Origin of the sequence: Ruegeria sp. SCP11 (assembly GCF_040329455.1) — a bacterium.
GTDB lineage: Bacteria > Pseudomonadota > Alphaproteobacteria > Rhodobacterales > Rhodobacteraceae > Ruegeria > Ruegeria atlantica_E.
This window is the reverse complement of sequence record NZ_JBDZYG010000011.1, coordinates 1-115,343: the sequence shown is the minus strand read 5'-3', so window position 1 is coordinate 115,343 and position 115,343 is coordinate 1. Positions and strand designations below refer to the sequence as shown.

100 protein-coding genes and 9 pseudogenes (1 of these 109 running past the window's edge) are annotated in these 115,343 nt (G+C 55.3%); 69 read left to right on the top strand and 40 right to left on the bottom strand.

Going from position 1 to position 115,343, the window contains the following annotated elements; translation table 11 throughout:
• A protein-coding gene (locus ABLN94_RS17200; protein ID WP_352994608.1) for a LysR family transcriptional regulator crosses the window boundary here: on the bottom strand, window positions 1-442 show its 5' end (the start). Its footprint begins 455 nt before the window's first position; only the first 442 of its 897 coding nucleotides appear in the window; the start codon lies at window positions 440-442; the stop codon falls past the left edge of the window.
• Window positions 443-548: 106 nt separating this feature from the next.
• On the opposite strand from ABLN94_RS17200, the gene ABLN94_RS17195 reads away from it, so the two are divergent.
• The 6 genes from ABLN94_RS17195 to ABLN94_RS17170 all read left to right on the top strand — a co-directional run bounded on the left by ABLN94_RS17195 (window position 549) and on the right by ABLN94_RS17170 (window position 5,870).
• Window positions 549-1,304: a class II aldolase and adducin N-terminal domain-containing protein gene (locus ABLN94_RS17195; RefSeq protein ID WP_352994606.1), complete on the top strand. Its 756-nt coding sequence runs from the start codon at window positions 549-551 to the stop codon at window positions 1,302-1,304.
• A 4-nt stretch (window positions 1,305-1,308) separates the two neighbouring features.
• Window positions 1,309-2,337 (top strand): fatty acid desaturase, encoded by a 1,029-nt coding sequence (locus ABLN94_RS17190; RefSeq protein ID WP_352994603.1) that lies wholly within the window; start codon window positions 1,309-1,311, stop codon window positions 2,335-2,337.
• Window positions 2,338-3,186, top strand: a complete 849-nt coding sequence (locus ABLN94_RS17185; RefSeq protein ID WP_352994600.1) for a 3-methyl-2-oxobutanoate hydroxymethyltransferase — start codon at window positions 2,338-2,340, stop codon at window positions 3,184-3,186. It begins immediately after the preceding gene.
• Window positions 3,165-4,484, top strand: coding sequence for a M24 family metallopeptidase (locus ABLN94_RS17180; protein ID WP_352994597.1), 1,320 nt, complete (start codon window positions 3,165-3,167; stop codon window positions 4,482-4,484). The genes ABLN94_RS17185 and ABLN94_RS17180 overlap by 22 nt, the downstream gene beginning before the upstream one ends.
• A gap of 4 nt (window positions 4,485-4,488) precedes the next feature.
• Entirely contained in the window at window positions 4,489-4,800 is a 312-nt protein-coding gene (locus ABLN94_RS17175) for a non-heme iron oxygenase ferredoxin subunit (protein ID WP_352994595.1), read from the top strand.
• A gap of 221 nt (window positions 4,801-5,021) precedes the next feature.
• The gene (locus ABLN94_RS17170; RefSeq protein ID WP_352994592.1) at window positions 5,022-5,870 is read left to right on the top strand and encodes a Rossmann-like and DUF2520 domain-containing protein; all 849 of its coding nucleotides are present in this window, start codon (window positions 5,022-5,024) and stop codon (window positions 5,868-5,870) included.
• Window positions 5,871-5,977: 107 nt separating this feature from the next.
• Here ABLN94_RS17170 and ABLN94_RS17165 read toward each other — a convergent pair whose 3' ends face one another.
• Window positions 5,978-7,786 carry a SulP family inorganic anion transporter gene (locus ABLN94_RS17165; RefSeq protein WP_352994589.1) on the bottom strand — a complete coding sequence of 603 codons (1,809 nt, stop codon included), beginning with the start codon at window positions 7,784-7,786 and terminating at the stop codon, window positions 5,978-5,980.
• Window positions 7,787-8,129: 343 nt separating this feature from the next.
• On the opposite strand from ABLN94_RS17165, the gene ABLN94_RS17160 reads away from it, so the two are divergent.
• From ABLN94_RS17160 to ABLN94_RS17130, 7 genes are all read left to right on the top strand, one after another.
• Complete coding sequence (locus ABLN94_RS17160; protein ID WP_352994586.1) at window positions 8,130-8,888, top strand: GntR family transcriptional regulator; 759 nt, start codon at window positions 8,130-8,132, stop codon at window positions 8,886-8,888.
• Window positions 8,889-8,962: 74 nt separating this feature from the next.
• Window positions 8,963-10,006: a TRAP transporter substrate-binding protein gene (locus ABLN94_RS17155; protein ID WP_352994584.1), complete on the top strand. Its 1,044-nt coding sequence runs from the start codon at window positions 8,963-8,965 to the stop codon at window positions 10,004-10,006.
• Window positions 10,007-10,042: 36 nt separating this feature from the next.
• Window positions 10,043-10,543, top strand: a complete 501-nt coding sequence (locus ABLN94_RS17150) for a TRAP transporter small permease (protein ID WP_352994581.1) — start codon at window positions 10,043-10,045, stop codon at window positions 10,541-10,543.
• A gap of 37 nt (window positions 10,544-10,580) precedes the next feature.
• The gene (locus ABLN94_RS17145) at window positions 10,581-11,855 is read left to right on the top strand and encodes a TRAP transporter large permease (protein WP_352994579.1); all 1,275 of its coding nucleotides are present in this window, start codon (window positions 10,581-10,583) and stop codon (window positions 11,853-11,855) included.
• A gap of 54 nt (window positions 11,856-11,909) precedes the next feature.
• The gene (locus tag ABLN94_RS17140; protein WP_352994576.1) at window positions 11,910-14,246 is read left to right on the top strand and encodes a DUF3604 domain-containing protein; all 2,337 of its coding nucleotides are present in this window, start codon (window positions 11,910-11,912) and stop codon (window positions 14,244-14,246) included.
• A 522-nt stretch (window positions 14,247-14,768) separates the two neighbouring features.
• On the top strand, window positions 14,769-15,098 hold the full coding sequence (locus ABLN94_RS17135) for a hypothetical protein (RefSeq protein WP_352994573.1): 330 nt from the start codon (window positions 14,769-14,771) through the stop codon (window positions 15,096-15,098).
• A complete protein-coding gene (locus ABLN94_RS17130) occupies window positions 15,091-16,317 on the top strand; it encodes an HlyD family secretion protein (RefSeq protein ID WP_352994570.1) in 1,227 nt (408 codons plus the stop codon). The genes ABLN94_RS17135 and ABLN94_RS17130 overlap by 8 nt, the downstream gene beginning before the upstream one ends.
• A 65-nt stretch (window positions 16,318-16,382) precedes the next feature.
• Here the strand turns inward: ABLN94_RS17130 and ABLN94_RS17125 are convergent, their stop codons facing one another.
• On the bottom strand, window positions 16,383-19,169 hold the full coding sequence (locus ABLN94_RS17125; RefSeq protein ID WP_352994568.1) for a bifunctional aconitate hydratase 2/2-methylisocitrate dehydratase: 2,787 nt from the start codon (window positions 19,167-19,169) through the stop codon (window positions 16,383-16,385).
• Window positions 19,170-19,346: 177 nt separating this feature from the next.
• Here ABLN94_RS17125 and speD point away from each other — a divergent pair, with 177 nt between their 5' ends.
• The gene (speD, locus tag ABLN94_RS17120) at window positions 19,347-19,724 is read left to right on the top strand and encodes an adenosylmethionine decarboxylase (RefSeq protein WP_352994566.1); all 378 of its coding nucleotides are present in this window, start codon (window positions 19,347-19,349) and stop codon (window positions 19,722-19,724) included.
• Here the strand turns inward: speD and ABLN94_RS17115 are convergent.
• From ABLN94_RS17115 to ABLN94_RS17095, 5 genes are all read right to left on the bottom strand, one after another.
• The gene (locus tag ABLN94_RS17115) at window positions 19,695-21,236 is read right to left on the bottom strand and encodes a polyamine aminopropyltransferase (protein ID WP_352994563.1); all 1,542 of its coding nucleotides are present in this window, start codon (window positions 21,234-21,236) and stop codon (window positions 19,695-19,697) included. The genes speD and ABLN94_RS17115 overlap by 30 nt on opposite strands.
• Window positions 21,233-21,457, bottom strand: coding sequence for a DUF350 domain-containing protein (locus tag ABLN94_RS17110; RefSeq protein WP_352994561.1), 225 nt, complete (start codon window positions 21,455-21,457; stop codon window positions 21,233-21,235). Before ABLN94_RS17110 ends, ABLN94_RS17115 begins: the two co-directional genes overlap by 4 nt.
• Window positions 21,458-21,633: 176 nt before the next feature.
• Window positions 21,634-22,815: a DUF4178 domain-containing protein gene (locus ABLN94_RS17105; protein WP_352994559.1), complete on the bottom strand. Its 1,182-nt coding sequence runs from the start codon at window positions 22,813-22,815 to the stop codon at window positions 21,634-21,636.
• Window positions 22,816-22,931: 116 nt separating this feature from the next.
• A complete protein-coding gene (locus ABLN94_RS17100; RefSeq protein ID WP_352994556.1) occupies window positions 22,932-23,405 on the bottom strand; it encodes a DUF4178 domain-containing protein in 474 nt (157 codons plus the stop codon).
• 193 nt (window positions 23,406-23,598) lie between these two features.
• On the bottom strand, window positions 23,599-24,282 hold the full coding sequence (locus ABLN94_RS17095) for a DnaA N-terminal domain-containing protein (protein WP_352994553.1): 684 nt from the start codon (window positions 24,280-24,282) through the stop codon (window positions 23,599-23,601).
• Between the two features lie 467 nt (window positions 24,283-24,749).
• Here ABLN94_RS17095 and ABLN94_RS17090 point away from each other — a divergent pair, with 467 nt between their 5' ends.
• From ABLN94_RS17090 to ABLN94_RS17080, 3 genes and pseudogenes are all read left to right on the top strand, one after another.
• The gene (locus tag ABLN94_RS17090; RefSeq protein WP_352994550.1) at window positions 24,750-26,057 is read left to right on the top strand and encodes an AAA family ATPase; all 1,308 of its coding nucleotides are present in this window, start codon (window positions 24,750-24,752) and stop codon (window positions 26,055-26,057) included.
• Window positions 26,054-27,160 (top strand): ParB/RepB/Spo0J family partition protein, encoded by a 1,107-nt coding sequence (locus tag ABLN94_RS17085; protein WP_352994547.1) that lies wholly within the window; start codon window positions 26,054-26,056, stop codon window positions 27,158-27,160. The genes ABLN94_RS17090 and ABLN94_RS17085 overlap by 4 nt, the downstream gene beginning before the upstream one ends.
• Window positions 27,161-28,118: 958 nt before the next feature.
• Window positions 28,119-28,384: pseudogene (locus tag ABLN94_RS17080) on the top strand (IS6 family transposase); the annotation flags it as partial.
• A 117-nt stretch (window positions 28,385-28,501) separates the two neighbouring features.
• On the opposite strand, the gene ABLN94_RS17075 reads toward ABLN94_RS17080, so the two are convergent.
• Complete coding sequence (locus ABLN94_RS17075; protein WP_352994544.1) at window positions 28,502-29,545, bottom strand: glycosyltransferase family 2 protein; 1,044 nt, start codon at window positions 29,543-29,545, stop codon at window positions 28,502-28,504.
• A gap of 190 nt (window positions 29,546-29,735) precedes the next feature.
• Window positions 29,736-30,360: pseudogene (locus tag ABLN94_RS17070) on the bottom strand (IS5 family transposase); the annotation flags it as partial.
• On the opposite strand from ABLN94_RS17070, the pseudogene ABLN94_RS17065 reads away from it, so the two are divergent.
• Window positions 30,357-30,506, top strand: a pseudogene (locus tag ABLN94_RS17065) (Fic family protein); the annotation flags it as partial. The pseudogenes ABLN94_RS17070 and ABLN94_RS17065 sit on opposite strands and share 4 nt — an antisense overlap.
• A 206-nt stretch (window positions 30,507-30,712) precedes the next feature.
• Complete coding sequence (locus ABLN94_RS17060; protein ID WP_352994541.1) at window positions 30,713-32,158, top strand: phospholipase D-like domain-containing protein; 1,446 nt, start codon at window positions 30,713-30,715, stop codon at window positions 32,156-32,158.
• 146 nt (window positions 32,159-32,304) lie between these two features.
• Here ABLN94_RS17060 and ABLN94_RS17055 read toward each other — a convergent pair whose 3' ends face one another.
• The 4 genes from ABLN94_RS17055 to ABLN94_RS17040 all read right to left on the bottom strand — a co-directional run bounded on the left by ABLN94_RS17055 (window position 32,305) and on the right by ABLN94_RS17040 (window position 39,583).
• Entirely contained in the window at window positions 32,305-32,508 is a 204-nt protein-coding gene (locus ABLN94_RS17055; protein ID WP_352994727.1) for a glycine zipper 2TM domain-containing protein, read from the bottom strand.
• A gap of 235 nt (window positions 32,509-32,743) precedes the next feature.
• Complete coding sequence (locus ABLN94_RS17050) at window positions 32,744-34,150, bottom strand: SLC13 family permease (protein WP_352994538.1); 1,407 nt, start codon at window positions 34,148-34,150, stop codon at window positions 32,744-32,746.
• Between the two features lie 393 nt (window positions 34,151-34,543).
• Entirely contained in the window at window positions 34,544-38,227 is a 3,684-nt protein-coding gene (locus ABLN94_RS17045; RefSeq protein WP_352994536.1) for an AMP-binding protein, read from the bottom strand.
• Window positions 38,228-38,497: 270 nt separating this feature from the next.
• Window positions 38,498-39,583, bottom strand: a complete 1,086-nt coding sequence (locus ABLN94_RS17040; RefSeq protein ID WP_352994726.1) for a polyamine ABC transporter substrate-binding protein — start codon at window positions 39,581-39,583, stop codon at window positions 38,498-38,500.
• A 624-nt stretch (window positions 39,584-40,207) separates the two neighbouring features.
• On the opposite strand from ABLN94_RS17040, the gene ABLN94_RS17035 reads away from it, so the two are divergent.
• Both ABLN94_RS17035 and ABLN94_RS17030 read left to right on the top strand, forming a co-directional pair.
• Window positions 40,208-41,287, top strand: a complete 1,080-nt coding sequence (locus ABLN94_RS17035) for a hypothetical protein (RefSeq protein ID WP_352994533.1) — start codon at window positions 40,208-40,210, stop codon at window positions 41,285-41,287.
• A 13-nt stretch (window positions 41,288-41,300) separates the two neighbouring features.
• Window positions 41,301-43,304 carry a sulfotransferase gene (locus ABLN94_RS17030; RefSeq protein WP_352994530.1) on the top strand — a complete coding sequence of 668 codons (2,004 nt, stop codon included), beginning with the start codon at window positions 41,301-41,303 and terminating at the stop codon, window positions 43,302-43,304.
• A gap of 568 nt (window positions 43,305-43,872) precedes the next feature.
• On the opposite strand, the gene ABLN94_RS17020 is transcribed toward ABLN94_RS17030, so the two are convergent.
• Together ABLN94_RS17020 and ABLN94_RS17015 are read right to left on the bottom strand one after the other, a co-directional pair.
• Window positions 43,873-44,088: a hypothetical protein gene (locus tag ABLN94_RS17020; RefSeq protein ID WP_352994527.1), complete on the bottom strand. Its 216-nt coding sequence runs from the start codon at window positions 44,086-44,088 to the stop codon at window positions 43,873-43,875.
• 124 nt (window positions 44,089-44,212) lie between these two features.
• Window positions 44,213-44,614: a hypothetical protein gene (locus ABLN94_RS17015; RefSeq protein ID WP_352994524.1), complete on the bottom strand. Its 402-nt coding sequence runs from the start codon at window positions 44,612-44,614 to the stop codon at window positions 44,213-44,215.
• Here ABLN94_RS17015 and ABLN94_RS17010 point away from each other — a divergent pair.
• From ABLN94_RS17010 to ABLN94_RS17000, 3 genes and pseudogenes are all read left to right on the top strand, one after another.
• Window positions 44,598-45,062, top strand: a pseudogene (locus ABLN94_RS17010) (ABC transporter permease); the annotation flags it as partial. The gene ABLN94_RS17015 and the pseudogene ABLN94_RS17010 overlap by 17 nt on opposite strands.
• Window positions 45,063-45,064: 2 nt before the next feature.
• Window positions 45,065-45,892, top strand: a complete 828-nt coding sequence (locus tag ABLN94_RS17005; protein ID WP_352994522.1) for an ABC transporter permease — start codon at window positions 45,065-45,067, stop codon at window positions 45,890-45,892.
• A 12-nt stretch (window positions 45,893-45,904) separates the two neighbouring features.
• Entirely contained in the window at window positions 45,905-47,542 is a 1,638-nt protein-coding gene (locus ABLN94_RS17000; protein ID WP_352994520.1) for an ABC transporter ATP-binding protein, read from the top strand.
• A gap of 397 nt (window positions 47,543-47,939) precedes the next feature.
• Here ABLN94_RS17000 and ABLN94_RS16995 read toward each other — a convergent pair.
• Window positions 47,940-48,355 (bottom strand): annotated as a pseudogene (locus tag ABLN94_RS16995) (DDE-type integrase/transposase/recombinase); the annotation flags it as partial.
• A 220-nt stretch (window positions 48,356-48,575) separates the two neighbouring features.
• On the opposite strand from ABLN94_RS16995, the gene ABLN94_RS16990 reads away from it, so the two are divergent.
• The 15 genes from ABLN94_RS16990 (at window position 48,576) to nuoG (ending at window position 63,463) form a co-directional block, all read left to right on the top strand.
• Window positions 48,576-49,073: an NADH-quinone oxidoreductase subunit J family protein gene (locus tag ABLN94_RS16990; protein ID WP_352994518.1), complete on the top strand. Its 498-nt coding sequence runs from the start codon at window positions 48,576-48,578 to the stop codon at window positions 49,071-49,073.
• A complete protein-coding gene (nuoK, locus tag ABLN94_RS16985; RefSeq protein ID WP_352994516.1) occupies window positions 49,073-49,375 on the top strand; it encodes an NADH-quinone oxidoreductase subunit NuoK in 303 nt (100 codons plus the stop codon). Before ABLN94_RS16990 ends, nuoK begins: the two co-directional genes overlap by 1 nt.
• Window positions 49,376-49,377: 2 nt before the next feature.
• Entirely contained in the window at window positions 49,378-50,838 is a 1,461-nt protein-coding gene (locus tag ABLN94_RS16980; protein ID WP_352994514.1) for a monovalent cation/H+ antiporter subunit D family protein, read from the top strand.
• Window positions 50,835-51,089 (top strand): hypothetical protein, encoded by a 255-nt coding sequence (locus ABLN94_RS16975; protein WP_352994512.1) that lies wholly within the window; start codon window positions 50,835-50,837, stop codon window positions 51,087-51,089. Before ABLN94_RS16980 ends, ABLN94_RS16975 begins: the two co-directional genes overlap by 4 nt.
• Window positions 51,082-52,842 (top strand): Na(+)/H(+) antiporter subunit D, encoded by a 1,761-nt coding sequence (locus ABLN94_RS16970; protein ID WP_352994510.1) that lies wholly within the window; start codon window positions 51,082-51,084, stop codon window positions 52,840-52,842. The genes ABLN94_RS16975 and ABLN94_RS16970 overlap by 8 nt, the downstream gene beginning before the upstream one ends.
• A gap of 8 nt (window positions 52,843-52,850) precedes the next feature.
• Window positions 52,851-54,326 carry an NADH-quinone oxidoreductase subunit M gene (locus ABLN94_RS16965; protein WP_352994508.1) on the top strand — a complete coding sequence of 492 codons (1,476 nt, stop codon included), beginning with the start codon at window positions 52,851-52,853 and terminating at the stop codon, window positions 54,324-54,326.
• Window positions 54,323-55,762, top strand: coding sequence for an NADH-quinone oxidoreductase subunit N (locus ABLN94_RS16960; RefSeq protein ID WP_352994506.1), 1,440 nt, complete (start codon window positions 54,323-54,325; stop codon window positions 55,760-55,762). The genes ABLN94_RS16965 and ABLN94_RS16960 overlap by 4 nt, the downstream gene beginning before the upstream one ends.
• Before the next feature lie 126 nt (window positions 55,763-55,888).
• Window positions 55,889-56,446 carry a hypothetical protein gene (locus ABLN94_RS16955; protein ID WP_352994504.1) on the top strand — a complete coding sequence of 186 codons (558 nt, stop codon included), beginning with the start codon at window positions 55,889-55,891 and terminating at the stop codon, window positions 56,444-56,446.
• 190 nt (window positions 56,447-56,636) lie between these two features.
• Complete coding sequence (locus tag ABLN94_RS16950) at window positions 56,637-57,002, top strand: NADH-quinone oxidoreductase subunit A (RefSeq protein WP_352994501.1); 366 nt, start codon at window positions 56,637-56,639, stop codon at window positions 57,000-57,002.
• The gene (locus ABLN94_RS16945; RefSeq protein ID WP_170496054.1) at window positions 56,990-57,484 is read left to right on the top strand and encodes a NuoB/complex I 20 kDa subunit family protein; all 495 of its coding nucleotides are present in this window, start codon (window positions 56,990-56,992) and stop codon (window positions 57,482-57,484) included. Before ABLN94_RS16950 ends, ABLN94_RS16945 begins: the two co-directional genes overlap by 13 nt.
• Window positions 57,481-58,032 carry an NADH-quinone oxidoreductase subunit C gene (locus ABLN94_RS16940; RefSeq protein WP_352994499.1) on the top strand — a complete coding sequence of 184 codons (552 nt, stop codon included), beginning with the start codon at window positions 57,481-57,483 and terminating at the stop codon, window positions 58,030-58,032. The genes ABLN94_RS16945 and ABLN94_RS16940 overlap by 4 nt, the downstream gene beginning before the upstream one ends.
• The gene (gene nuoD, locus ABLN94_RS16935) at window positions 58,029-59,243 is read left to right on the top strand and encodes an NADH dehydrogenase (quinone) subunit D (RefSeq protein WP_352994496.1); all 1,215 of its coding nucleotides are present in this window, start codon (window positions 58,029-58,031) and stop codon (window positions 59,241-59,243) included. The genes ABLN94_RS16940 and nuoD overlap by 4 nt, the downstream gene beginning before the upstream one ends.
• The gene (gene nuoE, locus ABLN94_RS16930) at window positions 59,240-59,731 is read left to right on the top strand and encodes an NADH-quinone oxidoreductase subunit NuoE (protein WP_352994494.1); all 492 of its coding nucleotides are present in this window, start codon (window positions 59,240-59,242) and stop codon (window positions 59,729-59,731) included. The genes nuoD and nuoE overlap by 4 nt, the downstream gene beginning before the upstream one ends.
• Window positions 59,721-60,989, top strand: coding sequence for an NADH-quinone oxidoreductase subunit NuoF (gene nuoF / locus ABLN94_RS16925; protein WP_352994493.1), 1,269 nt, complete (start codon window positions 59,721-59,723; stop codon window positions 60,987-60,989). The genes nuoE and nuoF overlap by 11 nt, the downstream gene beginning before the upstream one ends.
• On the top strand, window positions 60,986-63,463 hold the full coding sequence (gene nuoG, locus ABLN94_RS16920; protein WP_352994491.1) for an NADH-quinone oxidoreductase subunit NuoG: 2,478 nt from the start codon (window positions 60,986-60,988) through the stop codon (window positions 63,461-63,463). Before nuoF ends, nuoG begins: the two co-directional genes overlap by 4 nt.
• A 22-nt stretch (window positions 63,464-63,485) precedes the next feature.
• Here nuoG and ABLN94_RS16915 read toward each other — a convergent pair whose 3' ends face one another.
• The 6 genes from ABLN94_RS16915 to ABLN94_RS16890 all read right to left on the bottom strand — a co-directional run bounded on the left by ABLN94_RS16915 (window position 63,486) and on the right by ABLN94_RS16890 (window position 68,013).
• Entirely contained in the window at window positions 63,486-63,926 is a 441-nt protein-coding gene (locus ABLN94_RS16915; RefSeq protein WP_352994488.1) for a CBS domain-containing protein, read from the bottom strand.
• Window positions 63,927-64,002: 76 nt separating this feature from the next.
• Window positions 64,003-64,569 (bottom strand): NADH-quinone oxidoreductase subunit I, encoded by a 567-nt coding sequence (locus tag ABLN94_RS16910; protein WP_352994485.1) that lies wholly within the window; start codon window positions 64,567-64,569, stop codon window positions 64,003-64,005.
• A gap of 8 nt (window positions 64,570-64,577) precedes the next feature.
• Complete coding sequence (nuoH, locus tag ABLN94_RS16905) at window positions 64,578-65,564, bottom strand: NADH-quinone oxidoreductase subunit NuoH (RefSeq protein WP_352994482.1); 987 nt, start codon at window positions 65,562-65,564, stop codon at window positions 64,578-64,580.
• A gap of 382 nt (window positions 65,565-65,946) precedes the next feature.
• Complete coding sequence (locus tag ABLN94_RS16900) at window positions 65,947-66,570, bottom strand: class I SAM-dependent methyltransferase (protein WP_352994479.1); 624 nt, start codon at window positions 66,568-66,570, stop codon at window positions 65,947-65,949.
• Between the two features lie 9 nt (window positions 66,571-66,579).
• Window positions 66,580-67,326, bottom strand: coding sequence for a CDP-diacylglycerol--serine O-phosphatidyltransferase (gene pssA / locus ABLN94_RS16895; protein ID WP_352994476.1), 747 nt, complete (start codon window positions 67,324-67,326; stop codon window positions 66,580-66,582).
• 12 nt (window positions 67,327-67,338) lie between these two features.
• Entirely contained in the window at window positions 67,339-68,013 is a 675-nt protein-coding gene (locus tag ABLN94_RS16890; RefSeq protein ID WP_170496074.1) for a phosphatidylserine decarboxylase, read from the bottom strand.
• Window positions 68,014-68,251: 238 nt separating this feature from the next.
• Here ABLN94_RS16890 and ABLN94_RS16885 point away from each other — a divergent pair.
• Window positions 68,252-68,887: pseudogene (locus ABLN94_RS16885) on the top strand (IS6 family transposase).
• A gap of 69 nt (window positions 68,888-68,956) precedes the next feature.
• Here the strand turns inward: ABLN94_RS16885 and ABLN94_RS16880 are convergent.
• The 8 genes and pseudogenes from ABLN94_RS16880 to ABLN94_RS16845 all read right to left on the bottom strand — a co-directional run.
• A pseudogene (locus tag ABLN94_RS16880) lies at window positions 68,957-69,114 on the bottom strand (transposase); the annotation flags it as partial.
• Between the two features lie 196 nt (window positions 69,115-69,310).
• Window positions 69,311-71,005 carry a phosphate ABC transporter substrate-binding/OmpA family protein gene (locus tag ABLN94_RS16875; RefSeq protein ID WP_352994473.1) on the bottom strand — a complete coding sequence of 565 codons (1,695 nt, stop codon included), beginning with the start codon at window positions 71,003-71,005 and terminating at the stop codon, window positions 69,311-69,313.
• 165 nt (window positions 71,006-71,170) lie between these two features.
• On the bottom strand, window positions 71,171-72,061 hold the full coding sequence (locus tag ABLN94_RS16870; RefSeq protein WP_352994471.1) for a type IV pili methyl-accepting chemotaxis transducer N-terminal domain-containing protein: 891 nt from the start codon (window positions 72,059-72,061) through the stop codon (window positions 71,171-71,173).
• 53 nt (window positions 72,062-72,114) lie between these two features.
• On the bottom strand, window positions 72,115-72,960 hold the full coding sequence (locus ABLN94_RS16865; RefSeq protein WP_352994468.1) for a type IV pili methyl-accepting chemotaxis transducer N-terminal domain-containing protein: 846 nt from the start codon (window positions 72,958-72,960) through the stop codon (window positions 72,115-72,117).
• A 658-nt stretch (window positions 72,961-73,618) separates the two neighbouring features.
• On the bottom strand, window positions 73,619-74,416 hold the full coding sequence (locus ABLN94_RS16860; protein WP_352994466.1) for an HpcH/HpaI aldolase/citrate lyase family protein: 798 nt from the start codon (window positions 74,414-74,416) through the stop codon (window positions 73,619-73,621).
• Complete coding sequence (locus ABLN94_RS16855; RefSeq protein ID WP_352994464.1) at window positions 74,410-75,246, bottom strand: FAS1-like dehydratase domain-containing protein; 837 nt, start codon at window positions 75,244-75,246, stop codon at window positions 74,410-74,412. Before ABLN94_RS16855 ends, ABLN94_RS16860 begins: the two co-directional genes overlap by 7 nt.
• Before the next feature lies 1 nt (window position 75,247).
• The gene (locus tag ABLN94_RS16850; protein WP_352994461.1) at window positions 75,248-76,342 is read right to left on the bottom strand and encodes a CaiB/BaiF CoA transferase family protein; all 1,095 of its coding nucleotides are present in this window, start codon (window positions 76,340-76,342) and stop codon (window positions 75,248-75,250) included.
• Window positions 76,342-77,502 (bottom strand): acyl-CoA dehydrogenase family protein, encoded by a 1,161-nt coding sequence (locus ABLN94_RS16845; RefSeq protein WP_352994459.1) that lies wholly within the window; start codon window positions 77,500-77,502, stop codon window positions 76,342-76,344. Before ABLN94_RS16845 ends, ABLN94_RS16850 begins: the two co-directional genes overlap by 1 nt.
• Window positions 77,503-77,609: 107 nt before the next feature.
• Here ABLN94_RS16845 and ABLN94_RS16840 point away from each other — a divergent pair, with 107 nt between their 5' ends.
• The 7 genes and pseudogenes from ABLN94_RS16840 to ABLN94_RS16810 all read left to right on the top strand — a co-directional run bounded on the left by ABLN94_RS16840 (window position 77,610) and on the right by ABLN94_RS16810 (window position 84,897).
• Entirely contained in the window at window positions 77,610-78,536 is a 927-nt protein-coding gene (locus ABLN94_RS16840; RefSeq protein WP_352994456.1) for a LysR family transcriptional regulator, read from the top strand.
• A 112-nt stretch (window positions 78,537-78,648) separates the two neighbouring features.
• Window positions 78,649-79,027 (top strand): annotated as a pseudogene (locus ABLN94_RS16835) (IS6 family transposase); the annotation flags it as partial.
• A 589-nt stretch (window positions 79,028-79,616) separates the two neighbouring features.
• On the top strand, window positions 79,617-79,856 hold the full coding sequence (locus ABLN94_RS16830) for a hypothetical protein (protein WP_352994453.1): 240 nt from the start codon (window positions 79,617-79,619) through the stop codon (window positions 79,854-79,856).
• A gap of 234 nt (window positions 79,857-80,090) precedes the next feature.
• On the top strand, window positions 80,091-81,524 hold the full coding sequence (locus ABLN94_RS16825; RefSeq protein WP_352994450.1) for an NfeD family protein: 1,434 nt from the start codon (window positions 80,091-80,093) through the stop codon (window positions 81,522-81,524).
• Window positions 81,521-82,288 carry a slipin family protein gene (locus tag ABLN94_RS16820; RefSeq protein ID WP_217357843.1) on the top strand — a complete coding sequence of 256 codons (768 nt, stop codon included), beginning with the start codon at window positions 81,521-81,523 and terminating at the stop codon, window positions 82,286-82,288. Before ABLN94_RS16825 ends, ABLN94_RS16820 begins: the two co-directional genes overlap by 4 nt.
• Before the next feature lie 608 nt (window positions 82,289-82,896).
• A complete protein-coding gene (gene bfr / locus ABLN94_RS16815; RefSeq protein ID WP_170496209.1) occupies window positions 82,897-83,382 on the top strand; it encodes a bacterioferritin in 486 nt (161 codons plus the stop codon).
• A gap of 759 nt (window positions 83,383-84,141) precedes the next feature.
• Window positions 84,142-84,897, top strand: a complete 756-nt coding sequence (locus ABLN94_RS16810) for an SDR family oxidoreductase (protein WP_352994723.1) — start codon at window positions 84,142-84,144, stop codon at window positions 84,895-84,897.
• 215 nt (window positions 84,898-85,112) lie between these two features.
• On the opposite strand, the gene ABLN94_RS16805 is transcribed toward ABLN94_RS16810, so the two are convergent.
• A complete protein-coding gene (locus tag ABLN94_RS16805; RefSeq protein WP_352994447.1) occupies window positions 85,113-86,213 on the bottom strand; it encodes a hypothetical protein in 1,101 nt (366 codons plus the stop codon).
• A 322-nt stretch (window positions 86,214-86,535) separates the two neighbouring features.
• On the bottom strand, window positions 86,536-87,450 hold the full coding sequence (locus ABLN94_RS16800) for a LysR family transcriptional regulator (protein WP_352994444.1): 915 nt from the start codon (window positions 87,448-87,450) through the stop codon (window positions 86,536-86,538).
• A gap of 144 nt (window positions 87,451-87,594) precedes the next feature.
• On the opposite strand from ABLN94_RS16800, the gene ABLN94_RS16795 reads away from it, so the two are divergent.
• The 7 genes from ABLN94_RS16795 to ABLN94_RS16765 all read left to right on the top strand — a co-directional run bounded on the left by ABLN94_RS16795 (window position 87,595) and on the right by ABLN94_RS16765 (window position 93,654).
• Window positions 87,595-88,089: a TRAP transporter small permease gene (locus ABLN94_RS16795; RefSeq protein WP_352994441.1), complete on the top strand. Its 495-nt coding sequence runs from the start codon at window positions 87,595-87,597 to the stop codon at window positions 88,087-88,089.
• On the top strand, window positions 88,086-89,384 hold the full coding sequence (locus ABLN94_RS16790; RefSeq protein ID WP_352994438.1) for a TRAP transporter large permease: 1,299 nt from the start codon (window positions 88,086-88,088) through the stop codon (window positions 89,382-89,384). Before ABLN94_RS16795 ends, ABLN94_RS16790 begins: the two co-directional genes overlap by 4 nt.
• A 36-nt stretch (window positions 89,385-89,420) precedes the next feature.
• Window positions 89,421-90,413, top strand: a complete 993-nt coding sequence (dctP, locus tag ABLN94_RS16785; RefSeq protein WP_352994436.1) for a TRAP transporter substrate-binding protein DctP — start codon at window positions 89,421-89,423, stop codon at window positions 90,411-90,413.
• Between the two features lie 74 nt (window positions 90,414-90,487).
• Window positions 90,488-90,799 (top strand): (2Fe-2S)-binding protein, encoded by a 312-nt coding sequence (locus ABLN94_RS16780; RefSeq protein WP_352994434.1) that lies wholly within the window; start codon window positions 90,488-90,490, stop codon window positions 90,797-90,799.
• Entirely contained in the window at window positions 90,783-92,183 is a 1,401-nt protein-coding gene (locus ABLN94_RS16775; RefSeq protein WP_352994432.1) for an NAD(P)/FAD-dependent oxidoreductase, read from the top strand. Before ABLN94_RS16780 ends, ABLN94_RS16775 begins: the two co-directional genes overlap by 17 nt.
• The gene (locus tag ABLN94_RS16770) at window positions 92,180-93,295 is read left to right on the top strand and encodes an NAD(P)/FAD-dependent oxidoreductase (protein WP_352994430.1); all 1,116 of its coding nucleotides are present in this window, start codon (window positions 92,180-92,182) and stop codon (window positions 93,293-93,295) included. Before ABLN94_RS16775 ends, ABLN94_RS16770 begins: the two co-directional genes overlap by 4 nt.
• A gap of 14 nt (window positions 93,296-93,309) precedes the next feature.
• The gene (locus tag ABLN94_RS16765) at window positions 93,310-93,654 is read left to right on the top strand and encodes a RidA family protein (protein ID WP_352994428.1); all 345 of its coding nucleotides are present in this window, start codon (window positions 93,310-93,312) and stop codon (window positions 93,652-93,654) included.
• Window positions 93,655-93,896: 242 nt separating this feature from the next.
• Here the strand turns inward: ABLN94_RS16765 and ABLN94_RS16760 are convergent, their stop codons facing one another.
• From ABLN94_RS16760 to ABLN94_RS16740, 5 genes are read right to left on the bottom strand one after another with little or no spacing between them, the layout of a single operon-like run.
• Complete coding sequence (locus ABLN94_RS16760) at window positions 93,897-94,439, bottom strand: GNAT family N-acetyltransferase (protein WP_352994426.1); 543 nt, start codon at window positions 94,437-94,439, stop codon at window positions 93,897-93,899.
• On the bottom strand, window positions 94,436-95,500 hold the full coding sequence (locus ABLN94_RS16755) for a GlxA family transcriptional regulator (RefSeq protein ID WP_352994423.1): 1,065 nt from the start codon (window positions 95,498-95,500) through the stop codon (window positions 94,436-94,438). The genes ABLN94_RS16760 and ABLN94_RS16755 overlap by 4 nt, the downstream gene beginning before the upstream one ends.
• Window positions 95,490-96,515: a succinylglutamate desuccinylase/aspartoacylase family protein gene (locus tag ABLN94_RS16750; protein ID WP_352994421.1), complete on the bottom strand. Its 1,026-nt coding sequence runs from the start codon at window positions 96,513-96,515 to the stop codon at window positions 95,490-95,492. The genes ABLN94_RS16755 and ABLN94_RS16750 overlap by 11 nt, the downstream gene beginning before the upstream one ends.
• Window positions 96,516-96,531: 16 nt before the next feature.
• Window positions 96,532-97,716 (bottom strand): PLP-dependent aminotransferase family protein, encoded by a 1,185-nt coding sequence (locus ABLN94_RS16745; RefSeq protein WP_352994420.1) that lies wholly within the window; start codon window positions 97,714-97,716, stop codon window positions 96,532-96,534.
• Between the two features lie 18 nt (window positions 97,717-97,734).
• Window positions 97,735-98,664: an ornithine cyclodeaminase family protein gene (locus tag ABLN94_RS16740; protein WP_352994418.1), complete on the bottom strand. Its 930-nt coding sequence runs from the start codon at window positions 98,662-98,664 to the stop codon at window positions 97,735-97,737.
• Between the two features lie 86 nt (window positions 98,665-98,750).
• Between ABLN94_RS16740 and ABLN94_RS16735 the strand changes: the two genes are divergently transcribed.
• From ABLN94_RS16735 to ABLN94_RS16695, 9 genes are all read left to right on the top strand, one after another.
• Window positions 98,751-99,914: a M24 family metallopeptidase gene (locus ABLN94_RS16735; protein WP_352994415.1), complete on the top strand. Its 1,164-nt coding sequence runs from the start codon at window positions 98,751-98,753 to the stop codon at window positions 99,912-99,914.
• 59 nt (window positions 99,915-99,973) lie between these two features.
• Window positions 99,974-100,831 carry an ectoine/hydroxyectoine ABC transporter substrate-binding protein EhuB gene (ehuB, locus tag ABLN94_RS16730; RefSeq protein WP_352994413.1) on the top strand — a complete coding sequence of 286 codons (858 nt, stop codon included), beginning with the start codon at window positions 99,974-99,976 and terminating at the stop codon, window positions 100,829-100,831.
• Between the two features lie 90 nt (window positions 100,832-100,921).
• On the top strand, window positions 100,922-101,698 hold the full coding sequence (locus tag ABLN94_RS16725; RefSeq protein WP_352994412.1) for a maleate cis-trans isomerase family protein: 777 nt from the start codon (window positions 100,922-100,924) through the stop codon (window positions 101,696-101,698).
• Window positions 101,695-102,543 carry an ectoine/hydroxyectoine ABC transporter substrate-binding protein EhuB gene (ehuB, locus tag ABLN94_RS16720; RefSeq protein WP_352994409.1) on the top strand — a complete coding sequence of 283 codons (849 nt, stop codon included), beginning with the start codon at window positions 101,695-101,697 and terminating at the stop codon, window positions 102,541-102,543. Before ABLN94_RS16725 ends, ehuB (ABLN94_RS16720) begins: the two co-directional genes overlap by 4 nt.
• A gap of 60 nt (window positions 102,544-102,603) precedes the next feature.
• The gene (gene ehuC, locus ABLN94_RS16715) at window positions 102,604-103,323 is read left to right on the top strand and encodes an ectoine/hydroxyectoine ABC transporter permease subunit EhuC (protein ID WP_352994406.1); all 720 of its coding nucleotides are present in this window, start codon (window positions 102,604-102,606) and stop codon (window positions 103,321-103,323) included.
• A gap of 3 nt (window positions 103,324-103,326) precedes the next feature.
• Window positions 103,327-103,992, top strand: coding sequence for an ectoine/hydroxyectoine ABC transporter permease subunit EhuD (gene ehuD, locus ABLN94_RS16710; protein ID WP_170496171.1), 666 nt, complete (start codon window positions 103,327-103,329; stop codon window positions 103,990-103,992).
• Entirely contained in the window at window positions 103,989-104,765 is a 777-nt protein-coding gene (gene ehuA, locus ABLN94_RS16705; RefSeq protein WP_425328921.1) for an ectoine/hydroxyectoine ABC transporter ATP-binding protein EhuA, read from the top strand. The genes ehuD and ehuA overlap by 4 nt, the downstream gene beginning before the upstream one ends.
• A 29-nt stretch (window positions 104,766-104,794) precedes the next feature.
• Complete coding sequence (locus ABLN94_RS16700; protein ID WP_170496168.1) at window positions 104,795-105,481, top strand: GntR family transcriptional regulator; 687 nt, start codon at window positions 104,795-104,797, stop codon at window positions 105,479-105,481.
• Window positions 105,482-105,516: 35 nt separating this feature from the next.
• Window positions 105,517-107,163 (top strand): choline dehydrogenase, encoded by a 1,647-nt coding sequence (locus ABLN94_RS16695; RefSeq protein ID WP_352994402.1) that lies wholly within the window; start codon window positions 105,517-105,519, stop codon window positions 107,161-107,163.
• 60 nt (window positions 107,164-107,223) lie between these two features.
• Here the strand turns inward: ABLN94_RS16695 and ABLN94_RS16690 are convergent, their stop codons facing one another.
• Window positions 107,224-108,642, bottom strand: a complete 1,419-nt coding sequence (locus ABLN94_RS16690; protein WP_352994399.1) for an aldehyde dehydrogenase family protein — start codon at window positions 108,640-108,642, stop codon at window positions 107,224-107,226.
• 375 nt (window positions 108,643-109,017) lie between these two features.
• Between ABLN94_RS16690 and ABLN94_RS16685 the strand changes: the two are divergent.
• Window positions 109,018-109,164 (top strand): annotated as a pseudogene (locus tag ABLN94_RS16685) (DDE-type integrase/transposase/recombinase); the annotation flags it as partial.
• 162 nt (window positions 109,165-109,326) lie between these two features.
• Here the strand turns inward: ABLN94_RS16685 and ABLN94_RS16680 are convergent.
• Window positions 109,327-109,956 (bottom strand): response regulator transcription factor, encoded by a 630-nt coding sequence (locus ABLN94_RS16680; RefSeq protein WP_352994396.1) that lies wholly within the window; start codon window positions 109,954-109,956, stop codon window positions 109,327-109,329.
• A gap of 219 nt (window positions 109,957-110,175) precedes the next feature.
• Between ABLN94_RS16680 and ABLN94_RS16675 the strand changes: the two genes are divergently transcribed.
• The 5 genes from ABLN94_RS16675 to glyA form a co-directional block, all read left to right on the top strand.
• Complete coding sequence (locus ABLN94_RS16675; RefSeq protein WP_352994393.1) at window positions 110,176-111,417, top strand: aminotransferase; 1,242 nt, start codon at window positions 110,176-110,178, stop codon at window positions 111,415-111,417.
• Window positions 111,418-111,445: 28 nt separating this feature from the next.
• Window positions 111,446-112,642 carry a malate--CoA ligase subunit beta gene (locus tag ABLN94_RS16670; protein WP_352994390.1) on the top strand — a complete coding sequence of 399 codons (1,197 nt, stop codon included), beginning with the start codon at window positions 111,446-111,448 and terminating at the stop codon, window positions 112,640-112,642.
• Window positions 112,642-113,529 (top strand): succinate--CoA ligase subunit alpha, encoded by an 888-nt coding sequence (gene sucD, locus ABLN94_RS16665; protein ID WP_352994388.1) that lies wholly within the window; start codon window positions 112,642-112,644, stop codon window positions 113,527-113,529. The genes ABLN94_RS16670 and sucD overlap by 1 nt, the downstream gene beginning before the upstream one ends.
• On the top strand, window positions 113,529-114,500 hold the full coding sequence (locus ABLN94_RS16660) for a 2-hydroxyacid dehydrogenase (RefSeq protein WP_352994386.1): 972 nt from the start codon (window positions 113,529-113,531) through the stop codon (window positions 114,498-114,500). The genes sucD and ABLN94_RS16660 overlap by 1 nt, the downstream gene beginning before the upstream one ends.
• A gap of 75 nt (window positions 114,501-114,575) precedes the next feature.
• Window positions 114,576-115,343, top strand: a 768-nt coding sequence (gene glyA, locus ABLN94_RS16655; RefSeq protein ID WP_352994384.1) for a serine hydroxymethyltransferase, incomplete at its 3' end; no start/stop codon positions are given.

Genomic DNA, 115,343 nt, shown 5'->3' with positions numbered 1-115,343 from the left:
TTTCCATCGCCGCCTGCGACGCGTGTCGTTCTGGATCCCAGATCGGAGTAACGATGTCGAGAACAAGCCAGGGATACCGTGCATAAAGCCGGTGAAGGCGCGGTGTCAGCCAAAAGACGGAAAACGCCATATTGCACTGCACCCGGACGATCTCGCCGCTGGGGGAACCGGTAAAAGCGCGGGTGCCGCTGGCAATCAGGGCAAAGGCCTCACGGATACTGGGCAAATAGTTCGCACCGTCCTCGGTCAACTCTAACATTCTGGTTTTGCGAACAAATAAATCTCGCCCAAGATAGGCTTCGAGGTTCCGCACATGCTGGCTGACGGCGGATTGAGTCAATCCAAGCTCATTTGCCGCCCGGGTAAAACTCAGGTGGCGGGCGCTTTCTTCAAAGGCACGCAGCCAGGTCAAAGGAGGCAATCCCGACGCTGGGTCAATCATGCATGATTACTCCATTAATTTTTTTAATGGCATAACCAAAGATTCATCATTTGTCACCAAACCACATCGTGGGGCATCTCTTTTTGAAATCTGGAGGAGATGCCAAATGCTGCAAACCGCGCATTCCGAGAACCTGACTCATTGGTCGGAAAGAACAGATCTGGCCGCGACTTTTCGCTGGACCGCTCGGCTGAACATGCACGAAGCGGTCGCCAACCACTTTTCCTTGGCAGTCAACGATGACGGCACACAATTCCTGATGAATCCCAATCAGATGCATTTCAGCCGTATCCGGGCCTCAGATCTGTTGTTGCTGGACGCGAACGATCCCGATACGCTGGATCGCCCTGGCGCGCCGGACCCGACCGCTTGGGGGCTGCACGGCTCGGTCCATCGCCACTGTCCGCATCACCGCTGCCTGATGCATGTACATTCTATCCATTCCACCGTTTTGGCTTGCCTGGCGGACAGTACCCTGCCGCCGATCGACCAGAATACTGCGACCTTTTTCAACCGCTATGTAGTCGACGAGCAATTCGGCGGGCTGGCCTTTGACGAAGAGGGCGAGCGCTGCGCCGCAGCCCTTCAGGACCCGAAAAAGAAGGTCATGATTATGGGCAACCATGGCGTTCTGGTCATGGGCAACAGCGTCGCGGACACGTTCAACCGCCTCTACTACTTCGAGCGCGCTGCCGAGACCTATATCCGCGCGCTGCAATGCAACGTGCCGCTGCGCGTCCTGTCGGACGAGATCGCCGAGAAGACCGCGCAGGAACTGGAAGATTACCCCGATCAGGCCGACCGCCACCTGGCCGAGCTGAAGGCCATTCTCGACCACGAAAACGACGATTACGCGAGCTGAGATCATGCCAGACTACGTCCCCACGAATGCGGCTTCTTCCGGTGTGAAGCTGGACAAGAAAACCCTGAAGTCCATCGCCGCCCGGTCTGATCGCCCGGGTCTGATCTATCTAGCCAAATGGGCGGTGGCCCTTGGCCTGACCGGTACGCTGGTCTGGCTGAGCCTTGGCATGCTCTGGGTCTGGCCTGCCATGTTCGTCCATGGCGTCGTGCTGACGGTGCCTGCCTATTCCTTCAGTCACGAAGCGGCGCATGGCACTGCCTTCCGCACCCGCTGGCTGAACGAGACCGTTCTGTGGGTCACATCGCTGCTGTATATGGAAGAACCGTTGCACCGGCGTTACACCCACACCAATCACCACACGCACACATGGCATGTGGGCAAAGACAGCCAGATGCCGTTTGACACGCCGATGGGTTTCGGCGGCTGGCTGACTGAGATCACCGGCTTTGGACTGCTGCGCTTTCATATGCAGGTATTCTGGCATCTGGCCATCGGTCACTACACCGACACCATGAAAATGGTGACGCCCGAGAACGAGTTCGCGAAAATGACCCGCAATGCGCGGATCATGCTGGTGATTTACGCGGTGATCGCGGTGGCTCCGTTTGCGGGCATCTGGTGGCCGGTCTGGTTCATCGTGATCCCGCGCATCATGGGCGCACCTGTTATGTTGCTGTTTACGCTTATCCAGCATGTCGAACTGCAGGAGAATTCGCCCTCGATCCTGGAAAGCACACGGTCTTTCCGCGGGCACTGGCTGGCCAACTTCCTATACATGAACATGAACAACCACGTCGAACATCACCTCTATCCGCAGGTGCCGTTCCACGCCCTGCCCAAGCTGGCCAAAGCGGTGCAGGACCAGCTGCCCGAACCCGATCCCGGATTTCTCTGCACCAACTGGGAGGTCTTCGTTGTCACGCTCCGCCGTTCGCTGGGCTTATCGACCAAGGCAGGATCAATCAGGCAGGCGCCCCACATGATTACTGACGGCGGGCCGATTGAGCGTGTTGCAGAAAGGACAATGTAAATGAAGCGGATCTATGATTTCAGCCGCAACCCGGCGGTCCGCAACTATACGGTCGCCGATCTGAAGGCACTGAAAGGCTCGGGCAAAAAATTGTCGATGGCCAATCCGGCGGACCGGGACCAGATTACAGCTTGCGTTGAGGCTGGCATCGACTTGTTCGTGGTTGGCACCGATCAGATGGAAGACGTGCGCGAACTGGCCCCGGCCCATTTCACCGGTGCCGGATCCAGCTGGGCCCAGTTCGGGTCGGACGATGAAATCGTTGCCCATGCTTTTGAAGCGATGCGGCGTGGGGCCGACATGTACTACACTCTGCGGTCCTTCGACGTGATGGAGCGTATGGCCCGCGAAGGTATTCCAGTACAAAGCCATATCGGTCTGATCCCCACCTTCAGCCATCACTGCGGCGGCCTCCGCGCCTTTGGCCGCAAGGCGGACGAGGCGATGGAAATCTGGACCACGCTGAAGCGCATGGAAGACGTCGGCGTCTTTGCGGTCGAAGCTGAGTGTATCGCCGAAGAAGTCCTTGCGGCGGTGAACGACAAGACTACGGTCGTCACGTTTTCCCTAGGCTCGGGCATGGCCGGGGACGCCATCTTCTCGTTCCTGGCCGACGTCTGCGGTGAGACGAGCGAAGAAGACAAACCACCGAAACACGCCTACGCCTTTGGTCAGGTCGGTCGCCTGCACAAGCAGATTCACACTGAACGCGTCGCCGCACTGGGAAAGTTCCACGTTGAAGTCACCGCAGGTAACTTCCCCTATCCGCAGACCAATATCTCGATGCATGCAGCCGAGAAGGAAAAGTTCCTCGAAGCCCTCGATAAATGGACACCGACGCACCAATGAACGACGCCACCGACTATAGCCAGGCCTTTGCCGCCAAGCCCCAGCCATTGACGCTTGAACAGGCTGCCTGGATTACACCGCCAATGCAGGCCGTCGATACCGAAGGGATGATCGACGTGCCGCGCATGCGCAGGTTTCGCCAGAACCGGTTGCGGGAACAGATCAGGGCGCAGGGCTTCGACGCGATCATCCTGGTCGAGCCGCTATCAATCCGCTACGCAACCGGCGTGCGCAACTGCACCCTGTTTCAGATGCATATTCAGGCCGGGTATCTGTTCATGCCCGCTGATGGTCCGGTGGTTTATTTCGACTCCGAGCCCGGAAGAAACACCGGCAGCACGTTGGAAACCATCGACGAGATCCGCGACGACCTGTTGCCGCTGTCTTACATGTTTGCGGGCCCGCGCCATGACGAGTGGACGCGCAAATGGGCCGATCAGATGGATGATCTGATCCAGAAGCACTGCGGTCAGGGCAAAAAGAAAATCGCCGTCGAGCGCGCCGGGTTCCATGCCGAGCAGGCTTTGGTCGAAAAGGGCCACGTGGTTTCGGATGTCGCCCCGGTTCTGGCCCATGCCCGTAAGATCAAGTCTCCCGAGGAAATCCTTGCCATGAACCTGACCATCGCGGTGGCTGAGGATGGCATGACCCGGATGCGCGACAATCTTCGCAATGGCGTGATGGAGCAAGAGCTGTGGGCGCATATGTGGTCGGCCCTGATCGAGGGCGGCGGAGAATGGCTGGATTACCGCCTGTTGGCCTCGGGCGAGCGGACGAACCCGTGGCAGCAAGAGGCGTCATCCCGCATGATCCGTGCCGGTGATCTGGTCGTGTTTGATTGCGGCATGGTTGGGCCGTTCAGCTATGGCGCCGATATCTCACGCGCCTTCCGCTGCGGGCCGGGACGACCGTCTGACTATCAAAAAAGCCTGTACACTATGGCGCATACCGAGGTGATGGAGAATACAAAGCTGGTCCAGAGCGGTGCGGCGTATTCCGACATCGCGCTGAACCGCCATCTTCCGCCTGCGGGTTTTGGCGATCAACCTTACCCCTGCATGATGCATGGTCTGGGCATGGCCGATGAATGGCCGGTGATCCTGCATTCCCCTGATCACCCGGAATTCTACGACGGCCAGCTTGAGCCCGGCATGGTGATTTGCGTCGAAAGCTATATCGGCGAGATCGGCGGGGTCGAGGGTGTGAAACTCGAAGACATGGTACTGGTCACGGAAAGCGGCCCGATCACCCTGTCACGATATCCCTTTGAAGAAGAACTGATGACGAAAGAGGTCTAGGCACATGAGCGACTGGATACAGGCATGCAGCACCGATGACATCGACGAAGAGGACCTGATCCGCTGGGATCACGGTGGTCAAACCTATGCGATCTACAACACCGAAAAAGGCTTCTTTGCCACTGACGGCCATTGCACCCACGAAGAGCAGCATCTGGAAGACGGGCTGGTCATTGATTGCATCATCGAATGCCCCTTGCATGGCGGCCGGTTCGACATCTGCACCGGCAAAGCGCTGTCGGCTCCTTGCACCGAAGATCTGAGAACCTATCCGGTCAGGATCGAGGAGGGCCAGGTTTTCATTCAGCTCGGCTGACATCACCACCCAACACAACCAGCTCCCAAAGCAGATGCGTGGCAATTGCATTTACTGATTATGTGTCCTGAGCCCAACTTGCATACGAAAACTCGGGACACGTGCATGGTCGCAGTGGGGCTGCGGTGCCGTGCGCCAATTCCAAGGTCAGCTAGCGCCCAGGCTCAGGTGTATTTAATGTAGGTTTGACCCAGAAAACTGAACCTGAGGGACAAGCGGAAATGAACCGAAACAAAGTAAACGTGATCGGGGCAGGTCGGGTCGGGCAAACTTTCCTGACCTTGCTGAACGCTTCTGCGGATTGCCAGATACAGGATGTGCTGAGCGCAAATTACGCTTCTGCGCAACAAGTTGTTCAACAGCTTGGCGCAGGTCGGGCTGTGGAACATATATCCGATCTGCGGCGCGCCGATCTTTGGATCATTGCAGTTCCGGATACTCAGATTTCAGCCGTTGCATCTGCACTTGCAAAAACACTGGCTGGGGCGGATGCGGACCAACCGTCAATTGCGTTTCACTGCAGCGGATTTTTTCCGGCCGACGAGATGATGCCTCTGCGCCAGTTGAATTGGTGCCTGGCCAGCGTTCACCCAGTCTTGTCCTTTGCTCACCCCGACAAGGCAAAAGACCAGTTCAAGGGTGCGCTTTGTGGTCTCGAAGGAGATGAGGATGCCATCGCATTCCTTCAACCAGTGCTGGAAAGCTTGGGCGCCTCATGTTTTTCAATCCATTCGGAAGGAAAAAGCCTCTATCACGCGGCGGCTGTAATCTCGAACAATTTCACCGTCGTGTTGCAGGCGATTGCACGTGAAGCTTGGGCCAAAGCAGGTGTGGCGGATGACATTATTCCCTTACTGAACGCAAAACTGCTGGAAAGTACCGTTGAGAATGTCATTGCCCTTGGGCCGCAAGACGCCCTGACAGGCCCGGCAGCCCGGGGAGACGAAAAGGTTGTTACCTCTCAAGGCAATGATGTTGCGCGCTGGCATCCCGAGGCAGGTGACGTCTACCGAACCTTGAGCACTCTGGCCAAAACATTGAAAAAAGACGGTGCAACCGGACGTTCATGATAGGTCAGAATCCATGTTGCAAACGCCAGGAAAACTTGACGGGCTCAAAACTATCCACCCTGACTTATGTAGGCATCGTTTTGCGGGTCAGACGCAATGTTTACAATTTACCGATCAACCAGATTAATACGTTTTAGTTCAGGCTGTGACGACAACCCGGTCGGTTTTGGTTTGTTTGCGCATTCGGTAAACACGCGTAATTTGCATCTACTGCAAATATCAAGGTCAACCTGATCTGTTGCTGCTTGTATGGCGTGACCCTTTGCGACATGCAGATGGTCTTTGCCAAGCTTTTCAACAACATGCATGCGATGTAATGCGCGCAGCAGGCTTGGATACATGGCAACCACATGAAAATCGCCGCCTGATTGACGGGCTTCTTTGATTTGCTGAATCAGAAAGTCCGCACCCGCCAAGTCCAACTTGCCCACGCCCTTGAGGGAAAACACCTTGATCTTCTGGTCTGGACCGCGTTCTTCGGCTTTTTCAAATGCGGCTTCCAACTGCTCGACAGACCCGAAGAACAATGGCCCTTCCATTCTTTGAACGCGAATCTGAGGGCATTCTGGCAAGTCATAGAGCTGCACATTACGAAAGCTGCGCTGACCCTTTTCAAGAGCCGGCGCTAAAACCGCCACGAAGGGAGCTGAACTCTGACGCAGGAACACAGTAAGCGAGGTGATGGTTCCGACCACGATGGCGGTATCCAAATGGGTGGTAATCCCGGTCAGAAAGGTGATGACCAGAATGAGCGTGTCACTGCGGCTGTTATCCAGAATGTGCCGGATTTCTCCGACATGTATAAGCTTGAACGCCACATACATGATAATGCCTGCCATCACCGGCACTGGGACATAGGTGACCCACGGCGACACAACCAGCAACAGAAGCAGCAAGAATACTGCAGCAAATATGGCTGACAGCGGTGTTCGTGCCCCCGATTCAGCGTTTAGCCCCGACCGCGTGAACGACCCAGACCCCGCATAGGCCTGCACAAAACCTCCAACCGCGTTAGACAGACCCTGCCCCACAATTTCCTGGTTGGAGTCGTATTTCTCACCCCTCCGTATCGCAAATGCGCGTCCGATCGATATTGCCTCGAGCAGTCCGATAAAGGCGACGGTGGCCGCTCCCGGCGCGAGGGTGGACAGCATGTCCAGATCAAAATCCGGCACTGCAAAGGACGGAATGACTGAAGGCAGGGCGCTGAACATCGCTATACCTTTTTCCGATGCGTTCAGCAGCCATCCAAGGCCAGAACCGAAGACAAGCGCCAGAAAATATGCCGGAAGCCGCCTATTCAGTCTGGATATGAGGAAAATACTCAGAAAGGTGGCAATCGCCAGAACTGCTGCCAGCGGGCTCACCTGATGAGTGTTTTCGAAAACATGAGAGATCCGGTCGATCACGCCATCTCCGCCACGCTCAACGCCGAGGGCATTGCTGATTTGCGAGACGGCGATCAGAACCGCAGCTGCGGCGGTAAAGCCAACCATGACTGAGTGTGAGATAAATGAGATCAGCGCACCCAAACGCATCAAGCCAGCTACAATCTGGAACAGGCCGACCAGGATCGTCAGGGTCAGGGCCAAGGTGACGTAGTCGGGTGTTCCGGGTGGGGCCATTCCCGATAGGGTCGCGAACATAACAGCCGAAATGGCCGTGGTCGGCCCCGACACCATTACCATCGAAGCGCCCCAGATTGCCGCGATGACCGGTGTGATCATCGCGGTATAGAGGCCGTATTCCGGTGGAAGGCCTGCAATAACCGCAAATGCTACCCCCTGCGGCAAAACAATCGCTGCATTGGTAAAGCCTGCAATTGCATCTTTCCCTATCGACTCTCGTTTCAATCCGCTCATCCACGGACGAATAGGGGAAAATGCATTAAAGATGTGCAGGACTCTGCCGGGCATTGCGTTCTCCAGGGGAGTGAGGTGCCAAGTTTGCGAATCAATTCGCTACTTATGCGTCAGTCCTATATAGGTTATGGGAATTTTTGCCAGATATATGTTGTTTATACTGGACGACAAGAAGCTGAGTAACCACCAGCTAGGGATCGGCACCCCCTTCCTGCAATTCCGCGCAATATTGCCAAAGACGCCCCTAACACATTAATAAAAATTGGTATTTTCAAGATCAATTGCCCCAAAAAGTCGAGCGCGCACCTCCCATTAATGCTAAAGTCGAAGGAGTCGAAATCAAATGTTGTGAGATATTCACAACTCCTATATAGGTATTTGCAACAGGAGCCCGACCATGTCCCCAAACGATTCTGTTTCGCGCACAAAAACCAAGTATCAGGTGATAGCCGATACGCTGATGGCTGATATCGAGAATGGTAAGCTACGTCCCGGTGACCGGCTGCCTTCCGAAGATCAACTGGCATCGGAACTTGGATACAGCCTTGGTACGGTACAGCGGGCTCTGCGCAATCTCGCCAATCAAGGTGTTGTGGTTCGCGTTCATGGTTCGGGCACATTTGTTTCCGGTGCTCGCCCACCAGAGGAGCATTTGCGCCACTTCCGATTCCGCAGTGACGACGGCGAAACTCTTTTACCTGTGTTCTTTGAGACGGAAAGTCTGGAGCACACAGCGGATACCGGCCCGTGGACGCAATCACTGGGTGATGATCCAAAAGGCTATGTGAAAATACGCCGGCTGATCAGCGTCAACCGCGAGTTTGAAATCTTCAGTGAGCTTTATCTGCCCGCAACCCGGTTCGCACCTCTGTTGGAGATGGAATTTGCGGATCTGGATGGCGTGTCAGTCCGGGACATGTTGGCAGATAAAATGAACGTTCCGACCGTACACACGAAACAGACAATGTTATGCGGAACTTTCCCGCCGCGTGTGGCGCGCCTGATCAACATGCCGATCGGTATGTTCGGGCTGATCCTTACGATTCAAAGCGAAACCTTCCGTCGCGCACCGATCATCTGGCAGCGGATGTTCATCCCGCCCAGCGATCGGGAAATGGAAATGCTGACGGAACCACTTCACTCACACAGCAGATAACTCAGCCCTGATGCGGGTCGGAGCGAGTATGCCAATAACAATATCCCGCACTTCAAATCCAGGAGAGGACAAAAATGTACGAACCCATCAAGCCCCACATTCTGACCCGGGTTGGGCACACAGCGCGCGCGCTGGCAACCGCAGTGTTTGCCAGCGCACTGGTCTTTTCGACAAGCGGTGACGCGGTCGCACAGGACTATCCCGAGATGACCCTGAAATTCGGGCATCCCTATAACGAAGCGCATCCTTTGGCTCTTGGCGCTCAGAAATTCGCCGACACAGTTAATGAACGCAGCGGTGGCAACATCACCATACAATTGTTCCCGAACGGCACCATCGGGTCATCGCGCGATCTGGTTGAACAGATGCGCATCAAAGTTGTCGACATCGCGCTGGTGCCGACCACCAATGTCGCAAGCTTCTATCCGAAGCTCGACATCTTCTATCTGCCTTTCATTTTCCGCGACCGCGAGCACGCCTATGCCGTTTCCGACGGCGAAGTCGGGCAGGGTCTGTTCGAGGACATGCGCGGTCAGATCGGCATCCGGACGCTGGGCATGTATGAAAGCGGTTTCCGCACCATCACCACCCGCGACAAAAAAATCGAAACGCCAGATGACATGAAAGGCGTCAAGTTCCGCGTGGTCAACAACCCACTGAATGTAGCCACCTTTGCCGCGCTGGGTGCAAACCCGACCCCTATGGCTCTGTCCGAGGTGTTCACCGGCCTACAACAGGGCACAGTCGACGGTCAGGATAACCCGGTCGGCAACGTCAAGGCGTTTGGGTTCGACAAGGTGCAGAACAACATCACACTGTCCAACCATCAGTGGGCTGGCATCATGTTCCTGGTAAACGACAAGAAATTCTCTGATTTCCCGCCTGAGGTCCAGGAGTTGCTGGTCACCGTGGCCAAGGAAACCCAAGACTGGGAACGTGAAGAGATCAACCGTGTCGAAGCACAGTACCTGACCGAGATGGAAGCAGACGGCATGACCGTGACTCGTCTGTCGCCGGAACAGGCCAAAGCGTTTCAGGACAAGATGGCGACAGTCTGGGAAGAATACAGCGACAAGCTGGGCCCGGACCTGATCGAAGCTGTTGTGAACACACAGTAAATCAATCCGTCGCCAGAACATGAAAGGCTTTCCAAAATGACCTTCGTAAAGTCCCTCATGAACCAAATCGAAAGAGTTCTGGCGGCGGCCTGCGTGCTGGCCTTCGCCATCATGCTCGGGCTTGGCGTGCTGACAGTGCTGTTCCGCTTTGTCATCCAAAGTTCGCTTGCCTTCCCCGACGAGATGATCCGTTATCTGTTCGTGTGGTTGATCGCCATCGGCTCGGCCATCGGACTGCGCCGCAACATCCACGCCGCAATCGGCATTCTGGTCAAGGCAATGCCCGACGGGCTGAAACGGGCCGCACTGGTCTTTGCATCGGTAGTGACAGTGGTGTTCCTGGCCATTCTCATCGAAACCGGCTTGGCTTCGACCATCAGCGCCCTCAGCCAGATCTCGCCCGCGATGCAAATATCTATGGCCTGGGTCTTTGCGGCTGTACCGGTTGGTGCCCTGTTCGGGCTGCTGTTCACGGTCGAGACTTTGGTTTCCCAACTTACGCTGCCGGTCTCTGAACTGGCCGTCGACGACCACTGAAGTCGCTCGATATGCACAGAATGAAAGAGAGCCAGCAATGATCATTGCATCCATCTTTGTCACTCTTGTCGTCCTGATGATCCTGCGTGTACCGATTGCGGTCGCATTGGGCATGTCGACGGTCGCAGGCCTCCTGGTCAGTGACATCACCCTCGAAATCATCGCTCAGAAGATCGCGCATTCGAACAACTCGTTCCCGCTGCTCGCGATCCCGTTCTTCATCCTGGCCGGCGAGGTTATGTCGACTGGCGGTATGTCGCGACGACTAGTGAACTTCGCCCAGTCGCTGGTGGGTCACGTCAGCGGTGGCCTCGGGGCCGTTGCGATCTTGGCGTCCAGCTTCTTTGCTGCGCTGTCGGGATCGAACGCAGCCACCGTGGCAGCCATCGGCGGCGTCATGAATGAGCCGATGACTGAAAAGGGCTATCGCCCCGCCTTCATCGCCGCCACTATCGCGGCTGCGGGAGTGACGGGAATGATCATTCCACCCTCGATCCTGCTGATCCTTTACGGCGTTGTTACTGGCGTTTCGATCTCAGACTTGTTTCTCGCCGGCTTCCTGCCTGGAATCGTGATCTGCGTCAGCATGCTGATCCTGAACTACTTCCTGACCAGCAGAGAACCCACTATCGAAAAAGTCGAGTTCCAAGGTAGCGACGCTGTGCTGGCTTCTCTGAAACAAGCCTTCTGGCCCCTGATGATGCCGGTCATCATCCTTACCGGCATCTATGGCGGTATCTTCACCCCCACCGAGGCGGCCATCGTGGCTGTCGCCTATGGCCTGCTGGTCGGCTTCGCCTTTCGTGAGTTGTCCGGCAAGGCACTGTACAACGCCTTCTTCAAGGCGGTGTTGTCCTCGTCAGTGGTGATGTTCATCATGAACAGCGCGCATGTTTTCGCCTGGCTGCTGACCATCAACCAGATTCCGCAAGGCATCTCCCAATACCTCGCAGATACCGCCAGCAATCAGATCATCTATATCCTGTTCGTCAACATCTTCCTGTTGGTCGTTGGATGCATGATGAACGCGGCGGCGGCCATCGTGATCTTCACCTCGATTTTGTATCCAGCCGCGATGAGCTTTGGCATTGACCCCCTCGTCTTTGGCATCATCATGGTTGTGAACTTGAGCATCGGCACCGTCACACCGCCCCTGGGTGTTGACCTGTTCATTGCTTCGGCAATTACCAAAGTGTCGATTGAGGACATCGTCAGAAACGTGTGGCCGTTCATCCTGGTGCTGATCTTCGACCTGTTGCTGATCAGCTACTACCCACCGCTCTCAACCTTCCTGGTCAACGCCTTCGGGTGAGGCGCTGGCCCCGATCCACCTTTCCTAAACTTCAGATACGAAAAGGACTGAACCATGTCTGCCAAAGACACTGATACCGTCTTGCCTAATCACAGTTCTGACACTCCCTGGACCGACATCAACAGCGGTGTTGTCCGCCACGCAATCCCGGTCGATCAGTTGGGCAAAGCCTCGATCACCCCGGACGGGGATTTCGAAGCCGGCTCCTACGCCTCGTTCACGCTGACCTACACCGCAGGTCTCTACGGCATCGACGACTCAGGCAGCCTGCGCGTATGCTTCCGCTTCGCCTCGGACCAGAGCAGCCCGCAATTCGATGATCCCAAGGGGGCCAACTACACCACGGTCGAGGCATCGAACGGTGCCGTGCTACAGGTACGCTGGGACCCCAAGGCCAATGTGCGCCCGTGGGATCGCACTCTTTGGATCAAGGTGGTCAAAGGCTACCTGACCGAAGGCGAAACCATCACCATCCGCTTCGGTGTCACCGATCACGGCGGACCGGGCATGCGCCTGCAGACTTTCTGCGAGGACACGTTCGAGTTCCGCGTACTGGCCGACCCCATCGCGACCTACAACTTCCAGCCGCTGCCGGATCAGCCGATGATCTCGATCGTGCCCGGCACGCCTGAACGCTTTATCGCCGTGCTGCCCACCCGTCGCCGTGTGGGTCAGGAGTTCGCCCTGAAGATGAAAGGCGAAGACAAGTGGGGCAACCCGTCCGACAAATGTGACACCACGCTGACCATCGAGGCGGACGGTCAGGTCGACGGTCTGCCGGACAGCGTCACCTTCACCCCCGGTCAGCGCGCCGTGCAGATTCCCGGCCTGTCGGTGTCTGCACCGGGCCGTGTCTCGCTGCGTCTGAAAGATGCCAGCGGTGCGGTTGTGGCGGAATCGAACCCGCTGGTGGTTGAGGATACCGATCTGATCCATTTCTGGGGAGACATGCATGGCCAGTCCGAGGAAACCATCGGCACCGGTTCGGCAGATCAGTACTTCACCTTTGCGCGCGAGCTGGCCTTTGTCGACGCCTGCGCCCACCAAGGCAACGACTTCCAGATCACCGACGAGTTCTGGGCCGAGTTGAACCGTCTGACAACTGAACATGACCGTCCGGGCGAATACGTCGCGTTGCCGGGTTATGAATGGTCGGGCAACACCTCGCTGGGCGGTGACCGCAACGTCTTCTTCCCCACCGATGACCGCATCATCCGCCGCTCGTCACACGCGTTGATCGAAGGTGGCGACACCGACGGCACTGACGCGCTGACCTGCAATGAACTGTTCGCGGCATTGGAAAAGAACGAGGAATGGGACGTTGTAATGTACGCCCATTGCGGCGGTCGCTATGCCGATATCTCGGTCTCGCACGATGGCCGGTTCGAAAAATCGGTCGAAGTGCATTCCTCGTGGGGCAGCTTCGAATGGATCCTGCACGATGCGTTCCGCTTGGGCTATCGCGTCGGTGTGGTCACCAACTCGGACGGTCACAAGGGCCGCCCCGGCGCGTCTTACCCGGGCGCGGGCAAGTTCGGAGCCATCGGTGGCCTGACCTGCTTCCTGATGGACAAGCTGGACCGGGAATCCCTATTGGATTGTCAGCGCAAGCGTCGCCACTACGGTTCGACCGGTGGCCCGAACGGCCGGATGATCATTGATCTGAAAGGCCAGTTCTCGGAAACCGGCACACTGTATCACGACGACCCGGCACTGTTCGACAATGCCGAAGGCAAAGCAGCGACCGAGGCGCTGATGGGTGACATCGTGCATCTGCCATCGGGCGAGATGGAGCTGAACGTCTCGGTCGAGACCACTGCCCCTATCGAGCGGGTTGACATCTTCAATGGTGAAGAGCTGATCGAGACCGTGCGCCCCTATACCGAGGACGAGCTGGGCTATCGCATCCGCGTTCACTGGGAGGGTGCCGAATACCGTGGCCGATTCCGCGAAGTGATCTGGGACGGTGGCGCCGAAGTGACCGGTAACAGCGTGGTCAGTGCCGCGCCCCTGAACTTCTTGAACCGCGACAAAACGCTGGAACGCGAGGGCAATAACCTGTCGTGGAAAGCGTTGACTACCGGCAACTTCGGCGGTTTCGACGTGACGCTGGCATATGGCGACAAGGGTACACTGAAGCTGGACACGCCACTGGTAAAATTCGAAAAGCCGATTGCCGAGATCGGGCTGGAGGACACGGTTTTTGACGAATCCGGCGAACTGCCGCGCTTTGTCAAAGTGTTCCGCCTGCCGACCGAAAACACTCACCGGTCGTTGAAGTTCACTCGCAAGATCGCGCTGAAAGATACCGGCGATAACCCAATCTATATCCGCCTGACGCAGGAAGATGGCTGTCGCACCTGGACAAGCCCGATCTACGTCTATCGCTGATCAACTGTTCCCTCCCAACCTCCTCGAACCAATAGTTTGGGGGGGGTCTTCTGCCGGTTACCCCTCTAACAACGGCCGAGTAGGAGATGACCCAAGCCTGAATAAGGCTTGGGTCGGTCTGTTTGGACGGTTGAGACGCTGAACACTTCAAGTTCCAGACTAAGAAGTCGACCGCCGCGAAATTCAACGCGACCAATCAGCCTTCCTTGGCAAACCGCTAGCGACTCAAGTCGCGCAAACCTTGACCAGACCGAGGTGCACTCAGCCTCCGCAAGGGCCAACTCGTTTCCGGACCTTGTCCTTTCCAACACTTCGCTGGGCTGGTGCCAAAATGTGTTGCAAGCACCCAAACAACTCGGCGTATTTGGTACTTTGCAACTCGGCCGAGGCTCAGCCTCCTGTAGTAACACAGAACAGTCAGGTCACGTGGTCTGTTGCACACCCACATCCGGCAAATTCATTGATCTAATTGAATATGTGCGCCTATCATTGCCAAATATCGTTTGGAAAACGGGGGCGCCGATGGAAAGTTCTATTTCTGATGAGGCCTTGGCCCGGCTGCCTTTTTGGGTCACGCCGCCTGGCGAAACCGATGGTTTTCTGATCACAGTCGGAGTGTTTCTCGTCCTTGTACTGCTGGGGTTCGGGGCGCTTTATTTCACGATTCAAGCCATCCCCGACCGAATGGCTGCCGGAGCGCACAAAGTGCAAATGCAGCTGGTTGGTGTCTTGGGCCTGATTTCCCTGTTCACACTGAACAACGCGTTCTGGATTGCTGCCATTCTGATCGCCGCCGTTCCGCTACACGAAATCTTCCCCTTGCACGTCAAGGCGGGACAGGACGATGCTTGAACTTATCTTCTCAGCCCTGATCACGATCGTGCCGGACTACCTCTATCGTCGCTATAAACAGGGCAAACGGTGGGGCCATGAGATTACTCTGTTCAATATCTGGTACGAATTGCGGTGGGGTCTGACCTCTTGTGCCATCCTGGCCGTAACCCTGATAACCGTCATCTTCTATTTCCACCCTTCCACACGGAACGTCTCAGCTGCCTTTCGAACAATCACCATTCTCTCCGACCGTGGTGGGCGCGTGGCCGAGGTCTATGTGACCAACAACGAAAATGTGACAGCCGGGCAGGCCATTTTCCGGCTGGATACCACCCGGCAAGAGGCGGCCGTGGAAACTGCCCGCCGCCGGATCGACGAGATCGACGCCGCCCTCGGCGTGATCGTTACTGATATTGCCGCGGCTCAGGCGCAGGTCGAGGCGGCCGAGGCAGATTTCCGTCAGGCCTCGGATGATCTGAACCGCCGCCAGTCGCTGGCCGAGCGCAATGATGCGACTGTCAGCGAACAGGAGCTTGAACGGTTGCAAACGGCGGTCTCTCGCGCAGACGGCCAGCGTACTGCCGCAATTGCGGCACTCGACGGGATCAAGCTGCGCCAGAGCACCTTGCTGCCAGCGCAACGCGAAAGTGCGCGCGCTGTTTTAGTGGAAGCCGAGGCTGAAATCGCTAAATCCACTGTCGTTGCCGAGGTCAATGGCACCGTCACGCAGTTTCTACTGAAGCCGGGCGACATCGTGAATCCCATCCTGCGGCCCGCAGGCATTCTGGTGCCGGACGTCACGGGCCAAGGACGCTTCGTGGCTGCGTTCGGACAAATCTCGGTAAGTGTTCTGAAACCTGGAATGCTGGTGGAAATCACCTGCCCCGCCAAGCCTCTGGTTATTATCCCGATGGTCGTTGATGAGGTACAGGACGCCATTGCGGCCGGACAATTCCGCCCCGGAGATGCATTGGTTGATCAACAGGACCGCGCGCGTCCTGGCACCGTGACAGCTTTCCTTATGCCGATCTTTCCGGCGCATCTGGATCACATCCCACCCGGCAGCGCCTGCGTCGGGGTTGCCTATACCAGCCGCGCGCAAGAAATCGAGGACGGAGACATCACCGGATTCTCCGCATTTATAGCGCGGATCGTTGATGGCATGGGAATCGCAAACGCCATTGTTCTAAGGGCGCAGGCGATCCTGCTGCCGGTCAAGGAGCTGGTGTTTTCCTGACAGGTAGTTGAACGCTGCGTCGGAAAAAAATCAGGCCGGTTCAATTTGAACCGGCCTGAAAAATTTTAGAAGTGCGCCGACTTGGTGTTCTCCGGCACCACAGGCGGGGCGAACTTGGTCAGGTCAATGCCTTCGACCGCCGCCTTGTACTCTTCGATCTTTGGCGTCCGGCCCAGAATCGCCGACAGTACGACAACCGGGGTCGATGCCAGCAGGGATTCGCCTTTCTTGTCCGGCGCATCCGCCACGACGCGGCCTTGGAACAGACGGGTCGATGTGGCCAGAACCGTGTCGCCCTTGGCGGCTTTCTCCTGGTTACCCATGCAGAGGTTACAGCCGGGACGCTCAAGATAGAGAATGTTCTCGTACTCGGTGCGTGCCTTCTCTTTCGGGAACAGGTCGTCAAACTCGAAGCCCGAGTATTTCTCGAGAACTTCCCAGTCGCCCTCTTCCTTCAACTCGTCGATGATGTTGTAGGTGGGGGCGGCCACAACCAGCGGTGCTTTGAATTCGACCTTTCCGGTTTCCTTCTCGAGGTTCTTCAGCATCTGGGCGACGATCTTGATGTCCCCCTTGTGCACCATGCACGAACCAACAAAGCCCAGATCGACGTGCTTTTCGGCATTGTAGTACGAGATCGGACGGATCGTATCGTGGGTGTAGCGCTTGGAGACGTCGGCATTGTTGACATCCGGGTCGGCGATCATCGGCTCAACGATCTGATCCAGATCGACAACAACCTCCGCGAAATATTTCGCGTTGTCATCGGGGCGCAGAGCGGATTTTGCGCCCGACTTGATCTCGGCAATGCGCGCATCAGCGATGTTGATCAGCTTCTGCAGCATGCCGTTTTCGTGCTCCATGCCCTTGTCGATCATGATCTGGATGCGCGACTTGGCCAGTTCCAGCGAACCGATCAAGGTCTCGTCATTTGAGATACAGACCGAGGCCTTGGCCTTCATTTCGGCGGTCCAGTCGGTGAAGGTAAAGGCCTGGTCCGCCAGCAGCGTGCCAATGTGCACTTCGATGACGCGGCCCTGGAACACGTTGTCGCCATGCTGTTCCAGCATCTGCGCCTGAGTCGCGTGCACCACGTCGCGGAAGTCCATGTGCTCGGCCATTTTGCCTTTGAAGGTCACCTTGACCGATTCCGGGATCGGCATCGAGGCTTCACCGGTTGCCAGCGCCAGCGCCACGGTGCCCGAGTCAGCCCCGAAGGCGACGCCCTTGGACATGCGAGTGTGGCTGTCGCCGCCGATGATGACCGACCAGTCGTCCACGGTGATGTCGTTCAGCACCTTGTGGATTACGTCCGTCATCGAATGATAGACGCCTTTCGGGTCACGACCGGTGACAAGGCCGAAGTCATTCATGAACTTCATCAGACGAGGTGTGTTTGCCTGCGCCTTGGCATCCCAGACCGATGCGGTGTGGCAGCCCGACTGATAGGCGCCGTCCACGCTGGGCGACACAACCGTCGCGGCCATTGCCTCAAGCTCCTGCATGGTCATCAGACCGGTGGTGTCCTGCGAGCCAACGATGTTGACCTTCACACGCACATCGGAACCAGCGTGCAGGGTCTTGCCAGGAGTTGTACCCACGGCGTTCTTGTTGAAGATTTTCTCGACCGCGGTCAGGCCCTGACCGTCGTGGCTGACTTCTTTCGACGGGGCAAAGACCAGAGGTGCTTCGACACCCAGCGTCTCAGCCGCAAATGTCTGTAGTTTTTTGCCGAAAACGATGGCGTAGGAACCGCCCGCCTTCATGAATTCCACTTTCTGCGGCGTGAAGGACGAGGACACGTCCACAAGTTCCTCGCCATCTTCGCTCAGGAGCTTGTGGTCTTTGGTGTTGATCTTCAGAACTGTACCGGTTGCAACCGAATACTTCTCTTCAAGGATCGGATTGCCGTCATTGTTCAGTATGGCATTGCCGTCTTCATCCACCTTTTTGACCCAGTTTTTCAGGTCCAGACCTATACCGCCGGTCACCCCCACGGTGGTCAGGAAGATCGGCGAGATACCATTGGTGCCCGCAACAATCGGTGCGAAGTTTACGAAGGGCACGTAGGGGCTGGCCTGCTTACCAGTCCACAGCGCCACGTTGTTCACGCCCGACATCCGTGACGACCCCACGCCCATGGTGCCTTTTTCGGCGATCAGCATTACACGCTTGTTAGGGTGCTGGATTTTCAGATCTTGGATTTCCTGTTGCGCCTTCTCCGAGATCAGGCATTTGCCGTGCAGTTCGCGGTCGGCACGCGAGTGCGCCTGGTTGCCGGGCGACAGTAGGTCGGTCGAAATGTCTCCCTCAGCTGCAACGTAGGTCACAACCTCGATCTCTTCGTCAACCTCGGGCAGCTTGGTGAAGAACTCAGCCTTGGCATAGCTTTCCAGAATGTCTTTCGCGACTGCGCTGCCAGCTTCATAAGCCGCTTTCAGGCGATCAGTGTCAGCGTCGTACAAGAAGACTTGAGATTTCAGAACTTCTGCGGCTTGCTCGGCAATCGCTGCATCCTCACCCAGCGCCAGATCCAGCAGAACCTCGACCGAAGGACCGCCTTTCATGTGGGACAGCAGTTCAAATGCGAAGGGAACCGAAATCTCCTCGACCTCTGCCTCGCCAAGAATGATCTCTTTAAGAAACTTCGCCTTTACACCTGCGGCGCTGGTTGTGCCGGGCAGCGTGTTGTAGATGAAGAAATTCAGCGACTCGTCACGGTGTTCGTTCCCTGCATCCTTGATTTGAGCGACGATCTCTTTCACAAGAGCACCATCGTCAATGGGCTTGGGATGCAGCCCTTGTTCTTTGCGGGTTTCGATCTCGCTGAGGTAGTCTGTATAAAGGCTCATGGCTGTTCCGGCTATCTGCTTTTGGTGGCGTTTTGCTCCGGGTTCACGACGGTTTGACCAATCCCGGCATTTCTTTGTATGCGGCGGTATACTAATTCGGCGAGAGTTTCAATAGACCATCTGCGCGCACCTGCCCGGCATCTTCCCATTCCGCCGGATTGTCGGTAAGTGCAAAATATGGATTTCAGCGCCGCCCCTGCGATGGGAACACACATTCTGATTGATGTTTTCGGCGGTTATGCGCTGGACGATACCGCGCGGATCGAAGCCGCCCTGATGCACGCGGCCAAAGCTGCCGGGGCCACGGTGCTGATGTGCAAATTGCACAAATTCGGCGGTCACGGTGGGGTGACAGGTGTTCTGCTGCTGGCCGAGTCGCATATCTCGATCCATACTTGGCCCGAGAAAGCCTATGCCGCCATCGACATCTTCATGTGCGGCAACGCACGCCCGGACGAAGCGGCCGCGGTCCTGGAACAAGAGCTGCGCCCGGACCGGGTCGAAATCACCCGCGTCAGCCGAGGCTCAACGGAACCAGTAATCCCAGCCGTCTAGATAATACCCCGCAAGCACATGGGTCTGGAGTGTGTTCGGCTTGGCCTCAATGCGGTCCATATCCGCTCCAAATACCTGCGCGGCCTGCCAAGCGTCATTAGTCAGGAAACTCAGCCCGTCCGGCAAGTCTAAATCCCGCCTTGGAAGCGGAGCGAGTGAGGCCATCACGAACCCCCATTCCCCGAAGCTGGGCACATAGCTGTGATAGGGCATGGCATACAGCCCCTGCCCCCGTTGTTGCGGGTTACGGCTGCTTTCCAACGTATTCACCACAGACCAGAACGCCTGGCGGGCAAAAAATGGTGATCCGGCCTGCGTGACCAAAACCCCCTGCCCGCTCAACCGCTCGGCCAATAGACCATAGAACTGACGGGTATAGAGCCGCGACAGCGCGATGGATTTCGGGTCCGGCAAGTCAATGATGACCACGTCATAAATCCGGGTGTCTAACTCCAGACGTTTCCAAGCGTCCTCGTTGACGAGGGTAACGCGAGGATCGGACAAGGCACCGTCGTTCAACTCGGACAGATCGGGATGCTCGCGGAAAATCTGCGTCACACGCGGATCAAGATCCACCAGTGTCACATTTTCGACGTCGTCATAACGCAGCAGCTCGCGCACGGCCATGCCGTCACCGCCGCCCAGCACCAAAATATCCGCGCGTCTTGGGGCCAGCGCCATCGCCGGATGAACCAGCGGTTCATGATACCGATGCTCGTCCAACGTATCGAACTGGATCGAGTGATCCAGAAACAGCCGCACCCGGTCGCGATACCGCGTCACCGTGATCTGCTGATACGGCGTCGCCTCGGACAGGATAACATCATCCTCGAACAACTCGGCCTCGGTGACAGATACCAGTTTTTCCGATTGCCACAACGCAACCAATGTCGCTGCAAAGGCCAGCGCCCAGACAACCACCTGCAAACGGCTGGACCAGTGCCGAAACAACAGCAACGACAGTCCGGCGACGGCCAGGTTCAACCCACCAAACGCGAGGCTGGCCGACATCAACCCCAAATGTGGGATAACCAACAATGGAAAAGCCAACGAGGCCACAAGCGCGCCCACATAATCTACACTAAGGACGTTTTCGAACCGGAACTTCATCGCGCCGATCTCTTCCAGGACCCGCGCAATCAGGGGAATCTCCATCCCCGACAGCACACCTATGGTCATTAGTGCTGCATATAAGGGCGTCGTGACGTGCCCCATCCACGCGTAGTTCAAAAACAGCAGCGGCGCCATGAAGCCGCCCACGACTCCCAACAGGATTTGCGCCCAGACAAAGCCCGAAAACGCATGGGTCACGAAACGCGACAACCAAGCCCCCAACCCCATGGCCGAAAGAAAGATGCCGATGACCAGTGAAAACTGCCTCACTGAGTCCCCGAGCAAATAGCTGGACAGGGTGGCGGCGATAAGTTCGTAGATCAGACCGGCGATGGCGACCAGAAACGTCGCGACCAGCAGCCACGCAGCGCGGGCTTCAACCGCGCGGGCCGGTGTCATGACAGGATGACGGCGGCGATGATAATTGCGACCGAGACGAACAGCAGCCCGATCAGGATGGACAATGCGATATTCTGATCGTGCTCGATCTCGCGGACGATAGAAAACGGAGTCAGCCAGTCGATCACCTTCCAGACCACCCACATCAGCGTGACGCCCAGGAAAGTGTAAAAGATCGTACTGATAATCTCTGCAATCTGAATGGCTGCAAAATATTCCATAAAGTCCCCGCTATTTTACGCGATTTGCCCGATAGTATCCGCCGCCGCCACTGCCGACGCGAACGGATGTGTCCAGGTCACGGCTTTCCGCCCCGTAACCGTGATATGATACGTACCCCGTAGCCCCGACAGCTGCGGTTGAGATCAGAAGAAAGATGATCCGAAAGGCTGTCACGTTAGTCCTCGTCTACCCAGTCAGACCCGGACCACCGTGCCTTTCGATGTAGCCATTTACGCCCGAACTGAAACAGGAACAACGCCCCGAATACCCCGCCCAGCACTGTCATCCATTTGCCGGTGAACAAACCGGCCCGGACATCCAATGACAAACGCGAGACAGGTCGGTCAGGCACATGCCCAACGCCCTGCCCGCGCCACAACCCCTGCTCGGCCACCGCCAGCGCCAGGGTATAGGTCCCGCTGATTTCCGGTCGAAACCGCAAACTGGTAACCGGAGACCCTTCGCTCCAGCGCCCATCGGAATCTCGGCCCGAATAGGATTCAATGGTACGACCCGCTTCGAACAATGGCTCACCGTCCGGGTCCAGCATCTCCATTTCAAGATAGGCCCAACTGTTCTGCACATCCCCGACAAGCGAGATCGACGCCAGCTTGTTGTCGGCCTCAAGCGGAATGGCAATCTCGACTGGCAAATCAAGCACGTCCACCCTGTAATTGCGCAAGACGTCACGCCCGCTGTGCAGGCTGAAAACCGAGGCCATCACCAGACAAAGCGTCGCAAAGACAAACGAGCTTATCAGCAGGAAGCGATAGTTCGGCCCCTCTACAAAGGTCTGCAACGGATGAATGCGAAACGGGTTCAGGTCCAGCGCGACGCCAAAGGCCGCCTCGGCCTCAGCCTTGGGAACATAGACCGAGCGATAAGCCTCGCGCTCATTTCCCGTCTGCGAGAATCCCAGCATCGCCGTGTTCGACATGGCCGAAACGGTCACAGTTCGCTCGCCCATCTTTGGGCTCCAGGTAAACTCGCCCTCGACATAGGTGATCGCACTGTGCGTGGTTTCGAAATACCGGAAGGACTCTCCGTCTATTCGAATAGTGGGTTGACGTGCCGCACTCTCAACCACGCGTTCCGACAACCAACCAGTTCCCCGATAGCGCCGTGAAAATACCAGATGATCATTTTCCAACGTCAGCCAGGCATACCCGTGTGTTGGCGAATAGAGCTGATGATCGATCCAGGTATAGACGCGCCCTGCCCACCGTTCGGTGTGCTCGACAAGACCGATGATGACAAATTCAACACCATAAAGCGTGCCGCGCATCCCGATCGACAACGGCGTGCCGGGTCGCTTCAGTTCGGTGAACTTGCGCAGAACCTTATAGTTGTCCAGCATATCCAGTTCTGATCCGCAAAATTCGCAGATTTTGACTATTACCCGCCCACCGCCGAGAACGTCCAATCCGGCCCCGCAAGAAATACAGTTGATAGAGGTAAGCTCAGGCGTCCTGGTCATGCGTGCCGATTTACCTTCACACCGAACGGATCGAACCAGCGTCCCTCGTACCAAATTGCCCCGTCGCCCCAGAACTCCCCGGACAGAAGTCTGTATCCATCAGCCGCGGCATTGACGAAGGCATAGGTCTCGCCCACTTGCAGTTCCTCGTCGAATTGCCCGCTCAGGGCGATACACTCGGCCTTTTCCACTTCAGTGACGGTGTAGGTGGTACTTTTGAACTCCAGCGCTTCACCGGGTTTGAACGGAGGGCGGGCTTTGGGCATCTGCGCGTCAGAGATACGAACCTGTTCGACCACGTCGCCCTCATCAACCGATATCCACGAAATTGTGCCCTTCTGAGATACTCCGCAGAACTCATCCCAGAACCCGCGACCATAGGAGTATCGCGCGTGGCCAAGGATCTGAATGGATTTTCGCCCCAACTCGATTGTGTCGCCAAGTTCGAACAGCAGCGGTGCGTCGTGCATAACACCTTGCTTCCCAGCCATCGCAATATGGTCGCCCTTCAAGAAAAGCGTGGTGTTGCATGAGGGGCAAGTCACAACTTTCGCGTCAATCAAAGTGACCGGGCAAAATGACCCGCAATTGGGACAGTTGAATTTATTCATACCTTCAGGTCGCGTATAGTCGAGAAAAATTCAAGCTGTGATTGAACGTTGGCTACTCTGCTGCCTCAAAGCGCACACTGCGCACAGCGGGGTCAACGCGACTGTATGCTGCTAGCAGCCGCCCGGTCCATTTCTGTGCGATGTAGTCCGCCATGAACCGAGAAGGTGCCATCAGCGTGACCACCCCCCCTGCCCGATCAGCCTCGGACAGATGCCGGAACCAACTGGCCCATAACTCAGGATCGCGCCCATGCAGGATGGCCTGTACCCGTGTCCAAACATCGCCCTCGGATTCATCAAGCGGGGGTGGCTTGACTTTGAAGGGCACAATATTGGTATCCTCCGTAGGCTCGTCCGACATACGTGCCTGAAAATCCGAGCCAATTACGGGCCAGATCTCGGACGTGTCGATCATTATCTGTTTCAGGTCCAGTTCATAAACCGCGACCCGCCCGCGCGCTGCGGGTCGTTTAACCGAAACCCAACCCATCGCCCGAAGCTTTGACATCTCGCGTTTGACAGTGCGCTCATTCACCGACCAAAGGCGGGAGATCTCTTCCCGTCCGATCGATAGCTCGTTGCTGCGCCAGTTGTAACGGGTGGTAATCAATGCAATGACACGGAGTACAATGCGCTGTCGGTGTTTGTCTCCGGACAGGGCATGCACGGTCAACGCCGATAGAATGTCATACTTGATGGCGGGCGCATTTCGCCCAACCGGTTTTGCAACCTGCATTCCCGTTCTCACCGCTCTGTCTGCCTCTGACGGATGATACCGCCACTGATGCGTTGTTTGCCAACGCTTTTCGTAATGATGCCCTGATTAGCGTCCAAAGCTTCGATTCTGTCAAGAAGAGAGTGGTTTGTGGCCCGTTTGAGGCTAAATCCAAATCAAATTTAAAAAGAAAATAGGTGAAGTATTGGTGATGGGGGACATGCTGAGTGTCCCCTTATTGACGCCACTTGTCCCCCTAAATGGGGTGTTTAGATAATTACTGTCCCCCCAAGTCTTGAGATGACAGCCAGTTATTCTGAGGTCTTCGAATCGCGTGGCGCCCGAATCGGTAACGGCCCTCTAGCCCCTTGTTTTCTTACCCGTGGGTAAGATTGCACTCTCATCATATTTTCTTTTGCGTAAAGCGCAAATCAAGCGTAAATAAGAAAACTATATAAAATAGCGTCCGAAACAAAGAGACCCGAGGCATGTACACGCACGAAGACCTGAACGCATTGCGCAATCAGTCCCTCAAACTGCAGGGCTGGATTCGCCAACAAACCTTTAGCCCAGAGATGGAGAAGACCCTCCGCCGCTTTTCAAGCTGGGAGGTGTCCGAGCTTATCTTTCGCGTCAACCAGTCGACCTTTCGCGGCAAGTTGGCCGCCGACCCCACCCTGCCCGGCGGTGAGGTTGAGCCTGACGGTCGTCAGCGCTGGTTCAGCCTGGAAGAGGTGAACGAGTTGCGCCGGCGGCTCAAAGTGAATCGCCAGTCCCTGATGCCTCCTCGGCCTGCGGGCAAGCGCGCCATTCGTGCGGCGGTCGCTAACTTCAAGGGCGGCGCGGGTAAGTCGACCGTTGCTCTCCATCTCGCCCATGCTGCGGCGTTGGATGGTTATCGCGTGCTGGTGGTGGATTTCGATCCTCAGGCCACGCTGAGCCACTCCATGGGGCTGACAGACGTGGCCGAAGATTTCACCGTCTGGGGCATCATGGCCCGCGACTTGATCCGCGAGACCGAGCGTATGAATAACCGCCCCGCGGCCGCCGAGTCCGGAATCGCCCTGCCCCGCCGCGAGTTGCCGCCCTCGATCACCGATATGGGTCTGGGCGACCTGAGAATTGCCGACTTTATCAAGCAGAGTTCCTGGTCAACTATCGACGTCATTCCATCCTGTGCCAATGCGGCCTTCGTCGAATTCGCTTCGGCCCAGTATCGTCACCTGAACCCCGAATGGTCGTTCTTTGCAGCTGTGTCGCGGTACCTCGATCAGATTCCGGATGATGCCTATGATTTGATCCTCTTCGACTGTCCGCCTGCGATTGGGTACCAATCGATGAACGCGGTCTTCGCAGCTGACATGCTCTATGTCCCTTCTGGGCCTGGGTATTGGGAGTACGACTCGACGACCTCATTTATCGGACAGCTGGCAGAGGCGTTGGAGGACCTTGCCTATGGCTTCGACAAGACCTTACCCACGGGTAAGATCGGGTTACCCAAAACGTTTTGCGAAATGCGCTTCCTGCTTACACGCTACGAGCCGGGTAACGCATTGCACACCGCAATGTTCGATGCGTTCAAGAAAGTTTTCGGTGAACACGTGGCCGAACACCCGGTTGAGATGACCCGAGCCGTTGAACAGTCTGGACGGTTTCTGAGTTCGGTCTATGAGATGGATTACCGCGAGATGACGCGCGAAACCTGGCGCCGGGCACGCTCGACCTTTGACAATGTGTATGAGGAATTCCGGGGCGTGATGCTTTCAGCCTGGGATAAGCTGGAGGATGACGTATGAGCCGTAAACGCAGAATGTTCGACATCGACATGCCGGCCATGGACAACGTCCCGGTTGGTAAGGTTCCAGACAAGGTGTTGGAGAAACGGCGCGGCCCGATGGCCACTGCCATTTCCGAGAACGCCGACGCACTGCGGGATCAGCAATCTACTGAGGAAACCATTCGGGCCGAAAATGATCGTCTGGCGCACGAGCTAGTACGGCTGCGTTCCGAAGGTCTGGTGACCGAGCACGTGTCGCTCTCGGATGTGGTTACTGAAAAGCTTACCCGGGATCGCAAGCCCGGCCCGGATCCCGAGTTGGCCGAACTGATAGACTCGATCCGCGATATCGGACTGTCCAACCCAATTCGGTTGGAGCGTCGTTCTGATGGTCGGTTTGATCTGATTCAGGGTATGCGTCGCCTTTCAGCCTATCGGGCCTTGCACCAAGAATCTGGTGACGATCTTTACGCGCGCATTCCGGCAGGGATTTCTGCGGCAACTGACCTGAATGACAGTTATCGCCGCATGGTGGACGAAAACCTGATCCGAAAAGATATCTCCTTCGCCGAGATGGGCGCGCTGGCTCGGTCCTATGCTGAAGACCCGGCGAATGACTGCCCGGACGTGGATAAGGCGGTGGGGATTTTGTTCAAATCTGCAAGCTATACCAAGCGCAGCTATATTCGCGCCTTTGCCAGTTTGCTGATGATGCTAGATAAGGTGTTGATGCATGCCAATGACATACCGCGCAATTTGGGGGTTGAGTTGAAACGGAAACTCGACGCTAACCCCGGATTGATCCGCCAGGTCAGCACAGCGGTGATGAGCGAACCCGACCGCGATGGCCCGCGCGAAGTGGCCATCCTGCGAACCTTCGTCGAGCCGACCGTAAGCGTGACAAGGAAGTCGGTCGCATCGAGTGGAGGAAAAACCCGCCGCGCAAAAACGACGTTTCAGGTGTCGGGCACAGCCGGGGTTGCAAAGTGTTCGGCCTCAAGCGGTCGGATCGAACTGCGGTATGATTTGGACTTTACTCGTGTGGATCGCGCCAAGCTGGAACAAGCGATCACGACATTGATCGACGCTTTGCAGGAAGAAGAAGATCTTACCCACGGGTAAGATTAAACGCGAGACATCGCCAGAGCAAAACGCCGGGTCAGCAGCCCGGCGTTTTCTTGTCTAACGGTCTGATGATTGCGTTGATCAAAGGCGGGCTTTTTGGCACCCGGTATGTCTTGGAGACGGGGTGCAGCACGCCTTGTCATTGACCTGCTGACTTTGATCCAATGTAGCAGCGCATGATCCTCGTGATCCTTCCACATCAGTTGCGGGCTGTTTGCATTGCTCGTGGTTATGGCCTCCGGCAGGGAGAGGATTATCTACTTGGCGATTTCGAACGTCATCAGTCATCGCTATCCCGGTCGAACAACAGCAACGCTGAACCGAAGAAACCTTGATGCGACTTACGGCAGGTGGCAGCAGCATTTAGAGATTGTCTCAGGGTATCGCGTAGGATGGTCTGGGGCAGGGCGCAGGCTTGGGGTGATCAACCTCTCAGTTGTTTTACAGGCGCGGTCCTCAGTGGGACACTGCAGTGTTCGCGGACGTGATATTGAAGGAGAGTAGGGGATTTTCCAACGTTCTGGCCATACACGCGGTTTCTTGAAGGCGCGTGAATACAGGTGGTGATGCAGAGTATACTACACTCATAAACCCGAAGGGTATTGGCAGCTATATCGTGGATGTAGTAACCGGTGAAAACCTCTTGGTACGTTCGAGAAAGGGTAGGGGGCACGTAGGGTTCGGATAGTTTCAAGCCTGCAATTCTGGGTTGGTTTAGGCGCAAATTCAGGCATAGATAAAGAGTGTCGACTATGAAGTTAAGTTTCGAGTTCAAATTGTTGTCAATATAGTGTGCAAAAGTATCTGAAAAAGAGTATTAAAAGAGGAGGCGCTTGACACTATGTCGCTTTACCGGTTTGAGGTTGTATCGGATCTGTTGCAAACTTTTAGTCATTGACGCTCGCGCCACCAACGGGTGAATGACCTTCGAAATTACCAAGTCGAACTTCGGATCATGATCTTGTTTAAAGGCGCGCAATACCCGAAGGGTGTGATCTTGTTCGCTGTGTTCTTTTATTTCCGGTACGGCGTTTCATACCGAGACCTGGAAGAGATTATGAGTGAACGAGCATATCAGTAGATCACGCTACGCTGAGCCGTTTGGTTGCTCGATACTCTTGCGCCATTGCAGAAGCTGCGCGCCGACGCAAAGCAATATGCGACCGCTCTTGGGGAATGGATGAGACCTACATCAAGGTGAAAGGCACGTGGGTCTATCTCTAGCGTGCAGTCGAAAAGCAGGGAAAGCACCAGCCCACAATACGTATCCCGTCCAAGCCAGATCGGCACGGGGACGTGTGGCTTGAAGTGCAGGAGAACGATGAACCATCTTATCATTTACCGGCGTGTGCGGTTTATATCCGCCACCGTGCTCTCGAGCTCCCGAAGTCTCACGAGCGTCGTTTCCGACAGTCTTCGGTTTGTTGCAATGATATCGCTGAGAAAAGCTACCAGTACGGTAACATAACCCATTATGAGAAAGACGGCGCCTAGGACCAGCGATTGAATGTGACCGTCCCCATCCCCAATTGCGAAGAAGTAGAGAAAGCGCGCTACTGGAATCAACCCGATAGCCAAAATAACCAATCCCGCCAGTAGAAAGCTGCGCAAAGGCATATACATCGCGCAGCTGCGGATTATCGTCACCAGTTGCTTTCGGATGAATTGCCCTGTGGACTGGAACAAGCGCGAGGACCGTGTCGCCGCATTCGTCTTTACAGGAACCGATCGGATTGTCATGCCAGCCCGTCCTGCGTGAATTAGGGTCTCAACTGTGTAACTGAACCGTGTCATTACATTGATCTGCTGCGCCGCGTGTCGGGAATAGGCTCGAGAACCCGTTACGGCATCTTGCACCGGGATCCCGGCCAATGAACGGATCACCCGGCTGCCGACACGCTGCAGCAGTCGTTTTGTCGGGGGAAACTCAAGGTTGCGCCCTGGATCCCGGTCTCCCAGAACGATGTCAGCCTCCCCAGCGATACTGGGTTGGACAAGATCAGCTATAGAGCTTCCACTGTATTGATTGTCGCCATCGGTGTTGACGATAATGTCTGCGCCATTCGCCAACGCGTGCTCAATCCCGGTTTGAAAACTGCGCGCGAGGCCCTTGTTCTCCTTGTTGCGTACTATGTGATCAACACCCAACGCGCGTGCGATCTCGACGGTTTCGTCGGTTGAGCCATCATCGATAACCTGAATTTCGACGCAGGCGATACCCGGAATCTGCCTGGGAACTCCGGCGATGACATCGGGAAGCGTCGTCTCCTCGTTGTAGCATGGGATCTGGACAATCAGATACGGCGCTGCCTCACTATCCTTTGCTATCCGACCAAGCGCCTCATGACCTTGCTGCCAATCGCCAGTTCTTTTGATGTTCATTGTTCTACTGCGGCCTTTACACCTTCTTTTATGAACAATCTTTGATATTTGAGCGTACTGTGCGAGAAAGCCGTGACGGCAATGAGCAAAAACAACGGTCAAAGTGAGGCAAGGTAAGGGTTCTGTCGCAAACTCAGCTCCCGACTGTCGCTCCGATTGCGGTTCTGATAGCGCGCGCTAGGCTCAGGACTCATAGCCTGTAAATGACGAGGCCAGCGAGGGCGATTGCTGACAGGAAGACTTTAGGGCATATGTCATATTGAGTTGCCACGCGTCGCTAGTCTTTGAGACTACCAAACATGATCTCAATCCGGTTCCGGCGTTTGTAACGGCGCTTGTCATACCGGACAGTTGTCTTGCGCCGCTTCCGACCAGGGATACAAGCGCGTATCCCTTCATCTTTCAACGCTTCTCTGAACCAATCAGCATCATAACCACGGTCCCCGATCAATCAATCGACCTTTGGCAAGCTGCCCACCAAAGCCCTTGCGCCGATGTAATCGCTGACCTGCCCGGCGGTAACGCACAGGTTCAGAGGGCCTCCTTGGCTGTTACAGATCGCGTGAAGTTTCGTGTTCATTCCGTCCTTGGTGCGCCCAATCAGACGTCCGCGCCCCCTTTTTCACCGCAAGGCTGGAAGCCGTGTGGTGTGCTTTGAGGTGTGTGGCATCGATCATGACAGTCTTCCATTCGCCATGATCTGTCGTCAAACCTACCGGCATCTCAGCAAAGATGCCTTTATCGCTCCACTGTTTCCAGCGGTTGTAGAGCGTCTTGTGTGGGCCGTATTCCTTTGGCGCATCGCGCCACCGTAATCTGGGTCAACCGGACCACACCGGATGGTCCCGAACCATTGCGCGCACTGATCCAGGCCGGATTAAGCCATCTGTATTTCGAGAGCATTCACCCCTTTGAAGACGGCAATGGCCGGTTGGGTAGGGCGCTGGCTGAAGCAGACCTTCGCTGCACCGTTCATCGAGGTCCGCAAAAGGAGCTAAGCAGACGTTTGATCATGCTCGGAGAGGGCGTATGAGGTGCGCCAAGCGTGATGTCTGTGACAGAAGGACTGGCTCAATGCATTTCCAACCCAAACTTTCTGCACTGTTGTTGGTCAAAAGAGATAGGGTGAGGCTTCAAGTGGTGTAGCTGTTATTGGGGGATCGTGTTTTGAGCCTCGTCTACCTATGGGCATTTCTCGTCACGCTTGCGCAAGTGTCTTTAGCCTTCGGAGTCACTGTGCACGCTGTTCTCAATAAGCGGGATACTCGCGCGGCTATCGGCTGGTCAGCCCTTGCTTGGCTCGCGCCGTTTGTAGGCTCGTTGGCGTACATCGTTCTGGGCGTTAATCGCATCAACCGGGCCGGAACACGGATGGGCCTATCAGACACTATCCGTCAAATTCCAAGTTTCTTGCTCTCGGACAGCGAGAGAGTGTTGTTTGAAGAGTCCAATGTTCAACTTCCTCACATTGCCGGGTTAGCCCGCGCTGGGGAAGCTCTTAGCGCAAAGCCGCTCCTACCAGGAAACACGGTCCGTTGTCTGCGGGACGGTGATGAAGCCTATCCAGAAATGATTGCGGCAATCGATGCCGCCAAGTTTTCCGTTGGCTTGCTGAGCTATATTTTTGACAGCGACCGAGCGGGAGAGGAGTTCCTAAATGCTCTTATCCGCGCCAAGGATCGCGGCGTGGAGGTGCGCGTTCTTATCGACGATGTTGGTGCGCGCTACAGCAAGGAGAACATGATTACTCAGTTGAAAGAGGTGGGGATTGAGGCAGCGAGTTTTCTTCCGACAAGCGGGTTTTCCTCACGTCGCTTCTCAAACTTGAGAAACCACAGAAAAATCCTCGTTGTAGACGGCTGCATAGGCTTCACAGGCGGAACCAATATTCGCGAAGCTCATTGCCTGAACCTCAACCCCGAGGGGCCGACACAATGCCTGCATTTCAAGTTTGAGGGGCCAGTGGTGAGCCATTTCAAGCAAGTATTTGTTACGGATTGGGCCTTTACCACTGGGGAGCAGTTGAGCGGCTCTGCGTGGTTTCCCGATCTTTCCCGACACGGTTCAGTCTGGTCGCGCGGAATTTCACACGGACCAGACGAAGATTTCGAGACACTTAGCAAACTCATTTTCGCCGGACTGTCGGCTGCGCGGGAACGTGTTCGCATAGTCAGCCCGTATTTCCTTCCGGACTCTCGCTTGATTGAAGCGCTTTCGGTGGCGGCCCTCCGTGGCATAAAGGTCGAAATCTATCTTCCTTCCGACAACAACGTGAAGATCGTCGAGTGGGCGGCCATGGGTCAGATCGGGCAAATTATGGAGCATGGTTGCCGCGTTATTTTCACCAAGCCACCGTTCGATCACACGAAACTCATGCTGGTGGACGACGTGTGGGCTCTGGTCGGAAGCACCAATTGGGATCCCCGGAGCCTGCGATTGAATTTTGAGTTCAATGTTGAATGCTATCATCGGGCACTGTCGGAAGAACTTCATGCTATCCTTGACGAAAAAACACTCGGTGCACGAGAAATGAGTCTCGAAGAGATCAATGATCTCCCGCTTTGGGCCAAATTGCGTAACGGCTTGGCGCGGTTGCTCTCTCCCTACCTGTAGCAACGACAAATATGGCTAAGAACCATATTCCGCTACATGGCCAAGAAATACGGTTACTAAGGTTTCAGTTCTCTTCCAGTTGGCTCGGCTCGTCGAGTGTCCACCGTGTGGTGTTCATGAGAGACAGGCAATTTTCTGACGGCGTCTTAGTTGCACGGGGGTTGGTTCTGTCCACCGCAAACGTTTGCACCAATTTGAGCACCAGCAGCCGCACCTACAAGAGTGGCAGCTGTTCGTCCGCTACCCGACCCGATTTGGTTTCCCACTGCTGCGCCGACTAGAGCACCTGAGGCAGCGTTGACGCCTTGATTATTTGTGCAAGCTGAAAGAAATGCGCCGCAACAAGTCATCACCACTGCAATCTTCATAAACCTATTCATCAGAGTCTCCATTTGCTGAACGTATCACAGTTTTTGGTAGGAAAAATGTAGTCCAGCTCTCGATCAACTTCAAACACGATGCTGAACTAGAAATTTTTGTGAATACTCAAGTTTGATCTTTCTCTTTAGTTGAATTTTGTCAATCTTAGTGATCGCAGAGTTGCGATCTCACCTGCCATGCGTTGCTCAAGCCACTTGAAAGTCGTCAGTAAGGGAACAAAATCGGCGCGATCGCCACGGCTGCGATCCCGGTCAGGATGGTCAGTGGCACACCGAGTTTTAGAAAGTCGGAAAAGCTGTAGCCTCCAGGTGCAACAACCAATGTGACTACCGGGGTTGATATGGGCGTGGAAAAGGACGCCGACGTAGCAATCAGAACGCAAAGCGCCACCGGGTAGGGTGAAATTCTAAGCGCCTCAGCCGCAGAGATCGCGATCGGTGCCACGAGCACGGCAGAAGCCATGTTGGAAAGAACCAAACCCAACAAAGCGGTCAAAACGAAGATCGCCGACATAACGGCCCTTGGGCTGGCATCGCCGACAAGGTGCAGCAATTGCTCGACGATAAGATCGGAACCTCCGGTGACTTGCAAAGCGTCCGCCAAGGGCAGCATCCCTGCAATCAGTACAAGGCTTGGAAGCTTGACGGCACGATAGGCGTCTTCAGCAGATAGTGTGCGAAACACAACTGCAGCAACAGCGGCTGTCAGGACCGCGGCTGTAATCGAAACGAGCTCAAACAGCGTCGCTGCGATCATTCCGGCCATAATTATTATTGCGGCCCAGAACCCCGACGCAGCGGGTGGTATGGATTGCCGTTCCTGAGGAAAGGACAGCAGCACGAGCGAGTCGTGCCGTTTGACAGCTCGATCCAACGCGTCCCAAGGTCCGACGATCAACACTCGATCCCCGGATTGCAACGTTGTCCCCGTTATATCCTCGACGGGTTCGCCATCTCTGACTAACGCGACGACCTCGACGTCTTTCGCCTCCACGCCAAGTCCATTGCTCACGGCCCTGCCAATCAACGGGGACTCTGGGTGAACCAAAACATCCGAGAACCCAATCTCGTCGATCCACGTGTCGATCTTGTTTGCAGGGTCGATCCTTTCAGAGAACTCAGGTCTCTGCGCGAGGGTCTTTAGTGACTCTTCCGGACCGCGCACGAATACACGATCCCCGCGTAGCAACTCCATTCCATTGCGGAACATCGCCGGGATGAATTTGCCTTTTGCACCTGACCTCAATCGGATCACAATGTTAGATTCGTCTCCGATCAACTCGGCGACGTCTTCCGCAGGAACTTTCTTGGCGACCACGAGAATTTCAGACTGAACATGGAGATCAAATGATCTCCACATCCCTGCAAGGGTTGTTCCGGTTGTCGCCAAGTCCTCTTCCTGGGTATCCGTGACAGACCGAAGACGGTGCCGGCCCCAAAACAGGATGAAAACAACTGCAACCAAAAGAACAAGCGCGCCGATCAGGAAAAAGGAAAACAGACCCAAAGGCTGATAGCCCTGAGCAACCAGTTCATCGCTGACGACCAAATTTGGGGGCGTGGCGATAAGGGTCAGCATGCCGCTGATCAACGCGGCATAGGACATCGGCATCAGAAGCCGCGCCTTTCCGCTAGGCAGTTGCGATAAGTTTGGAACCCGCGAATTCTCGAAAGAACAACGGCTTTGATTTGGTTTTGCGTGCTTGGGGAAGGTCGCTGCTCCCGAGTTTGGGTCTTGCGCAGCCATGCCAACTGCTGTGCAAATCCTCTACTCTAACCCTCAAGTGCAGGTCTCGGATCGCACGCCCCACCCACCTGTATATTTGATTATTTGCATATTTTTTCCTACACTGCTGCTTCAGATTTTCTGCTTGGGGGGGCAGTCATGAGAACTCATTTTGAACCGTCGATTTTATTACATGCTACAACTGCGTTAGCGCTTTCATTGGGAATTCGCCGATGCTGGTCCTTCCAATCGTTTGCGACACAACCTGGAAGCCTGGGATCAGAGCGCATCAGATAGCTCTTTCGCCAGTTCGCGCCAGGTTGAAGAGTCTTGATAATCAAAAACAGTTGCCGCCGGGAGTTTTCCAAATCGCTCTTCAATATTGAGCATGAGTATAAGGCTCAGGATAGAATCCAGAAATGGATGCGCATCGTCCGGGTTAAATCTCGAACAGGGAGCCAAACCTTCTTGATTTGCGAAGTCTTGCATTACTTCCAGCATTGGGGTCAGGCGAGTATCTGAAGCTATCGATTTCGAAAACGGCCGATTGGGTACGCCAGACGTTCCCGTGTTCCTGCTTTCAAGGATTGTCTGAAGTTTACTGCGATCTAGTTTCCCGCTTGGCAAACGCGGCAATCCCTCCAGAAACAAGCATCGCAGAGGCGTGGCTGCGGCGAAGAATTTCTGAGTGATGACACGCCGCAATTCGCTTTCAAGGGCGTTCACGTCAATTCGTTTTGTTTCCACCACAATTGCCACGGCATTGATGTCGCGAACCAGTATTGTTGAGACAAACACCCGCGTCACCCCGGCGATTTTTTCCGCAGCTTCTGCGACGTCGTTAAGCGACAGCCGGCGCCCACGAATGTTGATGACATCGTCAACACGCCCCAGGATATCCAGGCTCCCATCGGGCAGAACGGTTACCCAGTCATCAAGTAGAATTGGATCCTTTAGCGGGTCGAGCATCCTTTCCCCTGAGAGAAGGTCCTCGAAATTACCAAGGGTCCGGTCATATCCGATTGCCTCGACACGGCCGATTTCGCCCGGTTTCAGGCAATCGCCTTCAACGTTGACCGCTCTTGTTCCCGGCAAGAGCCTCCCACCCGGAGACCCCTGATACCTGGAAAGTTCTTCGGCTGACAGTTTCCCGTAGGACACATCAATGAACTCAGTAGCACCGTAAGATGCATTTAACTCAGCCTGCGGGAAGCGGTCGACAAGGTCAAGAATGAGGCGTTCGCGGCTTGGTTCTCCCCATGGAAAAAAGATGTTCAAACGTGGCAGAAATTCCGGGGAAAATTCGGGATTCTGCAACATTCCGTGCAGTATGCTGCAAGGCGCAGACAATGCTGTTGCAGATGTTGCAATCATTAGATCGCAAAGCTGTTTCAGATCGGAAAACCCATTGATTGGCGGTAGGATTATCGAGTGTTTTTCCACAAATGCGGGCAATGACTCCAGCGCAGTTGCCGTGTCCCAACGCGCGACTGTGAGCAACGTTTGTGGTGTGTCATAGTTAAATACAAGCATACGCGAGGCCATGCCCGCCGCCAAGACAACACCCTTGGGTTCCCCGGAGCTACCAGAGGTGTATACGACGTAAGCTGGACGGCTTAGGTCCAGCGGCGGCAGCGCAGGCACTTCGGTAAAGCTCTGCAATAAAGATTCCAGAGCAGGTTCGCTGCAATCATCCCCGATAATCAAAGCGTTCCGGCTGTTCAGCTCTGGATTCGAAGCAATTAATCGGCTCCAAAGCGAAACCGTAACAATGACCAAATCCGGATCAAATGCTTTCAGACGGGCGGCCAGCTGACTATCCGAGTCCTCTGGCAATCCGAGGCACAGAAGACTGCCAGCTGCAGTCGAGGCCAGTTGTGTAACAACCGCGGCCGGGCTGGCAGGCAACAAACCCAACACCCGGTGCTGATCACCAAATTTACGATCCGGACGTGTGTGGTATGGCGCAGTATCCTGAAAATGCAGGAGCATTTGGGACATACGAAGAGTCAGGCCGGCCAAGCTCTCATAAGTCATGCATTCGGATGCCATGCGAATGGCGATGCGGTCCCGTTCGTAATCCGCAAGCCAACACAATTTGCTTTCGCGTACCGCATCGCTTTGCAGCCAAGAGTCAATTGGCACCAATTCGCGCTTGGGTAACAGGCCACCGTAGCCGGTAAACAAGCGTTGCGGAATCGGCATTCTGTGCGCGAAGGCAAAATCCCTACAAGTCCGTGCAAGTTGCTGCATAAACCATATGGCCCGAACCTTGGCTGAACCCTCTTGGGGGGGGAGTTCAAGGGGGATGAGATCTATTACCTGCGCCCCGTCCTCGTTAATCCATGTTGCGGAAAAGCAGACATTCGCACCGCTGGAAATCGCGAGCTGAGCGGGAAATCCAGGCAGCTTCACAGGACGGAGATACCAAGGTGCGAACACCCTTTTCCCCGGAGCCAATAGAGAATCGATATAGATATGGAGCACACCGCCCGAACGTACAAAGTTCAGATACTGGCTTGAAAACAAGTTGCGATTCGACGAATGCCGACCTGACATAGTTACGTCGTAACCGTCGTTTCGCGCGGCCTCTAAGAAATCTGAATGCAGCAGGGGGTCGCCGGTTTCAGGTGCATTTAAGACAGTTGTCTGGACCGGCTTCCCCATACCCGCAAGCGCGACCTGCAAGCGCCCCTCTGCATAGCGAAATTGTTGTGTGTGGGGTGAGAGCACAATTAGCCCTCGAGATTTTTTTGCCTCGTCCTCGAGCCATTCTTTTGCGCGGTTCGTCAACGCGGCCTCGACACCACCTACCGGCCCCTGAGGAGAATTTATGTATTCCTGATCCGCCAAGAAAACAGCTGCGGTTGATGATCGTGGTTCGACCAAACGAAGGCCAAGAGCCTCAGCGTAGTCTGCCAGAGAAGTGAGTCCAAACTCTGCTTTTCCTGTCGCAAGAAGAAGAAGCTTTTCAAATAAATGCCGTTCCGAACTATCCTTAGGTGGCAGAGAAAGACGACCAAACATCGCGCGCATGAGGGACTTCTCAACTTTGTAAGTATCCCCCGCCGCTATTGCTTCCTCCAGTGCATTGGCCATCAATTCGCCGTCCACCCATGGCCAATCTGAAAATACCTCGAAACGCGCCATCGGAGCCAATGTTAGAGTCAGCTTGATCAATTGGTCTCTGTAGCTGCTATCTAGATTATTATTCAGAGACCTAAGAAGGGACCGAGCACGTGAGGGATCAGATGAAACCTCGGAAAGCAACGCATCAAGTGATCCCTCATTTCCCGCGTCGGTGTCCTCTAGAACGAAGCCCAATATCTGTTGTTCAGCTGTCCGCAATTCGGTCTCAGAGAACTGCTCGACAACGTTCTTGCCGTCAGAACTCCCAACCTGACGCTTAACAAGCCCATAACCTGATACTGAGGCCAGAATTCCATTTTCCAGAGTGTTCAATCTTTCATGCAGGTTCTCAAAGTGATCGCCCAACTTGGCCTTGTGGAGCTCAAATAGTTCGCGAGCCTTATCCTCTGCGTGCAAGCCGATAAGACGTCGAATCCTCTGGGCAATTAGGTCTTCGCTGTCGGGTACGCCAGTCATTGCCTCGTTGATTTCAAACGCACTCGTTTCCTTCATTGTCCCAACGGCGTTGTCGATCGCTTGCGACAACTTTTGACGACGGATCAAAGCACTATCAGCCACTCGCCACCAGGCCCGACGGCGAATTCTTCCAAGCTCTGAAAGCGGAAGTGTGTCAAGGATAACACGGCCAATATCTTTGTTTGACAATGTTCCGAACAAATACAGCAACCAACCGATGGCGCAGATCTGATTGCGGCGTACCTGAAAGTCGAATTTTGGCCTAGCGGTCTTCGAATTTGGGTGCCGAGGTGAAGACTCTGCTTGGCACGCCAAGCCTTCGCCGATGGCAGCCACGATTTTCTGCAATGCGTTCATAATGTTATCAGTGATGTGTTTTCTGCGTTCCGGGGGCTGCACCTCTGCTGTGAACACTATAAACACACACCGAAACCGGTGCCTAGCGGGGCGCCGACTTGGGTCAGATAAGGACCACCTGAACTACATTTGGCTCAAGCAAGATACACTCGCCGGTAATCCCAGGACTGCGCCGGAAAAAGCGGAGACCTAACGATCCAAATATCAGCGATATGCCACGGATGAGATTTCGCTAGTATCGAGTACGGGTTATTCGGTCGCCTATGCGTTTTACAGACCGGATTTAACGCGCGTCCACATTCGTGTGACAAGGCGTTGCGTCTCTGAATCCCAAGGCGATTTCATGTAGAGGTTTCCCAGCTCCTCTTCAGAGGGGTAGAGGCCCGGATCGTTCAAAATCTCTGGGTTCAAAAATTCCTGTGAGGCGAGATTACCGTTTGCGTACCAAACAAAGTTGGAAATCGCGGCCGTATTTTCAGGCTCCATCAGAAAGTTGATGAATTTATGAGCTGCCTCAGGGTTCGGTGCATCCGACGGGACCGCAATCTGATCAAACCACATGGCTGACCCTTCCAAGAATGCCCCATACTGAATCTCGATCCCGTTGTTTGCCTCGGCAGCTCGGTCACGCGCTTGCAGCGCATCGCCCGACCAGGCGATCGAGACACAAACCTCACCTGTAGCAAGGTCCGTGATATAGCCCGTTGAGTTGAATTTCTTGATATAAGGGCGTACCGCGCTGAGGACCGGTTCAGCTTTCGCAATTACATCAGCATCTTGAGAATTCGGATCTTCGCCGATATAGGTCAATGCGGCTGGCACCAATTCCGAGGGTGCATCCAGAAAATTCACGCCACACTCCGCCAGTTTGGATACGTATTCCGGGTTGAATAGCAAACCCATCGTGTTCAGGGGAACATCGTTCCCGAGTGCTTCACGGACTTTCCCTACATTAACCGCTATGCCTGTCGACCCCCACATATAGTTGACCGAGTACTTATTTTCCGGGTCGAATGTCGCGGTTCGTTCCTGGATGATATTCCACAAATGGATAGAGTTTGGCAGCAGATCCATATCGAGTGGCTGGAACACGCCTGCTTCAATCTGACGTTGTAAGAAAGAGCCTGACGGGAATACTACATCGTAGCCTGAGTTACCTGCGAGCATTTTGGTTTCCAGCAGGTCATTGGAGTCGAAGTTATCATAGACGACTTCAATCCCGGTTTCGTCTGTGAACTTTTCCAGCAAAGATACATCAATGTAATCCGCCCAATTATATACATACACTGTTTCCTCGGCACTCACTGTCGATGCCGCAAACCAAACAAGTACTGCCGTTCTCAAAACTGACTTCATCGGGCTCTCCCAAAAATAGACCGCGTCGCGACGACTGGCCGAATGCGACACATTTTCCCGGGACTATGGCAATGTGGTTGCTTCAACAAGTCCCTAAAAAGCGAGATATTGCTATGGATGGCCGTTTTTTTGATGTGCCTCCCGCTCCATGGTTTCTTGTTTCTGTCTTGCATCGGATTGACCAATGCGAAGTCTTCTACACCGTGCACGAGGCTCAAATTCTGATTGAGCATATTAGGAACCACCACCACGCACAGTGGCCGCACCGCACTTTGGTTATCGCTTGTCAGCGCCTGTGCCCGTCAGCCCGATGGCCACAGACTAATGATGCAATTTTAGTCAGCTTGAGCCAGTCAAATACGGTTGCGTACAGCCATCGACAAGCCAGCTACACCTCGATGGCCGTTGGTGTCTGAACGACTGCAAAGACAAATAGGCTAATAGTAGCTATGGGAACAGAAAGGCAGATTTCCGGACACCTCTACTGTCTGCGATTGCTGGCACGTTTGCATCCGCAAAAAGCTATGTTACGGTCTACAATTGCTTCAGGTGTCCAAGACTTCACTGAGCGCCAACCGAAACCTTGAATTGTCTGAGTCCATGACCGCTAGGAAACGTGCCATATTGCACATCGGCACAGAAAAGACTGGCACCACTTCTCTGCAACATTATTTGGCGCAAAACCGTTCAGAGCTACGGTCCAACGGTGTGCTTCTGCCAAAGACGGCTGGCCCAGCTAACCATACGCGATTGGTTGCAGCTTCGCTCGATGATGGCGTGATCGACAATGTTAAGGCGCACATTATGGCCTCACGGGGCGAAGGCGAGGCGCGCTTGCGTGAAAATTTTGCCGAAGAGTTCAGTCACGAACTAACTGAAGGTTCGGACTGGAACACTTTGCTTTTGACTTCCGAATTGATTCATAGTCGGCTTCACACGCCGAGTGAGATCACGCGTCTGTTTTCGTATTTTGAGGACCACGTAGCCGAAGTCCAAATTGTTGCCGTGTTACGCCGTCAAGACGAGCTTGCAGCTAGCCGCTTCAGCACCGCTATCCGCGCAGGTCACACGGGATTTGACGATGTGTTTGGCGATCTGCATGATCATGCTTACCTAGCCCTGCCTGATGAACGCCAGATTTCTGATTTCGTTCATTATTATGACTATGCCGCGCTACTACGACGCTTTGTAGGTCGCGTACCCGCAGATCATATTCATGTTTGGCTATATGAGTATGGTGGGCAAAAATTAGAGTCCTCAACCCAACTGGCTAAGCTCCTCGGTACTCCTTTGGCCAAGGCTGAAGACTCACCAAATCTCAACAGTGCGATGAGTTTCGCTGCGCAATACCTCATCGCAACTCTAAATACAGAAAGGCACTCGCATCTTCCGTCAGGCGCACGCAACAAAGCGTATGTTGATCTGAAGCGCAAAATCGAAGCCGAGGTCACTGGCGCCCGCCGTCAGATAACCCGATCCGACGCTGCTGCTTTTCTTGCGCGCTTTTCAGATAGCAATGCTGAAGTGGCTACCATGCTTGGAAGGGAAACCCTGTTTGACGAGGACGTCAGTCGCTATCCCAGAACGGCTCACAACAATCTTCCGGACGACATCGAAAATACACTTGCTCACTACCGTTCATTTCAGATCACTTCTAAAAAACCAAACGCTTTAAAACGCTTGAAGCAGTTGATGTTCAGTTAACGAAGGAAGCGCGATGTCTCGACGAAAACGTTTCAGAAAGTATCGTCGGAATCTCGATGCGCGAGCTCAGCGGTTCCGCCGGGAGCTCAATCTAAAAATTCGACACAATATAGCAATAATGCGCGCCAAGTCGCGACCCGAGGTGCCTGCGGGTCTTCGCGACACCTTCATGATTGCGCGGGTGATGGGTAATGATCTCCATCCTCGTCATAGTGATGGGCAAATGCTGAAAAACCTTCGTTTCATCCTTGAGAACGAACCCGAGTTTGAAGGGGTGACTAAGCTTTTTGTTCTAAACCATATATTTAATCCAGATTGCCATAGCGCGGCGCTGGAATTGATCGAAGCGCACAACGCGAAAGTTATCGATCAGCCATTTATTCCCGAAGAGTATGCAGCTCTTGGGTGGGACTTAAGCGCTTTCGGGTCAGCTGATTACTTTACATCCAACGAGTTCCTGTCCATGGCAGAAGGAAACCAGTTGCGAGCAAAAATCATGGCATGCGGACCAAAGCTGCGCTATGCCATGGGGGTCAACGGCGCGCGGAATGCCGCAATCCAGGCGGGCAGAACCCAAGCCGAATGGACTGCGGTTTTGGACGGCAACTGCATATTTACAAAGTCTAGCTTTGAGCGTTTTCGTGAGAGTTGCGCGCAAAAGCCGTTCATGCCGTACATGGTTCTCCCTATGCACCGGCTTGAAGAAAATTCCGACTATTTTAGGCAACAGCCGAACCTACGCAGCATGGAAGAACCTCAAATCGCGTTTCACTTTTCTGCGAATGGTGAATTTGATGAGCGCTTTCCCTACGGCATGCGCGACAAAACGGCTCTGTTGAAGTCTCTGGGGCTTCCGGGAAATTGGCAACACTGGCCTACACTAGCCTGGATCCCAGATGAGAACCTCCGAATGGCAGAGCGATTTCAGTATCGTTATAGCCGTGGCGGCGTATTCCGGCTGTCTTCGGGGGGAAGCGGTCTGGAAAACAAAACAGCGCAACAAGAACGCTACCGATCGCGCAATATTGCCATCCTTACGACCATTAGCAAACTCAATGAACTTCATGGTAGTGCTGCCCCCCACCTGTCTGCGCTAATTTCCAATGTCCAGGCGTCGAGCCAACAGAAAGGAAATCCTGTTTCAATGTGCAAAAGACCCAGCTTTGATGTGGCTAAAGCACCCGACATTTCGCAACTTAACGGTAGAGTATTGTTCATTGGTCTAGGTGCGATGAAGTCTGGAACCAGCTGGGTTTCAGACTATTTGCACAGCCATCCCGATGTATTTCATTCACCTATCAAAGAAATGAATTTCTGGAACAAGCTCGACCCCAATCAAATGCAAAAGTTTGGGTCAGATTTCCGACTGCATCGGATGAAGAAAATTTTGCTAAAAGACCGGACAAGCTATCCTCCCAGCGTCCGAGATTGGGAAAAACTTCTAACACTCGCCGAGCTCGATAATCTTAACACAACAGAAGAATATCTATCATATTTCGCCCGTCGCATTGGTTCTGAAACTCATTTTGGGGAAATTTGCCCGCAATACTCCTTGATGCCTGCTAGAACATATCAACGCATTGCGGAACTTGGCTTTGATACTCGGCTAATGTTTTTTATGCGCGATCCAACAGAGCGTGCTGCTTCAAATATCCAGCATCTGCTGCGTCGCAGAAGTTTTGATGTAGACCAATTTATCGAACAATTGTCCCCCGAGTCCAGAGAGTATCAGCGCTCCGACTATACTATGACGCTTGAGGCATATCGCCAGTCTGGAGTGAAAATCCCGCTGAAGACGTTTTTTTATGAGGACCTTTTCAATGACAATTCAATCCACGAGATTTGCGAATTCATGAACCTGGAGTTTCGTCAGGCCAATTTTGAAAAACGTGTAAATGAGGCCAAGGCGTACAAGGTCACGCAAGAGCAAAAACAACGAATACGTGAAAGACTTGATCCAATCTACTTGAAATTGGCCGACTATCTGAGCGACAAGCCCGCTGCTTGGCAATGGTAAAGTGCTGGGTCGCGACCAATTGGCTTTCGGCTTTCCGCAAAGCGCAAAATTCAAAACGAATGGTGGAATTTCGTCGGCGACTTTTATGCTCATCAGATCATAGCCGCGCAGCTTGCTGTCGATTCCATGTTGAACAACGCGAGATCACGGTGGTTCTGGGCCAATTCAAGTCGCACGCAGATCGCCCAGCCATGTTTTGGCTTCGGCGGTCGCTTCTGCCCGACGATACGTCCTTTGCTCCAAGTTAGACGAAGCACGCGAATGGCAGGTAAATCTAGTTTTTCAATGACTGATCTTCCGATCCGCCATACCCTCCCTCACCGACAACCCGATGTTGACGAGGGACGGTATCCCAGGATGCTGCGTCGCCTCCAATATTCGAATTGGCAATAAGAATGTCCCGCTTGGCTTCATGTTCGACAAAGCGGTTTATTAGCCCCCGACAATTGCTTTGTCGGTAGTCCACAGCGCTCTACGTCATCAAAGATAAGCGTATCTGGCAGGCGATTTAGCGCAACTTCGGTTAAGTTTACCTTGGTTAGACTCAGTGAGAATCCAAAGGCTGCAATCAACTGAAGGCTTCCTTGGCCCGCCCGCCCAAATTCCTCGCCGTGCTTTCAGTCCAAGGGTTCTCAGCCCGGACCAACGCCCAGTCGAATTCTTCGGCGCTATGCACATTGTAGAGTGACATATAGAGCCGGGTCTTATCCGCCTTACAATTGCTGGCTCGCTCGATGAAATGCGTTTTACCGCTGCCCCAAACCGCCGGTAAAAGTGTCGTCAAACTTGGTCCCTCTAATCCTTCCGATCCCGGTGTAGGTTCCGGAGGCAACGAGCTGTCTATTCCTAAAGAAAATTGAACCCCGCCAAATTAAAACGTATTTAAAGCCTTAGATTCATTTACTCATTCAGAATTTCTTTCCAATTTGAAACCGCTCAACCATGCCTTCGCCAAGCGCTCCGCGTCCGGTCCGGCGCGATGCGGGCTCTTGAATATGCAGTGAGTGGTAGACGCGCTCAACGGCTGCTTCGTCATTCAAGCTCATCCGCACAAAGCTGTCGAAGTCCAAAAGTTGAACTTTCGGAAATGGAAGGTCCGTTTCCAGAAGACGTATGAACCATTTCTGTTCGAATTCTGGACAGTCTGCAACTGCAATTCCGTTGTTTTCCGCTTTGAACCATTTCGCGACTTTTCGGTCGTTTTCGCCCTCAGCCTGAAAGTAATCGTGGCTTAGCCCATGGATTTCAGCACTTTCTTCTGACCAGGCTGCTTTGTTCCAGCTGGGATGCGGCTTCCCGTCGATTGCCAATCTCTCCGAAGGTGCCAGCCTGGGGGATCGTATATACCGTACATTCCTGCCGGCGCTGACCCAGACGCTGATCGTGACGGCGCATATGATGCGTATGACGAGGGCGTCGCTGATCAACCTGCTGGCCCTTCCCTATGTCGAGATGGCAAAGCTCAAGGGTGCCAGTCAGCGGCGATTGATCGTGATCCACGCGCTGCCCAATGCGATTGCCCCCATCGTGACCGTGATTGCCATCAACCTCGCCTATCTGATTGTCGGCGTAGCGATCGTTGAGGTGGTGTTCGTCTATCCGGGCATGGGGCAATTGCTTGTGGATAGTGTCGCCAAACGTGACTTTACCGTGGTCCAAACCGCCTGCCTGATCTTTGCGGCCACCTACATACTCTTCAATCTGGCGTCCGATCTGATCTCGATCGCGTCCAACCCGCGCCTGCTGCACAGGAAATGACGATGAACGGGTTCCTCTATGAACTGCGCAAGGCGCCCCTGACCGCGAAATTCGGCTGTGTTGTTGTCGTAGGCTACATTTTGGTGGCCATCTTCGCGCCGGTCCTCGCCCCTTTTGGAGAAAGCGAGGTCGTAGGTTACGAATATCAACCCTGGAGCACCGACAACTGGCTGGGCACTGACAGTCTGGGCCGCGACATGGCTACGCGCATGATCTATGGTGCGTGCAACACGATCGGGATCGCCCTGCTGACGACCATGATCGCTTTTCTGGCCGGCAGCATCGCCGGGTTCTTCGCCGCCGTGTTGCAGGGCTGGGTTGATCAGCTTCTGTCGCGGGCGGTGGACGTTGTGATCTCGATCCCGACGCTGATCTTTGCGTTGTTGCTGCTGACCATCTTCGGTGCGTCGGTGACCAGCCTGATCGGAGTGATTGCGCTGATCTATGCCACCTTCGTCTACCGGATCGCCCGAGCCGTGGCGATGGGGATCGTGGTTATGGACTATGTCGAGGCCGCGCAGATCCGGGGTGAAGGGCTTTGGTGGATCATGCGCAAAGAGACCCTACCCAACGCTGCGCCGCCTCTGGTGGCCGAATTCGGGCTGCGGTTCTGCTTTGTGTTCCTGACGATCTCGGGCCTGTCCTTTCTGGGTCTGGGTATCCAGCCCCCAGCAGCGGATTGGGGGTCGATGGTGCGGGAGAACGCCTCGCTTATCACCTTTGGCGACCTGACGCCTCTAATCCCGGCGGCGGCCATTGGTCTGCTGACCGTGGCGGTAAACTTCATTGTCGACTGGATGCTACACAAGGCCAGCGGTTTGAAAACCTAAGGGGACGCGAGGATGACAGATACGAATACGCCACTGCTGACGATGCAGAATCTGCAGATCGAAGGACAATCCGAAGATCGCTGGAAGTCCATCGTGAAAGGCGTGAATCTGTCCCTTGGCAAGGGAGAGGTGTTTGGCTTGATCGGTGAGAGCGGTGCTGGCAAATCCACCATCGGCCTAGGCGCCATGGGCTATGTCCGCGACGGGTGCCGGTTCTCGGGCGGCAGCGTGCATTTCGACGGGATTGAGTTGACCCGCGCCGATCGTGACACCCGTCGCAACCTGCGCTCGACCCGGATTGCCTATGTTGCACAATCCGCCGCAGCCAGCTTCAACCCCGCGTTCAAGCTGATCAATCAGCACACAGAATTCCCGGTTCGTCGAGGCCTGATGTCGCGTGAGGAAGCGCGCAAGGACGCCATCGAACTGTATCGGCAGTTGCAGTTGCCCAACCCGGAAGAGATCGGCTTTCGCTACCCGCATCAGGTGTCCGGAGGGCAGTTGCAGCGGGCCATGACAGCGATGGCGATGGCCTGCCGCCCTGACCTGATCATTTTTGACGAACCTACCACCGCGCTGGACGTTACCACCCAGATTGAAGTTCTGGCGGCTATCCGGAACATTGTTGAAGAATTCCGCACCTCGGCCATTTACATCACCCATGACCTTGCTGTTGTGGCGCAGATGGCGGACCGGATCATGGTGTTGCGCCACGGCGAGGAAGTCGAGGCTGCCGACACGGCAACCATGCGGGCCGCGCCGCAGCAGGAGTACACCAAGTCCTTGTGGGCGGTGCGCTCGTTCAAGTCTGCAGAGAAAGCGCCGGTTGCTGCGGATTCGGTTCCGGTAGTGGCACTGCGCGGCGTCACCGCGCAATACCCTGCGATGCAGACACCTGTTCTGAAGGATGTCTCGATTGAATTCCATGCCGGACGCACAGTGGCCGTTGTCGGGGAAAGCGGATCGGGCAAATCTACCACGGCCCGCAGCCTGATGGGGCTGCTGCCGCCCGTGCAGGGTGACATGCTGTTGAACGGCGCCCCACTGTCACCTGCGTTCCGCAAGCGCAGCAAGGACGAGTTGCAGGCGGTGCAGATGATTTACCAGATGGCCGACACCGCGCTGAACCCCAAGCAGCGCATCCATGATATCATCGGGCGGCCCATGACCTATTACCGGGGTTTGAAAGGCCGCCAGCTGACCGAGGAAATCCGGGCCTTGCTGGACGACATTGAACTTGAACCGGATCAGTACATCAACCGCTTGCCTTCGGAACTGTCGGGCGGGCAGAAGCAGCGCATTGGAATTGCCCGAGCCTTAGCGGCCGGCCCTAAGCTGGTTATCTGTGACGAAGTGACCTCTGCGCTGGATCAGTTGGTGGCCGAAGGCATCTTGCGGTTGCTGGACAAGCTGCAACACGAACATAGCCTGGCGTATATGTTCATCACGCATGATATTTCGACCTTTCGTGCCATCGTGGATGAGGTGGTGGTGATGCAGCATGGCAAGATTGTCGAGCAAGGGCCAAAGGCTCAGATCTTCTCGCCGCCCTTCCAGCCCTATACTGATCTGTTTTTGTCTTCGGTCCCGGAAATGGATCCCGGCTGGCTGAACCGAGTGTTGGCTGAGAGTGTCGCAAAGTCCGCCTAGCATATCCTAAGTGAAACTGTTACACAAAAATTAGAAAATAACGGATTTGAGCTAATTCAAATCCCCTCCTAAGATGCGCGGGAAAACACTTCATTGCGGACGCGCTGATGCGGCGAACAAGAAAAAAGCGGGTTGCCAAGACCGCTAGGCCACAGATGAAATTGCCACCTGCAGGCGGCTGTTTCATGCCGCTGGATTGACGGCAAGCTGGCTCAAAAAACCGAGGTTGAGCCGCGAATTTATGGAAAGACCGGAAACGTCCGTTCGCTGGACACACTTATCCCGCGACGACAGCAAATTGGCGAAACCCAGAAATCCACGGCAAATCGAATTGCTTCTTTCGGATCATGTTGACGCCACTCTTGTCGATCGCGATCTTGCTCGGGATTCCGTTTCACGAGAGCGTCTTTGCAAAGAACCTGCTTGCAGCGGGGCCAATTCTTCTCTCAGACAGCATAAAATCAGGGGTTTATCCCGCTTTGTCGACCGCTCGATACAGGTACATACATTCGCTGCGCACACGAATGTAAGTTTCGTCCTTGCGCCAAGACATCTGAGTGACACGCATAATCAATTGTGCGCGTGCCGCAATCAGCGGCGAGTATTTCCAACCCACCAGTTGAGAGTTGCGTGATCAACCTGCACACCGCGATCCGCCATGATCTCCTCAAGATCTCGGTAGAAAACATCTTAGCGGATACAAAATAAGACCGCGAACAGGATCAAATCCTTTGGATACTGCGCACCTTTGAAAGAAGTCACAGGCCAACCTTCAATTGAATAATGCCTTCGCCACACAGGCGCTAACGCCATGAAGGTCAAGGGTCAAAAGTTTGCAACAGATCCCATTTCAAGCACGCTCTATCAGACCTGCGCTGGAACTGACAGGTGGGGGCGGAGTTTGCGACAGAATTGAAATTCTTGTTAAAATCGGCCGTTTGAGGCACAATTCTAGGGTACATTGAACATTACCACAATCCGAATTCCGGCTGTATCAGGCCGGATTGAAAACGTACGTCGGGAGTCGACGTCGATGGAACAGGGGTTTTTTCTGGTATTTGCAATTGGGGCTGTTGCCGCGGCCCTGGGAATGGTTTTGGCACGCAATCCGATCCACAGCGCGGTGGCATTGATGGCCTGTTTCGTCAATGTATCGGCAATTTTTGTAATGCTTGAGGCACCACTTCTCGCGGTTATCCAAATCTTTGTCTATGTTGGCGCGATTCTGGTCCTTTTCCTGTTCGTGACCATGATGCTGGATATTCGCGACGCGACCCTTCAGCGGTTCCTGCCGGGAAGCAACTTTGCCGCTTTCGGACTGGTGGCGTTGTTAGGGATTGAGATGCTGGTTCTAGTCCTGATGGGCAAGCAGTTCCCGGAAACCGCCGCGGGGACCACAACCGGCGGCGAGATCCGCGAACTGGGAACCACGCTGTTCGCCGATTATCTGCTGCCCTTCGAAGTAGCCTCGGTCATCCTCCTTGTGGCTCTGGTCGGTGCCATCGTTTTGGCGCAGAAGGAGACGCGCTAATGGTGCCGCTGTCGTGGTATATCATTCTGGGTGTGATCCTTTTCGTCGTCGGTGCAGCCGGGGTGCTTGTACGGCGCAACGTTCTGGTGGTGTTGATGTCGCTGGAACTGCTGCTCAATTCAGTCAACATCAACTTCATCGCCTTCGCCCATTTCCATGACGATTTTCGCGGTCGTATTTTCGCGATCTTCATCATCGCGATCACCGCAGCTGAAGTTGCCATCGCTCTCGGTATCCTTGTTGCTTTGGTGCGGAACAAGGCCACGTTGAAGGTCGATGAAATCACGATCATGCGGGGGTAGGGGTGGAGGCGGTACTTTCCATAAGGCCTCTTCTGGCCATCGCAGTCGCCGGCCTGGCATCCGGGCTGGTTCTTTATCTACGTGATCGCATTGGACCAAGAGACCTCGTGTCACCTGTCGCGTCCGTGGTGCTTTTCACCCTTGTGGCTTCAATGGCGCCCCGGGTTTTGTCGGGCGGAACCTATGAGCTTGTTCTGTTCCAAATCCTGCCGGGGGTAGATTTCGCATTCCGCGTGGATGCGCTGGGGATGGTATTTGCCACCATATCCTCATTGCTGTGGATTTTTGCATCGATCTATACCATCGGGTATATGCGCAGCCTCGGTGAACATGCGCAGACCAGGTTCTACATTTGCTTTGCCGCCAGCCTTGCCGCCGCCGTTGGAGGGGCGTTTGCGGCCAATCTCTTTACGCTGGTGATCTTCTACGAAGTGCTGAGCCTCGTGACCTACCCACTGGTCTATCATCACGAAGACGACGAAGCCTGGGAGGGCAGCCGTAAATACCTCGTCTACCTGATGGGCGCATCAAAAAGTGCTTTGCTGGCAGCTATTGCGCTGACCTACCATTTGGCAGGCACGCTCGATTTCGTGCCGGGTGGACTGCTGGCCGGGGTCGAAGCCGCGCCGATCCTGCTGACCGTCGTTTATTTCTGCTACCTCTTCGGCTTCGCAAAGGCGGCGTTGATGCCGTTACATGCCTGGCTGCCCGCAGCAATGGTGGCCCCAACCCCGGTCAGCGCGCTTCTGCATGCCGTGGCGGTGGTGAAAATGGGCGTCTTCTGCGTACTGCGTGTGGTGTTCGATGTTTTCGGCACCGGGCTCATGGAGGCGCTGGGGCTGGCGATCGCCACGGCCTATTTGGCCTCTTTCACCATTCTGACCGCGTCGATCTACGCGCTGACCCGTGACGATCTAAAGGCGCGGCTGGCGTATTCCACGGTCAGTCAGCTGTCCTACATAATCCTGGGGGCGGTTCTGTTTTCGCCTGTCGCAATGGTGGGCGGTATTATCCATATCGCCGCGCATGCCTTCTCGAAGATCACGTTGTTCTTTTGCGCGGGTTCGATCTATTGCGCCACGGGTAAACGGAAGATCAGCGAGATGGGCGGCATCGGGCGACAACTGCCCTGGACCATGGCTGCATTCTTCGTGGGGTCGCTCGGTATGATCGGCGTGCCGCCAGCCGGAGGATTTGTATCCAAGTGGTATTTGGCATGGGGTTCGGTCGAAGCGGGGCAATTCGTATTTCTAGTCGTGCTGTTGGTCAGCTCAATCCTGAATGCGGCCTATTTTCTACCGGTCAGCTATTTTGCCTTTTTTGGTAAAGAACCGGATGGGGAAAACCACGTCCGTGAAATTCCACTGATCGCGGTGCCGCTTGTCGCCACGGCGATCCTGTCGCTCTTAATGGGCATTTTTCCGGGTTATTTCATCACATTGGCAGAGGAGGTGGTCAGATGATCGCGCGTGTCGTCAGTTTCTTTGGAGACTCGAATTATGCCAATCTCCGCCTTCGCCTGTTCTATCTGGTGCTGGCTCTGATCGTCGCGGTGGATTTTGTGGTGCCCCGTGAACATGTTGAATTCCTGTGGGAACATTTGCCGGGCTGGTCGGCCGTTTATGGGTTTGGCTCCTGCGTGGCGATCATTTTCGTTTCCAAGTTCCTCGGGCATCAGGGCGGGCTCATGCGGCCTGAAGACTATTATGACTGAGTTCGTGCACCCAACCATTCTGTTCTTCGCCGGAGCCCTGGTGATCCCGTTTCTGAGCGGAATGGTCCGCAAGCTCTGGTTGCTGTTAATCCCGGCCCTTGCCGTTGTCGTCGTAGCGATATCCCATTCAGGCTCTTATGGCGCGGTCCGGTTTCTGGGACAGGAGCTATTGATTGCGCGGGTCGACAAGCTGAGCCTCGTCTTTGCCACCGTTTTCACGATCATGGCGCTGATCAGCATGATCTATGCGCTGCACTTGAAACGCCCCGGCCAACATGTCGCGGCCTTCCTCTATGTCGGCAGCGCGCTGGGGGTAGTGTTTGCTGGTGATTACCTGACACTCTTCGTATTCTGGGAGGGCATGGCCTTTGCCTCGTCCTATCTGATTTTCGCCGCAGGCGGTGAAAAATCGATGCAGGCCGGGTTCCGCTATCTGATGGTGCATCTCACTGGCGGTATCGCACTATTAGGTGGTGTAATCCTGCACGGAGCGGCGACAGGGTCGGTTTTGTTTGGACCCATCGAGGGACCGCTGGGTGCTGCCGCCTACCTGATCCTAATTGGCTTCACCCTGAACGCCGCCGTGCCGCCATTGAATGCCTGGCTGACGGATGCCTATCCAGAGGCCACTGTCACGGGTGCGGTGTTCTTGAGCGCATTCACCACCAAGACCGCCGTCTATGTGCTGGCTCGTGGCTTTCCCGGAACCGAACTACTAGTCTGGTTCGGAACCGCCATGGCGATCTACGGGGTGATCTATGCGGTGATGGAAAACGATTGCCGCCGCCTGCTGGCCTATCACATTGTCAGTCAGGTGGGATACATGGTGGCCGGAATCGGTATTGGAACCGAGATGGCGGTGAATGGCGCAACCAGCCACGCCTTTGCGCATATCCTGTACAAGGCACTGCTGTTCATGGGGGCAGGCGCGGTGATTTATGTCACCGGGCGGCGCAAACTGACCGAACTTGGCGGGCTCTACCGGACTATGCCGCTGACTGTGACGCTCTACATGATCGGGGCATTCGCAATTTCCGCCTTTCCCTTCTTTTCTGGCTTTGTCACCAAGTCGATGGTGGTGTCCGCAGCTGGCTACGATCACCGGGCAGCTGTGATGCTGCTGCTGACGCTGGCGTCGTCGGGGACGTTTCTGCATACCGGTCTGAAGCTGCCCTATTACATGTTCTTTGGTCGCGATTGCGGCCTGCGTCCACCCGAGCCGCCGCGCAACATGCTGATCGCTATGTCCATCGCCGCGGCACTGTGTATCGGCATCGGCGTCTATCCTGCGCCGCTTTATGCGCTGCTGCCCTATGAGGTCGATTATCACCCCTATACCTGGGCGCATGTGAGCGAAAGCCTTGGCATTCTGATGTTCACGGCTCTTGGCTTTGTCCTGTTCCTGAAGGCGCTGGATCCCGAGGATACGATCAGCATCGACACCGATTGGTTCTATCGCAAGGGCGCGCGGGCGTTCATGCGTTTCGCCGAAAAGCCGTTCGCGCGCTACGAGCAGGCGGTAAGTTCGGTGTCGGAAAAAACGCTGCTGCCCTTCATGCATCGTTCGGCCCAGTTAGGATTACGAGCCGATCTCGGCGTGATTGATGCGGTCGTGAATGGCGTTGCCCGCAAGGTCCTGCGCAACGGGGAGCGATTGCGCAGGGTCCAGACCGGAATTGTGACTCACTATGCCTTGGGAATGGTTGCGGGCGTAATCGCAGCCATCACCATTTTCGCCGTCGTGTGGCTTTAGGGGGTGGTATGGGGTTTCCACTGCTCAGCCTCATCATCTTCCTGCCGGCGGCGGGGGCTGTTGCTATTCTGTTCCTGCGGGACCCAAAGACGATTAAATGGACCGCGCTTGTTGTCACGCTTATAGATTTTAGCCTCTGTCTGCTTTTGCTGCTGGGTTTCGACTCCGCCACGTACGAGATGCAATTCGCCGAAGAACGGAACTGGATACCGGCGCTGGGGATCAAGTATGCGGTCGCGGTTGACGGTATATCGGTTCTTTTTGTCTTTCTCACCGCGCTTCTTGGCTGGATCTGCGTTCTTGCATCGTGGAACGCCATCGAGACGATGATCAAAGCCTTTATGGTCAGCCTGCTTGCGATGCAGACACTGATGCTGGGCGTCTTTTCGGCGCTTGATCTGTTTCTGTTCTACGTGTTCTGGGAGGCGATGCTGGTGCCGATGTACGCAATCATCGGCATTTGGGGCGGAGAGCGGCGCGTGTATGCTGCGTTCAAATTTTTCCTCTACACATTGGCCGGCAGTGTCCTGTTTCTGATCGGAATCATAGTGCTGTATTTTCAGGGCGGCAGGACCTTCGACATTCTCGCCCTGATGAATGCGGATCTGAGTTTCGTGACGCAAGCCTGGTTGTTCTTTGCCTTCCTCATCGCCTTTGCCGTGAAAGTGCCGATGGTACCGGTGCACACCTGGCTACCCGATGCCCATGTCGAGGCACCCACTGCCGGGAGCATTATTCTGGCGGGTGTTCTGCTGAAGATGGGCGCCTACGGTTTTCTGCGCTTTTCACTACCGATGCTGCCCGAGGCGTCTGTCTATTTTTCGACCCTCATGTTGATCCTTTCCGCCATTGCAATTGTCTATGGGGGGTTGCTGGCACTGGCGCAGGACGACCTGAAAAAACTGGTGGCCTATTCCAGCATCTCCCATATGGGCTTTGTCACGCTCGGGATTTTTGCACTGAACAGCCAAGGTATGGCGGGTGGAATCTTGCAGATGTTCAACCACGGCGTCACCACTGGGGCGCTGTTTCTGTTTGTCGGGCTGATGTACGAGCGAACGCATAGCCGCAGTATCGCTGATTACGGCGGGCTGATGAAAATCGCACCGCTGTGCTCCATCTTCCTCGGGTTGTTTACGCTGTCATCAATGGCGCTGCCCGGGTTGAATTCTTTTGTTGGCGAATTGCTTATCCTGTCGGGTGCCTTTGCTGCCAATCCACTGCTGGCGGGCATTTCGATCCTTGGCGCTGTTCTTGCAGCTGCATATTTGCTGAGCATGTTCCGGCGTGTGGCCCTGGGCACCGCGACCGTGGGCGAGCGGTTTGATTTCTGGGATCTCAATCGACGTGAGCTTGCCGCGATCCTGCCTCTTGCCGTTCTGGTGATCTGGATTGGGCTTTATCCAAAACCGTTCCTTAACGTCATCCAGATTTCGGCCGATCATTTGCTGACACAGGTGCATGACAAGGGAGGGGCAGAGTGAATCAGGCGCAACTCCTCCAGTCGGTTCTGGCCAGTCTGCCCGAGATCGTGGTGATCACCGGGGCCTGCGTTCTGTTGATCCTGAGTCTGTTTGTCCGGCCCGAGCGCGGGTATTTTCTGGATCTGGCCGCGATTGCCGTGGTTCTTGTCGCCGCTACACTGACCTGGGCATCGGCAGACAATGACCTGCTGGTCTATTCCGGTATGTTCGCGTCCGATCGCTTTTCTGCCTTTTTCAAGGTCATCTTCTACATCGCGACCGTGCTGACTTTCTTACTGTCGCGCCGATATGTCGAGATCGAACGAGTTCAGCGCGGCGAATACAATGTGCTGCTGCTGTTTTCGCTTTCCGGCATGATGATCATGGCCTCGGCCACCGATCTGCTGTCAATCTATGTCGGGCTCGAGCTGATGGCGCTTTGCACCTATGTTCTGACGGGGCTTCTGCGACGCGAGGTGCGCTCGAACGAAGCGGCGCTTAAATACGTGATCCTGGGCGCTGTTTCGACGGGCGTGTTCTTGTACGGCGTGTCGTTGATCTATGGGTTGACCGGCACCACAGAGCTCAACGGTATCGCTGCCGCTGTCACAGGGACTCAACGCGATCCCGGTCTGTTGTTGGCGGTCGTGTTTATCGTTGCCGGATTGGTTTTCAAGGTCGGCGCGGTGCCATTTCATATGTGGGTCCCCGATGTCTATGAGGGCGCACCCACCCCTATTACCGCCTTCATGTCCGTGGGACCCAAGGCCGCCGGTTTCGCTGTAATCCTGCGGGTTGTCCTGAACCCGCTATTGGCTGCGACGGAGGTCTGGATTGTCGTTGCAGTGATTGCCGTCTTCACAATGGCGCTCGGCAGTTTCGTGGCACTGGTACAGGACAACATCAAACGCCTGCTAGCCTATTCCAGCATCGCCCATTTCGGCTTTGTGCTGCTGGGCATCGTGGCGGGCGGCCCGGATGGGGCAGCGAGTATAATGTTATACCTGCTCATCTACACCTTCATGAGTATCGGTATGTTTGCCGCCGTCATCGCGATGCGGTCCGAGGCGAGCCGGGGAGAAGCCATCGATGACTATTCGGGCCTTTCCAGATCACACCCCGCGCTTGCCCTGTCGATGCTGCTGTTTTTGTTTGCTTTGGCCGGCATCCCGCCGACGGCGGGGTTCTTTGCAAAATTTTATGTACTGGTCGCGTTGATTGAAGGGGGCCATGTCGCGATTTCTGTCATTGCAGTATTGTTGAGCGTGGTTGCCGCCTATTTCTACATCCGCATCGTCATGGTGATCTACATGCGCAATCCGGCAGGAAAATTCGACCTGGCGCTTACGCCCGGTCTGAAACTGGCGCTTGCGATTGCCGCGCTGGGGACCATCGTGATCGGCCTGCTACCAGCGTGGTTCCTGGAACTGGCGCAATCGTCGGTGTTGGCGGGTTAGGCGGCCGCGTCACTGCCCCTGAAAACTGGAATCGACGTGCTGTTTGTGGTAGAATGCGCAATAATACGTTCAAGTTATTGGTGAATATCCGGAGCGAGGGGCCGCTTTTATAAGGAGGATATTCCAATGAATGTCTTAGAGCATATCTATACTCTGGAAAAACACCTGAACACGTTGGAACAATCCGCCGACAACCCGTCGAAGGACGCGTTTGCGGCGGTTCGTTCCGCAGTTGACGATGCCAAGTCGCATGATGGACACGCTACCCGGGTGATTGCCGATCTGTCGCGCCTGGACAGCGCGCTGGCATCGTTCGGCGCTCTGCACGGAGGCGGTGAAAAGGGCGACGCCGAGTTGCAGGCTCTGACGCATGAGGCGCAGGCGGCGCTGACTCGCGACCTTTCGAAACGCCGGGCGGAACTGATGGCGTATGTCGGGCGCAAGATGGCTGACGACGGAAACACTGCATATGTCCGCGAGATCAGGGACCGCGATGCGTTCGGGCCTCCTGTCGTCTCTGATGGCGCCCTGCAGGTTTATGTCGGCGCGGACGGGGCTGGCGATCCGGATGACGGAATCGACGACCTGACTGTAACATGTGGCGTCTGGGTCTGTATCTTTGACCGTTGTGCGTGTGTCGAGTGGGAATGCAGCGGCAACGGGCCGCGTGGTAGCTTCCCCTAGAGCCTGCCACGCACAAGTTTGCGGGTCGGAGAGCCCCCTCAGACAGGTTTTAAGTTGAAAAACATGCGCCCGCGTTTATCCTTATTGGTAGGCAGGAAGGGCACAGAACCCTTCCGGGGGCACGAATGTACGCGTATGCCGGGGCAGGTATCGCCCACGCAAGATCCGTCGAGCAATGGGATTTCGCGGTATGACCGGACTTGAATTTCTGCCTGTTCTCATCATGGTTGCCGGGGTTGTCCTCGTGGTGACCGCGACACTTTTTGTCTCGTCAATGCTGCGCCCATCCAACCCTTACCCGGCCAAGAACATGCCCTATGAGTGCGGCATGGATCCTGCGGGTGAGGCCGCGGCGGGTCAGTTCAAGGCGCAGTTCTTCCTGATCGCGATCCTGTTCGTCGTTTTTGACGTTGAGGCGATGTTTCTCTTCCCTTGGGCCGTCGTGCTGAAAGAGATCGGCATCGTCGGCTATATCGAGATGTTCGTTTTCATTGTCCTGCTGTTGGTAGGGTTTGCTTACGCCTGGTTGAAAGGAGCGTTGGAATGGGAAACGTAATCCGAGACAGCGTGCTGTTCACCACAACCGACCAGATCGTCCGCTGGAGCCGCAAATCGGCACTCTGGCCCGAGACCTTCGGTATCGCCTGTTGTGCGATCGAGATGATCTCGGCCGGATGCGCGCGCTATGACTTGGACCGGTTCGGAGTTGTTTTCCGGCCATCACCGCGGCAGTCCGACGTGATGATCATCGCCGGAACGGTGACACGGAAATTCGCCCCGGTGATACGCCGCCTATACGACCAGATGCCCGAGCCACGCTGGGTTATTGCCATGGGCACCTGCGCAATTTCCGGTGGAGTTTATAACACTTATGCGGTCGTACAGGGGTCCGAGACCTTTGTGCCGGTGGACGTGCATGTACCCGGTTGCCCGCCGCGCCCCGAGGCGCTGATGCATGGATTTCTTCTGTTGCAGGAGAAAATCAAGAAATCCGAGGCGCTTGCAGATACGCCGCTTGGCCGGGCTGCGGGTCCATGACCGGTGCTGCGGTCCCCTTCATTGCCCGCCTCGAAAAGAGTTTCGGCGATACGGTTTCCTACACCGGTGTGTCACATGGCATCCACGTTTTCACCGCTTCACCCAAAATCATCGTCGATCTCTGCCGGTTTCTGAAAGACGAATTGGGCTTCAATTTTCTCTCCGACATATGCGGGGTCGATTACCTGCCGGACACTCCCAGATTCGAGGTTGTCTACCATTTGTATTCGCTGTCCGACAAATGGCGCATACGTTTGAAATGCCGGTTAGAGGACCCGCCGCATATCGCCAGTGTCGCCGGTGTCTGGCGAACGGCTAACTGGCACGAGCGCGAAGCGTGGGACATGTATGGCATTACCTTCGACGGCCACCCGGATTTGCGCCGCATTTATATGTGGGAGGGGTTCGAAGGTTTCCCTCAGCGTAAAGACTTTCCTCTAAGGGGCTACCGGGACGAGTTGAATCCCTTTGGCGCCGAGGGGGTGCCGCCAACGCGGCCGGACCTTGAGACCAAGGACATCCCGGGTGGTACCGGAGGAAAATCATGACCGAAGCTACGGAACTCAGGCCGCCTGCGGGCGGGTCGCCGGATACCAAGGAGGTGCTGCTGAACCTCGGGCCGCAGCATCCCAGTACGCACGGGGTTCTGCGGCTGGTGCTGGAAATGGATGGCGAATATGTCGAGCGGGTCGATCCGCATATCGGCTATCTGCATCGCGGGACGGAAAAGCTGTCCGAGAATTTCACCTACACTCAGATTTTTCCGCTGACGGACCGGCTGGATTATGTCTGCCCGCCGTCCAACAATCTGGCTTTTGCGCTGGCGGTGGAAAAGCTTCTGGAAATTGAGGCACCTGTTCGCGCGCAATATATCCGGGTCATCATGGCCGAGCTTGCGCGGTTGTCAGGGCATCTGCTGATCACCGGCGCGTTGCCGATGGATTTGGGCGCGATGACTGCGTTGCTTTATGCGATGCGCGAACGGGAAATGATCATGGACCTGATGGAGATGGTCACGGGCGCGCGGATGCATACTTCTTACTGTAGGGTGGGCGGTGTGCGCGAGGACCTGCCCGAGGAATTCGCGGGCAAGATCAGAGAATTCTGCGATATCTTCCCCAATCGAATCCGCGATTACGAACGTCTGGTTGAAAAGAACCGGATGTTCATCAAGCGCACCAGGGGCATCGGCGTGATTGAGCCCGAGGATGCGATCGACCTTGGGCTCAGCGGTCCAAATTTAAGGGCATCGGGGGTGGATTGGGACATTCGCCGAGATGAACCCTATGAGATTTACGATCAGGTCGAATTTGATGTGATTACCCGTAAGGAAGGCGATTGCTACGCCCGTTGGCGCTGCCGGGTGGAAGAGATGCGCGAAAGCGTCAGGATCATTGAACAATGCCTCAAGCAGATGCCCGAAGGCCGTTTTCTGGCGGATATTCCCACAGTAGCCTTCCCTGTCGACAAGGACCGCGTGCACAACTCGATGGAGGCGCTGATCCAGCATTTCGACCTTTCGGCCTATGGCTTCAAAGTACCGGCGGGCGAGGTCTATTCCGCCATCGAGGCCCCGAAGGGGGAACTTGGGTTCTATATCGTCAGCGATGGCAGCCCGAAGCCGTTCCGGATGAAGGTTCGTGCGCCATCCTTTGTCAATCTCCAGGCGCTCTATGGCACGAAAAACGCCCGCTACCTTGCCGACATGATCGCGGTGCTGGGCAGTCTGGACCCGGTGATGGCGGAGGTGGATAAGTGAACGCGCCAATGGACATGCGTACACGGATCGAGGCGGCGGCGGCGCGGTATCCCGACCAGCGTTCGGCCATCATGCCGGCGCTTTACATCGCGCAGAAAGAGCGCGGTGTGTTGACTGGTGAGGTGCTGGAAGAGGTGTCCGAAATCCTTGGTGTGGAACGGATCTGGGTCTATGAGTTGGCCACTTTCTACACACTCTATCACACCGAACCGGTGGGTCGGTTCCACCTGCAGCTTTGCAACAACCTGTCCTGCATGTTGTGTGGCGCAGAGGCATTGCAGGCGCACATGGAACAGGTTCTGGGCATTACAAAAGGCGACACTACCAACGACGGTTTGTTCACGCTGTCCACAGTGGAGTGCCTGGGGGCCTGCGAAATGGCACCCGTAATGCAGATTGGCGACGATTACTACGGTAATCTGGATACAGCACGGATTGACGACTTGCTGGCGGCCTTTCGAAATGCAGAGAGGGCGGATGATGACTGAGGCTGTCCTTCTCAGGAATGTCGGTATCCCCGACAGCCAACTGTTGAGCGTCTACGAAAAAACTGGTGGATATAGCGCGCTGTCCAAGGTGTTGAAGGAATACACCCCCGAAGAGCTTATCGAAACGGTCAAGGACTCGGGCCTGCGCGGGCGCGGCGGGGCGGGGTTTCCAACCGGGGTGAAGTGGAGCTTCGTACCGAAGGGGGCGGAGACGCCAAAATACCTCTGCTGCAATGCGGATGAGGGTGAGCCGGGCACATTCAAGGACCGGATCATCATGGAGGAAGATCCGCATCTGCTGATTGAGGGGATGGCCATCTGCGCCTACGCGATTGGGGCCGAGACGGCCTATGTCTACGTTCGCGGTGAATATGTGAAGGCGATCCGGACTTTGCAGGCGGCGATCTCAGGGGCGCAGGAACAGGGGTATCTCGGGCGCCACATATTGGGATCGGAGTTCAGTTTCGACGTCCATATTCATGAGGGCGCAGGCGCCTATATCTGCGGAGAAGAAACCGCGATGCTGGAGTCACTGCAAGGCCGGCGTGCGCAACCGAAACTGAAGCCACCTTTCCCGGCTGTGGCCGGGCTTTATGACAGTCCAACCGTCATCAACAATGTCGAGACGCTGGCTTGCCTGCCTGCCATTGTCGAACGCGGCGCACACTGGTTTCACGGGATCGGGCCGGAAAAAAGCCCGGGACCCAAGCTCTATTGTCTGTCCGGACAATTGCGAAAGCCCGGCCTATACGAACTGCCAATGGGCATTCCACTGCGTGAACTGATCGAAGAGTATGGGGGCGGACCACCCGAAGGCCGCCGGATCAAGGCAGTTATCCCCGGAGGTGTTTCGGCGCCTCTGATCCCCGAATGTGGGCTGGATGTGGGAATGGACTTTGATTCACTGGCCGCCGCCGGTTCCATGCTGGGTTCGGCGGGGGTTATCGCGATTGATGACAGCACCTGCATCGTCAAGGTTGCGACACGTATCATCGAGTTTTTTCACCACGAAAGCTGCGGGAAATGTACGCCCTGTCGCGAAGGGTTGGACTGGGTGGTCAAGATTTTGCGCCGGATCGAAGCGGGTGAGGGCGCACCCAGTGACCTCGATCAACTCGAGGGGCTTTGCAACGGCATTTTCGGCAACACGTTTTGCGCTCTGGGTGATGGCGCGGCGATGGGACTGCGTGCGTCGCTGAAACATTTCCGGGACGAGTTTGTCACCCACATCGACGAAGGGAGGTGCCCGTTCCATTGAGCGATACCAGCGATATCACCACCCTGACCGTCACCATCGACGGACACGAGTTACAGGTGCAGCCGGGAACCACCATCCTGAGCGCTGCGGAAGGATTGGGCATCGATATTCCCACCTTCTGCTTCCAGAAGCGGCTGCCGGTGCTGGCTTCGTGTCGAATGTGTCTTGTTGAGATTGAAGGACAGGGCAAGTTGCAGCCCGCCTGCGCTACGGCGGTCATGGACGGGATGGTGGTACGGACGACAACCAAGCAAGTCGCTGAAACCCGCTCGGTCATGCTCGACATGCTGCTGGCCAATCACCCGCTCGACTGCCCGATCTGCGACAAGGGTGGGGAATGTGAATTGCAGGATATGGTGATGGAATACGGCCCTCGGGAAAGCATGTTCCGTGATCCCAAGCGGGTGTTTCATTCCAAGGACATCCAACTTAGCCCGGTTGTCATTATGAACGTCAACCGCTGCATCCAATGCCAACGATGCGTGCGCATGTGCGAAGAGGTGGTCGGCGCGGTGGCTTTGGGGACTGTCGAAAAAGGTATGGACACCGCAGTAACCGGGTTCGAAGGCAGCCTTGCCAGTTGCGATCAATGTGGCAACTGCATCGAGGTCTGCCCAGTCGGTGCGCTGATGAGCTTTCCTTACCGCTACAAATCGCGACCTTGGGACTTGGTTGAGACCGATACGATCTGTGCCCATTGCGGTACCGGTTGTCATTTGACGGTGGGTACGCGGGACGTTGAATTCATGCGGGTGCGATCGCAATGGGACAAGGGGCTGAACCTGGAAACCCTGTGCGTGCGTGGGCGGTTCGGAATGGATGTCTTTGCCAGCCCAGACCGGATCAAGCGCCCGATGATCCGGCAGGGCGACGCCTTGACGCCGGTATCCTGGGAGGACGCTGCCACCTATCTGTGTGCGCAGTTGTCCCGGACCAGCGGCCGGGCGGCAGGAATAGCCTCCCCTCGGCTAACAAATGAGGCGCTGTTTCAGTTCAGGAAGCTGATGCTGGGTGCTTTTGACAGTGGTCTTGTCGCGATATCCTCGCGTTTCGATTTCCCGGGTGCGCTTGGACCGCTGCTGCGCGATTTCTATATGCGCGCGCCCTTCGAGGAGGTCATTCGGAGCGATTTCACTTTGGTCATCGGCAGTAATGTGACCGAGGAAAATCCGGTGAGCGAGTACCTTCTGCGCAGTGCGGTTCGAAACGGGCGGATGCAACTGTATCTGTTGTCGGCGCGCCCGTCCCGGCTTGATGCAGATGCTCGCGTTGCAATGCGGATGCTTCCGGGAACCGAGGCCTTCGTTTTGTCGGAGCTGCTCGAAAGTCTCTTCGACCAGCGCGTGCGACCGTTTGAACCGGCGGGTTCCGAGCTTAAAACGGAGTACGCGCGAGGTCAGGACGAGGAAATAAAAGAAGGATTGAACGGTCTGATTGCCGCACTGTCGGCTGCCCCGAGTATAACGGTTCTGATTGGTATGGACCTGTTCAGAACATCGGATGCCGAGGCGGTGCTTTCCCTGCTTCATTGCCTTTTGCATCGCCTGCAAACCCTTGGAAAAAACGTTGCGCTGCAGGGGCTTTTTGATCGTCCTAACCAGATGGGCGCGCTGGACATAACACTAGGCATGGAAGGTAAAGCGCTTGTAACGGTCGGTGAGGTGCTCGATCTGTGCGCCAAGGGAGAGATCGGAACGCTTTATGTTGCGGGTGCCGATCCCATCAGCTCCTACCCGGATCGCTCTCGTGTTGTTGAAGCGCTGAAGAAAGTGGACCTCCTGATCGTTCAGGATTGGGTGCAGACGGACATTACTGAACTGGCTAACGTGGTGTTGCCTTCGGCAGCACATGGCGAAGAATCCGGAACTTTCACCAATAACGAAGGTCGGGTTCAGATGGTCCGAAAGTTCCGTACTCCGATATTCGCAGCGCGAAGCAACATCGAGATATTCGAGTGGTTTGCGGCACTAGGGGATGCTGTTCTGAAACATTCAGATCAAGCGGAGATTTTTAGCGAAATTGCAGCGGTATACTGCGCTTATTCCGGCCTTTCGATTGATCAGATTGGGCCTGACGGAGCGTTTACGTCTGTCCCGAAACGGCCCTTGGACGAGTCGTTCAAGGCGTCAGAACCGGTCAAACAGACGATCAGGGATGGGCTGGTGCTGATTACGGGCAACGGGCTGTTTTATGGAGGGAAATTCTCCGAACATTCGGCCACGCTCGCTACCGTGGCGGAAGAGCCTTACGTGGAGATGAATGCTACGGATGCCAAAGAACGGGGGCTTGCAGCCAATCAAATGGTGGTTGTGACTTCTACCTCTGGGCACCTGACGGCCCGTCTTAAAATTAACCCGCAGTTTCCCGAAAGGCTGGTGTTTGTTCCGGAAAGCTATCGGAGCTTGCAGTTTAATAACCTGATGAAGAAAGGTGAATATCCGTGTCACGTCGAGGTCCGCAAAGCTGACGGCTAAATCTCGTGCGACTTGATATGGTTCAGTGATATCCGGTTCCTGCAATATACTCATGCAGTTCTTTTTGTGTCCTCAATGCTTCGTCCAACCGCGCCTTGACCACGTCGCCGATGCTGACCACCCCGACAAGAATTTCACCGTCCATCACCAGAACGTGTCGCGTCCGCTCTTGGGTCATTGTCGCCGAAACCCTTGGCAGCAAGTCACCTTTCGAACAGGTGGAGATGTTGCTGAGCATGATATCCGAAACCGGCAAATTGGCGACCATGGCACCGCGTTGCGCCACTGCATTGCAAAAATCACGCTCCGACACCGTGCCTAGAACATGTGTCGGTTCCGTACTCACGATGGCCAGGCCGATCTGTTTTTCATGGAAGAGCTTCAGGACCTCGACCATCGTGGTTTCGGGGCGCACCGAAATAACTGCCGAGCCTTTCGAGTTCAATATGTCAGAAACGAACATCCACACCTCCTTGGCGGGGTTCCCGCCAGTTGCCAAATGCGCATTTCCTTTTTCCTGTAACCGGTACTGCGGGATTTTAATTGCGCCGAATGTTCCGCCACCAATTGTATCCCGCATCCTGCGCGGTCTCCACGCGTACTCCATCTACGGTTTCCAGACGTGCGTTGACCACACCGCCACCAGTTTCAGCCTTGCCAGGCATTGTCAGGAGCGTGTCCCGATCCACCACCAAATTGGCTGAGTTGTAGCTGGAGAATTCATACTGTTGTCCCAACGCGATGGCGTCTGCCGGGCACGCGTCCTCGCAAAGCCCGCAAAACAGGCACCTCGCAGTATCGATGTCGAAGACTTTGGGGTGGCGCGCCCCGTTTTCATCCTCGTAAGGAACCACGGTGATGCAGTCGCAGGGGCAGATCTTGGCGCAAAGCTCACAGGCGACGCAGTTTATCTCACCTTCTTCGTTACGCTTGAGGAAATGGTGGCCGCGATAACGCGAATAGGGCAGCCATTTCTCTTTGTCGGGATATTGCTCGGTCACCGGACGCGACAGCATATAGCTGAACGTCAGCACCAGCGCGTCGCCAAGGTCGGAGAAGAACGCCCACCCGATCCAGCCTTGTCGTTTGTTCGCAACGTCTGTCATGGTTGCCCTCACAGGAAAACAACCCCTGTTATCATTATGTTCGCGAGTGATAACGGAAGCAAGACTTTCCACCCGATCTCCATCAGCTGATCATAGCGGTATCGCGGAAAAGTGAAGCGGAACCACATAAAAACATAGATGAAAAAGGCCACTTTCAAAAAGAACCAAAGGATTGGTGGTAATGGGATCAAAACGCCATTCCAGCCGCCAAAGAACAAGATTACCGTTAAGACCGAGACCAGTACCATCACCACATATTCGCTGACCATAAAAAAGATAAACCGGATGCCACTGTACTCCGTGTGAAACCCCGCACCCAGATCGCCTTCGGCTTCGGCCAGATCAAAGGGAATGCGCTGAGCTTCGGCCAGACCAGCGACGAAGAAAACGAAGAACCCCACAGGCTGGTACACCACGTTCCACATATCGGCCTGCGCGCGGACTATATCGAGAAGGCTCATAGATTGCGCCAGCATCACCACCCCAATGACGGCAAATCCCATCGGTATCTCGTAACTGATCATTTGGGCGCAGGTCCTCAGCCCACCCAGAACAGAGTATTTGCTGTTGGAAGCCCAACCGCCGAAGATGACCCCGTAGACCTCGATCCCGAGCACTGCGAAGACAAAAAGAAGGGCCACGTTCATATCTGAGACATACAGCGTGATTTCGTGACCCAAAACCGAAACGCTTTCGCCAAAAGGTATCGCGACAAACACGACAAACGGCGGCAGCATCGCCAGAATTGGCGCGAGTTTGAAAACCAGCCGATCTGCATCGGCGGGGATATGGTCCTCTTTGGTCAGTAATTTGATGCCGTCGGCCAAGGGTTGCAACAATCCATGCCACCCAACGCGCATCGGACCCATTCGCTGTTGAATGTGTCCGGCGATCTTGCGTTCAAGCCAGACCAAGGGTAGCGGCAGCAACAGGAGCGCCGCGATCAGGACAGCGACCTTCAGAGCGATCAGGCCAATTGCAATAGCAAGTTCCATAGCTATAGGTTCGTTCAAATTCAGCGCTGAGGCGCGATGGGTGCAACTCGATGATTAATGCCTATAGTAAAGATTAGCATATTTTGGAGTGTTCTGTCGTAAACTCTGTCCCCGCCTGTCAGGTCGAACGCAGTTCTGATAGCGGGTGCTCGAATTGACGGTTGTGTCGCATACTGTGGAAGATCCAGTGTCAACATGATCCGCAAAGATCACTTCACGCATGGACTCTCGCCCTTTCAGCAGTTCGCGCAATTGGCAGGATAATCGACTCGCCAGCTCTATCTACGCAGGCTTCAAAGAAATTTTCGACAGAACCGCCAAAAAACATTCCGCGCGGTGTCCAGTTCTACTCAATCCTTTGAATTTTTTTTAAAAGAAACTGCTACGCGGATTCAGGTTTTCTCAACACCAAAAAGGTCATCATACCGAGCGGTGGAAGGGGTCTTTGCTCTTCGATAGCAAGCGTTTTTTCTTGCAGCACTGTGCCGATTTCGAAATCTGAATGCCAGCCGATTGTATCTGCAAGCGGGGCAAAAACACGTTCCAGAGAGGCAAGCAGCCCCCGTGTTCGTTGGAAATGGTTGGTAATCACCACTCTGCCTCCGGGTTTGCAGACCCTCGCTATTTCCGCCATCACCTTTTCCGGCTCCGGAACGACGGACAACACGTGCATCGCTGCAACCGTATCGAAATGGTTGTCCGGAAAATCAAGCGTACGGGCATCCATTTGTCTCAGTTCCACAACGTGGCTCAGCGATAGGTCCCTTACTTTGTCGCGCGCCTTTTTCAGCATGTCCTCGCTGAAATCGATTCCGGTCACCTGCGTTTCGGGCTTATAGTGTTCCAGTGAAAGCCCGGTGCCCACACCAACTTCCAGAACATTTCCAGGACGTCCATTGATATATTCAACCGCGTGCTGCCTCGGGACATTGGTGATGGCCCCGAAGGTTTTGTCATAGACGGGCGCCCAACGAGCGTAGGAGGTTTGAACGGCTTTGATGTCCATATCGAGTCCTTACCGGTTAGAAGGTATTTCTCTGTCGAGCCATGCCCAGGCGACCATTCCCACATACCCGACACAAAGCGCGATCAGTGTGGCCCAGGCAAATGTCAGCAGTGCGGCTCCCACAACGGCTACACCAATGAGAAAATACTTCGCGTTCTCGCGGGAGATACGCGTGGTCTTGAATGACCAGGTCGGTAATCGGCTGATGAGCAGAAGACCGATGAACACCATGTATAGGCAAATCAATATACTAGGCAGCAATGGGGCATCCGCGAAAGCGAAAGACAAATACATTGGCAACATGACCAACAGCGCACCCGCAGGGGCCGGGACTCCCTCGAAATAAGAACTGTCCTGATCGCACGTCTCGGACTTGCTGCTTACGTTGAACCGGGCCAGACGCATGACGCAGCACACTGTGTAAAACAGGACAGCAAGCCACGCCGTACTGGGTATATCCTGCAAGGCCCAGAAATAGAGGACAAGCGGCGGGGCCACTCCGAAGTTCAGGAAATCTGCAAGTGAATCAAGCTCGGCCCCTAGTTTGCTGTCACTGCTGAGTAGGCGCGCGATGCGCCCATCCAACCCATCGAGCACGCAGGCGGCAATTATCAGTTGCACCGCAAGCACGTAGTTGCCCTGAAGGCCAAATCTGATTGCTGACAGGCCCGCGCAAATGGCCGTTATCGTTAGCGCATTGGGCAGCAAATGGATCAGCGCAAACCCGGTCTCTTCCTGTTCGGATGGTTCTGTCACTGATCCAGATACCTACTTTTCTTCGGGTCTGTGCAAACTTGCAAGGACGGTTTCTCCGGCAATCATCGTCTGTCCGACACGCACCTGCGGCTCCACGCCATCTGGAAGATAGACATCCAGCCGAGATCCGAACCGGATCAACCCAAACCGCTCTCCGGTTTGCAGCGCGTCGCCCGGTTTTACAAAGCAAACAATCCGCCTGGCGACCAGGCCGGCAATCTGGACAACGGCCAGGTCCCGACCATCCCCCATTCGAATACGCAGGCTGTTGCGCTCGTTATCGGCGCTGGCCTTGTCCAGGGATGCGTTGAAAAACTTGCCGGGGCGGTAAGCAACAGCGGTTATCTCACCTTCAATGGGCGTCCGGTTTACATGGCAATTGAAGACACTCATGAAAACACTGACACGAGTGAGAGGCGTGTCAGGCATCCCAAGCTCATTTGGGGGTACCGCCGCTTCGATGAGTGAAACCACTCCGTCCGCAGGGCTGACAATCAGCCCTTTTCCTGTCGGTGGCACGCGTTCCGGGTCGCGAAAGAAATAGTAACACCAGATCGTGAGCCCGACGCCAATCCAGCCCAGCACATCAGACAGAAGAAACAGACCGACCGTTACGGCAGCAAAAATTGCGACAAACCGAATACCTTCCGGGTGCATCGGTTTGATGAACGTATCGCGCATGCGCATTGCAAACTTTTCCTCAGGTCAATTGACGGCACTTTCATAAGTGGATTGGTTTAGAACGCAAGCGTGACCAGTACGGCCAGCGTCAATCAATGGTAGAGTGTTACAAGTTGGTTTTTGCGGATCTGTTGCAAACTTTAGCCCATCGACTCTAAGTCCGCATGCGGGTAGATAACTTTCGTCATCACTAATCGAAAGTGTGTTCCTTATTTCTTTCAAAGGCGCGTAATATCCCAAGGATGTGATCCTCATTTTTTGCTGTGTTCTTCTATGTCCGATACGGCGTGTCATATCGTGACTTGGAGGAGATCATGGCCGAGCGCGGCGTATCGGTAGATCACACCACGCTGAACCGCTGGGTGACACGATACTCAGGCGCAATTTCCGACGCAGCGCGCAGACGTAAAGAATCTTGTATTCGATCATGGCGAATGGACGAAACTTCCATAATGGTAAAGAGACCATGGGTTTAGCTTTGCCGAGCTGTCGACAAATACGGCAATACGCTTGATTTCATGCTTTCAAGACGTCGCAACAAACCGACCGCCACAAAGTTTTTTGCCAGGATGCTGGAGGTCAATGGCTTCCCGAGAAAGATCAACAGCGCCAATACCGGCGGCATCAAGGCGATTAAAAAGATGGTGAGAAGCTTCGGCTGTCCAATCCCAATCAAGATGGTCAGGCGAAAATACCTCAATAACACCGTCGTACAGGACCATCGTTCCATAAATAGACGCACTCGACACATGCTGGGTTCAAGGCATTCGCCACAGCATCGGCAACGCTCGCGGGTATCAAGGTCGCGCACATGATCCGCACGGGGCAATTCACGCCCAGACTCGGTTCGTTCAAACAATTCACTGAACTGGCTGACTAAGTTCTTTGTGATCTCCAGAACAACTTGAAGCGCCCAAAACTATGCAGTGGATTCCTTGTGCGCGCGGCATTCACAAGCCGCGTCTCGCCAGCGTAAGCCATTGCGATTGATGAAAATAATTTCACTAATCACCTGTTTGTTATCAACACTAGGCTTGCCGTGCGATTTCGGAAAAAAGGGGCGAGCTATGCCATCTGCTCGTCGGTCAGCCAATAATGGTTGCCTATGTCACCACTCATTTCCCGAGCCGTGAATCAAGCAGAGCAGCGAAAATCAATGCATACTGAATCTAGGCCCCGAAATTTACGACACATCCCATTTTGGTCGATGTCTTCATCCAAGGCTAACAGCGCGGTAACGACAGTCAGACATCTTGGCGATACCGCCTGCCTCCGCCCAAAACAGGCCCTTGCCCTCACGTGATCAAGAGCTTTCGGGCACGCGAACCCAGACTTCAACGCGACGATTGCTGGCCCGGCCTTCATCGTTGTCATTGCAGTCGAGCGGCATCTGCTCACCGAAACTCAGTGCCTGAATGTTAAACCGGCTCAGCCCATCAGCAGCAAATTCATTTGCAAGCACCTCTTTCACAGCTTCGGCGCGTTGTTGCGCAAGCCGCGTATTCTGCCCCGCATCACCCACGCTATCGGCAAAGCCAACAAGCAGAAGTTCCAGCCCGTCAAATTCGCTGTTGCGCAGCCGGTCTGCCAGATCGTGGATGTTCAGCACCGATTCCGCGTCCAGGTTGCTGGAGGCATTGTCAAAGCGGAACGTGATGGACAGGCGGTCCGCACTGCGCAGCTCTCGCATCATCGACGAAAATTCATCTCCGCTGAAATCCGGTTCCACGGCAGCGGCGTGGATCAGCGCAATGCCCATGTCCTGAATCTTCATGCGCTGAAGCCGGGCGCTGGCAAAGCCTGTATCCTCAAGCACGGATTGTGCGGCATCTGTCTGCGTCCATTGCAAGAAATCATCGGCAACTGGGTGCAGGTCCTCTTCTGCGGCATATGCAAGGACAGGGCGCGACAGTGGATAGTTGTTGATTTTCAGATCGAAATTGGACGGTTCTGACATAAGCCCGCAGGCTTTACGAATGGACATCATGTCCGCCCCGTCACGCTTTACCTGCACACGATCAAGAAGACCAAGTGCGGTGCGATCTGCGCGGACGGAATTGATCAAGCCCTGCGCACTGGGATGAAATACTGTATCCGCGGCCAGGGGGCCATCAGGGTTGCCGGAGGTCTTCTGGTAAAAGAGCGCCGGTTTATCCCCTTCCAGCAAATGAAGTGTAACCGGCGAATTGCCCCCGCCCAGATTTTCCCAGGACCGCAGGTCACCGGACAGAATGCCCGCGATTTCTTCAATGCTCAGGTCCCGGACAGGGTTTTTGTCACCGGCAATCAGAACGCGACTGTCAAGTGCAAGCATAAACTCCCGCTCAGTACCTGCAGCCGTGTTGATCCGCTGGTCTGTGATCGTGATATCCGGAGCGAAAACGGATTCAGCCGCGTCGGAAGGCTGCATGTTTATCTCGGCGACCACGGAACCGTCCTCACTGCTCAGAAGAGTGACAACAGAACGACCGGGGGATTGCTCGTCAATCAGATAGCGAAGCCCACGCTCGCGCGCATATTCGCTTAGCAATGCGGGCATCATGAATTCAACTGCGTTGGTTCCGCCAAGCACAGCGACCTTCGGATCATAAAGATTCAGATCCGGGCAGGCGGCGCCAACGCAGTCTACCCGGTCTGTGGAAAGCTGAAAGCTGCCGAGCGGGGTCTCAATGACATAGTAGCTGTCGCTGTAATCAACCAGTTCCCCCAAAACCTCGGTTTCATCGCTCCGGGAGACCAACGTCACTCGTGTGTCGACAACCTCTTTTTCAGGTTCCACTTCCGCGATAGTCCCGTCGGCTCCGGGACAGCCCGCTCCGGAACATGTAAGCATCGCAGCATAAAGGGTCAGTATTCCCAAATCTGTCTGCAGAACATAGATGGCCCCGTCATACTCTAGAATTACACCGCGGACACTCGTGCCGCCGTCATGAGTGGTGAGTTCAACTTCATTTGCCGGTTGCGCGATTGCCTCAAGAGCAAAAGCAGATGCGAACATGCTGGCGGCCACAAACACTTGTCTGGAATTGTGCGCCAGGAATGATTTTGAGATCCAGGAAGCATGAGACATCTGATTTTACTCCAAATTTCGCCTGTTGGATTCGCCGAAAGATCGGGTGGCTGGGAATTGGGCTGCACCCGCAGCAGCCCCCGATGGATGCCTTCAATTCGAAGAGGATTGCGTCGTGTAAAGGGCAACTGCCTCATTCATGCGCTGCAGCAGCGGTTCACTGTCGCGAGCAAGAACGGACAGATCGCGGTCTGACAGAACTTCGCCGTTCACCGCACGTTCCAACAGGCCTTTAACCGGATTCCACAGTTCTTCGACTTCGCGCAGTTTTCGGGCGATTTCCGGTGTTGGCGGTGCGATGACGCCAATATCCTCGAAACCGTCCTGCAGCGCAGACAGCGAGGTATCAAAGAGTTCAACCGTATCGGCCAAACGCGCCGCCTGCTCAGACGGATCTTCCGCCGACTGCATCAGACAGGCCTCTTTCACTGCTTTTTGGGTCAGCATGCGCTGACGCCCGGCGATATCAACGGTGATAGCCAGATTCAGAGAAACTGATGCCGTTTCAGAGGCATAGGCCCGTGCCATTTTATAGACTGCGATGTTCATGAACTTCAGCACCCGCAGGCTTGCGCTGTCGAGTGCATCCAATTCCGCATTGGCAATAGTGGCATTGTCGATGCCGGTTTCAATGATTGCCTTATAAGCGGCCCAATGTGAATCAATCGCCCCAAGCGCCCCGATGACTGTGTCATTGCTTTCAGCATCCAGACCCAGATCTGAGTCCCCGTTGCGCAATCCCTGGTCCGATTGCAAAAACAGGTCATAGGCTTGGGTCATCTGGTCAAAAGACGTGGTGAACCCCACATCCCGCGCCATTAGGCAGGCGGCTTTGGTTATCCGTTGGGTCAGCATACGCTGACGGCCTGCAATATTCACACGATGTGTAACCTGATCCACATTTGTGCTGTCCTGTGCAGTCGAGGTCTGGGGCGCAACTGTTGCGCAGACCAAGAGGGTTGCGGTCAGAACCATTCTGATCATTCTTATGTCCTTTTGTGCTGAAAAGTGCCTGTCTCAGGTCGTTTTTGTGTGGGTCATCTGTACATGATGACGGCTTCGTTCATCGTGCGCAGAAGAGGTTCTGTTTTCCTCGCAAGAGCGGCAAGATCCCGTTCCGTTAGTTGTTCTCTGGCAACCGCGCGATCGAGGATCTCTTTCACTGGCCCCCAAAGATCGGACACTTCTCGTAGTTTCCGGGAAAGCTCTGGGTTGGACGGAGGAATAATGCCTGCGGAAGGAAACCCTTCCAGAAGGGCCACTAGTGAGTGGTCAAATAAGTCTATTGTCTCAGCCAACCGTGAGACCTGCACAGCGGGGTCAGTCGCGACACGCATCAGGCAGGCTTCTTTCACAGCCTTCTGTGTCAGCATACGCTGACGTCCGGCGACATTGATAGTCATCGCAAGGCCAAGCGGAACTTCCGGGGTTGCGGAAGCATATGCTTGCGCAGTTGTGTAAACCGCAGCATTCATAAACTCGAGAACATTAAGGCTTGCTTTGTCGAGGACTTCGAGATCCGCACTTTCGATTGCTGCATTCTCGATCCCGGCGTCAACGATATTCCGGTAGACTGTCCAATGTGGGTCAATCTCTTCTAACGCAGCAAGGACAGCGCTGAATTCTTCCGGGGCCAGCCCGAACTCTGGGTCCCCTTTACGCAATGCGCTATCTGAACGAATGAACAAACTGTGTGCCTGGGTCAGCTGGTCATAAGCCGTGGTTGTGCTGATGTCCTGAGTCATCAGGCAGGCCGCTTTCGCCATTCGCTGCGATAACATCCGCTGACGTCCCGCGATGTTGATCCGGTTTGTTGCCTGCGCCGCAGACTCTGCCGACACTGTCGTGGATTGCGCAAACAAGCCTGTCGGAGCAACCAGCACCAAAGCGATCGCAAGCACATTTCTTAACATCATAGGGCCTCCGGACTTACCGGTTAGGGTCTCGACTCAACCCATCATCTTGTGACGAGCGGGTTTTCTAGGTTGAGCGACTTATACAGCCCTAGGGTGATTCACCTTGACTTAAGTCATTAAGAGGTGGTGAACACATTAATTGGCTTATCTTTCTAAATTTTCGCCAGTTTCGTTGCAAAGTTTTGGACGTGCTAGGGTCAGGATTAACAACCAGTAGATGACAATTGCCGCGAGCGCGATGGCTGAGAGAAATACCGTCGGGGACTTGTCGTACCTGATCGGTTTGTAGCCTGACTTCTGCCCGATGCTCGGCTTCAATTTCTTTGCATCTGCATCAACAACTCTGGATGGCTTTGAAGTTGCTCAGATGATGTGAAAGGGCAAGTTCAGGCTCGGATTCTGCCCATTCAAACAGTTCGCGATACTAGCTGTCTAAAACCAGTAATTTACACCCCTCTTAATAAACCAGAAAAGCTTGCGACAAAGCCTACGAAAGCCCTTGAGACGGGAGAACTCTGAAAGATTGGAATTGATGCTTCGCTACACCAGCGATGTACAGTCAACAATCTGACAAAGCCATAGCCCGAGTTGTTGAAACACTTCCGACGCGTTTTAACCTGTTTCCTTATTCCGCATCAGTGAACTTCGCGGCCAGAATGGCACGGGCTCGGATGCGCACTGGCTCGTCTACCATTTCGCCGTCGACCATCACTGCGCCTTCGGCAGCTTTCAGAACTCGCTGCGCCCACTGAACCTCAACATCGCTTGGCATAAAGGCGTGCTTTACCTTGGAGATTTGGCTCGGATGGATGCATAATTTCCCCGTCATCCCGAGTGCCCTCGCATGCTCAGCATCCCGCCCGGACACCGAAGGATCGGCGACCTCGACCGTCACACCGTCAAGAGGTGCGGAAATTCCGGCAATTCGAGATGCAAGAACGAGCTCGGAACGGGCCAGGAGAAGCGCGTCGCGCTGGTGCTCACAGCCCAAATCGGCGCTAAAATCAACGGATCCGAAGGCAAGGCGCGTTACCGCCGGGGCCGCTGCGATTTCACGCGCGCAGCCGAGGCCTTTGGCTGTCTCCACAAGCGCGATAATCGGTAAGCCGGGAAGCTGCTCGGCGATTTGTTTGATATCTTCCGGGTTTTCCGATTTTGGCAGCATCACAGCGGATAATCCGCGATCCCTAAGCGCCCGCACATCATCGGCAAACCAGGGCGTGCCCATTGCGTTGATGCGCAGAATGACCGGCAAATCCGTAAAAGAACTGTCGACATTTGCGCGCGCCGCATCCTTGTCGGCAAGCGCGACGGCGTCTTCCAGATCCAGGATGATGGCATCCGCGCCCGAGGAAGCCGCTTTCGAAAATCGTTCCGGGCGCGTCGCGGGAACAAAGAGTAGTGTTTGGGCCGTATTCACCATGCCGCAACCGCCTCCATTGCAATCGGCCCACCAATAGCCGCTGTCCAAAGCTTCATGCCATCGCCGGTCGCCTCGGCGTTCAACGTGAAATCAGTGTCATCGAAGACAGGCGAATGACTGCGGAAGCGGAAACTCTTGGGCGGTGCACCCTTCAGATTGGCAGCGTATTGGCACAGCATCGTGGCCTGCATTGGCCCGTGCACGACGAGACCGGGGTAGCCTTCTGTGTCGATGCAGAACGGTTTGTCATAGTGAATCCGGTGTCCGTTGAAGGTAAGCGCAGAATAACGGAAAAGCAGTGTTGGATGTGGAGTGATCACCTTGCTATGCGTGCCGGTTTTGGCTGGTTCAGGTACCGCCTTAGTCCGCCCTTCCTTGGCCAGGTCTCTGTATACGATATCCTGACGCTCGCTAAGCACGACCCGTCCAGCCGTCGAAACCTCGTGATTGACCGTGACGAAACACAGCGCGCCGGTTCGTCCGTTTTTCTGCTGAACATCCGAAACCACCGAGTGACGTTCGACTTTATCACCTATGCGAATGCTGTCATGAAATTCGATTGCGCCGCCAGCCCACATGCGACGCGGCAACGGAACGGGAGGTAGGAAACCCCCGAGCGCGGGATGCCCGTCGCGCCCAAGCTCTGACATTGGAGCGATGGGTTGATTCAAGCACCAATGTATGAGCAGTGGAGCCCGGTCTTGCGGAGCAGTATCGGAGGGAATGTTGAACGTGGCGTCGAACTGCGCTGCCAGCGAAGGGGACAGAGTTTCACAACCGGTTTCTTCACGACCAATCCAGCTTTGAAGATATTGGATATCGACTTCCACATCAGCCTCCAACAGGTTTAAGAGCCGGGACAGCGCCAAATGTGCAGTCCTCACCCATGAACCGTGCTCCCGGAGCGGGAAACCTGACGGTTCCATTCGGGCTGGCCACACTGATCCGCCGCAAATGTGGGTGAGTGGAAAGCCCGGCCATATCGTTGACTGAAGCAAGAGCGATATTTGCCTCTGAAAGCAATGCAACCGCCTTTTCGGAGTCGTAGCGAGCAAATGCTTCGCTCACCAAAGCGTCTACCTCGGTACGGTTGCTGACCCGCGCAACGTTTGTCGCAAATCGTGGGTCTGTGCCGAGAGCCGCATCGCCAATGAATTCAGAACAAAGTTTGATCCACTCTCGATCCGATTGGATAGAAATCAGCACCGGTGCGCCACTCTTGGGATAGAACACCCCATACGGCGCAATCGACGGATGCGCTAAACCGATACGTTTGGGACTTTTACCACCTTCATAGTTCAAGAGCGGTACAGTCAGCCATTCCGCCACGACATCAAACATGGATACCGAAATTTCGGCACCGGTACCGGTGACGCCACGCCGGATCAGCGCTTCGAGGATCGCGGAATACGCTGTTGCACCGGTGGCAATATCGACAATGGAAATCCCCACGCGTGCTGGCTCGGACGGTCCTCCTGTAATCGAGCACAATCCACTTTCTGCTTGGATCAGCAGGTCATAAGCCTTGCGGTTCGCCATCGGCCCGTCTTCGCCGAAACCAGATATGGAACAGGTGATAAGCCGGGGATTCTCTTCCCGTAGGCGTTTGATGGAAAATCCTAGTTTCGCCATGGCGCCGGGCTTGAGGTTCTGGATGAGCACGTCTGCACCGGAAACAAGCTTTTCCAGTTCGGATTTGCCTTCTTCTGAAGAGAGGTCCAGCGTTACCGACTCCTTGCCCCGGTTCAGCCAGACAAAGTAACTCGATTGTCCCGAGGCGACGTCATCATAGCCGCGCGCGAAATCGCCCTCAGGTCGCTCAACTTTGACCACCCGCGCTCCGGCATCCGCCAATCGACAGGATGCGAACGGGGCTGCTACGGCCTGTTCGATGGCTACGACGGTGAGTCCCTCCAGCGGCAGCATCAGAACGACCTCGGCATGCCAAGAATGTGCTCGGCAACAAAAGACAGGATCAGGTTGGTCGAGATAGGGGCCACCTGATACAGCCGAGTTTCACGGAACTTCCGTTCAACATCGTATTCATTGGCGAAACCAAAACCACCGTGGAACTGAAGGCAGGCGTTGGCAGCTTCCCAGGATGCTTTCGCCGCCAGGTATTTGGACATGTTCGCCTCGGCGCCGCAGGGTTTGCCGGCATCGTACAGCGCGCAGGCTTTCCAGCGCATGAGGTTGGCCGCCTCAACCTCGATGAAGGCTTCGGCGATTGGAAATTGTACGCCCTGGTTTTGTCCGATCGGCCTTCCAAAGACCTCGCGGTTGCTCACGTATTCCGTGACCTTGTCCGTGAACCAATAGCCATCGCCGATGCACTCGGCGGCGATCAGCGTTCGCTCGGCATTAAGGCCTGTCATGATATATTTGAACCCTTTGCCCTCCTCGCCGATCAGGTTCTCTTCCGGGATCTCCAAGTTGTCGAAAAAAAGTTCATTGGTCTCGTGATTGACCATATTAGCGATAGGTTTGACCTCCATGCCGGATGCCATCGCGTCTTTGATATCAACGAGAAAGATCGACAATCCTTCAGACTTCTTTTTGACCTCGGCCAGCGGAGTGGTTCGGGCCAGTAGGATCATGAAATCGGAGTGTTGTACGCGGCTGATCCAGACCTTTTGGCCATTGATCACATAGCGACCATCTTTTTTGACCGCCGTGGTTTTGATTTTGGTGGTATCGGTGCCGGTGGTGGGTTCAGTCACACCCATGGACTGAATGCGCAATTTACCTTCTGCAATCAGAGGCAGGTACTTCTGGCGCTGTTCTTCCGAACCATGCCGCACCAGCGTGTTCATGTTGTACATTTGCCCGTGACAGGCCCCCGAGTTGCCTCCAGCACGGTTGATCTCTTCCATGATCACCGAGGCTTCCGCCAGCCCGAGGCCCGAGCCGCCATATTCCTCAGGGATCAACGCTGCCATCCAGCCCTCTTGGGTCAAAGCGTCCACGAATTCTTCTGGATAGGCTTTTTCCTCATCCACTTTGCGGTGGTATTCCGCCGGAAATTGGGCACAGAGCGCCTGCACGCCGTCCCGGATGTCCTGATGGTCGTCTGACAAGAAGTTCATGGCTACCCTCGGGTTTCATTGCTTTTGCGTTTCCCTAAATCAAGTCGCCATCATTGCGCAAATATATGATTGTGATAAATTCCATATAATAATTTTATGAGACTGAAGTGGACATACGACAACTTCGATACTTTTTGGAAATCGTAGAACAGGGTTCTTTAACCGCTGCATCACGTACGTTGAACGTCGCCCAACCGGCTCTATCACTGCATCTTCGCAACATGGAGGAACGGCTCGATACAGCATTGCTTATTCGAAAGGCCAATGGCGTTGAACCAACGGAAGCTGGCGAGATTCTCAGATCAAGAGCACGAAGCATCCTCAATGAATTAGAGCGAACAGAAGACGAAATTCGCAATCTGGACAAATCGCCGGGTGGCGCCGTTCGACTGGGACTGTCGGCCACGATCAGCGAAATCCTTACCTTGCCACTTATTGACGCGCTGCTGGAAAAATACCCTCGGATTACTCTGAACATCGCAGATGCAATGAGCGGTTTTGTCACCGAGTGGCTTGAGGAAGGTCGCGTGGACCTGGCTGTTCTTTACAATACTTCTGCGGGTGGTCAGACGAATGCAGACGTTCTCGTCGAAGAAGAACTTGTCCTGATACAGCCGCCGGACAAACGGATAACAAAAGATGTTTCCCTTCGTAGCCTCTGTGAGGCGCCGGTCATTCTTCCATCAAAAGGCCATGGGCTCCGCGATCTGGTCGAGTCAGCTGCCAGATCAAGAAAAATTGAGGTAAATGTGGCGATGGAGATCGATTCCTATCGCAACATTAAAAATTTGGTCACCAAGGGTTTTGGCAATTCAGTGCTGCCACTGCATGCTGTGACAAAGGAGTTGTCTGAGGGCTCGTTGACATATGCAAACTTCGCCAGATCAGAACTGCGCAGAGGGGCAATTCTAAAACGTTCCGGCACGCGTAGCCGTGCGCAGCAAGCCGTTGAAGAAACTATTCAAGAGGTCGTTGCCGATTTGGTTCAAAGCGGCAACTGGGCGGGGGCTACTTTGTCGACCAGTTTGACCTAAGAGATAGACGTCGCACGGTATTGTAGCGAAGTTTGGAACAGGTTTGTCGCTTCGGTGGGGTTCTGTTGCAATCTTTTGACCATTGACCTTTGTGGTGTTCGCGCCTGTGCGGCGAATGGATGAGACTCACATCAAGGTGAAAGGCGCGTGGGTCTATTTCTACCGAGCCGTCGACAAACACGGAAAAACATTGGATTTCATGCTTTCACGACGTCGGCATGAACCTGCGGCCACAAAGTTCTTCGCCCGAATGCTAGAATGCAATGGTCTTCCACGAAAGATAGTCATCACCAAAGTGGTGCGAACACAGCTGGTATAGAAGCTGTAAACAAGATGTTGAGGAACTTTGGCTGTCCAATCCCAATCGAGATGATTAGGTGAAAATACCTAATAATCTCGTCGAACAGGATCACCGCTTCATTAAAAGACGTACTCGACCGATGTTGGGCTTCAAAGCCTTTGCTTCAGCAGCAGCGACGCTGGAGGGGATCGCCTAAGTCAGACCTGCCCGCTGAAGCAACGCGTTGCGTTCAAAACTTCACAATAGATCCGCCACCGGTCCAGCCGTCGATCAGATTCTTGCTGATCTCAGAACTCAAGATATCATTTCGACAGCCGGCTCATTTTCTTCGGGCGGATGGGAAGTTTCACTTGAAGTCAATGGCGATCTGACTTCGGTGCCCTTCTAAAATAAGTAGTATCGGGCTTTGAACAAAAGCACCCCATCGGAATCTCGTTCGAGTTTTCGACCTTTCAGGAATAAGTTGTAACACAGACGATCAACAAAGCGCTCGCGAATGTTGGCCAGACCTTTGTTGTCGTGTTTCTGGTTATCTTCCTATTCCGTGGTCTGCGTCTCGCCTTGGTAATCGCAAGCATTGTTCCGTTTGCCGTTATGTTCTCATTGATCGTGATGGTTCGACGGGGGTGGACTTTGAGAAAATCTCGATTGCATCTGCGATCGTTTCGCTGGGACTTCTGGTGGATAACGGTCTGGTCGTGGTCGAAGAAATCCAGAAACAGCTTGAACTTGGGAAATCTCCTTAAGAAGCGGCAACTCACACGGGAGGGCAGTTCTTTGTGCCGTTGGCTGTGGCCTCGATCACGACGGTTTCCGCCTTTATCCCAATGCTCATTCTGGAAGGCCAGGAAGGCGAGATGGCCTTTTCGCTTGGCGCTGTTGTTGCGTTTATGCTGACCGGGTCCTGGCTGCCGGCACATTATCTGCTGCCACTGTTTGCAACACGGATCTTGCGGCCTGCGCCCGAAAAAGCCCGGGAAAACTGGCTGGAACATCGCACCATGTTCATCAAACGTTAGAACAGATCCAAGAGCCATCAACCCAACGAGTTCGTTGGACAGTGTTCACGAGTTCACTGGAACAGGTGGACAATTGAGCCGCGGAGCAAGAGATGACGGTCCTCTGCGAAGGTGTGAGCCAGAAAGCGCAAGACGATATCTTGGTGGCAAAAGTCACACCCAAATCTGACCCGGCTTTATCCACAATTTGAGCAGTCGGCGGATCGTTCTACATTGTGTACTGGAGAAGCGAATATGGAGCTTGTGAAGCAAAGGTTACGCCTCCTTTGCCTCATCATCCTGGCCAGTCTGGCAGCAGACGGGTCAAATGGCCAGGCCGACACGGCAGAGGCAATCGAAAACAGGGTGCTTTACACGGTGATCGAAGGCCCAATTGGGCCGGCAACCGTGCACCATGTTTCACGTGTGATTGAGCAGTCGCGCAATCAAAACACCTCTGCAGTCATCTTTCAACTAAACACTCCCGGTGGGTTGGCCGATGCAATGCGAGAGATCATTTCCGAGATTCTCTTGGCGCCGGTTCCGGTTATTACTTACGTTGCTCCGCCCGGCGCCCACGCAGCAAGTGCGGGAACCTACATCCTGTATGCCAGTCATATCGCCGCGATGGCACCGGGCACCAATCTTGGTGCGGCCACTCCGGTAGCGATTGGCGGTTTGCCCGACGGATTGCCTGGGCAACCGCCCGATTCAACGGACGAAAAGAATGGGGAAACAAATGGTGACGCGTCCGATGACCCGCTGGCGCCCAAGGATGCTATGTCGGCCAAGGCGACAAATGACGCCGCTGCCCTAATCCGCAGTCTGGCGGAATTGCACGGGCGAAACGCGGACTGGGCTGAGAGCGCGGTGCGGCAGGCCGAAAGTTTGTCCGCGGCGCAGGCCCTGGAACTGAACGTTATCGACCTGATGGCTTCGGATCTTACCGCGCTATTGCGTGATGTGGATGGTCGCAGTGTTATGATGGGTGAGGCTCGAATAACGCTTGAAATCTCTGACCTGCCTGTGGAGCGGATCGAGATGGGTACAGTCACTCGAATTCTCAGCATTCTGTCAAACCCGAATGTGGCGCTGGTGCTTATGATGCTTGGCGTTTACGGCCTGATCTTTGAGTTCTGGAACCCCGGCGCGATTGTTCCCGGCGTCGTCGGTGCCATTTGCCTTACACTTGGGCTTTATGCGCTCAATCAGTTGCCACTCGATTATGCCGGGCTGGCGCTGATCGGCCTCGGGGTAGCGTTCTTGGTTGCCGAAGCCTTTTCTCCAAGTTTCGGGGTTCTGGGACTTGGCGGGATAGTCGCCTTTTCGCTGGGGGCTGCGATGCTTGTGGATACAGATGTCGAAGCCTATCGCGTTTCGTGGTGGCTGATCGGAGTCATGGCACTGGTCAGCGCGTCAATCCTGGCTGTGCTTTTGGGCTACACAATTCGCACCTATCGGCGAGCACCGGTGTCGGGGGCGAACCGAATGCTGGGGGCGAAGGCTCGTGTGCTCGACTGGTCTGGCGGAGCCGGGTTTGTCTGGGTCGAAGGTGAACGGTGGCAGGCCCGAGGCCTAACCGACCTGCGGCCCGGGCAAATCGTATACGTCCTGGGTATCAACGGTCTCACGCTGCGCGTCGGGTCATCGACCGGCAAGAAATCAGAGGCTCGCGAAGGAGTACGATGATGGAAGCATTCCAGTTTGAATGGATCGCCTATCTCATCCTGATGGTGCTGGTGTTCCTGTTCCTGCAAGCGGCTATCTATATCTTCCGGGAATATGAGCGGGGGGTGTTGTTCACGCTGGGGCGGTTCACAAGGGTCACGGGGCCTGGGTTCGTTCTGATCATTCCGGTGGTGCAGCAGCTTGTGCGCACCGATTTGCGGATGTTCGTCGAAGATGTACCCAGCCAGGATGTAATCAGCCGCGATAACGTCTCGGTCAAAGTTAATGCAGTAATCTACTTCCGCATCGTGGATCCGCAGCGCGCCATTATCAACGTGGCCGATTTCAGGGCCGCGGTCAGTCAACTGGCCCAGACAACGCTACGCTCGGTTCTGGGCAAACATGAGTTGGACGAGATGCTGGCCGAACGCGACAAGCTCAACGCGGACATTCAGGAGATTTTGGACCGCCAGACGGATGCCTGGGGCATCAAGGTCGCGAATGTCGAGATCAAGCACGTGGATATCGACGAAAGCATGGTACGTGCCATTGCCAAACAGGCCGAGGCAGAACGCCTGCGACGGGCGCGCGTCATCAACGCGCAGGGCGAATTTCAGGCTGCATCGAAACTGGTGGAGGCTGGCAAGTTGCTGGCGACACAGCCGAACTCCATGCAGTTGCGTTATTTCAACGCCCTTAATGATATTGCAACTGACGGCACAACGACGGTCGTATTTCCGCTACCCATCGATCTTCTTCCCAAATCTCAAAAGAAAGACAATTAAAACTTTTTGCGGACTTGCCTCAGTTAGAGGTGGATGTGACTACACCGAACAACGGGAAAATGGAGGCTATTCTGGGCGGCACCGATGTTCTCGGGCGCCATGTGGTTCGGGAATTGCAGTACGCGGGGGTTCTCCGTCGGCATCGCAATGCGTTATCCTAAAAAGGTTGATCGGAAGGTATGTGTCGCAAACTTTGGGGTCTCGTTGACGAGCATGCGTAATTTGGCGTTTGTTCTCGCCGAATAGTTTTCGAACAGGATCACCGTTTCATTAAGCTGCGAGTCCGGCACATGTGCGGGTTCAAGTCTCTTTAATCTGAGTCTGCCACCTTGGATTGGACCGAAGTTGCCAACATGAATCGAAAAAAGTGAAAGCCCGGTAGATGCGGTCAGCACGACCCCGGGATCGGGCCAACCTCGTACCCGAAGCTAATACGATCAAGCTTTGCCAATTCCCTGATTAAATCCAACAAGAATCGTCGGGATTTCGGTTAGTTAGCTGAAGGTAAAGGGCAATCTGCAGATTTTGGAGCTATTCTAAAAAATGTTAAGATCAACCACCGAAAACTTCGTCCAATCAAGACGGTCATGCAGCCAGGGAGACCAGTTATGAAGGGTGACAAAAAGGTACTCGACTATCTGAACAAAGCGCTTCGGCACGAATTGACAGCTGTCAGCCAATACTGGCTTCACTACCGCCTCCAAGATGACTGGGGACTTGGGAGCATGGCCAAAAAAAGCCGGGAAGAGTCCATCGAAGAGATGGAGCACGCCGACAAGCTGATCGAGCGGATCATTTTTCTTGAAGGCCATCCCAACCTGCAAAAACTGGACCCGCTGAAGATTGGCGAGAACCCACGTGAAACTCTGGAATGTGATTTGGCCGCTGAGCGAAGCGCCCGTGCCCTCTACAAGGAAGCACGAGATGTGTGCAAAGCCGCAGGTGACTATGTTTCCATGGGTCTGTTCGAAAGTCTGATGTCAGACGAAGAAGGCCACATTGATTTTCTCGAAACGCAATTGGACCTCTATGACCGCGTCGGGCCCGAGTTGTTTGCTCAACTGAACGCCACCAAGATGGAAGAAGCCGACTGAATTGCGGTGAGACCCGTTGGCGTGTGGATTTCTGAAATGCCTAGGCAGATTGTAATGGCAATACTGTCACTCGGTGAGTTCGGTCGGTTGGGTCTTGGATTTGGGAAAGCCGCTAGACGAAAAAACGCAGATAGAAATTCTTAGTAACCTTGCGGACCACCACCCGGCGTCAATAGCGCTTCCTGCTTCGTTTGGTGAAGAAATCAATGTCGCTTTGGCAAAGACCCTGGATGTACTCTGAGAGCGAGGTTGGATTGACTATGACATTCAGTTCTACAGACACGGTCCGGCCCCATTCCCGCATTCAATCGCCATCACGGTCGACGGTTTGAACCACTTGAATAAAGCTATGAGCAAGTCCTGAGCTGCAACTCCGAAGACAAGTGGTTGTCTTAAGGTGACGACACATTTCGGGACTCTTCTCCGTAGTGCTCTGCAAGACAAAGCGCACCAGGCAGGCGCGCTTTGAAGTCTTTGGTGCTTCAAGTTGTTACTGCCAATTGGCTTCGTTCAGGTTTTTTGCGATGATCACATTGTGCGCAATTTCAGCGAGGTCGATTGTATCCGGTTGGAATACACTCAGTGTTGCGCCGGAACCCGACAAGCTCACACTCGGGATACCCTCTACCACCTACGGTTTTCTACCGATCCGTTTCTTGCGCATCCAATTGAAGCCGCTCAAGACCCGCAAGAAACGGGTCGCTCAATGCTCACGTCGTTCTCTAGTTGATAGGTATGCAGCTACAGAAAGGCATAATCATGGAACTTAGAGGCAAAACCATTATCGTTACCGGGGCAAGCAGTGGGATAGGCGCTGCGGCAGCACTTCTGTTTGCCTCAGAAGGAGCGAATGTCGTATTGGGCGCTCGCCGTGAGGCCCAACTGAACACAGTCGTCGAACAGATTACCCAAAGCAATGGGCAAGCTGTGTGCCTTGCGGGTGACGTGACCGACGAAACATACTCCAAAGACCTTGTTGATCTGGCGGAACGGCAATTTGGTGGTCTTGATGGTGCATTTAACAATGCTGGCATTATCGGCGAGTTAGGGCCAATTCCAGAAATGGAAACAGTTAACTGGCAATCTGTACTAGCAACAAACCTCTCCAGCGCGTTCTACGCGGCAAAAGCGCAAATCCCGGCTATGGAGAAACGTGGTGGAGGATCTCTTGTTTTCACTGGAACATTTGTTGGTTACAGCAATGGGGGTATGCCGGGCATGGGAGCCTATGCTGCATCCAAGGCAGGTTTGATCGGGCTCACACAATCGTTGGCATCTGATCATGCAACGAGGGGTGTCCGTATCAACACTGTATTGCCAGGTGGCACAAAAACCGACATGGCTGGTGACGATCCTGCGGCGCGCGACTTCATTGCCGGATTGCATCCCGTGAAACGCATGGCAGAGCCAAGGGAAATTGCTCAATCGGCGTTGTTCTTGTTATCGGACAGAGCAAGCTTTGTGACAGGTTCTTCGCTAGCCGTTGATGGCGGCATGGCGATCCGCTTGCTTTGAATCTCGGCTGTTGGCTGCTGTGTGGCCAACTTCCGAACGGTCGGTATTTCTAAAGCCGTACAGATAGTTTGCGAAGTTCCGCTTAGCGCCGTTCGACGACTAAGAATAAGAAATTCTATCTTACTGATAAAGGTTGATTGTAGAGGCAGCATAGCTTGTGACCCATCGTGACGTGGGGTGGCTCAGCCAGTCATGTCTGTGAGTTGAGGTTCTCACTATTTTCTACGGAGAACCACAACGAGGTGCCAAACTTCGCAAGCGTATTTGTTCGTTTCGCTCTCATAGAGATGTGTGAGGCGATTGTAGAACTCTGCCATGAGCTGATCGAGATGCTCTGAGTTGACGCAATTGGAGCCGAACAAATGCGTTCTTAAAGTGGAATCACCAAAGGCGCGGATGTACCCGACATACTTTTCAGCATAGGTACCAGGCTCTTGAATATGGTCTTCGAATATGTCGCTGGCTTTGGTCGGGGCGGGTTCGACGCTGATGCGGCAGATTTCGAATGCTGCTTTTAGTTCGGGGTTTTTCACAAGAGTATGGCGCGCCTCGGCCTCGGTCATGAACCAAAGCGAAAACAAAAAGGACTCCAGGCTTTCGGGGCTGATGAGGCCATCCTCTGCCATTGTCTGGGCGGCAACATAAATTGCGCGATATATGCCGCGCCCGGAAGCGGCAATCCCGTTCTTCTCGGATGTGTCGGGGAAAGAGCCAAGTGTTCCGACAACTAGGAATCCCCCGGCGCGAATTTCCAAGGCGCGCTGAAGCAAGAATTGGGTCCAGTCTTTTTGCGCAATCCGGTCGACAATACGCCGCGCATCACTTTGCAGATCGGCGAACCAAACGGTTCCGGCAGAGTCCAGTTGAATGCCTTGGCTCAACCAATGGCTCGCGAAAATGCAAGTCCCGATGGAAACCGTCTCGGATGATGTGACCTGATCGTAAAAAGACCCGATGGCGGCTTCGGTGCGGATCCCCTTGGCTATATGTGCGTAACCATCCGGGCCTAAGACCAGTTCGAACAAGGTGTTCCAGTCGTTGCCAACTTGATCGGAATGGCAAACGACAATGGGGGTATCGCTGAATTTCTCCAGACAAGCCTCGATTGCCGGTTTGACCATTTCGATGGAGTTGACGCCCGGCCCGCACCCATAGTCCACGATTTTGAATTCGGTGCCGGGCGGGTCCATTGAGTGCACAAGCTCTCGAACAAGTGGGGACAACAGGCGCACCAACTGTAGTTGGGCAGAGGAATTTTCGTTGTAGTCCAACATGCCTTCGGTAGATTTACCCGATTGCTTTTCCTTGTCCGTCATTGTTCTGGTCCTCAAGTCGCGCCGGGCCATCAAATACCAAAACAATACGGTTTCCGCCGCAAATTGTCAGGTTAGTCCGCTGGACGGAAGCACCTCTGGGTCTTGCAGCATTGATTGGCCGTGACAGTGTCAGCAAAGTCGGGCGCTACAGCCGTCGAACACCAATTTAACGCTAAATGCGCGGTGAAAGAGCTTCGCGCTAAGCGATCGCATTCCAAGCCGCTAATTCCACTAATTGTTTGAAAGGACAGACTTCGATTGTGAACTGGCCTTTGGAGCTCATATCAAACACTTTTTTCTATCCAGTGTCGCGGAAGTTGCTTCAAAACTGTTTGTTTACACGGTCCAATGCCGCCTCCAATTGCAGAACAAATTCATTTGCCAACGCAGAGGGGGGACGGTGCGCCGGTCGCATAATCGAGACGTTTAGAACGACATTGGGGCGGAACGCCCGGAAGACGACGGGTCTCGGCTCAGGTCGCATGTTGACGTATCCAGCTGCAGTAATCGGATCGCAGATACAGTAACAAAGCCCTTTTTCCACCAGAGTCAAAGCCGGGTGAAAGGTTCTGAGTTCGAAGCGTTGTTTGAAACTGGCGTTTTGACTGGCGAATGCTCTCTGGGTCGCGACTAGGTTCGGATGTCCGTCTTGCAACCCGGCCATAGGGCGCCCCGACAGATGGCGGGCTTCGACTGTGTCTAGCCCGGCCAGCGGATCATCTGCCGGGATGGCGCACACGCATCTCATGTCGAAATCGACAGTGTCAATGGCCGCAGTGGGCTTCGGAGTTTCACCCAACCCGATGTCATATTGCTGAGAGGCGACCCATTCCTCGATCACCGGTGACGCACGCATCATAAGCGACGCCTTCACATCCGGCTTGTCCAACAGAAACTCGGCCAGGATCTGAGGCATCAACAGACTGGCGGCGGCTGGCATACAAGCGATGTTCAGGCGGCCCTTAGTCAGTGCACCGATCTCTCGCATTGTCCGGGTTGAAAGCGACAAGCGATCTAGGATCGCTTCGGCTTCGGTGATGAAGTACTGAGCTTCGGGGGTAGGGGCCATTTTACCGCGCTGACGGCGGAACAGGGCGATATCCAACTCGGCCTCGAGGTTTGCGATCAAAGCACTGACTGCCGGTTGGGTTCGACCGAGGATTCGAGCGGCATCGGATACTGAGCCCGTCCGCATGACCTCGCGAAAGGCCTGTAACTGGCGAAAACTGAGATTCATTCGACTTTGATAATCCTAAACTTTTTCAAATAGTATAAATTAACTTTATTTTATAATCAATTTAATCGTTTTGACTTGATGAGCCGCGTTCGCAATTTTCCCGCCACGAATGCACCACTTGCATTCGCTATGACGGAGGGGGAAATGACACGTTTTTCAAGTGTCCTGCTGACAGTCCTGATCTGCCTGGTTGCTCTTGGGCAGTTCGTGCAGGTGATTACCCGGTATGTGCTGGAAATCCCGGTCATGGGGCTGGAAGAGAGTCTGCTTTATCCCACTCTGTGGCTGTACATGCTGGGGGCGGTCAACGCCTCCCGCGAGAACACGCATATTCGGGCCAATGTACTTGAGATTTTCCTCTCCACCGAGCGCCAGCATCAGGTTCTTGCAGTCATAGGTGAGGTCATCAGCCTGATCGTTGGTATCTGGCTGACCACTTGGGCTTGGGACTTCACCAAATACTCAATGCGCGTCTGGCGCGAGAGCCCGACGCTGTACCTGCCGACCTTCTATGTCGATGTCGCTTTGTTTGTCGGGCTGGTCCTGATGATGACCTTCACCGCCTGGCACCTGCTGATGCATTTGCGCGCGCTGTTTTCCCCTGTCGCCGAACCCGCCGTTGAAGGAGGTCTGAAATGATCGAGATCGCGCTTTTAGCCGTATTGGTTCTGGTCATCCTGCTGACACTTGGCGTTCCTCTGCCGTACTGCTTCGGCGCGGGTCTGATGGTGATGTATTTCGCGGGCGACGTGGTCATGAAGGGCAACATGCTGTGGGGTTTCCAGCAACTTGGAAATCCGGTGCTTCTGGCCATTCCACTGTTTGTTTTGGCGGGGACGATCATGTCCGTGTCCGGCATTGCGGCAAGTCTTCTCAACTTCGTCAACATCTTCATCGGCCATCTGCGGGGTGGACTGGGCGTTGTGGCCACCGTGTCCTGCGCGCTGATCGGTGCGATCTCTGGATCGGGCCTGACCGGTGTTGCTGCGATCGGACCGCTGCTAATCCCCGAAATGGAGAAACAAGGCTATCCCCGAGAATACGCAACGGCGCTGATCGCGAACGCATCGCTCTTGGGTCTATTGATCCCGCCGTCCGTTACAATGATCGTCTATGGCTGGGTGACCGATACGTCGATCCTGGCCTGTTTCTTGGCAACGTTGGGACCCGGCCTTCTGATCATGGCCAGCTTTTCGGCGGTCAACATCCGTATGGCCCGCAGGTTTCCACTGCAACTGAACGAGCCCCTTAAAGGGACGGCATTTATGTCCGAAGCGACCCAGCGCGGATTCAAAGCCACGCCCGCCTTGCTGATGCCCGTGATCATTCTCGGCGGTATCTACGGCGGCATTATGACCCCGACCGAGGCCGCCGCCGTGGCCGTGATCTACGCGATCCCGGTGGGCTTCCTAATCTACAAGGGGCTGGATATGCGCACCTTCTTTGGTGCTGGCAGAGAGGCCGCCACTTCGGTTGGCGCAATTATGCTGATGATCCTGTTCTCGATGATCCTGAGCCAGATGTTTGTATTGGAAAGCGTGCCCCAGGCGATTGTCGAGGCGATCTTCTCGGTGACCGAAAACAAAGCCCTGCTGCTGGTGCTGATCAACATCCTGCTGTTTCTCGTTGGCATGGTGGTGAATGACGTGACCGCCATTATCCTGATCGCACCGCTGCTGCTGCCCTTGATGCAGGCTATCGGTGTCAGCCCGATCCAGTTTGCCGCGATCATGGGGGTCAACACCGCGATGGGAGGTGTCACGCCGCCTTACGCCTCGATCCTGTATCTGGGCGCGCGCATCGGTCAGGTGCCGGTCACCAAGGTGATCCGGCCCGCCATGACCCTGATCCTGCTGGGCTATCTGCCCGTCGTGTTCCTGACCAGTTTCTGGCCGGACCTGTCGATGTGGCTGCCCCGTTTCTTTGGCTACTAAACCGCCCACTTCATCACTCACGGAGGAGACCTATCCATGATGAACTTTCTGAAATCCACCTGCATGGCCGCAGCCGTTGTGGCGACTGCTGGTATCGCTTCTGCAGATACACTGAAGATCAGCCATATCCGCCCTCAGGGTGCGACCATCGACAATGAACTGCGTGTTTTTGCGGAAGAACTTAAGACTGCGACAGATGGTTCGGTAGAACTGAACCTGTTCCCTGCCTCGGCACTGGGTGATTACACCTCGGTTCAGGAGCGCATCTCGGTTGGGGCCATCGACATGGCCGTGCAGCCCGCCGCCACAGCGGTTGATCGCCGTATGCAGATCTCGGCTTTCCCCTATGTTGCGGCAAACTGGGATGAGGCGAAAAAGATCTACGGTCCCGGGGGCGCGATCCACACCGCCATGAAGGATCTCTATGCCAAACAGGACATCACCATGCTGGCAGCTTATCCCGTGTATTTCGGTGGAGTGGCACTCAACACTGAAGCGGTGAACCCGGGTGACCCGACCGCTGCAAAAGGCATCAAGGTCCGTGTGCCGGGCATCAAGAGCTTTCAGCTAACCGCGGACGCTCTGGGCTACATCTCATCGCCAATCCCGTTCTCGGAAGCATTCACCGCGGTACAGACCGGTGTTGTTGACGGTGTCGTCGGTTCGGGCGCCGAAGGTTACTATGCCTCGTTCCGGGATGTGACCACGTCTTACGTACCCGTGAATACACATTTCGAAGTTTGGTACATGATCATCAACTCGGGCACTCTGGCTGAGATGAGCGAGGAAGATCGCGCAGCGCTGGAAAAGGCAGCACTGGAATTCGAAGCCAAGCGTTGGGAAGCAGCTGAAGCCGATCAGGGTGCGTTTGAACAGAAACTTGCCGAAAATGGCGCCACAATTGTTTCTCTGACGGACGAAGAACTTGCCGCTACCGCTGCCCATGTGCGTGCGCAGGTCTGGCCTGAAGTCCTTGAGGACGTGGGTCAGGATTGGGGTCAGCGCATCCTTGACCAGATCGCCGAATAACCGGCCAGACCCCGATATCGGGCAAGGCGTGCACCTCCCTGCGCCTTGCCCCGTTCCCTGACGGAGATCAGCCTATGTTTAGATCCCTGCAAGATGATGACCACGATTTGGTGACGCTAAGTGTCAACGGTCAGATGGTTACAGCCCGCAAAGGTCAGTCGGTATGGAGTGCTATGGCAGTTGCTGGTCAGGTCGAGACACGCAAGGCGGCCCTGTCAGGCGAAGCACGCAGTGCCTACTGTGCTATGGGCGTCTGTTTCGAATGCATGGTCAACATTGACGGTCTTCCAAATCAGCAAGCCTGCCTGCGTCGGGTAGTCGATGGCATGAAGGTTTTGACACAGGACATTTCCGAAGACACAGAGGCAGATGATGCAAGCCTTTGATTGCGCGATTGTCGGGGCAGGCCCTGCTGGAATGTCCGCCGCCATTGATCTGGCACAAGCCGGAGCTGACGTGGTTGTATTGGACCGGGCTGATCGGGCAGGGGGGCAGATTTACCGGTCTGCGGCAGACAGCCCTTTGCCTGATGCGGCAAGCCTCGGCCCGGACTATGCGGCAGGCGCGGATTTAATCAGTCGGTTTGAAAATTCGGGGGCGAAACATCTTGCCGGTGCCGATGCGTGGCATCTGGGGGATGACGGTCGAATTCTGTTTTCCTATCAGAGCGAAACGCGCGAGCTGCACAGCCGGGAAATGCTGCTGTGTCCCGGCGCGATGGAACGGCCCATGCCGATTCCGGGTTGGACTTTGCCCGGCGTCATGACCGCTGGAGCGGCTCAAGTTATGCTGAAATCAGATGCTGTTGTCGCCGACGGAGCGGTTTTTGCCGGGTCCGGTCCCTTGTTGTACCTGATCGTGGCACAATATCTGCGACTGGGCGTACCTGTGGCCGCCTTGGTCGAAACGACCCCGCGACAGCACTATCTCGACGCCGCCCCTTTGATGCCCCGCGCACTGCGGCAGCTCGGGCAGCTTCGGAAGGGTTTGTCATTGCTGCGGGAAATTCGCGCCTCGGGCGTTTCCATCTATCGACACGCTGAAAACCTCGAGGTGCTCGGGGATGAAAACGCCAAAGGGCTGCGTTTTGTCGCGTCAGGCAAGCAGCATGAAGTCGCAGCCGATACGGTATTTTTGCATCACGGCGTCCAACCCAATCTAAACATGACCCGGGCGATGGGGCTGGCGCACCATTGGAACAGCGCACAGATGTGCTGGCAGGTCACGGTTGATGCCTTTGGCGAAAGCTCGGCCGCGCATGTTTCAGTTGCTGGAGACGGTGCAGGGATAGTTGGTGCGGACGGCGCACGTGCAGCAGGACGAGTGGCCGCACAGAATATCTTGCATCGCCTGGGCCGGATTTCACGGGCTGACAGAGACTACAAAACCCAGTCTGATTTGGCATATCTGTCTGCTCTGAAACCGTTTCGCCGGTTCATAGACTGTCTTTACCGTCCGACGGACGCCTTACGTTTACCGCGCCAAGCGAATACTTTGGTCTGCCGCTGTGAAGAGCAGTCGATGGGTGACCTGCGCACAGGGTTCGAGCAAGGCGCCCGCGACCCCAACGCCCTGAAATCCTTGACCCGATGTGGAATGGGACCTTGCCAAGGTCGGCAATGCGGGCATCTGGTGACCGGGCTTCTGGCCCAATGGCGTGAAGAAAGCCCGGAGGCGGTCGGCTACTACAGGCTGCGCAGCCCTCAACGCCTGCTGACTTTGGACGAGCTTGGCCGTTATGAGACAGTGACGGCGGAGGCTGCGGAATGAAGGCGGATGTTCTGATTGTTGGTGGCGGCATTCAAGGCTGCGCAACCGCCTACCATTTGGCTCGCAAGGGCGCTTCTGTGATCGTGGTTGAAAAGGACTATTCTGGACGCCATGCGTCGGGTGTCAATGCGGGCGGCGTTCGCCTGTTGGGCCGCGACATGGCCGAGTTGCCGCTCTCTAAGGCCTCGATGGATCTGTGGCAGACCCTGGATGAAGAGTTGGGCCACGACACGGGCTTTAGACGCCAGACCCTGATCAACATCGCTGCGGATGAGGGTGATTTGGCGACCTTGCGCGCCCGTGAAATCAAGATGCACGACGCCGGATTTACGCATGAGCGGATCATCGATCGGGACGAACTAAGAGACCGGTTGCCCTATGTGAGTTCCAATTGCGTTGGCGGTGTAATCTCAGATCTCGACGGCTATGCCATTCCCTACAAAGCAACCTCCGCGTTTCGTCGGGCAGCAGAAAGAATGGGCGCACAGGTGATTGAAGGCGAAGAGGTGCTGAGCCTCCGGCGCGTCGGGGACACGTGGTTGGCGCAAGGCTCTCAGCACAGGTACGAGGCCGAAACCGTCGTCAATTGCGCAGGGGCCTGGGCCGATCGGATCGCGCTGATGATCGGGGACAACGTCCCCCTCAGCCATGCTGCGCCGATGCTGATGATCACCGCCCGGATGCCGCATTTCGCCAAGCCGGTTGTGGGGGCGGTCAGCCGCCAGCTCAGTTTCAAGCAGTTCGAGAATGGCACGGTTCTGATTGGCGGCGGGGCCAAAGGTTTTGCTGATCGTGCCAACAACCGGACACGGCTGGACTACGCCAAACTTGCCGCTGCCTGCCGCACCACGGCCGAGTTCTTTCCGATCATGTATAAAGCCAGTATCAACCGGATGTGGGCCGGACTGGAAGCTTACATGCCGGACAACCTGCCTGTGATCGGGCCCGCTGTGAATGCTCCGCGCGCATTCCACGCATTCGGGTTTTCCGCGCACGGCTTTCAGATGGGCCCTGTCGTAGGGCAGGTTCTGGCGAATTTGGTGACTGGTGGACAAAGCCGTTTCAATCTATCGCCCTTCCGCATCGACCGATTTGACCGCAAGGTTCTGTAATGGAGAGTCCCGACATGACAATCACCCGTATCGAAACCGGTAACCGCATGAGCAAGATCGTTAAGCACAATGGCGTTGCCTATCTGTGCGGCCAGACCTCGGACGCTGCCACAGTTGCAGACCAGACGCGCGAAATTCTTGCCAAGGTCGAGGATCTTCTGGCCAAGGCAGGCAGCGACAAAACCCGGATATTGCAATGTGTGATATGGCTAGCCGACATGGCTGATTTTGCCGAAATGAACGCGGTCTGGGACGCCTGGGTGCCTGAAGGGCATGCGCCGGCTCGTGCGTGCGGTGAAGCCAAACTGGCGCGCGACGTGCTGAAGGTCGAGATGATTGTGACGTCCGCTTATGATTGAGTTCGACGGGATTTGCTCGCGTAGTGCATCGACGTTTTTGGACATGTTCCCAACGTCGATGCCTTCCAAGTTGGCGGAAGCAGATTCGAAAGATTTGAGATCGCACGGAGCCGCACGTGCGGTTTGATTAGTCGGTGATCCTGTTCGATCATGTAGTTCAGAAACTTCGACCTGTTCGTTTGCATCATTAGGCGTTTCACCAACTCAAGGTCGAAGAACGCCGTCTTTTCTGACACTCCGGGTTATTTTTCTATTCTTTTTTGCATTCTTAAAGTAGTGATCCGGTCGAAACCGGTATGGGCGCGACCACTAACGATTTCAAATCCTAACGCTTTAAATTTCCTTTGGTTTGTCAGCAACTCAATGCGCGTTTCAAGAGCCAAGACCCTTAGGCCCGACTGGTTCGCGACCTGCTCGGCTTTTGCTATCATGCGTCGGGCGAGCCCCATTCCTTGCATTTGTGGCACAATGGCGAACCTGCCTAGGAAGAGGTCTTCTTCACCAGGACGCATAAAGAGACAGCCAACCAGATCGAGATCGTTATACACCAGTAGCAGCAGTTCTTGATGGGATCGGTTCTGAAGGTCCTGCGTTGTGCATTCAAAAACCGTGCTGGGCGGGTCAATTCTCCCGATGTTTTGGGAAAACGTCTTGCGCATGAGATCGAGAAGGCCGTTCCAATCGTTGAAGCTTTTGTCAGCGAGGACGAGGCGAGTGTCTATTGAGGTGGCTTTGTTGGGTATGTTCTTAACCCGGGTAACTGTTGCTAAGGTCCGAGTGTTCATCGGGGCCTCTCGGTTCGATTTGGGCAAAAACCAAACTTCTTGCGAAAGCTGCGTGAAAAGGATGTCGGGCTGGAAAACCCGCAAGCTACTGATATTTCTATAATCTTGTAGTCAGTGTCGCGTAACAATTGGCGGCCGCGTTCGAGCCGCAGATCTCGATAGAATCCTGCCGGTGATTTGCCGGTGTAGGTCTTAAACAACCGCTCCAACTGCCGGCGGGACACGCAGGATTTTTGCGCGACGATGTCCATGGCCAAGACGTTTTCCAGATTGGCAGACATCACTTGAGTAGCGGCAATCAAATGCGGGTTGCGAGAGCCAAGGATCATCGACATCGAGCTTTGTGGCCGCTCTTCACCTTGGCGCATGCTGAAATGTACGCACATTTCAGAGACGGAGACAGCAAAGTCACGGCCAAAATCGGCAGCGATCAAATGCATAATTAAGTCGGCCGCCGCCATGCCGCCCCCGCAGGTAATGATTTTGGTGTCAGCGCAAAAGAGGCGATCTTCGGGCTCCAGAAATGGATAGCGTTCGCGAAATCCCGGCTGGTCTTCCCAATGCAGGGTAAAGATTCGGTCATCCAGCAGGCCAGAGCGTGCGAGGATATGCGCCCCACCACCTAATGACCCAACGCGCGCGCCGGAGCGATAGTGATTGTAAAGCCACCGTGCGGCAGGTTTCTCCTGCTCTGCGTTCAGCTCGGATCCTGCCAAAACGAAGGCAAAGTCCGCAGTGCTCATACGTTGGCCCGAAGCGTCGACGGCCATGGTTATGCCGTTTGAAAACTGCGCTGGCTTTCCATCCAGAGAGACTGTCTGCCAAGAATAAACCGAGCGCATACACAACTTGTTTGCCATGCGAAGTGGTTCGACCGCCGCGCTAAAACTCAGCATCGAAGCGCCTGGCATCAAAAGGAAAAGAAACCTTTTGGAGCTGGACGAAGCCACGACTCCCGTGTCGGAGTTATAGGCGCGCAGCAGTGCTGCGCGCCGGGTAAGGCATTGCGAGTGGGGAGAGGGGTGCCGTGCCTTGGGGTCTTCGAAGGTGTTATCCTTCATAATCGCTGAGTGTGAAGAACAGCGTGTCGCCGATCTCGCACAGCGCCGGGGTGCGCTTGCAGAATACGACGCCACCTTTGTTGAAGTACAATTCCTCGGGTTTTTCCCAAGGTTCCTTCAAGTTCCAGATGTAGCCCGCAAACTGACCGTCCTCGACGACGTCGCCCAGATTCACGCGCGGTTCGAACATCCCATCTTTGCGGGCGAAGATGTAGTGATCGCCGGTCTGCATCGCTTTTAGAGTTACCTTGTGTTCGGGCTCGGGCAGCACTTCATCGGTTTGCAGAACGCCCAGCTCGCGCAGGCAGCGTTTCATGCCGTTCCACGCAAAGTCGCGAATCCAGGGGCGGATTTTGCCTGCGCCGCCCAGTTCGGTCGACAAGTAGATTTTGTCCAGCGGCAGGATTTCACCCGACAGGGTCGTTTCATGGACCCGATCACCCACGATTCCCAGAGGCGCGCCAAACAGTTCCAGGAACTTCATCTGCATCGCATCTTTGGCTTCGTCATTCATCAGGCGGATCTTCACGGAGGGATGATGGTCGATGGACTTGCCAGCCGAATGCAGGTCAAAGAACGCATCGCCCCGCGGCACGATGTGGTTGGTGATGTACCACGCAATCATCTCGGTCGGAGAGCCGTATTGGTCGCCCGGGAACACCCGGTTCAGGTTGGCTTCGCCTGTCCAGTCCAGCGGCGAAGTGCGGCGACCGGCATAGAAGGCCGGGGCGTTGGCGGCAGGCAGAAAGATGATCTGACCTTTGATGTCGCCAGGCTCCAGCTCTTGGTACAGACCGTTGGTGATCGAGACGCCTTCGTATTCGTCACCGTGATTGGCGCCGATCACAACGGCGACCGGACCGTCGCCATTCTTGATCGACATGATCGGCATTGGCAGCCAGCCATAGGCTGACCGGTCCGAGCTGAACTGGATACGCACATAACCGTGCTGTTTGCCTTCGGCATCCAGATCTATCTCGCAGGAAGGGGCGAGGCTTACTTTGGGGCAGGGCATTGGGTGTTCCTTCTTCTTATGCCGCTTGTGCTTGGGTTTGGAGTTTGCGCCAGGCGACGCCAAGCTTGGCGATACCTTCTCGAATTTGGTCTTCGGTGATGAAGCTGTAGGCCATGCGAATGAAATTCCCCGGATCCTCGGTGGGGAAACTCAGGCGACCCGAAGAGACCTCGACCCCTTCGGCGATACCCAACTCTACTAGCTTCTCGGCGTCGGTGCCTTTTGGAAGCTCTGCCCACAGGAAATAGCCACCTTGCGGTGCACGGATTTTCGCCTCGGGCAGGTGTTCGGCGAATGCGTCGATCATCGCGTCACGGTGAATGCGCATCTGATAGATCATCTCGTCGATGTGATGCGCCATCTTGTTCGATTTCATCAGTTGCACGACAATTCGCTGGGCAAAGGCGTTCGAGCCGCCATCAGCTTTTTGCATCGCCATGCGGCGGATCACTCCTGCATCACCGATGGCCCAGCCCACACGCAGACCCGGGGCCAAAATCTTGGACACTGTGCCAAGGCTGATCACGTGGCCGGTGGTATCCATCGACTTGATCGAGGGGATCACCTCCCCTTCAAACCGGATACGGCGATAGGGATCGTCCTCGCAGATTACAAAGTTGAAGCGCTGTGCCAATTCCAGCATCTTCTTTCGCCGGGCAAGCGAGGTTGTAACACCTGTTGGGTTGTGGAAATCCGGCACGTCGAACAGCAGCTTGGGCATCTGCTCGGCGTTGTTTTCCATGTTTTCAAGTTTGCGTTCCAACTCATCGGCGCAGAACCCTTCGTCGTCCTGACCGATGTCGATGAAGCGCACATTGTGGGTGCGCATGATGTGCACGGCGGTCATGTAGGTGGGGCGGGTGACGATCACCGAGTCTCCGGCCTCACAAAACGTGCGAAGAGCCAGATCGAAGGCGCTTTTTGACCCATAAGTGACCAGCACGTTCTGGCGTTTGGCCTTAATGCCGTCTTCGGCCACGAATTTGCAGATTTCGTCCCGCAGGTCGTCCAGGCCCATCAGCGGCGCATATTGCATGGCCTCTTCGCGCAGCGGGCCTACTGCCTCTGTCGCCTCACGTACCACATCGGGCAGGCAGGGCGGATACGCTGCGCCGGAATTAAGCGCGATCGTACCCGGTGCATGATCGAAGACCGATTTGCCTAGAATGGCGGAACGGCGTGCGAATCTGAACTCAGTCATTATCTTTCCAGTCAGGTTTCAGGATGCAGCGGTCATGCGGGCGGCCACGAAATCTTCGATGGCGGCCCCCACGGATTTGAAAACGGTGATTTGCGAGGCGTTTTTCCGCGGCCGTGCCTCACCACGGCAAAGCTCGGCCATGTCGCCGGCAATGTCATCGCGGGCGATCACGCCCTCGGCCAGCGGCTGAGTGATGTCGCCGGCCTCCGCCATGGCGCCATCATATGTATCGACAATGATGCCTCCTGCGGCGCGTTTTAGGGCTTCGTTGTCCGCCTCGCGCATTTCAGTGGTAAATCCACCGACCAGATCCAGATGCGCGCCGTCTTTCAGCAGCGCCCCCTTGATCAGCGGATCGTTGGTGATGGTGGCGGCTGCGATTACATCGGCCTGCGCTACGGCGGTGTCCAAATCCGTGATTGCGGTCACGAAGTCGTCGAATTGCGCAGCCAGTGCCTGAGCCTGTTCCGGGCGGCGCGCCCAGATTTGCACCGAATCATAGTCGCGCACGGCTCGGTGGGCGGGAATCAGATTGCCTGCAATGGTACCTGCGCCGACGATCAGCAGGTTTTTTGCGTTCTCTCTCGCCATCAGCTCTGCCGCCAGCGCTGAGGTCGCAGCGGTGCGGCGCGCGGTCAACTCGCCGCCTTCCATGGCCGCTTCGGCTTGGCCCGTTACGGCATCGAACACCATCACCGACGAATTCACTGCAGGCAGGTTTCGCGCTGAATTTCCGGGCGCAATGAATAAAATTTTCACGGCCAGTTTGCCGCCTTCCTCCCATGCGGGCATGGCCAGAAATGAGGCGTCGGGTTCTCCGGGAACCGGGATCGTATGCGCAGTACGCAAAGGTTGCGACACACCTTTGGCGAAGGCGTCGCGCAACTGCAGAATCAACTCCTTCCAAGGAAGAGCGTCTTTTACCTGCGCATCCGAGAAAACCTTCATTTTGCTGCTCCCTGAAGAAATGTCTTGCGTCAAATAATATATTATCTAGTATTCATCTCACGTCAACTCAGAATTACAGGGCTCTCATGGCACCCCAATACGCAGACTTCTCCAAAGAGGAATTCGAACAGCGCTATGCGAAAACGCGTGCGCTGATGGCTGAAAAGAACCTTGATGCTATGCTGATCACCGAGAGGCTGAACTATCAGTACTACTCAGGTCACCGTTCCGAGCAGTGCGCGGTAGACAAGATTCGCTCGTACATGGTCATCATCCCCAAAGACGGCGATGCAACGCTGATCACCATGCCGTTCGAGGTTGCACAGGTTGAGCAAACTTCGTTCATCACTGACATCCGCACCACAGGGGGCCTGATGGGTCACCCGGAGTTCATCATCGGCGTTTTAAAAGACCTTGGCCTGTCCAAGGCTCGCATTGGGTGCGAATTGGGTCGGGAGCAGTATCTGGGTATTTCTTATCTGGGTCTGCAGGAGGTCATGAGAGGCTTGCCGCAGGCTGAATTCGTCGACGCCGCCGATATCATCCTGACCGTGCGCAACGTGAAATCTCCGCAGGAGATCGAATATTTGCGCCGCGCTTCTATCATCTCGGCCGAAGCACAGAAGAAAACCTTTACCCAAGTGCGCGCGGGTATGACCGAAAACGAAGTGGCCCAGATCCTGCGTCAGAACCTGATTGCCAATGGAGCAGAGAAGATTTCGCTGCTGTGTGTACTGTCGGGTGCGAATGATAAGGGTATCGTGCTGCTGCCGACTGACCGCGTTATTCAGAAGGGTGAAACGCTCGGCTTTGACGTCGGCGTCAGCTACAAGGGCTACTGGTCTGACTTGGCCCGCACCGCGTCGGTGGGTGAGCCATCTGCGGATCTAAAAGAGTTCTACAACTGGATGATGCGCCTGCGTCATGACTGCAATATGCAGCTTACTGCAGGCAATAAGCCTGCGGATGTCATCCGTGTTGTCGACACATATCTGGAAGAACGTGGGCTCAAGACCATGGGCGTGGGCCGGGTCGGCCACGGTGTGGGTATCGAAACCACCGAATACCCGTCGCTTGCAGCGTTCGAAGATATCACCTTCGAGGTGGGCAACGTCTTTGCCTGCAATCCGAACTTCTCGAACGAGTTGGGCTTCATCAATGCCGAGGACAACTGGGCCGTAACCGAAGGGGAGCCCGATCTGTTGTCCGCACCGGTCGCGGACTGGGAAATCCCGGTCATCGAGGCCTGATGGCACAGGGATGCCGCCGGGACACAGCGGCATCCCAACTAAAATACAGGGAGGAAAAAATGAAATCCAATTTTCAGCGTCGCACCGTTTTGAAAATGACCGTTGGGTTGGCGGTAGCGGCCTTGCCGGTGATGGCATCCGCCGAAACCGTGGAAGAGCGCGGCCAGGGGGATGGTCTGCGCGTGGCTTACTACAACTTCGCTCCCTTTGGGTACGTGAACGCGGATGGTGAAGTTGTGGGTGAGCAGGTCGAAATCCTGCGTCACGTGCTAGGTGAAATGGGGCTGAAGGTTCAATCCGAAACCGCGACCGAATGGGGCAACCTGATCCCCGGCCTTAAGGCCGATCGGTTTGATATCGTTGCCGCCGCGATGTTCGTCACGCCCAAGCGTTGTGATGAGGTTGCCTTTTCCGAGCCGACCTTTGGTATTCAGAACACCATCATCGTTCCCGAAGGCAATCCGAACGGCCTGGCAAGCTCGTATGAGAGTATCGCCGAATCCGGCAAGACGCTGGCGGCGATAGCGGGAACTGCGCAGGTGGATTGGGCCAAGAGTGTGGGTGTCGAAGACGCCAACATCATGCAGGTCCCGGATAACCCGACCGGCCTTGCCGCAGTTCGCGCTGGTCGCGCCGCAGCGTTCACCATTGATGCGCCGGGCGCACGCATTGCCGTAAATAGCGATGGTGGAGAAGGGTTTGAAATGCTGGAGCCTTTTGCCGAGGTCGGTGGCCGGCCTGCCAGCCCGCATGGTGCTTATGCGTTTCGCCCCGATGAGGCCGAGTTTGTGAAGAAATTCAACGAAACGCTGAGTGCGTTCATCGGCACGCCGGAACATATCGCCATCATGGAGGCGCATGGTTTGCAGGAAAGCGAGCTGCCAGCCCGCAGCACCGCTGATTTGTGTGAAGGCTAAGGTGGTTTTGGCTGGCCGGGGCGTTTTCTCCGGCCGGTACGTCTCTCTGACGGGGCGGTCAGGCCTGATGTGCCTGAGAGGAGCCGATATATGGACAAAAACAAGATACTTGGGAACGGTCCGGGCAAATATCGGATAGGTGTTATCGCCCTAGCCAATGATCAGGTGATTGAGCGCGATCTGGCACGCATCCTGCCGCCCGATGCCCTGACCTTTACCACCCGGATCGCCTTTGGAGGCGACTGCACTCTGGAACAGCTGGCCAAAATGGCGCCGGTTTTGAGTGACGCGGCGCAGTTACTTAATCCTGAGGTCGAACTGGACGCGGTGGTGTTCGGCTGCACGTCGGGAACGATAGCAATTGGCGCGGATAATGTCCGCAGCGCAATCCGAAAATCCGCTCCTATGGCCATCGTCGTGAATCCGGTCGAAGCTGCCTGCGCAGCGTTCAGCCATCTGGGTGCCAAACGCCTGAACTTGGTTACACCTTACCAAAGCGACGTTGCTGATCTCATGGTGCGCACCTTTTCAGAGCGTGGTTTCAAGATCGTCAACCGTTACGATTTTGGCATTACTGACTCTGCCGATATCAGCCGGGTAACACCGGACGCAATCGAATTCGCCGCCACTGAATTGGCGACTGAGGGCGTAGATGCGACCTTTATCTCCTGCACTGACTTTCAGTCGCTGACAGTGCTGGATCGTATCGAGGCCTCGACTGGCCTGCCTGTGGTTTCCAGCAATCAGGCGATGGCGTGGCAGCTGGTCCTGCATTCAGGCCTGACAAACAGCATACCCGGTTATGGCCGGTTGCTGACCGATATCAAAAAGAATGAACCAAAGAACCAACACGGAGAACTGATATGAAACTCACCCGCCGAAGTCTGCTGTCCACCGCGACTGCGACAGTTACTTTTGCATTGAGCGTGACTGCCAGCGTTGCCGAAACTCTGAACGAGCGCGCAACCGGCGAAGGTTTGCGGGTCGCATTCTACAATTTCGCGCCTTATGCCTACAAAGATACAAACGACAATCTAGTGGGCACCGACGTAGAAACACTGACTGCGGTGCTGGAAAAGATGGGCGGCAAAGTGGCCGAGGCGGACTCGACCGAATGGGGTGCGTTGATCCCTGGCCTCAAAGCCGACCGTTTTGATGTGGTCGCAGCGGGAATGTTCGTAACCCCCAAGCGCTGTGCTGCCGTGCAGTTTTCCGAACCGACCTTCGGAATTCAGCAAGCCATGTTGGTCGAAGCAGGCAACCCCAAAGGTGTCAGTAACTATGAATCCATCGCTGAAAACGGGCTCAAAGTCGGAGCCGTCGCGGGGTCAGCTCAAGTTGGCTACGCGCAGGCGGCCGGAGTTGAGGATGCAAGCATCGCGCAATTGCCGGACAACCCGACTGGAGTTGCCGCACTGAAGGCGGGCCGCATTGATGCCTGGGCGGTTTCGGCACCCGGTGTTCGTCAGATCGTAGCCAGTGATCCAGGCGGCGTCGAGGCAACGCCAATCTTTGCTGAAGTAGCTGGTAAGCCCGCAGTGTCGCACGGAGCCTTCGCATTCCGCCCCGAAGACGCGGAATTTGTCCAAGCATTCAATGCGACAATGGCCGAGTTTATCGGTTCGCCCGAACATATCGCGATCATGGAAAAACACGGCATGACTGCTGATGAACTTCCGATCAGCTCGACATCCGAACTCTGCGACGGCTGAGTGAACAACCAAGCCCGGCCCGAACGCGGGCCGGGAAATTAATACTTGCGGGGAGTGCGTATGAATCGCATCGCTATCGTATCCGCGTTGATCGCTTTTCTGGTTGGCTTAGCGTTCGCCACGTTTTCAGAAATGCGGGTGTTCCTGCCCGCCATTCTGAAAGGCGCAGTGGTGACTGCCCAAGTCTCGATCCTGTCGATTGCGCTTTTTTTGTTCATGTCGGTCGTCTCCGGTATTGGTCGGTTGTCCGCCAAAACGCCACTCCGCTGGATTTCGATATTCTACATCGAAGTTTTCCGGGGAACGTCGCTTCTGGTCATCCTTTTCTGGATGTTCTTCGTGATGCCCGAATTTGGCGTGACGCTGTCCCCAATGGTGGCGGGAGTGGCCGCCATCGGCCTGAACTTTGGCGCCTACGGGGCCGAGGTCGTGCGCGGCGCTATCGCTTCAGTCCCGAAAGGACAAACAGAGGCGACTATCGCGTTGAATATGACGCCGTTCAAGCGCATGACCCGGATCGTGCTGCCGCAGGCCATCGCGATCATGATCCCGGGTATGAGCAATCTGACCATCGAATTGATCAAGGCCACTGCACTGGTCTCGGCGGTGACTCTGGTCGACATCACCTATGCTGCGGTTCAGCAGAACCAGTTGCATTACCGGACGGTGGAAATCTTCTTCATCACCATGCTGCTTTACTACGTTCTCGCGCAGTTCGTTCGGTTTGGCGGCGAGGCTCTCGAAGAATACTACACCCGCCACCTGAGCAAGAGGATCTAGGCCATGGACTGGAGATGGGATTTTACCTTCGACGTGGTTCTGCCCAAGATGTGGCAGGCGGCAGGCGTAACGATCTGGGCCACAGTGGCAAGCTTTGCATTTGCTCTGGTTGGCGGGCTTATCCTGATGCTTCTGAAAACCAACCGCTCGGCCTGGATCAGTCGGCCGGCGACAGAGGTAATCGAATTTATTCGCGCCACCCCACTACTGGTGCAGATCTTCTTTCTGTTCTTTCTGCTGCCCGAAATCGGAATTACGCTGCCACCGCTGACAACCGGTATTCTTGCGATCGGAATCTACAATTCCGCACTTTGCGCGGAAGTTTATCGTGCAGGGTTCCAGGCTGTACCGAAGGGCCAGTGGGAGGCATGCATAGCATTAAACCTCTCTACCTATCGCACTTTCCGCGATGTGATCATTCCGCAATCACTGCCGCCAATCGTTCCGGCACTGGGCAACTATTTAGTTGCGATTTTCAAGGAAACGCCGTTGCTGTCTTTCGTGGCCGTGGCGGAGATCATGCAAGTCTCAAAACTGATCGGCGCAGAGTATTACCGGTTCACCGAGGCGATCACCATTGCCGGGATCTTCTTCCTGGTAATGAGCCTGATCGCTGCCTTCTGCATCCGCATCGTCGAAAACTACGTCAAGAGGAGCATCCTGCATTGACCCACCCCATGATACAATTCGACAAGGTCCTAAAGGCTTACGGGGCGCTGCAGGTCCTGAAAGACTTGGATTTCTCGGTCGGCAAGGGCGAGGTGGTCTCGATCATCGGTCCGTCTGGTTCCGGAAAGACCACCGTGCTGCGCGTTCTGATGACACTTGAGCCCATCCAGGGTGGGACCATGTTCGTGGATGGCGAGCCATTGAACAAGATGAACATGGACGGCCAATTGGTTGATGCGTCCAAGGCGCATATCCGGCGCATCCGGTCCAAGATCGGCATGGTGTTTCAGAACTTCAACCTGTTCCCCCATATGACCGCGCTGGAAAACTGTAACGAAAGCCCGATCTACACGCAGGGTAAAACCAAGGCCGAGGCAACAGAGGAATCCATGCGCCTTCTGGAAATGGTTGGATTGGCCGACAAGGCCAACCATTATCCAAGTCAGTTGTCCGGTGGTCAGCAGCAACGGGTCGCAATTGCCCGGACGCTCGCAATGCACCCCGAGATTCTTCTGTTTGACGAGCCGACTTCAGCTCTGGACCCGGAAATGGTTGGCGAAGTGCTGGAAGTGATCCGGGAATTGGCGCGGTCTGGCAACTATACGATGTTGCTGGTTACGCATCAGATGGGCTTTGCGCGTGAAGTCTCGGATCGGGTCTGTTTCTTCGACGGCGGAAAAATGGTTGAACAGGGAAAGCCGGACGATCTTTTTGGGAAGCCGCAAAATGATCGTTTGAAACAGTTCCTGTCCAAAGTTCTGGAAGCGGGATAATATATTTTCAGAATGGAGTGGCCCCGAACATGAAAAGCATTATCAACTACGGCGACGGACCAAAGGCGATTTATGAAATTCTAAAGCGCCAAATCATAGCCGGAGAACGTGAACCCGGCGAGGAACTCAAGATTCTGCCTTTGGCCAAAGACATGGATATCTCTATCGTTCCATTGCGTGAAGCCGTACGGATGCTGGCCGCCGAAAATCTTGTCGAGCTTCGTCCCCGGCGCAGCCCGATCATCGCCAAGCTGGATGTACGTGATCTGGTTGAAATGAACCAGATACGAGGCGCGTTAGAACCCATCATTCTGGCCGATGCGGTCCAAAGGCATACAGCCAAAACGCTGGGTGAATGTGAAAAAGTTCTGAAACGCACTCTAAAGGCGCGGGATCCCTGGGAGATGGTGGAACTCAACAAGAACTTCCACCTCGCGTTGCTGGGGCCTTCGCGGCTGAAGCGATCGTTGGATATTGTTTCAGATCAGTACGACGGCATTGCAAGACTGACCCAGTTTCGGGTGATCACGCATGAGGAACAGCTGGGCAAGCTGCATGAAGAACACGCCCGAATCTTCGAAGCGACGAAGCGAGGCGATGTTGACGGAGCCGTTGCCGAAATGACCCGACATATAGATCAGGCCACCGACCGTGCCGCAAACGAACTGACCGATGAAAGAAACCATGACGGTTCGTCCGTCACAAACTCCGCTTGATCTGTTGATCAAGGCGCAACTTTTGACGAAGTAAAATGCAAACAGAATATGATTTTGTCGTGATCGGCTCGGGCAGTGCCGGAGCAATCATTGCGGCCAGATTGGCCGAAGAGAGCAGCAACAAGGTGCTGTTGCTGGAAGCGGGGCCAAAGGATTCCAGCCTACTGTTCCATGTACCTGCGGCCATGCGTTACGCCTATAATGCGCCCAAATATAACTGGAACTTTGAAACAGAACCTGAACCCTATCTGAACAACCGAGTCTTGGTTCAGCCACGCGGCAAGGTGTTGGGCGGGTCCAGTTCGATAAACGGCCAGCTTTACCTGCGCGGTCATCCCATGGACTATGAAGGCTGGGCTGAAAGCGGTGCACATGGCTGGTCCTATTCAGAGGTTCTCCCCTATTTCAAACGGCTTGAAACTCGCGTGGACGGTAACAGTGAGTATCAGGGACACGAAGGGCGGATACGTGCTTCGACCATGGGATCTGATAACCCTTTGACCCAAGCTTTTCTGAGGGCAGGGCAAGAGGCTGGCTATTGCCGAACGGATGATGTGAATGGCGGCCAACAGGACGGGTTTGGCTATCTGCCCAAGAACGTAGCCGATGGGCGCAGGTCCTCGACCGCCCAATGCTATCTTCGCAATCCGCCGAGCAATTTGGATATTCAGACCAACTGCACCGTTCTCAATCTGATCATTGAAGACAAGACCGCCAAAGGCGTACGCTATGTACAGGCCGGACGAGAGGTTTCCGCCAAAGTCCGGCGCGAAGTGGTGTTGTCCGCTGGCGCGTTCAATAGCCCGACGATCCTGATGCATTCCGGGATAGGTCCGGCAGCTCATTTGCGTGAACATGGGATTGAAGTTATCCACGACCTGCCTGGCGTCGGTGAGAACCTGATGGACCACCCGCTAACCTCGTTGCAGGTGAAATGCACGCAGCCAGTAACGCTCTATAAACACCTAAACCTTTTATCTCAGGCCAAAGGCGTTGTTGATTGGGCTCTCAGCCGCAAGGGGTTGTTGGCAAACAACCATTTTGATGCGGTCTGCTTCATTCGCACCAAGGCGGGTGTGCGCTTTCCCAACATGCAGATTGCGCTATTCCAAATCGCAGTGGCCGAAGGGTCATCAGATTTCATCAAGGAACACGCCTTTCAACTGCAGTTCACCAATCAGCGTCCGCGAAGCCGTGGTTACGTCAGGTTGGCCTCGAACGACCCGCTTGCTGCCCCGCGTATTCGCTACAACATGTTGGAGCGACCCGAAGATGTTGAAGAACTAGTCGCCGGTCTACGCCTCTCGCGGGAATTGACCCAACAGCCGTCATTGGAGGCTTACACGGGTGATGAGATTTTTCCCGGGCCTGCGGTTCAAAGCGATGCCGAGGTTGAAATGTGGCTACGTGAAAACTGCCATTCTTCCTATCATCCCTCTGGCACCTGTAAGATGGGGATGGATGGTTTGGCGGTTGTCGATCCGGAATGCCGTGTTCACGGCATCGGAAATCTGCGCGTTGCAGATGCGTCGATCATGCCCATAATTCCGTCGGCCAATCTCAATTGCCCGACGATGATGATTGGCGAGAAGGCGTCGGATATGATCCTGGGCAAAGCCCCGCTGCCACCGTCGAACCTGCCTTATTTTTCCGACCCCAATTGGGAATCTTCGCAACGTTGAGCAAAACTGCTGCGAAAAAGGGGCGGCCAATGGCCGCCCTCTCCAGTTGGGGAGGTAAGTTTAAGGCTTTGAAGCCGTAAGACGAGGGAACAAGTATTCCTGAACCGCGGCTTCACCGCCGACACAGCCGAGACCACTGACCTTTATGCCGCCGAAGGGGACATCAATGTAGGCGGTGGTCAATTGATTCACGGCTACGCTGCCAGCCTGTAGACGGGCTGCGACGGCCTCTGCCTCGGCCTGATCGGGACCGTACACATAGGCAGACAGACCCAGCTCGCAATCATTGCAGCGGGTGATGATTTCGTCCAGATCGTCATATGGAGCAATACAGGCGATAGGACCAAAAATCTCTTCGTCCATACCCAACGCATCGTCGGGTACGTTTGCAAACACTCTGGGAGGTGAAAAGAAACCTGTTTTTTGCGGAGCGGGCTCATTCAATATGGGTGTTGAACCCTTGGCCAGAGCGTCGGCGGCGATTTTGTCCATCGATTGCACCCGCTCCATATTGGCCAATGGACCCATGGTGGTTCCTCTGACCGCACCATCCCCCAAAACAATTTCGCGGGCATACGCGCCAGCGGCCTCCGCAAAGGCGTCATGCTGATCACGGTTCACATATATTCGGTTGGGCGCGGTGCAGACTTGTCCGGCGTTCCAGAACCGCTTTGAAATCAGCGCGTTAGCCACCTCTTTCACGTCCGAGCCTGGCAACACGATCACCGGGGCGTTGCCGCCCAGTTCCAGTGTACATCGCATGATCTCAGCCCCGCATTGTGATGCGAGAATTCGGCCCACGTTGACCGAGCCAGTATAAGAAAGGTGACGCATCGCGGGATGTTTGATCAAACGGGCTGACAGTTCGGAAGACGAACCCATGACTAGATTGACCGAGCCAGGGGGCAGATCGGATTCGTTAATGACCTCAACCAGCATCGCAACCGACGAAGGCGTATCATTGTTGCCCAGAACCACCACAGTGCATCCCGCTGCCAGAGCCGGAGCAATATGTACCGCGGCAGTCTCGACCGGGAAGTTCCAAGTGGTGATGACGATTACTGGTCCGACCGGAACCATGTCGATGGTGCGGCGCGCGCCTTGTCCTGGCCGTTCGTAAGAGAAAGTCATAGTATCCGCCATTTCGGCGAAATGTTCGAACATGCCAACGACGCCGGACATTTCTAGCCGAGCTTCATCCAGCGGTTTGCCCTGTTCCTTTGTGATCTGCGCAGCCAGTTTCTCGGACGCACTTTTAACTCGAGAGGCGATGTTATCCAGAACCAAAGCGCGTTTTTTAGCAGGTACTTGCGACCAAGTTTCAAACGCACGATCGGCGGTCTCGGCGGCGCTATCGGCATCTTCCATGTTGGCGCAGACAAAACTATCAAATGGCTGATTAAGTGCCGGGTTTACCAATGGACGGATTTCGCGACCCTCGGCGGGAAGTTCATTGTTATTGATGATCGGGTGAAACATTTTTGCCTCTTGGCGCAGTCTGATACTTAGGAATTAATACTAGATAATATAGTATTTTGCAATAATCTGCTCAATTGGGTCAAAAAAGGGTTCTGCCGCAAATTTTGGTTTCAGATTAATGAGAATACGTGTTTTGTCTTTTGGGTTTACTGCGTAAATCCTGCTTGATCGTAGCGGGTGCAAGCATTTGGGCTTTAGTGAAACTGGGTTTTGGCGTGTCCGGCATTGAAGGCGCTGATTGGGATGCCGCCCGAGCACTCAATCAAATTCGTCGAAAACCTATAAACCTTGTTGGTTTGGACTGGGCTGCGCGCGATTTCAGCAAGCTGCACTACATAGGCCAGCCTACATGCTACCCGGGCGAAGAAATGTTCTTGTAGAAAACAGGTCCAATATTCGAACAACATAATCGAACTGGATCACCGGTTTATCAAACAGCGCATTCGGTACATGTGGGGTTCCAAGTCTTTTGGATCTGCTTCAGCGATATTGGATGGGACCAAAGTCGCCAACATGATATGAAATGCCAGATCCCCGGCGCGACAGCTTCCGGCTACCGTTTTTTTGGGATCGCAGAATAAAAGCGTCCTGTCTAATCCTGTTATGGGTATTCCAAAAGTCTGCGACGCTACCGCAGCCTATCTAGTCTGGATCACGAGGCCGTCGGCCCTGGCGATCCATCGCCTACCCACCCTTCAACTGGGATGAATAAAAGTACGCAATAGCCTGCGCTCTGTTTTTGACCGCCAGTTTCTCATAGATATTGGACAGGTGAAACTTGACCGTGTTGGTCGAGATTTGCAGTTCTTTCGACAAGTCCCGGTTCGACATGCCCTGTGCCAGTGCTTCGAGAATGGCGCGTTCTTTCCGGGACAGGCTTTGGATGGGGTCCTGCTGCATTTTGCGGACGTCGATGAACGGGAACACCATTTTTCCCGCCGCCACGTCGGCACAGGTTTCCAGCAGGCCCTCTACCTCGCCGGACCGGGCGGCAAATCCTGCGGCCCCGGCCTGCATCGCCAATCTCGGGATTTCACCAGTCGTTTCCCCATAGACGACAAACCTCGGGGCGTTGGCCTGTTCGCGCAACACTTCGATCAGTTTCGCGGCCCCCAGAACCGGAAGGTTCCAGTCCACCACGCCAACCTGAACGGGCACTCGCATGACAGTTCCCAGAAAACCTTCGGCCGTGGCGGAAGTCGCCACCAGTGAGAATCGCGAGTCGCGTTCAAAGATTTCTGACATGGCGGACAGGACCAGAGGATTGCTGTCCGCCAGCATGACATCGATCGGAGCGTTAGCGGTAGCAGCCATCTGTTTCACCCTGTTTTTATCAAAAACCACCTAAATGGGTAGGTGCGAAATCGGTATACTTTGGTATTTTTACCTAAATGGGTGGGAAATTCCCCATCCTTTTAGCCATCCTAAAGCAGTAGTAAGTTACGTTGCGTGATTGGGCAAGTCCGCGTTTTCTATTCGGCAACGTAACACACCAGGCCGCAGTGCCCGCCCAACCGCCGAGGATGTCTAACGATGACCTTTCAGATTTTCCCACCGCTCGAAATCCCCGAGACCCTTGCTGCGGGTCCGGGACCGGGCAATACCGACGCCCGCGTTCTGCACGCTTTTGCCAATGCGGGTGTCGCGGACCATATGCAGGGCGATGTCCTGCGTGGGATGATCGAGTGCAAGCATATGCTGCGCAAGATCTGGGGCACCGAAAACGCCTATACCTTCGCCGTTGCCGGTACCGGTTGGAGCGCGCTGGACACCATGTTCTCGGCCGTCATGCCCGGGGACAAGGTGGTTGCCTTCACTAACGGTACCTTCTCAGGCATCGATGCGCTGACCCTGCGGATCAAGGCCGCGACGCCTGAAGAACATGCCGCAAACCCGCTCGACCCTCAGGCTGCAAGTGTTACCGTGATCGAGGTTGCGCACGGCCGACCGGTGATGGGTGAATTGGTCGATGCCGCTCTGGCCGAGCACCAGCCGAAATGGGCCTTCATGGCGCATTGGGAGACCGGCTCGGGCCGGATCAACGATCTGCGCGGTTTCTCGGATGCGTGCGAACGTCATGGTGCGATGGGCCTGATTGATGCCGTCTCCTCGCTGGGCGTCGATGATTTCTCGATTGATGACTTCCCGGGTATCGCAGGTTGGGCATCCTGTCCGCAGAAGGGCCTGTGTTGTTTGCCGCTGACCTATGCACCGGTCAGCTTTACGGACGCCTATATCCAAACCCTGAAGACAATCGGCGCGTATACTTACGTCCACAACCCGATTTTCGAGGCCCGCCACTGGGGCATCGTTGACGGGCAGGACGTAGAGAAAGGTACCTATCATCGCACTCATTCGGGATATGCGGTCGCGGCCTTCCATGAGTCCCTGCGCCTGACACTGCAGGAAGGCTTGGCCAAGCGGTCACTGTCCTACCGGACCCACGAAAGGGTCCTGCGTGACGCCGTGATCGAGATGGGATGCGAAGTAACATCGGACATGCCGAGCCTTGTCGTACTCAACCTGCCGCCGGAACTGGCGGGACGCGAGATGGAGCTGGTACAGAATTGTCGCGCTCGGGGTTTCGGCATTTGGCCGACGCTTAGCGCGCCAGTGCAGGTCCGCATCGGAATTCTCAACCAATTGAATCGGGAAGCTGTCAGCCGGATCGTGCGCCTGTTTGCCGAGGCCCTGCGCGAGTTGGGCGCCGAGGTTGATCAGGATGCAATCGAGGCCTTGCTGGAAAGCCGCTACGGCACATCGATAGCTGCGTAATTGCACTGCATGAACGGGAGGAATGCAGATGGATATCCATGAATACCAAGCGAAAGAACTTCTTTCGAATTTCGGTGTCGACGTGCCCTCGGGCGCGTTGGCCTACAGCCCGGAACAGGCCGCCTATCGGGCGCGCGAGTTGGGTGGCGATAAGTGGATCGTCAAGGCGCAGGTCCACGCGGGTGGTCGCGGCAAGGCTGGAGGAGTCAAGCTGTGCAACACAGAGCATGAGATCTATGAAGCCTGCGACGACCTGTTCGGACGCAAGCTGGTCACGCATCAGACCGGTCCGGAAGGCAAAGGCATTTACCGCGTCTATGTCGAATCCGCGGTGCCAATTGACCGCGAGATCTACCTGGGTTTCGTACTAGACCGCTCCAGCCAGCGGGTCATGATCGTGGCCTCGTCGGAAGGCGGGATGGAAATCGAGGATATTTCGGCTGAACGCCCGGACAGCATTGTTCGGTCGATCGTTGAACCTGCAGTTGGCTTACAGGAATTCCAGGCGCGCGAAATCGCGTTCAAGCTTGGTCTGGAGCCCAAGCTGGTACAGCAGATGGTGCGCACGTTGCAGGGCTGCTACGCCGCCTTCAGCGATCTGGACGCCACCATGGTCGAGATCAATCCGCTGGTCATCACCGGGGATGACCGCGTTCTGGCGCTGGACGCCAAGATGAGCTTTGACGACAACGCTTTGTTCCGTCACCCTCAGGTCGCTGAACTGCGAGACAAAAGCCAGGAAGATCCGCGGGAAAGCCGCGCGGCGGACCGAGGCCTGTCTTATGTCGGTTTGGACGGCAACATCGGCTGCATCGTCAACGGTGCTGGTCTGGCCATGGCGACGATGGACACGATCAAACTGGCCGGGGGCGAGCCTGCCAACTTCCTCGATATCGGCGGTGGCGCATCGCCCGAGCGAGTGGCCAAGGCATTCCGCCTGGTTCTCTCGGATGACAACGTGCAAGCGATCTTGGTTAACATCTTCGCAGGTATCAACCGCTGCGACTGGGTGGCCGAAGGTGTCGTGCAGGCTCTGAAAGAGCTCGACCTCGATATTCCGGTGGTCGTGCGACTGGCCGGTACAAATGTCGAAGAAGGTCAGAAAATCCTTGCGAAATCAGGCCTGCCAATCATCCGGGCAACCACTTTGATGGAAGCCGCAGAACGCGCCGTCGGCGCATGGAAAAACGACCTTACTCAAGGCACCAAGATGAGGGCTGTGTAATGAGCATTCTTCTCGATCGTGACTCGCGTGTCATCGTTCAGGGCATAACCGGCCGTATGGCGCGGTTCCATACCAAGGACATGCTGAACTACGGCACCAACGTTGTCGGCGGTGTCGTGCCCGGTAAGGGCGGAGAAACCGTCGAAGGTGTGCCGGTCTTTGACACCGTCAAGCAAGCCGTCGAAGCAACCGGCGCCGATGCCAGCCTCGTGTTCGTGCCGCCGCCTTTCGCAGCTGACTCGATCATGGAAGCCGCCGATGCCGGTATCCGCTATTGCGTTTGCATCACCGACGGTATCCCGGCGCAGGATATGATCCGGGTGAAACGGTACATGTACCGATACCCCAAAGAGAAACGCATGGTTCTGACCGGGCCGAACTGCGCGGGGACAATCTCGCCCGGCAAAGCTCTGCTGGGGATCATGCCGGGGCATATCTATCTGCCGGGTAACGTGGGCATCATCGGTCGCTCGGGCACGCTGGGCTATGAGGCCGCCGCACAGCTGAAAGAACGCGGAATCGGTGTATCGACCAGCGTCGGCATCGGCGGCGACCCGATCAACGGTTCGTCCTTCAAGGACATCCTGCAGCGGTTCGAAGAGGACGAAGACACCCATATCATCGCCATGATCGGTGAAATCGGTGGCCCGCAGGAAGCCGAAGCCGCCGAATACATCCGCGATCACATCACCAAGCCGGTAGTTGCCTATGTCGCAGGTCTGACTGCACCCAAAGGTCGTACCATGGGTCATGCTGGCGCAATTATTTCGGCCTTTGGTGAAAGTGCCAGCGAGAAGGTCGAAATCCTCTCTGCTGCCGGTGTCACCGTGGCGGAAAACCCTGCCGTGATCGGTGAAACGATTGCCCGCGTGATGGAGGCTGCGTGATGGTCAAACCCTCGGTCCTTGTTACCCGTCGTTGGCCCGCCGCCGTCGAGGCGCAGTTGGCCGAGAACTATAACGCCGTATTGAATACCGGGGACAAGCCAATGTCCCCGGCCGAATTCCGGCAAGCACTAAAATCCTATGACGCGGTGCTGCCCACCGTCACCGATACACTGAACGCCGAAGCAATGGATGTACCCGGCGCGCAGACAAAGATCCTCGCCAACTATGGAGTCGGCTACAGCCATATCTGCGAGCCCTCGGCGCGCGGGCTGGGCATGACCGTGACAAACACGCCCGATGTGCTGTCCGAATGCACTGCCGATATCGCCATGACTCTGTTGTTGATGGTGGCCCGTCGTGCCGGTGAAGGTGAGCGCGAATTGCGCGCTGGCAATTGGACCGGTTGGCGTCCTACTCATCTGATTGGCACCAAGGTCAGCGGCAAAACACTAGGCATCATCGGCTATGGCCGCATCGGGCAGGAAATGGCCCGCCGCGCCCATCACGGGTTCGGTATGGATATCCTCGTCTATAACCGCAGCCCGATTGCTCCAGATGTGCTGGCCAAGTGCAACGCGACGCAAGTGGATACGGTTGATGAGTTGTTGCCGCAATGCGATTTCGTCTCGCTGCACTGCCCCGGCGGCGCCGCAAACCGCCATCTGATCAACGCACGCAGGCTGGACCTGATGAAACCCGACGCGTTCCTGATCAACACGGCACGCGGCGAGGTCATCGACGAACGGGCTCTCATTCAGTCCCTGTCCTTCGACATGATCGGAGGGGCCGCGCTGGATGTGTTTGATGGTGAGCCGTGCATCGCTCAGGACCTTTTGCAGTGCGACAACCTTGTGATGCTGCCGCATCTGGGCAGCGCCACGCGCGAGGCGCGCGAAGCGATGGGGTTCCGCGTTCTGGATAACCTCAGCGACTTTTTTCAAGGCCTCGAACCGCGCGACCGGGTGATCTGAAGCCATCTGGATACCATGAAATAAACGCCGACGCCGCCGGATTGGCTGCGTCGGCCCACACAGGAGATTTGCCCCGTGAATTCCCCGTACCGTACCGACGGTTTTTTCACCCAGTCCCTTGCCGATCGTGATCCTGAGCTGTTCGGCTCGATCACGTCCGAGCTGGGCCGTCAGCGCGACGAGATCGAATTGATCGCGTCCGAGAACATCGTCTCTGCCGCCGTGATGGAGGCGCAGGGCTCGGTGATGACCAACAAATACGCCGAGGGCTATCCCGGTCGCCGCTACTATGGCGGCTGCCCGTTCGTCGACATCGCCGAGAACCTGGCCATCGACCGCGCCAAGCAGCTGTTCGGTTGTGAGTTCGCCAACGTCCAGCCCAACTCGGGTTCGCAGGCAAACCAGGGTGTGTTCCAGGCGCTGATCCAGCCCGGTGACACCATTCTGGGCATGAGCCTGGATGCAGGCGGTCACCTGACCCACGGCGCGCGCCCGAACCAGTCAGGCAAGTGGTTCAACGCGGTGCAGTATGGCGTCCGCAAGGAAGACAACATGCTGGACTATGATCAGGTCGAGGCGCTGGCGAAAGAGCACCAGCCCAAGCTGATCATCGCTGGCGGCTCGGCCATCCCGCGCCAGATCGACTTCGCCCGCATGCGTGAGATTGCGGACATGGTCGGCGCCTATCTGCACGTGGACATGGCGCATTTCGCCGGTCTGGTTGCGGCAGGCGAGCACCCCAGCCCCTTCCCGCACGCCCACGTTGCGACCACCACCACCCACAAGACCCTGCGCGGCCCGCGCGGCGGCATGATCCTGACCAATGACGAAGCGATCGCCAAG

Coding starts and splice junctions, on each gene's coding strand:
- ABLN94_RS17195 (WP_352994606.1), top strand. CDS start 549: ATGCTGCAAACCGCGCATTCCGAGAACCTGACTCATTGGTCGGAAAGA.
- ABLN94_RS17190 (WP_352994603.1), top strand. CDS start 1,309: ATGCCAGACTACGTCCCCACGAATGCGGCTTCTTCCGGTGTGAAGCTG.
- ABLN94_RS17185 (WP_352994600.1), top strand. CDS start 2,338: ATGAAGCGGATCTATGATTTCAGCCGCAACCCGGCGGTCCGCAACTAT.
- ABLN94_RS17180 (WP_352994597.1), top strand. CDS start 3,165: ATGGACACCGACGCACCAATGAACGACGCCACCGACTATAGCCAGGCC.
- ABLN94_RS17175 (WP_352994595.1), top strand. CDS start 4,489: ATGAGCGACTGGATACAGGCATGCAGCACCGATGACATCGACGAAGAG.
- ABLN94_RS17170 (WP_352994592.1), top strand. CDS start 5,022: ATGAACCGAAACAAAGTAAACGTGATCGGGGCAGGTCGGGTCGGGCAA.
- ABLN94_RS17165 (WP_352994589.1), bottom strand. CDS start 7,786: ATGCCCGGCAGAGTCCTGCACATCTTTAATGCATTTTCCCCTATTCGT.
- ABLN94_RS17160 (WP_352994586.1), top strand. CDS start 8,130: ATGTCCCCAAACGATTCTGTTTCGCGCACAAAAACCAAGTATCAGGTG.
- ABLN94_RS17155 (WP_352994584.1), top strand. CDS start 8,963: ATGTACGAACCCATCAAGCCCCACATTCTGACCCGGGTTGGGCACACA.
- ABLN94_RS17150 (WP_352994581.1), top strand. CDS start 10,043: ATGACCTTCGTAAAGTCCCTCATGAACCAAATCGAAAGAGTTCTGGCG.
- ABLN94_RS17145 (WP_352994579.1), top strand. CDS start 10,581: ATGATCATTGCATCCATCTTTGTCACTCTTGTCGTCCTGATGATCCTG.
- ABLN94_RS17140 (WP_352994576.1), top strand. CDS start 11,910: ATGTCTGCCAAAGACACTGATACCGTCTTGCCTAATCACAGTTCTGAC.
- ABLN94_RS17135 (WP_352994573.1), top strand. CDS start 14,769: ATGGAAAGTTCTATTTCTGATGAGGCCTTGGCCCGGCTGCCTTTTTGG.
- ABLN94_RS17130 (WP_352994570.1), top strand. CDS start 15,091: ATGCTTGAACTTATCTTCTCAGCCCTGATCACGATCGTGCCGGACTAC.
- ABLN94_RS17125 (WP_352994568.1), bottom strand. CDS start 19,169: ATGAGCCTTTATACAGACTACCTCAGCGAGATCGAAACCCGCAAAGAA.
- speD (WP_352994566.1), top strand. CDS start 19,347: ATGGATTTCAGCGCCGCCCCTGCGATGGGAACACACATTCTGATTGAT.
- ABLN94_RS17115 (WP_352994563.1), bottom strand. CDS start 21,236: ATGACACCGGCCCGCGCGGTTGAAGCCCGCGCTGCGTGGCTGCTGGTC.
- ABLN94_RS17110 (WP_352994561.1), bottom strand. CDS start 21,457: ATGGAATATTTTGCAGCCATTCAGATTGCAGAGATTATCAGTACGATC.
- ABLN94_RS17105 (WP_352994559.1), bottom strand. CDS start 22,815: ATGCTGGACAACTATAAGGTTCTGCGCAAGTTCACCGAACTGAAGCGA.
- ABLN94_RS17100 (WP_352994556.1), bottom strand. CDS start 23,405: ATGCACGACGCACCGCTGCTGTTCGAACTTGGCGACACAATCGAGTTG.
- ABLN94_RS17095 (WP_352994553.1), bottom strand. CDS start 24,282: ATGCAGGTTGCAAAACCGGTTGGGCGAAATGCGCCCGCCATCAAGTAT.
- ABLN94_RS17090 (WP_352994550.1), top strand. CDS start 24,750: ATGTACACGCACGAAGACCTGAACGCATTGCGCAATCAGTCCCTCAAA.
- ABLN94_RS17085 (WP_352994547.1), top strand. CDS start 26,054: ATGAGCCGTAAACGCAGAATGTTCGACATCGACATGCCGGCCATGGAC.
- ABLN94_RS17075 (WP_352994544.1), bottom strand. CDS start 29,545: ATGAACATCAAAAGAACTGGCGATTGGCAGCAAGGTCATGAGGCGCTT.
- ABLN94_RS17055 (WP_352994727.1), bottom strand. CDS start 32,508: ATGACTTGTTGCGGCGCATTTCTTTCAGCTTGCACAAATAATCAAGGC.
- ABLN94_RS17050 (WP_352994538.1), bottom strand. CDS start 34,150: ATGCCGATGTCCTATGCCGCGTTGATCAGCGGCATGCTGACCCTTATC.
- ABLN94_RS17045 (WP_352994536.1), bottom strand. CDS start 38,227: ATGAACGCATTGCAGAAAATCGTGGCTGCCATCGGCGAAGGCTTGGCG.
- ABLN94_RS17040 (WP_352994726.1), bottom strand. CDS start 39,583: ATGAAGTCAGTTTTGAGAACGGCAGTACTTGTTTGGTTTGCGGCATCG.
- ABLN94_RS17030 (WP_352994530.1), top strand. CDS start 41,301: ATGTCTCGACGAAAACGTTTCAGAAAGTATCGTCGGAATCTCGATGCG.
- ABLN94_RS17005 (WP_352994522.1), top strand. CDS start 45,065: ATGAACGGGTTCCTCTATGAACTGCGCAAGGCGCCCCTGACCGCGAAA.
- ABLN94_RS17000 (WP_352994520.1), top strand. CDS start 45,905: ATGACAGATACGAATACGCCACTGCTGACGATGCAGAATCTGCAGATC.
- ABLN94_RS16990 (WP_352994518.1), top strand. CDS start 48,576: ATGGAACAGGGGTTTTTTCTGGTATTTGCAATTGGGGCTGTTGCCGCG.
- nuoK (WP_352994516.1), top strand. CDS start 49,073: ATGGTGCCGCTGTCGTGGTATATCATTCTGGGTGTGATCCTTTTCGTC.
- ABLN94_RS16975 (WP_352994512.1), top strand. CDS start 50,835: ATGATCGCGCGTGTCGTCAGTTTCTTTGGAGACTCGAATTATGCCAAT.
- ABLN94_RS16970 (WP_352994510.1), top strand. CDS start 51,082: ATGACTGAGTTCGTGCACCCAACCATTCTGTTCTTCGCCGGAGCCCTG.
- ABLN94_RS16965 (WP_352994508.1), top strand. CDS start 52,851: ATGGGGTTTCCACTGCTCAGCCTCATCATCTTCCTGCCGGCGGCGGGG.
- ABLN94_RS16955 (WP_352994504.1), top strand. CDS start 55,889: ATGAATGTCTTAGAGCATATCTATACTCTGGAAAAACACCTGAACACG.
- ABLN94_RS16950 (WP_352994501.1), top strand. CDS start 56,637: ATGACCGGACTTGAATTTCTGCCTGTTCTCATCATGGTTGCCGGGGTT.
- ABLN94_RS16945 (WP_170496054.1), top strand. CDS start 56,990: ATGGGAAACGTAATCCGAGACAGCGTGCTGTTCACCACAACCGACCAG.
- ABLN94_RS16940 (WP_352994499.1), top strand. CDS start 57,481: ATGACCGGTGCTGCGGTCCCCTTCATTGCCCGCCTCGAAAAGAGTTTC.
- nuoD (WP_352994496.1), top strand. CDS start 58,029: ATGACCGAAGCTACGGAACTCAGGCCGCCTGCGGGCGGGTCGCCGGAT.
- nuoF (WP_352994493.1), top strand. CDS start 59,721: ATGATGACTGAGGCTGTCCTTCTCAGGAATGTCGGTATCCCCGACAGC.
- ABLN94_RS16915 (WP_352994488.1), bottom strand. CDS start 63,926: ATGTTCGTTTCTGACATATTGAACTCGAAAGGCTCGGCAGTTATTTCG.
- ABLN94_RS16910 (WP_352994485.1), bottom strand. CDS start 64,569: ATGACAGACGTTGCGAACAAACGACAAGGCTGGATCGGGTGGGCGTTC.
- nuoH (WP_352994482.1), bottom strand. CDS start 65,564: ATGGAACTTGCTATTGCAATTGGCCTGATCGCTCTGAAGGTCGCTGTC.
- ABLN94_RS16900 (WP_352994479.1), bottom strand. CDS start 66,570: ATGGACATCAAAGCCGTTCAAACCTCCTACGCTCGTTGGGCGCCCGTC.
- ABLN94_RS16890 (WP_170496074.1), bottom strand. CDS start 68,013: ATGCGCATGCGCGATACGTTCATCAAACCGATGCACCCGGAAGGTATT.
- ABLN94_RS16875 (WP_352994473.1), bottom strand. CDS start 71,005: ATGTTCGCATCTGCTTTTGCTCTTGAGGCAATCGCGCAACCGGCAAAT.
- ABLN94_RS16870 (WP_352994471.1), bottom strand. CDS start 72,061: ATGATCAGAATGGTTCTGACCGCAACCCTCTTGGTCTGCGCAACAGTT.
- ABLN94_RS16860 (WP_352994466.1), bottom strand. CDS start 74,416: ATGGTGAATACGGCCCAAACACTACTCTTTGTTCCCGCGACGCGCCCG.
- ABLN94_RS16850 (WP_352994461.1), bottom strand. CDS start 76,342: ATGCTGCCGCTGGAGGGACTCACCGTCGTAGCCATCGAACAGGCCGTA.
- ABLN94_RS16845 (WP_352994459.1), bottom strand. CDS start 77,502: ATGAACTTCTTGTCAGACGACCATCAGGACATCCGGGACGGCGTGCAG.
- ABLN94_RS16825 (WP_352994450.1), top strand. CDS start 80,091: ATGGAGCTTGTGAAGCAAAGGTTACGCCTCCTTTGCCTCATCATCCTG.
- ABLN94_RS16820 (WP_217357843.1), top strand. CDS start 81,521: ATGATGGAAGCATTCCAGTTTGAATGGATCGCCTATCTCATCCTGATG.
- bfr (WP_170496209.1), top strand. CDS start 82,897: ATGAAGGGTGACAAAAAGGTACTCGACTATCTGAACAAAGCGCTTCGG.
- ABLN94_RS16810 (WP_352994723.1), top strand. CDS start 84,142: ATGGAACTTAGAGGCAAAACCATTATCGTTACCGGGGCAAGCAGTGGG.
- ABLN94_RS16805 (WP_352994447.1), bottom strand. CDS start 86,213: ATGACGGACAAGGAAAAGCAATCGGGTAAATCTACCGAAGGCATGTTG.
- ABLN94_RS16800 (WP_352994444.1), bottom strand. CDS start 87,450: ATGAATCTCAGTTTTCGCCAGTTACAGGCCTTTCGCGAGGTCATGCGG.
- ABLN94_RS16795 (WP_352994441.1), top strand. CDS start 87,595: ATGACACGTTTTTCAAGTGTCCTGCTGACAGTCCTGATCTGCCTGGTT.
- ABLN94_RS16790 (WP_352994438.1), top strand. CDS start 88,086: ATGATCGAGATCGCGCTTTTAGCCGTATTGGTTCTGGTCATCCTGCTG.
- dctP (WP_352994436.1), top strand. CDS start 89,421: ATGATGAACTTTCTGAAATCCACCTGCATGGCCGCAGCCGTTGTGGCG.
- ABLN94_RS16780 (WP_352994434.1), top strand. CDS start 90,488: ATGTTTAGATCCCTGCAAGATGATGACCACGATTTGGTGACGCTAAGT.
- ABLN94_RS16775 (WP_352994432.1), top strand. CDS start 90,783: ATGATGCAAGCCTTTGATTGCGCGATTGTCGGGGCAGGCCCTGCTGGA.
- ABLN94_RS16770 (WP_352994430.1), top strand. CDS start 92,180: ATGAAGGCGGATGTTCTGATTGTTGGTGGCGGCATTCAAGGCTGCGCA.
- ABLN94_RS16765 (WP_352994428.1), top strand. CDS start 93,310: ATGACAATCACCCGTATCGAAACCGGTAACCGCATGAGCAAGATCGTT.
- ABLN94_RS16760 (WP_352994426.1), bottom strand. CDS start 94,439: ATGAACACTCGGACCTTAGCAACAGTTACCCGGGTTAAGAACATACCC.
- ABLN94_RS16755 (WP_352994423.1), bottom strand. CDS start 95,500: ATGAAGGATAACACCTTCGAAGACCCCAAGGCACGGCACCCCTCTCCC.
- ABLN94_RS16750 (WP_352994421.1), bottom strand. CDS start 96,515: ATGCCCTGCCCCAAAGTAAGCCTCGCCCCTTCCTGCGAGATAGATCTG.
- ABLN94_RS16745 (WP_352994420.1), bottom strand. CDS start 97,716: ATGACTGAGTTCAGATTCGCACGCCGTTCCGCCATTCTAGGCAAATCG.
- ABLN94_RS16740 (WP_352994418.1), bottom strand. CDS start 98,664: ATGAAGGTTTTCTCGGATGCGCAGGTAAAAGACGCTCTTCCTTGGAAG.
- ABLN94_RS16735 (WP_352994415.1), top strand. CDS start 98,751: ATGGCACCCCAATACGCAGACTTCTCCAAAGAGGAATTCGAACAGCGC.
- ehuB (WP_352994413.1), top strand. CDS start 99,974: ATGAAATCCAATTTTCAGCGTCGCACCGTTTTGAAAATGACCGTTGGG.
- ABLN94_RS16725 (WP_352994412.1), top strand. CDS start 100,922: ATGGACAAAAACAAGATACTTGGGAACGGTCCGGGCAAATATCGGATA.
- ehuB (WP_352994409.1), top strand. CDS start 101,695: ATGAAACTCACCCGCCGAAGTCTGCTGTCCACCGCGACTGCGACAGTT.
- ehuC (WP_352994406.1), top strand. CDS start 102,604: ATGAATCGCATCGCTATCGTATCCGCGTTGATCGCTTTTCTGGTTGGC.
- ehuD (WP_170496171.1), top strand. CDS start 103,327: ATGGACTGGAGATGGGATTTTACCTTCGACGTGGTTCTGCCCAAGATG.
- ABLN94_RS16700 (WP_170496168.1), top strand. CDS start 104,795: ATGAAAAGCATTATCAACTACGGCGACGGACCAAAGGCGATTTATGAA.
- ABLN94_RS16695 (WP_352994402.1), top strand. CDS start 105,517: ATGCAAACAGAATATGATTTTGTCGTGATCGGCTCGGGCAGTGCCGGA.
- ABLN94_RS16690 (WP_352994399.1), bottom strand. CDS start 108,642: ATGTTTCACCCGATCATCAATAACAATGAACTTCCCGCCGAGGGTCGC.
- ABLN94_RS16680 (WP_352994396.1), bottom strand. CDS start 109,956: ATGGCTGCTACCGCTAACGCTCCGATCGATGTCATGCTGGCGGACAGC.
- ABLN94_RS16675 (WP_352994393.1), top strand. CDS start 110,176: ATGACCTTTCAGATTTTCCCACCGCTCGAAATCCCCGAGACCCTTGCT.
- ABLN94_RS16670 (WP_352994390.1), top strand. CDS start 111,446: ATGGATATCCATGAATACCAAGCGAAAGAACTTCTTTCGAATTTCGGT.
- sucD (WP_352994388.1), top strand. CDS start 112,642: ATGAGCATTCTTCTCGATCGTGACTCGCGTGTCATCGTTCAGGGCATA.
- ABLN94_RS16660 (WP_352994386.1), top strand. CDS start 113,529: ATGGTCAAACCCTCGGTCCTTGTTACCCGTCGTTGGCCCGCCGCCGTC.